Origin of the sequence: Rhodanobacter denitrificans, from assembly GCF_003335105.1 — a bacterium.
In the GTDB taxonomy this organism is placed as follows: Bacteria; Pseudomonadota; Gammaproteobacteria; order Xanthomonadales; family Rhodanobacteraceae; genus Rhodanobacter; species Rhodanobacter denitrificans_A.
The window spans coordinates 1-115,343 of sequence record NZ_QFWQ01000011.1 but is presented as its reverse complement, the minus strand read 5'-3'; the positions used below and the strand labels follow the sequence as shown (position 1 = coordinate 115,343).

89 protein-coding genes, 1 pseudogene and 1 riboswitch (1 of these 91 running past the window's edge) are annotated in these 115,343 nt (G+C 67.8%); of the genes and pseudogenes, 56 read left to right on the top strand and 34 right to left on the bottom strand.

Annotated features, from left to right (window positions below):
- Together DEO45_RS15885 and DEO45_RS15880 are read right to left on the bottom strand one after the other, a co-directional pair.
- A protein-coding gene (locus DEO45_RS15885; protein ID WP_114345685.1) for a tetratricopeptide repeat-containing sulfotransferase family protein crosses the window boundary here: on the bottom strand, positions 1-659 show its beginning. 964 nt of this gene lie to the left of the window's left edge; only the first 659 of its 1,623 coding nucleotides appear in the window; its start codon is at positions 657-659; the stop codon falls past the left edge of the window.
- Between the two features lie 202 nt (positions 660-861).
- On the bottom strand, positions 862-4,005 hold the full coding sequence (locus DEO45_RS15880) for a TonB-dependent receptor (RefSeq protein ID WP_114345682.1): 3,144 nt from the start codon (positions 4,003-4,005) through the stop codon (positions 862-864).
- A 394-nt stretch (positions 4,006-4,399) separates the two neighbouring features.
- Positions 4,400-4,629: riboswitch (cobalamin riboswitch) on the top strand.
- A gap of 131 nt (positions 4,630-4,760) precedes the next feature.
- Here DEO45_RS15880 and btuB point away from each other — a divergent pair.
- Together btuB and DEO45_RS15870 are read left to right on the top strand one after the other, a co-directional pair.
- Positions 4,761-6,611: a TonB-dependent vitamin B12 receptor gene (gene btuB, locus DEO45_RS15875; protein WP_114345679.1), complete on the top strand. Its 1,851-nt coding sequence runs from the start codon at positions 4,761-4,763 to the stop codon at positions 6,609-6,611.
- 220 nt (positions 6,612-6,831) lie between these two features.
- Positions 6,832-10,002 (top strand): efflux RND transporter permease subunit, encoded by a 3,171-nt coding sequence (locus tag DEO45_RS15870; RefSeq protein ID WP_114345677.1) that lies wholly within the window; start codon positions 6,832-6,834, stop codon positions 10,000-10,002.
- 85 nt (positions 10,003-10,087) lie between these two features.
- Here DEO45_RS15870 and DEO45_RS15865 read toward each other — a convergent pair whose 3' ends face one another.
- Entirely contained in the window at positions 10,088-10,849 is a 762-nt protein-coding gene (locus DEO45_RS15865; protein WP_114345674.1) for a DUF899 domain-containing protein, read from the bottom strand.
- Between the two features lie 21 nt (positions 10,850-10,870).
- Complete coding sequence (locus DEO45_RS15860) at positions 10,871-11,524, bottom strand: glutathione S-transferase family protein (protein ID WP_114345672.1); 654 nt, start codon at positions 11,522-11,524, stop codon at positions 10,871-10,873.
- A gap of 163 nt (positions 11,525-11,687) precedes the next feature.
- Between DEO45_RS15860 and DEO45_RS15855 the strand changes: the two genes are divergently transcribed.
- Positions 11,688-12,908, top strand: coding sequence for a helix-turn-helix domain-containing protein (locus tag DEO45_RS15855; RefSeq protein WP_114345670.1), 1,221 nt, complete (start codon positions 11,688-11,690; stop codon positions 12,906-12,908).
- 9 nt (positions 12,909-12,917) lie between these two features.
- Positions 12,918-13,544, top strand: a complete 627-nt coding sequence (locus DEO45_RS15850) for a PQQ-binding-like beta-propeller repeat protein (RefSeq protein WP_114345667.1) — start codon at positions 12,918-12,920, stop codon at positions 13,542-13,544.
- 45 nt (positions 13,545-13,589) lie between these two features.
- On the opposite strand, the gene DEO45_RS15845 is transcribed toward DEO45_RS15850, so the two are convergent.
- Both DEO45_RS15845 and DEO45_RS15840 read right to left on the bottom strand, forming a co-directional pair.
- Positions 13,590-14,882 carry an MFS transporter gene (locus DEO45_RS15845; protein ID WP_114345665.1) on the bottom strand — a complete coding sequence of 431 codons (1,293 nt, stop codon included), beginning with the start codon at positions 14,880-14,882 and terminating at the stop codon, positions 13,590-13,592.
- A gap of 86 nt (positions 14,883-14,968) precedes the next feature.
- Entirely contained in the window at positions 14,969-15,925 is a 957-nt protein-coding gene (locus DEO45_RS15840) for a hypothetical protein (RefSeq protein WP_114345663.1), read from the bottom strand.
- Between the two features lie 145 nt (positions 15,926-16,070).
- Between DEO45_RS15840 and DEO45_RS15835 the strand changes: the two genes are divergently transcribed.
- The 3 genes from DEO45_RS15835 to DEO45_RS15825 all read left to right on the top strand — a co-directional run bounded on the left by DEO45_RS15835 (position 16,071) and on the right by DEO45_RS15825 (position 19,609).
- Entirely contained in the window at positions 16,071-17,453 is a 1,383-nt protein-coding gene (locus DEO45_RS15835; protein WP_114345661.1) for a M16 family metallopeptidase, read from the top strand.
- Positions 17,450-18,922 carry a M16 family metallopeptidase gene (locus tag DEO45_RS15830; protein ID WP_114345659.1) on the top strand — a complete coding sequence of 491 codons (1,473 nt, stop codon included), beginning with the start codon at positions 17,450-17,452 and terminating at the stop codon, positions 18,920-18,922. Before DEO45_RS15835 ends, DEO45_RS15830 begins: the two co-directional genes overlap by 4 nt.
- Before the next feature lie 168 nt (positions 18,923-19,090).
- Positions 19,091-19,609 (top strand): acyloxyacyl hydrolase, encoded by a 519-nt coding sequence (locus tag DEO45_RS15825; RefSeq protein WP_114345657.1) that lies wholly within the window; start codon positions 19,091-19,093, stop codon positions 19,607-19,609.
- Between the two features lie 74 nt (positions 19,610-19,683).
- Here the strand turns inward: DEO45_RS15825 and DEO45_RS15820 are convergent, their stop codons facing one another.
- The 5 genes from DEO45_RS15820 to DEO45_RS15800 form a co-directional block, all read right to left on the bottom strand.
- Positions 19,684-21,210 carry a DHA2 family efflux MFS transporter permease subunit gene (locus DEO45_RS15820; RefSeq protein WP_114345654.1) on the bottom strand — a complete coding sequence of 509 codons (1,527 nt, stop codon included), beginning with the start codon at positions 21,208-21,210 and terminating at the stop codon, positions 19,684-19,686.
- Between the two features lie 144 nt (positions 21,211-21,354).
- On the bottom strand, positions 21,355-22,563 hold the full coding sequence (locus DEO45_RS15815) for an HlyD family efflux transporter periplasmic adaptor subunit (protein WP_114345651.1): 1,209 nt from the start codon (positions 22,561-22,563) through the stop codon (positions 21,355-21,357).
- Positions 22,564-22,572: 9 nt separating this feature from the next.
- Positions 22,573-24,030, bottom strand: coding sequence for an efflux transporter outer membrane subunit (locus DEO45_RS15810; protein ID WP_114345649.1), 1,458 nt, complete (start codon positions 24,028-24,030; stop codon positions 22,573-22,575).
- A gap of 23 nt (positions 24,031-24,053) precedes the next feature.
- Complete coding sequence (locus tag DEO45_RS15805) at positions 24,054-24,512, bottom strand: MarR family winged helix-turn-helix transcriptional regulator (protein WP_114345646.1); 459 nt, start codon at positions 24,510-24,512, stop codon at positions 24,054-24,056.
- Between the two features lie 75 nt (positions 24,513-24,587).
- Positions 24,588-24,842, bottom strand: coding sequence for a hypothetical protein (locus tag DEO45_RS15800; protein WP_114345766.1), 255 nt, complete (start codon positions 24,840-24,842; stop codon positions 24,588-24,590).
- 237 nt (positions 24,843-25,079) lie between these two features.
- Between DEO45_RS15800 and DEO45_RS15795 the strand changes: the two genes are divergently transcribed.
- The 4 genes from DEO45_RS15795 to DEO45_RS15780 all read left to right on the top strand — a co-directional run bounded on the left by DEO45_RS15795 (position 25,080) and on the right by DEO45_RS15780 (position 29,490).
- Positions 25,080-25,928, top strand: a complete 849-nt coding sequence (locus DEO45_RS15795; protein WP_114345764.1) for a helix-turn-helix transcriptional regulator — start codon at positions 25,080-25,082, stop codon at positions 25,926-25,928.
- 120 nt (positions 25,929-26,048) lie between these two features.
- A complete protein-coding gene (locus DEO45_RS15790) occupies positions 26,049-26,915 on the top strand; it encodes an MBL fold metallo-hydrolase (protein ID WP_114345644.1) in 867 nt (288 codons plus the stop codon).
- 21 nt (positions 26,916-26,936) lie between these two features.
- On the top strand, positions 26,937-27,794 hold the full coding sequence (locus tag DEO45_RS15785; RefSeq protein ID WP_114345642.1) for an EamA family transporter: 858 nt from the start codon (positions 26,937-26,939) through the stop codon (positions 27,792-27,794).
- 94 nt (positions 27,795-27,888) lie between these two features.
- Entirely contained in the window at positions 27,889-29,490 is a 1,602-nt protein-coding gene (locus DEO45_RS15780) for a S10 family peptidase (RefSeq protein WP_114345639.1), read from the top strand.
- On the opposite strand, the gene DEO45_RS15775 is transcribed toward DEO45_RS15780, so the two are convergent.
- Entirely contained in the window at positions 29,483-30,562 is a 1,080-nt protein-coding gene (locus DEO45_RS15775) for a LacI family DNA-binding transcriptional regulator (RefSeq protein WP_114345762.1), read from the bottom strand. The two genes, DEO45_RS15780 and DEO45_RS15775, sit on opposite strands and share 8 nt — an antisense overlap.
- 125 nt (positions 30,563-30,687) lie before the next feature.
- A complete protein-coding gene (locus DEO45_RS15770; RefSeq protein WP_114345635.1) occupies positions 30,688-31,974 on the bottom strand; it encodes a sugar MFS transporter in 1,287 nt (428 codons plus the stop codon).
- 432 nt (positions 31,975-32,406) lie between these two features.
- Here DEO45_RS15770 and glk point away from each other — a divergent pair, with 432 nt between their 5' ends.
- The 4 genes from glk (at position 32,407) to DEO45_RS15750 (ending at position 39,834) form a co-directional block, all read left to right on the top strand.
- Positions 32,407-33,504: a glucokinase gene (glk, locus tag DEO45_RS15765; protein WP_114345632.1), complete on the top strand. Its 1,098-nt coding sequence runs from the start codon at positions 32,407-32,409 to the stop codon at positions 33,502-33,504.
- 100 nt (positions 33,505-33,604) lie between these two features.
- Complete coding sequence (locus DEO45_RS15760; RefSeq protein WP_114345630.1) at positions 33,605-36,325, top strand: TonB-dependent receptor; 2,721 nt, start codon at positions 33,605-33,607, stop codon at positions 36,323-36,325.
- Between the two features lie 132 nt (positions 36,326-36,457).
- On the top strand, positions 36,458-38,767 hold the full coding sequence (locus DEO45_RS15755; RefSeq protein WP_114345627.1) for a beta-N-acetylhexosaminidase: 2,310 nt from the start codon (positions 36,458-36,460) through the stop codon (positions 38,765-38,767).
- A complete protein-coding gene (locus DEO45_RS15750) occupies positions 38,764-39,834 on the top strand; it encodes an acyltransferase family protein (protein ID WP_114345624.1) in 1,071 nt (356 codons plus the stop codon). Before DEO45_RS15755 ends, DEO45_RS15750 begins: the two co-directional genes overlap by 4 nt.
- Here DEO45_RS15750 and DEO45_RS16645 read toward each other — a convergent pair.
- Positions 39,831-39,989 (bottom strand): hypothetical protein, encoded by a 159-nt coding sequence (locus tag DEO45_RS16645; protein WP_189339778.1) that lies wholly within the window; start codon positions 39,987-39,989, stop codon positions 39,831-39,833. The genes DEO45_RS15750 and DEO45_RS16645 overlap by 4 nt on opposite strands.
- A 4-nt stretch (positions 39,990-39,993) precedes the next feature.
- Complete coding sequence (locus tag DEO45_RS15745; RefSeq protein WP_114345622.1) at positions 39,994-44,355, bottom strand: DEAD/DEAH box helicase; 4,362 nt, start codon at positions 44,353-44,355, stop codon at positions 39,994-39,996.
- A gap of 141 nt (positions 44,356-44,496) precedes the next feature.
- On the opposite strand from DEO45_RS15745, the gene DEO45_RS15740 reads away from it, so the two are divergent.
- The 15 genes from DEO45_RS15740 (at position 44,497) to DEO45_RS15670 (ending at position 63,737) form a co-directional block, all read left to right on the top strand.
- Positions 44,497-46,728 carry a glycoside hydrolase family 3 C-terminal domain-containing protein gene (locus tag DEO45_RS15740; protein ID WP_114345619.1) on the top strand — a complete coding sequence of 744 codons (2,232 nt, stop codon included), beginning with the start codon at positions 44,497-44,499 and terminating at the stop codon, positions 46,726-46,728.
- Between the two features lie 113 nt (positions 46,729-46,841).
- The gene (locus DEO45_RS15735) at positions 46,842-49,085 is read left to right on the top strand and encodes a TonB-dependent receptor (RefSeq protein WP_114345617.1); all 2,244 of its coding nucleotides are present in this window, start codon (positions 46,842-46,844) and stop codon (positions 49,083-49,085) included.
- 171 nt (positions 49,086-49,256) lie between these two features.
- Positions 49,257-51,266 carry a S1 family peptidase gene (locus DEO45_RS15730; protein WP_114345615.1) on the top strand — a complete coding sequence of 670 codons (2,010 nt, stop codon included), beginning with the start codon at positions 49,257-49,259 and terminating at the stop codon, positions 51,264-51,266.
- 98 nt (positions 51,267-51,364) lie between these two features.
- Positions 51,365-52,234, top strand: a complete 870-nt coding sequence (locus tag DEO45_RS15725; protein ID WP_114345613.1) for an alpha/beta hydrolase — start codon at positions 51,365-51,367, stop codon at positions 52,232-52,234.
- Between the two features lie 284 nt (positions 52,235-52,518).
- Positions 52,519-53,208 (top strand): response regulator, encoded by a 690-nt coding sequence (locus tag DEO45_RS15720; RefSeq protein ID WP_114345612.1) that lies wholly within the window; start codon positions 52,519-52,521, stop codon positions 53,206-53,208.
- On the top strand, positions 53,205-54,614 hold the full coding sequence (locus tag DEO45_RS15715; RefSeq protein WP_114345609.1) for a sensor histidine kinase: 1,410 nt from the start codon (positions 53,205-53,207) through the stop codon (positions 54,612-54,614). Before DEO45_RS15720 ends, DEO45_RS15715 begins: the two co-directional genes overlap by 4 nt.
- 134 nt (positions 54,615-54,748) lie before the next feature.
- The gene (locus tag DEO45_RS15710; protein WP_223250907.1) at positions 54,749-56,200 is read left to right on the top strand and encodes an efflux transporter outer membrane subunit; all 1,452 of its coding nucleotides are present in this window, start codon (positions 54,749-54,751) and stop codon (positions 56,198-56,200) included.
- Positions 56,200-57,330 (top strand): ABC transporter permease, encoded by a 1,131-nt coding sequence (locus DEO45_RS15705; RefSeq protein WP_114345604.1) that lies wholly within the window; start codon positions 56,200-56,202, stop codon positions 57,328-57,330. The genes DEO45_RS15710 and DEO45_RS15705 overlap by 1 nt, the downstream gene beginning before the upstream one ends.
- Before the next feature lie 5 nt (positions 57,331-57,335).
- Positions 57,336-58,085, top strand: coding sequence for an ABC transporter ATP-binding protein (locus DEO45_RS15700; RefSeq protein WP_114345760.1), 750 nt, complete (start codon positions 57,336-57,338; stop codon positions 58,083-58,085).
- Positions 58,082-59,062 (top strand): efflux RND transporter periplasmic adaptor subunit, encoded by a 981-nt coding sequence (locus DEO45_RS15695; RefSeq protein WP_114345602.1) that lies wholly within the window; start codon positions 58,082-58,084, stop codon positions 59,060-59,062. The genes DEO45_RS15700 and DEO45_RS15695 overlap by 4 nt, the downstream gene beginning before the upstream one ends.
- A 67-nt stretch (positions 59,063-59,129) precedes the next feature.
- The gene (locus DEO45_RS15690; protein WP_114345600.1) at positions 59,130-59,972 is read left to right on the top strand and encodes an alpha/beta hydrolase; all 843 of its coding nucleotides are present in this window, start codon (positions 59,130-59,132) and stop codon (positions 59,970-59,972) included.
- Between the two features lie 2 nt (positions 59,973-59,974).
- The gene (locus DEO45_RS15685; protein ID WP_114345598.1) at positions 59,975-60,352 is read left to right on the top strand and encodes an EamA family transporter; all 378 of its coding nucleotides are present in this window, start codon (positions 59,975-59,977) and stop codon (positions 60,350-60,352) included.
- Positions 60,349-60,756, top strand: a complete 408-nt coding sequence (locus DEO45_RS15680) for a DMT family transporter (protein WP_114345596.1) — start codon at positions 60,349-60,351, stop codon at positions 60,754-60,756. Before DEO45_RS15685 ends, DEO45_RS15680 begins: the two co-directional genes overlap by 4 nt.
- A gap of 22 nt (positions 60,757-60,778) precedes the next feature.
- On the top strand, positions 60,779-61,984 hold the full coding sequence (locus tag DEO45_RS15675) for a DegT/DnrJ/EryC1/StrS family aminotransferase (RefSeq protein ID WP_114345594.1): 1,206 nt from the start codon (positions 60,779-60,781) through the stop codon (positions 61,982-61,984).
- 148 nt (positions 61,985-62,132) lie between these two features.
- Positions 62,133-63,737 (top strand): ArnT family glycosyltransferase, encoded by a 1,605-nt coding sequence (locus tag DEO45_RS15670; RefSeq protein WP_114345591.1) that lies wholly within the window; start codon positions 62,133-62,135, stop codon positions 63,735-63,737.
- Here the strand turns inward: DEO45_RS15670 and DEO45_RS15665 are convergent.
- Both DEO45_RS15665 and DEO45_RS15660 read right to left on the bottom strand, forming a co-directional pair.
- Entirely contained in the window at positions 63,734-64,624 is an 891-nt protein-coding gene (locus DEO45_RS15665) for a hypothetical protein (RefSeq protein ID WP_114345589.1), read from the bottom strand. The two genes, DEO45_RS15670 and DEO45_RS15665, sit on opposite strands and share 4 nt — an antisense overlap.
- Positions 64,617-65,687 carry a GNAT family N-acetyltransferase gene (locus tag DEO45_RS15660; RefSeq protein WP_114345587.1) on the bottom strand — a complete coding sequence of 357 codons (1,071 nt, stop codon included), beginning with the start codon at positions 65,685-65,687 and terminating at the stop codon, positions 64,617-64,619. The genes DEO45_RS15665 and DEO45_RS15660 overlap by 8 nt, the downstream gene beginning before the upstream one ends.
- A gap of 93 nt (positions 65,688-65,780) precedes the next feature.
- Between DEO45_RS15660 and DEO45_RS15655 the strand changes: the two genes are divergently transcribed.
- From DEO45_RS15655 to DEO45_RS15640, 4 genes and pseudogenes are all read left to right on the top strand, one after another.
- Positions 65,781-66,053 carry an acyl carrier protein gene (locus DEO45_RS15655; protein WP_114345585.1) on the top strand — a complete coding sequence of 91 codons (273 nt, stop codon included), beginning with the start codon at positions 65,781-65,783 and terminating at the stop codon, positions 66,051-66,053.
- The gene (locus tag DEO45_RS15650; RefSeq protein ID WP_114345583.1) at positions 66,053-67,285 is read left to right on the top strand and encodes a beta-ketoacyl-[acyl-carrier-protein] synthase family protein; all 1,233 of its coding nucleotides are present in this window, start codon (positions 66,053-66,055) and stop codon (positions 67,283-67,285) included. The genes DEO45_RS15655 and DEO45_RS15650 overlap by 1 nt, the downstream gene beginning before the upstream one ends.
- A 45-nt stretch (positions 67,286-67,330) precedes the next feature.
- Entirely contained in the window at positions 67,331-67,861 is a 531-nt protein-coding gene (locus DEO45_RS16545; RefSeq protein ID WP_147269713.1) for a hypothetical protein, read from the top strand.
- A gap of 30 nt (positions 67,862-67,891) precedes the next feature.
- Positions 67,892-68,912 (top strand): annotated as a pseudogene (locus DEO45_RS15640) (DUF4238 domain-containing protein).
- Positions 68,913-68,966: 54 nt separating this feature from the next.
- Here DEO45_RS15640 and DEO45_RS16540 read toward each other — a convergent pair.
- The 4 genes from DEO45_RS16540 to DEO45_RS15625 all read right to left on the bottom strand — a co-directional run bounded on the left by DEO45_RS16540 (position 68,967) and on the right by DEO45_RS15625 (position 73,093).
- A complete protein-coding gene (locus DEO45_RS16540; protein ID WP_147269712.1) occupies positions 68,967-69,662 on the bottom strand; it encodes a hypothetical protein in 696 nt (231 codons plus the stop codon).
- A gap of 4 nt (positions 69,663-69,666) precedes the next feature.
- Positions 69,667-70,203, bottom strand: a complete 537-nt coding sequence (locus DEO45_RS15635) for a hypothetical protein (protein WP_114345575.1) — start codon at positions 70,201-70,203, stop codon at positions 69,667-69,669.
- A gap of 730 nt (positions 70,204-70,933) precedes the next feature.
- Complete coding sequence (locus tag DEO45_RS15630; protein ID WP_114345573.1) at positions 70,934-72,334, bottom strand: aspartate aminotransferase family protein; 1,401 nt, start codon at positions 72,332-72,334, stop codon at positions 70,934-70,936.
- A gap of 60 nt (positions 72,335-72,394) precedes the next feature.
- Positions 72,395-73,093, bottom strand: coding sequence for an MtnX-like HAD-IB family phosphatase (locus tag DEO45_RS15625; protein ID WP_114345571.1), 699 nt, complete (start codon positions 73,091-73,093; stop codon positions 72,395-72,397).
- Positions 73,094-73,268: 175 nt separating this feature from the next.
- On the opposite strand from DEO45_RS15625, the gene DEO45_RS15620 reads away from it, so the two are divergent.
- The 5 genes from DEO45_RS15620 to DEO45_RS15600 all read left to right on the top strand — a co-directional run bounded on the left by DEO45_RS15620 (position 73,269) and on the right by DEO45_RS15600 (position 80,696).
- The gene (locus DEO45_RS15620; protein ID WP_114345568.1) at positions 73,269-74,042 is read left to right on the top strand and encodes a MipA/OmpV family protein; all 774 of its coding nucleotides are present in this window, start codon (positions 73,269-73,271) and stop codon (positions 74,040-74,042) included.
- Between the two features lie 51 nt (positions 74,043-74,093).
- Positions 74,094-75,506, top strand: coding sequence for a TolC family protein (locus DEO45_RS15615; protein ID WP_114345565.1), 1,413 nt, complete (start codon positions 74,094-74,096; stop codon positions 75,504-75,506).
- Positions 75,503-76,552, top strand: a complete 1,050-nt coding sequence (locus DEO45_RS15610; RefSeq protein WP_114345562.1) for an efflux RND transporter periplasmic adaptor subunit — start codon at positions 75,503-75,505, stop codon at positions 76,550-76,552. Before DEO45_RS15615 ends, DEO45_RS15610 begins: the two co-directional genes overlap by 4 nt.
- Positions 76,549-79,602, top strand: coding sequence for an efflux RND transporter permease subunit (locus DEO45_RS15605; protein WP_114345560.1), 3,054 nt, complete (start codon positions 76,549-76,551; stop codon positions 79,600-79,602). Before DEO45_RS15610 ends, DEO45_RS15605 begins: the two co-directional genes overlap by 4 nt.
- 62 nt (positions 79,603-79,664) lie before the next feature.
- The gene (locus DEO45_RS15600) at positions 79,665-80,696 is read left to right on the top strand and encodes a YncE family protein (RefSeq protein WP_114345558.1); all 1,032 of its coding nucleotides are present in this window, start codon (positions 79,665-79,667) and stop codon (positions 80,694-80,696) included.
- A gap of 148 nt (positions 80,697-80,844) precedes the next feature.
- On the opposite strand, the gene DEO45_RS15595 is transcribed toward DEO45_RS15600, so the two are convergent.
- A complete protein-coding gene (locus DEO45_RS15595; protein ID WP_114345556.1) occupies positions 80,845-82,239 on the bottom strand; it encodes a sensor histidine kinase in 1,395 nt (464 codons plus the stop codon).
- Positions 82,236-82,901: a response regulator gene (locus DEO45_RS15590; protein ID WP_114345552.1), complete on the bottom strand. Its 666-nt coding sequence runs from the start codon at positions 82,899-82,901 to the stop codon at positions 82,236-82,238. Before DEO45_RS15590 ends, DEO45_RS15595 begins: the two co-directional genes overlap by 4 nt.
- A gap of 305 nt (positions 82,902-83,206) precedes the next feature.
- Here DEO45_RS15590 and DEO45_RS15585 point away from each other — a divergent pair, with 305 nt between their 5' ends.
- The 6 genes from DEO45_RS15585 to mnhG are packed head-to-tail and all read left to right on the top strand — an operon-like array spanning position 83,207 to position 89,156.
- The gene (locus DEO45_RS15585; protein ID WP_114345550.1) at positions 83,207-86,107 is read left to right on the top strand and encodes a monovalent cation/H+ antiporter subunit A; all 2,901 of its coding nucleotides are present in this window, start codon (positions 83,207-83,209) and stop codon (positions 86,105-86,107) included.
- Entirely contained in the window at positions 86,107-86,448 is a 342-nt protein-coding gene (locus DEO45_RS15580; protein ID WP_114345547.1) for a Na+/H+ antiporter subunit C, read from the top strand. The genes DEO45_RS15585 and DEO45_RS15580 overlap by 1 nt, the downstream gene beginning before the upstream one ends.
- Positions 86,445-88,043, top strand: a complete 1,599-nt coding sequence (locus DEO45_RS15575) for a monovalent cation/H+ antiporter subunit D (protein ID WP_114345544.1) — start codon at positions 86,445-86,447, stop codon at positions 88,041-88,043. The genes DEO45_RS15580 and DEO45_RS15575 overlap by 4 nt, the downstream gene beginning before the upstream one ends.
- Entirely contained in the window at positions 88,040-88,528 is a 489-nt protein-coding gene (locus DEO45_RS15570) for a Na+/H+ antiporter subunit E (RefSeq protein WP_114345542.1), read from the top strand. Before DEO45_RS15575 ends, DEO45_RS15570 begins: the two co-directional genes overlap by 4 nt.
- A complete protein-coding gene (locus tag DEO45_RS15565) occupies positions 88,525-88,806 on the top strand; it encodes a K+/H+ antiporter subunit F (RefSeq protein ID WP_114345540.1) in 282 nt (93 codons plus the stop codon). The genes DEO45_RS15570 and DEO45_RS15565 overlap by 4 nt, the downstream gene beginning before the upstream one ends.
- On the top strand, positions 88,803-89,156 hold the full coding sequence (gene mnhG / locus DEO45_RS15560; protein ID WP_114345538.1) for a monovalent cation/H(+) antiporter subunit G: 354 nt from the start codon (positions 88,803-88,805) through the stop codon (positions 89,154-89,156). Before DEO45_RS15565 ends, mnhG begins: the two co-directional genes overlap by 4 nt.
- Positions 89,157-89,226: 70 nt before the next feature.
- Here the strand turns inward: mnhG and DEO45_RS15555 are convergent, their stop codons facing one another.
- The 5 genes from DEO45_RS15555 to DEO45_RS15535 all read right to left on the bottom strand — a co-directional run bounded on the left by DEO45_RS15555 (position 89,227) and on the right by DEO45_RS15535 (position 97,272).
- Complete coding sequence (locus tag DEO45_RS15555) at positions 89,227-90,192, bottom strand: glycoside hydrolase family 43 protein (protein WP_114345535.1); 966 nt, start codon at positions 90,190-90,192, stop codon at positions 89,227-89,229.
- A 55-nt stretch (positions 90,193-90,247) separates the two neighbouring features.
- Entirely contained in the window at positions 90,248-91,807 is a 1,560-nt protein-coding gene (locus tag DEO45_RS15550) for an exo-alpha-sialidase (protein WP_189339777.1), read from the bottom strand.
- 73 nt (positions 91,808-91,880) lie between these two features.
- Positions 91,881-94,685 carry a TonB-dependent receptor gene (locus tag DEO45_RS15545; protein WP_114345533.1) on the bottom strand — a complete coding sequence of 935 codons (2,805 nt, stop codon included), beginning with the start codon at positions 94,683-94,685 and terminating at the stop codon, positions 91,881-91,883.
- A gap of 117 nt (positions 94,686-94,802) precedes the next feature.
- Positions 94,803-95,993: a 1,4-beta-xylanase gene (locus tag DEO45_RS15540; protein WP_223250906.1), complete on the bottom strand. Its 1,191-nt coding sequence runs from the start codon at positions 95,991-95,993 to the stop codon at positions 94,803-94,805.
- 127 nt (positions 95,994-96,120) lie between these two features.
- On the bottom strand, positions 96,121-97,272 hold the full coding sequence (locus DEO45_RS15535; RefSeq protein WP_114345752.1) for an aldose epimerase family protein: 1,152 nt from the start codon (positions 97,270-97,272) through the stop codon (positions 96,121-96,123).
- Between the two features lie 427 nt (positions 97,273-97,699).
- Between DEO45_RS15535 and DEO45_RS15530 the strand changes: the two genes are divergently transcribed.
- The 7 genes from DEO45_RS15530 to DEO45_RS15500 are packed head-to-tail and all read left to right on the top strand — an operon-like array spanning position 97,700 to position 104,345.
- Positions 97,700-98,425, top strand: a complete 726-nt coding sequence (locus tag DEO45_RS15530; RefSeq protein WP_114345531.1) for a FadR/GntR family transcriptional regulator — start codon at positions 97,700-97,702, stop codon at positions 98,423-98,425.
- Positions 98,422-99,345, top strand: a complete 924-nt coding sequence (locus DEO45_RS15525) for a 2-dehydro-3-deoxygalactonokinase (RefSeq protein ID WP_114345528.1) — start codon at positions 98,422-98,424, stop codon at positions 99,343-99,345. Before DEO45_RS15530 ends, DEO45_RS15525 begins: the two co-directional genes overlap by 4 nt.
- Positions 99,346-99,349: 4 nt before the next feature.
- Entirely contained in the window at positions 99,350-99,988 is a 639-nt protein-coding gene (locus tag DEO45_RS15520; RefSeq protein WP_114345525.1) for a 2-dehydro-3-deoxy-6-phosphogalactonate aldolase, read from the top strand.
- Positions 99,985-101,133, top strand: coding sequence for a galactonate dehydratase (gene dgoD / locus DEO45_RS15515; RefSeq protein ID WP_114345523.1), 1,149 nt, complete (start codon positions 99,985-99,987; stop codon positions 101,131-101,133). The genes DEO45_RS15520 and dgoD overlap by 4 nt, the downstream gene beginning before the upstream one ends.
- A gap of 5 nt (positions 101,134-101,138) precedes the next feature.
- Positions 101,139-101,915, top strand: a complete 777-nt coding sequence (locus DEO45_RS15510; RefSeq protein ID WP_114345521.1) for an SDR family NAD(P)-dependent oxidoreductase — start codon at positions 101,139-101,141, stop codon at positions 101,913-101,915.
- Positions 101,912-102,970 (top strand): SMP-30/gluconolactonase/LRE family protein, encoded by a 1,059-nt coding sequence (locus DEO45_RS15505; protein ID WP_114345519.1) that lies wholly within the window; start codon positions 101,912-101,914, stop codon positions 102,968-102,970. Before DEO45_RS15510 ends, DEO45_RS15505 begins: the two co-directional genes overlap by 4 nt.
- On the top strand, positions 102,954-104,345 hold the full coding sequence (locus tag DEO45_RS15500; protein WP_114345517.1) for a sugar porter family MFS transporter: 1,392 nt from the start codon (positions 102,954-102,956) through the stop codon (positions 104,343-104,345). The genes DEO45_RS15505 and DEO45_RS15500 overlap by 17 nt, the downstream gene beginning before the upstream one ends.
- A gap of 160 nt (positions 104,346-104,505) precedes the next feature.
- Here the strand turns inward: DEO45_RS15500 and DEO45_RS15495 are convergent, their stop codons facing one another.
- The 3 genes from DEO45_RS15495 to DEO45_RS15485 all read right to left on the bottom strand — a co-directional run bounded on the left by DEO45_RS15495 (position 104,506) and on the right by DEO45_RS15485 (position 106,921).
- Positions 104,506-105,018, bottom strand: coding sequence for a DUF421 domain-containing protein (locus DEO45_RS15495; RefSeq protein WP_114345515.1), 513 nt, complete (start codon positions 105,016-105,018; stop codon positions 104,506-104,508).
- 201 nt (positions 105,019-105,219) lie between these two features.
- Positions 105,220-106,428: a DUF2252 family protein gene (locus DEO45_RS15490; RefSeq protein WP_114345513.1), complete on the bottom strand. Its 1,209-nt coding sequence runs from the start codon at positions 106,426-106,428 to the stop codon at positions 105,220-105,222.
- Between the two features lie 151 nt (positions 106,429-106,579).
- Positions 106,580-106,921: a PRC-barrel domain-containing protein gene (locus tag DEO45_RS15485; protein WP_114345510.1), complete on the bottom strand. Its 342-nt coding sequence runs from the start codon at positions 106,919-106,921 to the stop codon at positions 106,580-106,582.
- A gap of 1,049 nt (positions 106,922-107,970) precedes the next feature.
- Here DEO45_RS15485 and DEO45_RS16535 point away from each other — a divergent pair.
- From DEO45_RS16535 to DEO45_RS15470, 4 genes are all read left to right on the top strand, one after another.
- Entirely contained in the window at positions 107,971-108,825 is an 855-nt protein-coding gene (locus DEO45_RS16535; protein WP_147269711.1) for a hypothetical protein, read from the top strand.
- Positions 108,826-108,997: 172 nt separating this feature from the next.
- On the top strand, positions 108,998-109,231 hold the full coding sequence (locus DEO45_RS15480; protein WP_114345508.1) for a helix-turn-helix transcriptional regulator: 234 nt from the start codon (positions 108,998-109,000) through the stop codon (positions 109,229-109,231).
- 135 nt (positions 109,232-109,366) lie between these two features.
- Entirely contained in the window at positions 109,367-109,645 is a 279-nt protein-coding gene (locus DEO45_RS15475; protein ID WP_114345506.1) for a hypothetical protein, read from the top strand.
- Positions 109,642-111,096 (top strand): YfjI family protein, encoded by a 1,455-nt coding sequence (locus DEO45_RS15470; RefSeq protein ID WP_114345503.1) that lies wholly within the window; start codon positions 109,642-109,644, stop codon positions 111,094-111,096. Before DEO45_RS15475 ends, DEO45_RS15470 begins: the two co-directional genes overlap by 4 nt.
- A gap of 861 nt (positions 111,097-111,957) precedes the next feature.
- Here DEO45_RS15470 and DEO45_RS15465 read toward each other — a convergent pair.
- The 3 genes from DEO45_RS15465 to DEO45_RS16755 form a co-directional block, all read right to left on the bottom strand.
- The gene (locus DEO45_RS15465) at positions 111,958-112,716 is read right to left on the bottom strand and encodes a phospholipase D-like domain-containing protein (RefSeq protein ID WP_114345501.1); all 759 of its coding nucleotides are present in this window, start codon (positions 112,714-112,716) and stop codon (positions 111,958-111,960) included.
- 70 nt (positions 112,717-112,786) lie between these two features.
- Entirely contained in the window at positions 112,787-114,874 is a 2,088-nt protein-coding gene (locus tag DEO45_RS15460) for a hypothetical protein (RefSeq protein WP_223250905.1), read from the bottom strand.
- 143 nt (positions 114,875-115,017) lie between these two features.
- Positions 115,018-115,343: hypothetical protein (locus tag DEO45_RS16755; RefSeq protein ID WP_147269710.1), on the bottom strand; the 326-nt coding region annotated here is incomplete at its 5' end.

The window sequence follows — 115,343 nt, the reverse complement described above, 5'->3', positions numbered from 1 at the left end:
AAACGGGCGGCTGGATCCGGATCGCCTGGGGGAAGGCGGCGCAGTTGTGCCTGCATGAGATCCAGCGGATGGTCTTCCGGCCGCTGCTTATGCAGATTCACCAGCGCCATGGCGGCATCGCCGAAATGCGGCCAGCGTTCCAGGCACCCTTCGAGCACCGTACAGGCACGGTCGATGTCGCCGCCGAACTGAAGCAGCATGGCGTACAGGTGCAGCGCGCCCGGCGAGTCGATGCCGGCCGCGATGGCTTTCTCCATCAGCATCTTCGCTGCGGCGATCTCGCCGATACTGAAGCGCAGGTTGGCTTGTGCCACCAGCAACTCCGGCGGCGGGGAGGGAGCCTGGGCGAGGAGGTCGAGGCAACCGCGGGCAGCGAGAATCTCGCCAAAGGCAACGAGGCGTTTCGCCACGCCGACGATCAGCGGCCCGTCCCGTGGCAGTCGACCCGCAACCTGCAACATGCGTGCGGTTGCTTCGCGCAACCGGCCGCGTCTGAACAGGACATCGGCCAGTTCGATCAGCACCGCGGCATCGCCGGGCAGGTGCCGGGCGAGAGACTCGAGGGTTGCTTGCGCAGCGTCCCATTGCCGGTTGTCGACATATTGCCGGACGAGCCTGCGCAGGCGGGATTCCGCCGGGTAGATGTCCTGTGAACTCATGCGGGCATAGTAGCTTCATGGGCGGAAATCGTGAGCTCGGCCACCATTGTCCGTATGTCTCAACGAGCTCGCGCGTTCGCGTCGATTGATTCCTGCCGGATCATCATGGATGGAGCTTCGCCGCGACGATCTCCGCCAGCAGGATAAAGAAAAGCCACCGGCCGAGGCCGGTGGCTTTCAAGGCCTGGATCAGCCGATACGATCAGTAGTCGTAGGTAACCGACAGACGAACCGTACGCGGCGGCTGGAAGAAGATGCCGTCGCCGTAGCTGTTGTTGATGTTGAGGGTGTTCGTGTAACGGTTGTACGAGCTATTGCCGGTGGGATCGGTCTGTACCGCCCTCTGCTGGTCCAGCGCGTTGAAGATATCCAGGTTGAACCCGAGCTTGTGATCGGCAAACGCCGGCGCGTAGTGCACACCGAGGTTGAGCTGCTCGGTCCACGGCGTATGGCCGAGGGTCCCTGCGGGGTAGCGCACGCCATTGCACCAGTGGTAGTTGCCGCTGCCATAGTTGTTGTAGGCGGTCGGATCACCCGCGTGGCCCGGACCATAGTAGGCCTTGCCCGAACCGCCCGTGCCGTAATAGCCCAGGCACTCCTTCGGATAGCCGGACTGTGCCAGCAGTGTCGCGGACACCAGCCACTCGGGCGTGATCTGGTAGGCGCCGCGGATGCGCAGCTGGTGCTTGCGGACATTGGCCAGTTCGCCGTTTGCGCCGTCCATGAGCTGCCAGGAATCCCAGTCTTCGGTCTTGGAGACGTCCGCCTGGCCGAAGTCGGAGCGCACCTGGCCTTCGGTGTTGCCGAAACCGCGGGTGTAGGTGTAGTCGACGCGCGCCTGCCACTTGCCGTCGAACGGATGCTCCAAGTACAGGTTCAGCGAGCCGATCTTGCGCTTCACGCCCTGCTGGAAACCCCAGTCCTTCTGGCTCATCGGCACGAGAATATTGGGATGGGCGCTGTCAGACGACTTCACGAGTATGTCGTTCGTCTGGCCCGGGTTGATCAGGCGGCAGTAGCTGGCACCGTACAACGAATCGTAGTAAGCGCCAGCCGGCGCGGGAATAGTCGGATCAGGCCCCGCGAGCGTGGCCGGATCAACGCCTTGCGCCAACAACTTGTTGCCGATCCGACTCGGCGAGCATTCGTCGTCGATGGCGGTCTTGAGGTCGCGCCACATCGCCTTGGCACCGTAGTTCCAGCTCTCGTTGAGCTTCTTGTCGAAGCCGACGATGAACTCATCCAGGTACTCCGGCTTCAGGTTGCGCGCGGTGACTTGTTGCGGATCCTTGGGCAGGCCCTTTTCGCCATCGGGCGAAGTCGTCGCGGGCGTGTCCTGCGTCGTCAGGCCAGTCGGAACGCCGTTCGCGTCGATGCCGGTGTAGTTGTAGTTGGTGGTGAGATAGGTCGAGATGTTCGCCGCGCGCTCGGCCGCATTGTCCGGCAGGGCGAGGTAGTAGCGCCCCACGTTGCCGTAGATCTTGAACGAGGAGTCGCCGTTTACGTCCCAGCTGGCACCGATACGCGGCTCCCACTGGTTCTTCTCGTCGACGAACGGCTTGCCGACGTCATTGAAGTTGGTGAAGTGGTCGTTACGGACGCCGATGTCCAGCAGCACGTTGGAGGCGACCTGCCAGGAGTCCTGCAGATAGTAGGCCTTCTGGGTCATCGTCATGCTGGTTTGCCAGCCGATCTCGCGCGCCTGCACGGTGGTGGCAGAGATGTAGCGCCAGTAGTAATTCAGCGCCGGGTTGAACGGATTCTGCTGGTTCGGCCCCTGGTTGCGGGCCTTGTACGTCATGTTGTCGATGCCCACGGACAGATCGTGGTCGCCCAGCTTGTAGTCGAAGTCGACGCGCAGGCCATGGGTACCATTGGTCGCGTTGTTCGCGGACCAGCTGGTGTTGGTCTGGGCATTGGTGATGCCGTTCGGCCCGGTGCCCGGCGGCAGGTAGGCCGGGTTCTCGTTGTAGGGGCGCGAAATGAACGGCAGCGGGCTGGTGTTGCCGTAGATCGTCGGATTCTGGAAGTTCGCTTTGCCGTAAAGGATGCTCAGCGTGGCCGCGTCGGTGATGTAGCTGGTGAAATGGCCGAGGTAGAACTGGGCATTGTCCTTGGTCACGTCGTTGTTAGCGACGAAGGCACCTGACTTCAGCGTGTTGTAGTCGAACGCGTAGGTCCTCCCCGCGCCGTTGCGGGAGCGGTTGTCCAGCGCGGTCAGTTCCAGGATGTTGCTGTCGGTGATGTTCCAGTCCAGCTTGCCGTAGAACTTGGTGTCCTTGTCGTTGTTGTACTGGACCTTGCGATTGGACGCGATTTCCACGTTGTTGGACTGCGTCTCGGTGGTTTCGGCCGCCAGGAACATGAACAACTTGTCCTGGATCAGCGGGCCGCCGAGGTAGGCCGAGTAGACCGTGTCCCATTGCTTGTTGTCGGCGCGGTACTGGTGCAGCGTGCCTGCCAGAGCCGGCTTTTCCAGCGCATAGTTGACTTGGCTGGTCGACGCGGGAACGTTCGGGTGACCGTAATAGTTGTTGACCGGGGTCCCTTCGAGGAAGCGCGGCTCCCAGGCCACCTGCCCGCCGAAGTGCCACTCGTTGGTGCCACGCTTGCCGATCTGGTTGATCACGCCGCCGTCGGAGCGGCCGTACTTGGCGCTGTAGCCGCCGGTCAGCGTTTCCTGCTGGTCGATCGCGCCGTAGGGCAGCTGGAAGCCGCCGAGGTTCTTGTACGGTTCGCCGGTGTTGTAGCCGTTCACGTAGTAGGCATTCTCGGTCACGCTCGAACCGCCGAACGAGACGAGGGCGTGCCCACCCGGGCCATTGAAGTAGTTGCTGCCGCTGGTGGTGCCCGGCGCCAGTAGCGCGATGGACTCGGCGTTGCGGCTGACCGGCAGCTTGCGCAGGTCGGCGGCGGTAATCACCGTGCTGGAGTTGACGCTGCTGACGTCAATCGACGGCAGCGCGCTGGCGGTGACGCTCAGCGTGCCAAGTTCGGTGACGCCTGGGGAGGCTGCCTGGAAGTTCACCGAGGTGCCGCCGCCGGGGGAGATCGCCACCTTTTCGCGAGTGCCCACCACCGCGCCACCCTTCTTCAGGGTGACGGTGTAGGTGCCCACCGGCAGGTTGTTCAGCGAGAAACGGCCGGCGCTGTCCACCGCGACTTCGCGCGATACGCCCGACGCGTTGGTGGCGGACACGGTTTCGCCGGCTGCCACGGGCGCCTGACCGAAGATCGAGCCCGACGTGGACTGGGCCATGGCGACACCGCCGAGGCTCATGCTCAGCGCCACCGCGAGCGCGGTGTGGCGCCAGTTCGGATTATGGATTTTGTTGGAACGGCTCATAAGCAACGTGTCTCCCCAGATTGAAAGCCCGCAGGCCGGTGGCGTAACCCGAACTGTTCATCGGACGGCGGTCCGATGCTTGCCGGCAGCCGGTTACTGATGTCGTGCAGGCAACCTCACGTGCCGAAGCTTGTATCCGTGGTGTCGAGCGACCTGCCCGCCGAACATAAAGGGGCGTAAATACCGGCGTCAATGAAATGTTTATAAGTTTTTGATGGATAGCAAGTAATTACGATATTTATCTATAAATCAGCAATAATTTGCGACCATCGTTTCCCAAATTCCCATTTCCCCTAGATGCGGTGTAATAAAAACGATAATTCGAAACGGTAGAACCAAGCGCGCAAAACATGCTCTTAACGCAGCTCTCGATTGCGCGAGCTGCATCCCGGCGCTAGAGTTGCGCGGTTCTGGTGTCCCGGCGGCGCTGCGCCCAAGGGATGAAACGGGAAGCCGGTGCGCGTGCGCTACGCACAGCAAGGCCGGCGCTGCCCCCGCAACGGTAAGCGAGATCCACGAACGGCGAATGCCACTGTGCGAAGCACGGGAAGGCGCCGCTCGCGGCCTGCGGATCGCCGCCGGCCACTCGCCAGCCCGGAGACCGGCCCGAACGATTCCTGGTGGCTCGCGGTGGGCGAGGCCGAACCACGTGTCGGTCGATCCTGCCTGCCCGTCGTTCCGTCTTCCTCCCGCGCCTGTCGCCAGCTCACTGGACACATGAGCCGTGCGCGGGTGCACGGCGTAGAGGAACGAACATGAAGAAGACCCTGCTGGCAGCGGCCCTGCTCAGCTGCACGATGGCTGCCCGGGCGGCCGACCAGAACGACGCGGCGCCGCTGGCCCCGGTGATCGTCACCGCCACGCGCACTGCAATCACCGTCGACGATGCGTTGTCCTCGGTGACCGTGATCACCCGTGCCGACATCGAGCGGCTGCAGCCGGTTTCGGTGTCCGACCTGCTGACCGGCCTGCCGGGGGTGACCTTCGCCCAGACCGGCGGCCTCGGCCAGCAGACCTCGTTGTTCCTGCGCGGCACCAATTCCACCCACACCCTGTTGCTGGTCGACGGCGTGCGGGTGGGCTCGGTCAGCGCCGGGCTGGCGGCGTTCGAGCAGATCCCGGTGGAACAGGTCGAGCGGATCGAGATCGTGCGCGGTCCGCGTTCGAGCCTGTACGGCGCCGACGCGATCGGCGGTGTGATCCAGATCTTCACCCGCCGCGGTTCGCACGACGGCGGCCTGCAACCCTCGTTCAGCGTCACCACCGGCAGCAACAAGCTGCTGAGCGGCCAGTTCGGCCTGTCCGGCGGCGACCAGCATGCCTGGTACAACCTCGCCGTCGGCGCGCTCCACACCCGCGGCATCAACGCCTGCCGCATCGGCGCCGCCGAGGCGTTCGCCGGCTGCTACACCGACGAACCGGACCGGGACGGCTACCGCAACAAGAACCTCAGCGCGAACGCCGGCTATCGCTGGGACAACGGCGCGGAGCTGGGTGGCACCTGGCTGCGCAACCTCGGCGAGATCCATTACGACGGCAGCTACCAGAACCGCAGCCGCACGGTGCAGCAGGTTGCCGGCAGCCACCTCAGCTTCAACCCGCTGCAGGCGTGGAAGACCACGCTGAGCGTGGGCCAGAACCTGGACCGCTACGACAACTACGAGAACCAGGCCTTCGTCGGCTACATCTATTCGCGGCGCAACCAGGCGTCGTGGCAGAACGACATCAGCGTGGCCAGCAACCAGCTGCTCACGCTCGGCATCGACTGGCAGGGCGAACACATCGACAGCGACACCGGCTTCCTCGCCAGCCACCGCAACGATACCGGCAGCTACGCGCAGTACCAGGGCACGTTCGGCCGCAACGAGGTGGAACTGTCCGCGCGGCGCGACCACAACAGCCAGTTCGGCAACCACAACACCGGCGCGGCGGCATGGGGTTACCACTTCGATGACGGCCTGAAGCTGTCCGCCAGCTACGGCAGCGCGTTCCACGCGCCGACCTTCAACGACCTGTACTACCCGTACGGCAGCGGCAACCCGAACCTGAAGCCGGAGAAGTCGCGCAGCGCCGAACTGGGCCTGAGCCAGCAGCTGGCCGGCTGGAACTGGGCAGTGAACGCCTACCAGACCCGCATCAGCCAGCTGATCGCACTGGACGCCAACTACTACCCGTCCAACATCAGCAAGGCGCGCATCCGCGGCGTGGAAGGCCAGCTTGGCGCCACCCTCGCCGGCTGGCAGTTGCAGGGTTACCTGACCTGGCTGCAGCCGCGCAACGAAGACGGCGGCGCGAACGACGGCAAGGTGCTGCCGCGCCGGCGCGAGCACACCGCGCGGGTGGACCTGGACCGCCGCTTCGGCGCCTTCGGCGTCGGCGCCACCGTCTTCGCCGCCGGGCGCGGTTTCGACGATGCGGCCAACCGGCACCGGCTCGGCGGCTACTCCACCACCGACCTGCGCGCCAGCTGGCATTTCACGCCGGACTGGCAGGTGGAGGCGCGCCTGGCCAACGTGTTCGACCACCACTACGAAACCGTGTGGTACTACAACCAGCCGGGTCGCAGCGCGTTCCTGACCCTGCGCTACAGCCCCGCCACGCGCTGAGCACCTGCCGTACCGCGATCGCCCCGGGTTTGCGCCGGGGCGATCCCCTGCCTTCCGACACGGGTGGACTTCAGGCACATTCGCCGTCCGCCGGTAACTGGCATAAAGCCGGCATGATGAATGGAATTCCTGCCCCGGCCGCAGCTTCGCCACGCGCGTACGCGTCGTGCGCGCCCGCCACGCAGCGCCTGCGGGTATGCTTTGGAGCCACGGAAGCGCCATGAACATTTTCGCCCCGCTGATCCGCCGCCCGGTCGGCACCTCGCTGCTCGCGCTCGGCCTGATACTGGCCGGGCTGTGGGCCTACCTGCTGCTCGGTGTGGCCGCGTTGCCATCGCTGGACTTCCCCGGCGTCTACGTGGTTGCCAACCAGCCCGGGGCCAGCGCGCAGACCATGGCGAATACGGTGCTGGCGCCGCTGGAGCGCCACCTGGGCCGCATCCCCGGCGTGGACGAGATGTACGGCAACGCCAACGAGGGCTCCGCCTCGGTGATGGTGCGCTTCACTATGAGCCGCACCGCCGACAGCGCCGCGCGCGACGTGCAGGCAGCGATCAACGCGGCTGCGGTCGACTTGCCGACCGGCATGCCGATGCCGCCGCAGTACTTCAAGTTCGACACCTCGCAGATCCCGATCCTGTTCCTCACCCTCACTTCCACAGGGCTGCCGCAGGACCAGCTGTTCGACCTCGCCGACACCATGCTCAAGCCCGCCGTGGCGCAGATCGACGGCGTGGCGCAGGTGCAGGTGTTCGGCGGCACGCCGCACTCGGTGCGCATCGAGCTGGACAACAACGCGCTGGCCGCCAAGGGGCTCACCACCAACGACGTGGCCAACGCGCTGCGCGCGGCCAACGTCACTTCGCCGCAGGGCACGCTGAGCAACGGCCGCACCCAGATGACGGTGAGCGCCAGCGACGGCCTGCAGACGCCGGCCGAGTTCGCCCGCCTGCTGATCTCGGTGAAGAACGGCACGCCGGTGCGCCTGTCCGACGTGGCGCGGGTGTACGGCGGCCAGCAGGACGAGTACCAGGCGGCGTGGTTCAACGGTGCGCGCACGGTGGGCCTGCAGATCAGCAAGCGGCCGGAGGCGAACGCGGTGGCGACGGTGGAGGCGATCCGCGCCAGGATGCCGCAGCTGGCTGCGTCGATGCCGTCGAACGTGACGATGTCGGCGGTGTTCGACCTCACCCAGACCACCAAGTCCGCGCTGCATGAGGTGCAGGTGGCACTGCTGATCTCGATCGCGATGGTGGTGCTGGTGATGCTGGTGTTCCTGCGCCGGCTGCGCCCGACCCTGATCGCCACGCTGAGCGTACCGCTGTCGCTGGCCGGCGCGTTCGTGGTGATGTGGACGCTGGGCTACACGCTCAACACCCTGTCGCTGGTGGCGCTGGTGTTGTGCATCGGCTTCGTGGTGGACGACGCGATCGTGGTGATCGAGAACATCGTGCGCCACATGGAGCGCGGCGACCCGCCGATGCAGGCGGCGCTCACCGGCGTGCGCGAGATCGGCTTCACGGTGATCTCGATCACCCTGTCGCTGGTGGCGGTGTTCGCGCCCCTGCTGTTCGGCAACAACATGCTGGTGATGCTGCTGCGCGAGTTCTCGGTGACGCTGGCCGCCGCGGTGGTGATCTCGGCGCTGGTCTCGCTCACGCTAACTCCGGCGCTATGCGCCTACCTGCTGGAGCACGAGTCGGCGATCCGCAAGCCACCGGGCCGGCTCGAGCGCGCGGTGGAGAACTTCGACCGCCGCCTGCTGCGCATCTACGAGCGGGCGCTGGACTGGGCGATGCGCCATCGCCGCATCATGCGCTGGCAGCCGCTGACCCTGCTGCTGCTCACCTTCGCGCTGGGCTTCGCGGTGGCGAAGACCGCCGGCGGTACCTTCATGCCGCAGGAGGACACCGGCCAGCTGCAGGTCGACATCCGCGCCGACGCCAACATCTCGCCGGACCGGCTGGCCGAGCGGGTGCAGCATGTGGCGACGCTGATGCAGGCCGATCCGACGGTGCTGGACCTGCTCACCATGCTCGGCCGCAACGGCGGCGGCGACGGCGCGGTGGGCAATGCGGCGCAGATGTTCGTCGACCTGAAGCCGCGCGGCAGCGGGCCCGGCCAGCGCCACGAGAACATCAAGCAGGTGATCGAGCGGCTGTCGAAGCAGTTCGACCGCCTGCCCGATGTGAAGGTGTCGGTCAGCGCCGTGCAGTTCCTCGGCGGCGGCGGCAGCGGCGACGGCGCCGGCCAGTATGAATTCCAGCTGGTCAGCAGCAACGGCGGCGACCTGCAGCCGTGGGCGCTGAAGATGGTGCGGCAGATGCGCACGGTCAAGCAGTTCCGCGACGTCACCAGCGGCTTCGACCAGGTCGGCAAGCAGCAGTTGCTGAAGATCGACCGCGAGGCCGCCGGGCGCCTGCACGTGGGCATCGGCACGATCGACTCGGCGCTGTACAACGCGTTCGGCCAGCGCCAGGTGTCGCAGATCTATTCCGACATCAACCAGTACGCGGTGGTGCTCAGCTCCGGCGCGGCGCAGAACGTGAGCGCCGAGTCGCTGCTGAACGTGCGCGTGCGCAACGAGCAGGGACGGATGATCCCGCTGTCCGCGCTGGCGACCATCGAGCCGAACATCAGCCCGCTGCGGGTGCGCCACCACAACCAGCTGGAAGCCGCGACCATCAACTACAACCTGGCCAAGGACGTGCCGCAGGACCTTGGCGTGAAGCTGGTCGAGCAGGCCGCCTATGCGGTGGGCCTGCCGCCCGGCATGCGGGTGGATTTCACCGGCGCCAACCAGCGCCTGAAGCAGGCCCAGTCCAACGGCATGGTGCTGCTGCTCGGCTCGATCCTGGCGATGTACATCGTGCTGGGCATTCTTTATGAAAGCCTCGGCCATCCGCTGACCATCCTCTCCACCCTGCCGGCCGCCGGCGCCGGCGCGTTCCTCGCCATGCTGGTGACCCAGACCCAGATCTCGATGATGGCGATCATCGCGATCCTGATGCTGATCGGCATCGTCAAGAAGAACGCGATCCTGATGGTCGACTTCGCGCTGGTCGCCGAACGCGAACGCGGCTTGCCCGCGCCGGAGGCGATCCGCGAGGCGGCGATGGTGCGCTTCCGCCCGATTACCATGACCACCCTGGTCGCGATGGGCGCCGCGCTGCCGCTGGCGATCGGCTTCGGCATCGGCTCTGAAATGCGCCAGCCGCTCGGCATCGCCATCGTCGGCGGCCTGCTGGTGTCGCAGCTGCTGACCCTGCTCAGCACGCCGGCGATCTACCTGTGGAATTACGACCGTAAGATCCGCAAGGCGGCGCGCCGCGAACGCAAGGCGGAGAAGAAGCGGCTCAAGGCGCTGGGCGGAACCCAGGCGGCGATTTAAAGGGACGGAAGTAATCAGGTTGCGCCATGTGCGACTTAGTTACCTCCGTCCTCTTATTGTTTTGTCACTGGCGACCAGGACCCGCCTATGCGCGCTGGTCGTACTCGTCGTGGCGGCGCCACCAGATACCGCCCGCCTCGTTGCGGCCGCGCGGCGCGCGGTCCAGCCACTGGTAGGCGCCCCACAGGCCGTCCAGCCCGCGCGCATAGGTGGAGTAGGTGTGATGGACGACGCCGTCCTCCAGCACGAACGCGCTCATGCCCGGCAGTTCGCGCAGGTAGGTTCGCCCGTCGACGCCGCACATCGCCGCGAACGTGCTGGGTGCGTCCGGCATCGCGCGGGCAAGGGCCGGATTCTTCCGGAAGTTGTACTCGTAGCCTTCGCTTTGCTGCTGCTCGTTCAGCCCGACGCCGTAGTCGCGGTTGAAGTCGCCGCCGTGCGCGGAGGCCCAAGGGAAGCTCCAGCCCATGCGCCGCCGGTAGTCCAGCAGTTTCGCCAGCGGCGCGCGCGACACGGCCCACAGCATTACGTCGTGGTTGGCCAGGTGCTCCGCGAAACCGTTGAAGCCGTCCGCGATCATCGAGCAGGACGGGCAGCCCGCCTGGTAGTCGGGCCCGAACATGAAGTGGTAGACCAGCAGCTGCGAACGGCCGCGGAACAGCTCCGCCAGCGAGGCGTCGCCATCCTCGGTGTCGAAGCGATAGGCCTGGTCCACGCGCACCCACGGCAATGCCTGCCGTCGTTGCGCCAGTTCGTCGCTGCGCCGGGTCAGCTCCTTCTCGGCTTCCAGCAGGTCCAGCCGCGCGGCCAGCCATGCTTCGCGGGTCGCGGTCGTGTGCATGCTCATGACATCTCTCCTTTCCCGGGCTCAGGCGGCGGCCGGCGCGTGTTGCAGGTAGCCGGCGCCCTGGTTGCGCAAGGCGGCCTGGAACGCCGGCCGCGCCTCGCAGCGCCTGACGTAGGAGGCGAGCGGCGGGAACTCCGCCAGCAGATCCGCATGGCGCACGAAGCGCAGTGCGGTCGCCATCAGGATGTCCGCCGCGGTGAAGCGGCCAAGCAGGTACTCCCGGTCGCCCAGCCAGCCGGAAAGCACGGCCAGCCGGTCCTTCGCCTCGTCGAGCGCGCCGGAGCGGCGCAGCTTCGCCCAGGCTTCGTCGCCGTGCAGCTGATCCAGCACGAACAGGTTCCACAGCGGCGGCTCGACGGTGTTGAGCGCGGCGAACATCCAGGTCAGCGTCTCCGCGCGCAGTCCGGCCGGCATCAGCGCCTCGCACTGCCCGGCGATGGCATGGACGATGGCGCCCGATTCGATCAGGGTGCCGTCCTCGCACTCCAGCGCAGGCACCATGCCGAACGGGTGCTTGCGCCGGTAGGTCTCGGAGTGGCGCTCCGCGGCATCGATCCAGCGGCTTTCATAGGCCAGCCCCGCCTCCTCGAGCGCCCAGCGAACGCGCAGGTCGCGCACCAGACCCTGGGCAAACGGAGGCACCCAGCTGAAGCCCCACACGGCGATCTTTTTCATCTCGCTTCTCCTCACGTTGGCGTCGTACCGGTGCCGATCGTTCTCGGCGCCCGGCGTGGTGGTCGTGGGATAGACTGCGGCCGGGCCATCGCGTGGTGGGAGTGACAAGTGTGGCGGGATTCGTGGAGCTTGCCCCCGGGCCCGGCGCGGTGAGTCCGTCCCGATGGACTCGTTGATCGTGGCCGCGGCGCGCGCACTCGCCGCGGGTGACCCGCTCGGCGCACTGAACCGTGTCGCACTGCGCGACGACGCACCCGCGCTCGCGCTGCGCGGTATCGCGATGGCGCAGTTGGGCGACCTCGTCCGCGCCCGTGCGCTGGTGCGGCGCGCCGCGCGCGCGTTCGGCCCGCGCGAGGCCGTGGCCCGCGCGCGCTGCGTCGTCGCCGAGGCCGAGATCGCGCTGGCTGCGCGCGAGCTGGGCTGGCCGGTGAAGGCGCTCGACGCGGCGCGGGCCACGCTCGACGCGCACGGCGACCGGGCAAATGCCGCGCATGCCCGTTATCTCCAGGCGCGGCGCCTGCTGCTGCTCGGGCGGCCGGGCGAGGCCGGCCGCCTGCTCGCCGGACTCGATCCCGCCGCCTTGCCGGCGGCGCTGCGCGCCATCCACGAACTGCTCGTCGCGGGCATCGCGATGCGTCGCCTGCAGGCGACGGCGGCGCGCGCGGCACTTGCCCGCGCCGGGGAGGCCGCGCGCCAGGCGCGCATCCCCGCGCTGGCGGCGGAAGTCGAAAGCGCCGTCCAAACGCTGGACGCACCCGCGGCACGCCTGCCGGCGGCGGCCGGCGGCCGGCTGCTGCGGCTCGACGAGATCGAGGCGCTGCTGGCCTCGGACGCGCTGGTGGTGGATGCCTGCCGCCATGCCGTAGGCGCGGCAGGTACCGCGGTGACGCTGGCACGGCGGCCGGTGCTGTTCGCGCTCGCCCGCGCGCTGGGCGAGGCATGGCCGCAGGATGTGCCGCGGGATGCGCTGATCCTGCAAGCCTTCCGTATGCGTCACGCCGACGCGTCGCATCGCGCGCGCCTGCGCGTGGAGATCGGGCGCTTGCGTGCGGCGCTCGGCGTGCTGGCCGGGGTGCACGCGACGCCGCGCGGGTTCGCGCTGGCGCCGCGCGGCGGACGCGAGGTCGTCGTGCTGGCGCGCCCGGTCGAAGAGGCGCACACGGCGGTGCTGGCCCTGCTTGCCGACGGCGAGGCGTGGTCGAGTTCGGCGCTGGCGATGGCGCTGGGCGCCAGCCAGCGCACCGTGCAGCGGACCCTCGATGTGCTGGCTGCCAGCGGCAAGGTGCAGCCGGTCGGCCGAGGCCGCGCCCGCCGCTGGGCCACCCCGCCGATGCCGGGATTCGCGACGGCCTTGTTGCTCCCCGCGCCGCTGCCGGGAGACTAGGATGGCCACATGAAACGAGCCAAAGCCGAGATCGTCCGCGAATACACCTTGCCGGGCATCGACAAGGTGGGAGGGGTGAGCTACGACGGCCAGAGCGTCTGGCTGGCCACTGGCGAGCGGCTGTGCGCGATCGACCCGGCCAACGGAACGATGCGGCGTTCGCTCGAGATCACCGCCGAAGCGGGTACGGCTTTCGACGGCCGGCACCTGTTCCAGATCGCCGAGCGCAGCATCCGCAAGATCGACCCCGCCAGCGGCCGCATACTCGCCACCATCCCCGCGCCCGGCGACGGCGGCGACTCGGGACTGGCCTGGGCCGAAGGGACGCTGTGGGTGGGGCAGTACCGCGAGCGCAAGATCCACCAGGTCGATCCGCAGACGGGCGCGGTACTGCGCACCATCGAATCCAGCCGCTTCGTCACCGGCGTCAGCTGGGCCGACGGCGAGCTCTGGCACGGCATCTGGGAAGGCGAGACGAGCGAGCTGAGGCGCATCGACGCCGACACCGGCGAAGTCCTGGAAGCGCTGGAGATGCCGCCAGGCACCGGCGTGTCGGGGCTCGATGCCGGCGGCGACGGGCTGTTTTTCTGCGGCGGCGGGATGAGCGGAAAGCTGCGGGCCGTGCGCCGCTGCTGAGCCGGTTGCCCGAACGGGAAGCGGCGGTGCAGGGCGCCGGCTGCTTCAGCTCGCCAGCGTGATGTCGGGCTTCGCCGCACCAATGCTGCGCAACGCCGGGTTGCCCATGCAGCCAAGCGCAATCGCCGTCAGCATCAGCCCGGCGCCCACGAACAGCTCCGGCAACGAGATCGCCTTCAGCAGGCTCCCCGCGATCGCTGCGGAAAGCGGGCCCAGCCCCATGAAGGTAAACATCAGCACGCTCATGGTGCGGCCCATCATCTCCGGCGCCACGCGGCGCTGGATCCAGCTGACGATGGCGATCTGCGCGATGCCGGCGAGCATGCCGGTGCAGGCCAGCAGCACGGCGCCGGCGAAGGTCGAGTGCACCAGCGCCAGCGTGGCCAGCGCCAGCCCGGCGAGGCTGTCGATGCCCAGCACCATCAGGCCGAGCCGGCCGCGCACCAGGCGGGTGGCGACGCCGGAGAGGGCGCTGCCCAGCAGCATGCCGCCGCCGTTGGCAGTCATCAGGATGCCCAGCGACGCGGCGCCCAGGTTCAGCCGGGTATCGGCCAGCACCGGCAGGCCGACCTGGATCGGGCCGCCCACGAACACCGACACCACGGCGGCGTAGAGGATGAACGCGCGCAGCGGCAGGTCGGCCCAGACGTTGCGGATACCGCTGGCGACGTTCGCCAGCACCCCGCCGACCGGCGCCTTCGGGTGGCGGTCGCTGTGGATGCGGATCAGCATCAGCGAGCCCAGCGAGAACAGGAAGCTCACCGCATCGATGCCGAACGCGAGCCCGAGCCCGGAGGCATCGGTCACGCCGTTGCCGCGACCTCCGTGCGCGCCGACGCTGATCAGCAGGCCGGCGATTGCCGGGCCGACGATCATGCTCAGCTGGCGCATGCCCATGAACAGCGCGTTGGCCGGCTGCAGCTGCTGCGGCGGGATCAGTTGCGGCAGGATCGCCGAGCCCGCCGGGTAGGCGAACGCGGTGGACAGGCCGATGCCCAGCGCGAGTGCATAGACCATGCCCATCCCGATCGCCCCGGCCAGCACCAGCACGGCCAGCAGGCTGACCAGCAGCGCGTTGACCGCGCGCGCGCCGAGCAGCACCCGCCGCGGCGACATGCGGTCCACCACCGCGCCGCCGATCAGCATGAACGCGGCACGCGGCAGCGCCATCGCGGCCAGCACCAGGCCGAGCGCGGCCGGATCGCCGGTGAGCTTCAGCACCAGCCACGGCAAGGCCACCAGGGTGAACTGGTCGCCAATGGCCGAAATCGTGCTGCCGCCGAACAGCAGGGTGAAGTTGTGGTTGGCGAATAGCGACGGTCGGGGTGCGGTGGACATTGGAAATCTCTCGATGAGTGGCGGGAGCAGCGCCGCTGCGGCGCTTCGCTGGGTTTATCGTGCGCTTCGCGTTCCGGGCTGCTTCGTCAATCGTGGAAGTGGTCGCGCTGTGCATGCCACCAGCGTGCCCAGAACACGCCGATCACCACGGAAAATCCGCCGAACGCGAGCGCCGGTACGCGCGCATCTCCGAGGTCGGTGCGTACGAACGGGTCGATGACCGAGTAGGCCATGCTTGCCGCAAGCAGCACGAAGCCTGCCCTCCAGGCGAACAGCATCCGGCGATAGATGCCATAGGCGACGAGGAGCATCGCGATGGAACCAGCCCCGGCGACCATGCGCAGCGTATCGTTCGCATAGTGCGTGATCACGGATCCGCCGAGGCCGCCGCGATAGGTCTGGATGCCGGTGATCGCCGAAACAAGGCCCAGGAGCCCGAACAGAACAAACAGCCCGGTCATCGCGTAGATGAAGGCGGGTGTCTTGCCTGTCGCTGCATGGCCGGCAGTAGCCGCGTTCCGGCCTGGCGCGGTGGTGTCCGATGGCGCCCGCAGCGCGGTGCATATGACATCAGTGAGCCAGGCAGGGTCGTTCCGGGAAAACCACCGGCCCAGCGCCGTCAGCCCGACGCCGAAGCCCATCATGCCGACGGCCGCCAGCGGGAACATGACGGCCTTCGGCGATGCCGTGGCGGCCACCGAGCCGGCCACCGCGAACAGCGCAAGCATGCCAAACCAGAACGCCATGAATACTTTCACCAACAGCATCATGGTGAAACGGCCGCGCAGCACCACCTTGCCCTGCCGTCGCTCGAACCTGCCGATGAAGAACGGCTTGAACGAGTTGCCGACCATCGGAATGACCCGCTGCAACGACACGCGGTTTTCCCTCACCGTGCCGGCAGCGCATTCCTGCGTGGCGAACGGAAACGACCACCGGCGCGTGGCGGCCCGCAGCCGCTCCACGGATTCGTCCATGCCGAACGCGCTCGCGAATTCGACAGGCTCCGAGCCCGTCCAGACGTCCTTGATCCGCCGCAACATGCCACCCCCGACATAGGCTCGCGTCGCCCATCATCGCAGATCGCGCGGTGCGCCAGCCATCCAGGCACGGGCAGGGCGGCATGCCGCGGGCGCAGCTCGGCCCGGCTTGCTATGGTGGCGTCTTTCCGCCGAACGGACGAAGCCCATGCGACTGCGCCCGGCCGCCTTGCTGGCCACCGTTACCCTCCTCGCCACCGCGCTGGCAACCCCGCCCGTGGCGGCGGCCGAGCTGACCATCCCGCCGATCCCATACCACCAGCGCACCCTGCCGAACGGTCTGCAGGTGCTCAGCGTGGAGGATCACGCCAGCCCGAACGTGGCGGTGCAGATGTGGTACCACGTCGGCTCCAAGGACGATCCGCAGGGACGCTCCGGCTTCGCGCACCTGTTCGAGCACCTGATGTTCAAGAGCACGAAGCACATGCATGCCGAGCAGTTCGACCGGCTCACCGAGGACGTGGGTGGCGCCAACAACGCCTCCACCGGCGACGACGTGACCAACTATTTCGAGGTGGTGCCGAGCAACCACCTGCAGACCCTGCTGTGGGCCGAGGCGGAGCGGCTGTCCAACCTCAACGTGGACGAGGCGAACTTCAAGTCCGAGCGCGCGGTGGTGCAGGAGGAGTACCGCCAGAGCGTGCTGGCCAACCCGTACGGCAAGCTGTTCAACGCGATCGACCCGCACTCGTACACGGTGCATCCCTACAAGCGCCCGACCATCGGCAGCATTGAAGACCTGGATGCGGCGACGCTGCCGGACGTGATCGCATTCCACAAAACCTTTTACCGCCCGGACAACGCCACCCTCATCGTCGCCGGCGATTTCGACCCGAAGCAGCTCGATGCCTGGGTCGACCAGTACTTCGGCTGGATCCCGAAGCCGGCCGCGCCGATCCCGCAGGTCACCGCAAAGGAACCGCAGCGCAGGAAGAACCTGCGCTACACCGTCACCAGCGAGACCGCGCCGCTACCCGCGGTGGCGGTCACCTGGCTGCTGCCGTCGGCGTCCGACACGGCCGACAGCATTCCGCTGCAGGTGGCCGCCGCGCTGCTCTCGCAGGGCGACTCCTCGCGGCTGTACCAGTCGCTGGTGTATCGCCACCAGGTCGCCCAGCGGGTCGGCGCCGATGCCGACGGCCGGGTCGGCCCGGGCCTGTTCACCGCCTACGCGATCCTCGCCAGCGGGCACCAGCCGGCCGAGGCGGAGAAGCTGCTGCACGAGGAAATCATCTGGCTGGCGACCCAGCCGATCCCCGCCGCCGAGCTGGACAAGGTGAAGACCCAGCTGCTGACCGGCGAGCTGAAGCAACGGCAGACCGCGCAGGGCCTGGCGTTTGCGCTGGGCCAGGCGGCGCTGATCGACGGCGGCCCGGAACACGTCAACACCGACCTGACCGCGTTGCAGAAAGTCACCGAAAAGGACGTGCACCGGGTGCTGCAGAAATACGTGACCGGCGCGCACAGCGTCACCATCGACTACCTGCCGCAGGCCGCCAAGGGCACGACGACATCGGGAGTAGCGAAATGAGCCGCCGGATCCACGCCTGCCGTTTGGCCGTCTTTACGGCCGCCATGATCGCCGCTGGCAACGTGCCGGCCGCCGACTTCCCCGCCACGCCGCCCGTGCCCGGCCCGGCGCTACATTTGAGCGTGCCCACGCCGTCGACGCAGACGCTGGCGAACGGCCTGCAGGTGGTCAGCGTGCGCCGCGCCGGCCTGCCGCTGGTCACCGCGCAGCTGATCGTGCGCAGTGGCGGCGAGATGGATCCGCCGCTGCTGGCGGGCCTGGCCGATCTCACCGCGAACCTGCTGAGCAAGGGCGCCGCCGGCAAGGGCGCGCCGCAGATTGCCGCCGCCGCCGAGGCGCTGGGCGGCTCGCTGGATGCCGCCGCCGGCTGGGACGAAAGCGCGATCGGCATCACCGTGACCACGCCGAAGCTGCCGCAGGCGCTGGGCCTGCTGGCCGAGGTGGTGCGCCGGCCGGATTTCGCGCCGGCCGAGCTGGAGCGCGCCCGCACGCAGGCGCTCGACGATCTGCGCCTCAGTCTCAGCCGGCCCGCCGCGCTGGCCTCGCTGGCGGCCGCCCGCGGCGTGTTCGGCGAAGGCGCGTATGGCCATTCGCGCGGCGGCACGCCGGCTTCGCTCGCGCGGATCGGCCGCGCCGACGTGCTGCGGCTGCATGCGGCGCTGTACCGGCCGGACAACGCGATCCTGATCCTGGCCGGCGACATCACCCCCGCGCAGGCGCAGCAGCTGGCACAAGCCAGCTTCGGCGACTGGCCAAAGCCGGCCACGCCGCTGCCGGTACGCACGGCGGGCAAGGCCGCCAGCCGCGTGCCGGCGGTCCTGCTGATCGACCAGCGCGGTGCCGGCCAAGCCGGCGTGGTCGCGGCGCATGCCGCGCCGCCGCGCGGCGATGGCGACTATTACGTGGGCACGGTCGCCAACGCGGTGCTGGGCGGCTCGTACTCGGCGCGGCTGAACGAGGAAATCCGCATCAAGCGCGGCCTCTCCTACGGTGCCGGCAGCAGCCTGATGCCGCGCCGCGACACCGGCCTGTGGCTGGCCACGGCGCAGACCAAGAACCCGTCCGCGGCGCAGGTGGTCGAGCTGATGCTGGGCGAGTTCAGGCGTCTTGGCGACAGCCGCGTCGGCGCCGACGAACTGGCCGCGCGCAAGGCCACCCTGATCGGCGGCTACGGCCGCAGTCTGGAGACCACCGCGGGGCTGGCCGAACAGGTCGGCGAGCTGGCGGTGTACGGCGTGCCGCTGGACGAAGTCGGCAAGTACATCGCCCGGGTGCAGGCGGTGACGCCAAAGCAGATCGAGAAGTACGCGGGCAGGCACCTGGATGCCGGCGCCGGCACGGTGGTGGTGGTCGGCGATGCCGCGCAGTTCGCCCCGGCGATCCGCCAGGCGCATCCGCAGGCCACGCTGTTGGAATCGACCGCGCTGGACCTGGACAGCCAGACCCTGCAACCGGCGGCCGGCAAGTAGTTCCCCGCCCTCGGCGGTACCCGGACCCCGGCCGTCGTGCCGGGGTTTTTACATCGCCAGCGCAACAATCCGTTGCCGGAATCGACCCGTCGGCGCACTCCTCGCCACGGGTTTTATTTCGTAAACTATGCGGTGCAATAAATGACCACCTGCCCCGAGGTCCTCCGCATGTCCCTACGTCATCTGATCCGCAGCACCATCATCCTCGCCCTGGCCACCGCCGCGTTGCCGGCGGCTGCCACCCGGTTCGAAGTACAGGCCGGCCGCAGCTACATGGACAGTCACGGCACGAACGCCGCCTTCGTCGAGGCGGTATTCGCGCCGCAGCCGCTCGGCCAGACCCGCTTCACCTGGTCGCCGGACGTTTCGCTCGGCTGGATCGACGGCCGCCACGTGGCGACCGACAGCCGTTACACCACCCGCGATTCGGTCGCGCTGCTTGCCGCCGGTGCACGCTTCCACCTGGGCGGCACCGGCGACTGGTACCAGCCGCTGTTCTTCAGCGAGCAGCTAGCCGCCACCAACCACGTCACCTACGCGCTGTCCAGCCACTACCAGTTCGTCAGCACGCTGGGCTGGCAGGCGAAGCATTTCAGCGTGGCGATCCGGCACGTTTCCAATGGCAGCCTGCATCGCCCGAACGCCGGCGAGACGATGGCGCTGGTCGGCGTCGCCTTCGACATCTGACTGGCGCGTGCCGGTCGTAGAAACGAGCACGGCCCCGTTCGGGGCCGTGCTCGTTCCGGTGATTGCCGCCGGTTTCAGTGGCCGCCGGCGGCCGGTCTGGCCTTCGGCGTAAACGGCGGCCTGGCCAGCCAGATCACCAGCACCAGCGCCAGGAAGATCCAGCCCAGCGCGTGGAACACCTCGTTGAACGAGATCTGGTAGGCCTGCTGGGTGATCATGTCGTTGAGCACGCCGGCAGCAGCCTCCTGGTTGCCCTGGCCGATCTGGTGCATCGCGGCCTGCGTGGTCGGGCTGTAGGCGGTGATGTGCTCGGTCAGCTGCTCGTGGTGGATCACCGCGCGGCGCTCCCACAGCAAGGTGGTGAGCGAGGCGGAGAAGCTGCCGCCCAGCGTGCGCAGGAAGGTGGCCAGGCCGGAGCCGGACGCGATCTCGTTCTGCTGCAGGTCCGACAGCAGTATGGTCAGCACCGGCATGAAGAACAGCGCCACGCCCAGGCCCTGCCACAGCTGCACCATCGCCACGTGGTAGAAGTCGATGCCGATGAAGAAGTCCGAGCGCATGAAACAGGTGCCGGCCATCACCACGAACGCGATCGAGGCCAGCGTGCGCAGGTCGAAGCGGGTGGCGTACTTGCCCACGAAGAAGGTCAGCAGCACCGGCAGCACGCCGATCGGCGCGGTGGCGAAGCCGGCCCAGGTGGAGGTGTAGCCGAGGTTGCGCTGCAGCCACAGCGGCACCAGCAGGCCGATGGCGAAGAACGCGGCGTAGGCCAGGATCAGCGCGATGGTGCCGGCGGTGAAGTTGCGGTGGCGGAACAGGCGCAGGTCGACGATCGGATCCTTGTCGGTCAGCTCCCAGATCAGGAACACCGCGATGCCGATCGCCGAGACGATGCTGGTGACGATGATGAAGGTGGAGTTGAACCAGTCCTCGTCGTTGCCCTTGTCCAGCACGATCTGCAGTGCGCCCACGCCGATGATCAGGCTGATCAGGCCGACGTAGTCGACCTTCGGCCGTTCGGTCTTCTCCACTTTCGCGCGCAGCTGGTTGGCCACCACCATGCTGGCGAAGATGCCGATCGGCACGTTGATGAAGAAGATCCACGGCCACGAGTAGTTGTCGGTGATCCAGCCGCCGAGGATCGGGCCGGCGATCGGCGCCACCACCGTCACCATCGCCAGCAGCGCCAGCGCCATGCCGCGCTTGGCCGGCGGATAGATGCCGATCAGCAGGCTCTGCGTGATCGGGTACATCGGCCCGGCCACCGCGCCCTGCAGCGCGCGGAACAGGATCAGCATGCCCATGCTCTGCGACACGCCGCACAGGAACGAGGTCAGTGCGAACAGCAGCGTGCAGGCGGTGAACAGCCGCACCTCGCCGAAGCGGCGGCTGAGGAAGCCGGTCAGCGGCAGCGCGATCGCCATGCTCACCGCGAACGAGGTGATCACCCAGGTGCTCTGGTTGTTGCTGACGCCGAGGTTGCCGGCGATGGTCGGCAGCGACACGTTCGCGATGGTGGTGTCCAGCACCTGCATGAACGTGGCCAGCGACAGGCCGATCGTGCTCAGTGCCAGGTTGGGCGGGCGGAATTCGGTGGTCATCGGGATCAGTCGGTGATGGGGCTGAATTGCACCTCCCCCTGCTCAGCAGGGGGAGGTCGGGAGGGGGTTGCGCAGGGTCGCGCAGAGATCAAGAGCACCCCTCCCCAACCCTCCCCTGCGATGCAGGGGAGGAAGCTGCTGGTGTTACTTGCCGCCGGCCATGTTGGCGTGGACGATCTGCCCGATCACCTGGTCGGCCGTGGCCAGTTGCTGCCGATAGACGTCGGTGCTGAAGGCGGGTTTGGTCGGCGATTGCTGCGACAGCATCGGGCCGTTCTGGTCGTGCAGGCTCACGTCCACATTCAGCGACATGCCGATGCGCAGCGGGTGCCTGTCCAGTTGGGCCGGATCGTCGAACACGATGCGCACGGGGATGCGCTGCACGATCTTGATCCAGTTGCCGGTGGCGTTCTGCGCCGGCAGCAGCGAGAACGCGCTGCCGGTGCCCACGCCCAGGCTCTGCACCTTGCCCTTGTATTCCACCTTGCCGCCATAGACGTCGGACTCGATCGTCACCGGCTGGCCGATGCGCATGCGGGTGAGCTGGGTCTCCTTGAAGTTCGCATCCACCCACACGCCACGCAGTGGCACCACCGCCATCAGCGCGGCGCCGGGCTGCACGCGCTGGCCGACCTGCACCGAACGTTTGGCCACATAGCCGTCCACCGGCGCGACCAGGGTGGCGCGCACGTCATCGAGGAAGGCGGCGCGCAGGCGGGCCGCGGCGGCCTGCACGTCCGGGTGCGAGGCGACCACGGTGTCGTCGACCAGTACCTTGCTGCTCTGGTACTGCTGCTGCGCGGTGACCAGGTTGCTCTCGGCGCTGGTCAGCGCGTCGCTGGCGTGCGCCAGTTCCTCGGCCGAGATCGCGCCGGACTTCGCCAGCGCCACGCGCCGGTTGTAGTCGGCGCGGGCCTTGTCCACCGCGGTCTTGCGCGCAGCCACGTCGGCCTGTGCGCCGTTGACGCTGGAATACAGGCCGCGCACCTTGCGCACGGTGTTGGCGAGGTTCGCCTTCGCCTCGGCCAGCGCCACGTCGGCGTCGCTGGGGTCGAGCCGCACCAGCACGTCGCCGGCATGCACCAGGTCGCCGTCGTCGGCGCCGATGCTGACCACGGTGCCGGGCACCTGCGGGGTGATCTGCACCACGTTGCCGTTGACATAGGCGTCGTCGGTGCCTTCGTACCAGCGGCCGTCGAGGAAATACCACAGTGCCCAGCCGACGACGGCGAGCAGCACGGCACCGCCGAGCAGGCGCAGCAGCAGGCCGCGCGGGTTCTTCTTCGCGGGCGGGACGACCGGCGGGCTGGCGGCCGCGCTGCCGCTCGAATCGGGGATGGTCTGGCTGGACATGGGGCTGCCTCAGGAACGTGACGGGGTGGGGGACGGGGTGGCGGCGGCCGCGTCGGCCAGGGGCTGGTAGCCGCCGCCGAGGGCCTGGATCAGCTGCACCGAAAGGTCGACCTGCTGCGCTTCGAGCGCGGCGGTGCCGCGTTCGGCGGCGAGCAGCTGCTGGCGCACGCTGAGCGCTTCCAGGTAGCTGCCGATGCCGGCCTTGTAGCGCTGCTCGGCCAGCGCCCACGCCTGTTGCGCGGCATCCTGCGCGCGCTGCTGCGCGGCGATCTGCGTCTGCAACGACTGCAGCGCGGACAGCTCGTCGGCGACCTGGTTGAGCGCGCCGACCAGGGTCTGGTTGTACTGCGCCACGGCGAGGTCGTACTGCGCATCCTTGGCCGAAAGGTTCGCGCGCAGGCGGCCACCGTCGAAGATCGGCAGGCTGAGCGACGGCCCGACCTGGTAGAACCGCGCGGGCAGGGTGAACGGGTTGCCGCCGCCCATAGCGATCACGCCGGCCATCGCGCCGATGCTGATGTCGGGCAGGAATTCAGTCTTCGCCGCCTTGATGTCCTTGCCGGTGGCCTCGACGCGCCAGCGCGCCGCGACCAGGTCGGCGCGATGGCCGACGAGATCCAGCGGCAGGTTCGCCGGCACCGCCAGCGCGGCCGGCTGCAGCAGCCGTGGCCGCTCGACCTGCAGGCCGCGATCCGGGCCCTTGCCCAGCAGCACCGACAGCGACGAGCGCGCCGCATCGACCGCGCGGCGGGCCAGCGCCGCCTGCTGCTCGGCGCTGGCCACTTCGGCGTCGCCCTGCTTCAGCGCGATCTGGTTGTCGATGCCGGCGGCCACGCGCTGACGGGTCAGCTCGCGCGCCGCACCGGCGCGCTGCAGTTCGGCGTCGGCCAGGTCCTGCTCGGTGAACGCGTAGCCGAGCTGGACATAAGCGCGGGCCACGTTGCCGGAGAGCTCGATGCGCGCGGCGCGGGCGTCCACCTCGGCGGCGCGCGCCTGGCCCAGCGCGGCCTCCCACGCGGCGCGCTTGCCGCCCCACAGATCCAGATCCCACTTGAAGCTGGCGTAGCCGTACTTGGCCATCGCGAAATGCGCCTTGTCGCCGAGCAGCGCGGCCGGCGGCCGGGCACCGGCGACCGCGGCGCCGACGTTCACGCTGGGCCCGCGGGCGGCATCGGCGATGCCCGCCGCGGCCTGCGCGGCGCGGGCGCGCGCATCGGCCACGCCCAGGCCGGGGTTGTCGTGCAGCGCCTCGGCGATCAGCGCATCGAGCTGCGGGTCGCCCAGTCCGCTCCACCAGTCCGTGGACGGCCAGCCGGCGGGCGAAACGCTCACGCCGGCCAAGCTGCGCTCGGCCTTCAGCGTGGCCGGATCGGTCGGGCTGCCGTCCGGGTGCAGGCCGCCGCTGCTGACGCAGCCGGCCAGCGCGACGGTCAGGGCGGCCGCAGCCGCAAGTCGATGCAGACGCATGGAGAATTCCAGGGTGGAAAAGGTCAGTTCTTGTCGCGAAGCGCGTGCAGCACGCGTTCCAGGTAGTCGTGCAGTTGCACCTGCTCGGTCTCGTCCAGCGAGCGCTGGGCCGCGCTGAGCACGCGATCGTTGCAGTCGGTCAGCTCCTGCCACAGCGCGTCGCCGGCGTCGGTCAGCTCGATCCGCAGGGTGCGGCGATCCTGCTCATGCCGGCAGCGGCGCAGGTAGCCCTTGCCCTCGAGGTGGTCGAGTTGGCGGGTCATCGCGCCGCCGTCCAGCTCCACCGAGCGGGCCAGCTCGGTGGCCGACATCGGGCCGAGTCGGGCCAGCCGCTTGAGGATCAGGAACTGGGTGAAGCTCAGGTTCAGGCCCTTGGCCGCCAGCTCGGCTTCCATCGCGCGCACTATCTCCGCGCGCACGAGGCCGAGCAGGACACCCAGGCTTTCCCGGGGGGTGGCGAAGGCGAGCGATTCGGAGTTCATGGCCGCGCATTCTATTGCCTCAAGTATATTTGTCAATGCAAATATATTTGAGTTCAGTTTTGCTCGGGCAAACGTTCAGGCGGCATGGGTCCGGCAGGCCAGCAGTTCGTCCTGCACCAGCGCGCGCAGCGCCGGGTCGCGGATGACGAACAGTTCGAACACGCCCAGCGCCTGCAGGGCCGGCAGCTGCGCCAGCAGGCGGGGCTCGGCGTCGCGCCGCGCCGATTCCGGGGTGGCCGGGTCCAGCATCAGCCGGGCGTGCGCGAGGAATTCGGCGAGCGCGTCGTTGCGCGCGGCGTGGATGAGGGTGGGAATGGGGAGCAACGACATGTCGATCTCCTGCATGGATTGACGCAAGGACGCCTGCGCGCGGCGCGCCGTGACGGGCTGCCGCGTCGCGGGCGGGTGGCGGCGGGGAGGTGGTGGCGGGTTGGCATGGCTGCATGGCCGGCGCGCGGGCACATGACTTGGGGGACAGGCGACCATAGGTCGCCGCGATTAGCATGGGAAGGCAGTCCCCACTGCCGGTACTCCCACTACCACCCCGGGTTGCCCATGAACGCATCCATGCAACGCACCGAGCTGAAGGCCTTCCTGCGCGCGCGCCGCGCCGCGCTCACGCCCGAGGCGGCCGGTTTGCCGCGCGGACCGCGCCGGCTGACCCCGGGTCTGCGTCGCGAAGAGGTGGCGGCGCTGGCCCAGGTCGGCGTCACCTGGTACACGTGGCTGGAACAGGGCCGTGCGATCAATGTCTCGACCGCGACGTTGGCGCGGATCGCCCGAGCGCTGTCGCTGTCGCCGACCGACGAGGCCTACCTGTTCGCATTGATGGGGCTGACCCGCACCGACGTGCCGGAACACCACTTCCAGTTGCCCGCGGTGATGCACCAGGTGCTGGACCTGTACCAGGCGCCGGCCTTCGTGCTGGACACGGTGTTCAACGTGCTGGCCTGGAACCGCATGGCCGAATGCCTGTACGACTTCGGCGATTTCGGCGGCCCGTTCGCCGACAACCACCTGTGGAACGCGTTCATGAACCCGGCGCGGCGGCGCCTGTACCCGGATTTCGAGAACGGCGCGCTGAACCTGCTCGGCATGTACCGCATGAACCAGGCGGCGCATCCGGAAGACCCGCGCTTCAATCAGCTGATCGAGGCGCTGAGCGCGGCTAGCGCCGAGTTCGTCGAACTGTGGCAGCGCTGCCACACGGCGCCGCTGAGCGCGATCACGGTGCCGTTCTTCCATCCCGAATTCGGCGACCTCAGCATCCACTCGATGCGCCTGCCGATCCGCGACAGCGACCACGTCGACCGTGCCACCGCGTTCTTCTTCGCACCGGCGAATGCCGCCACCGCAGCAAGTTTCGCGCGAGTCGCCCGGCGCCTCACCGCGGAACAGGCCACGCAGCCGGCATGACGCGTCGGCGGGTCGCGCAGGGGCCATAATCTGCGCGCCCGCATCTGCGAGAAAGGAAACCATGGCCGCCATTCCGACGTCTTGCGAACTCCGGTCACCATGCGAGGCAAGGAAATGACAATGCGCCGCCCCGAGGTGCAGGCATTCTTCGATGCCGCCAGCCACACCTTCAGCTACGTGGCATGGGATCCGGCCAGCGGCAGGGCGGCGGTGTTCGACAGCGTGCTCGACTACGACGCAGCTGCAGGGCGCACCGGCCACGCCGGCGCCGATGCGCTGGTCGCGTTCGTGCGGGCGCGGGGCCTGCAGCTGGACTGGGTGATCGACACCCACGTGCACGCCGACCACCTGTCGGCGGCGCCGTACGTGCGGGAGCAGCTCGGCGGCCGGCTCGGCATCGGCGAGCATGTGCGCGCGGTGCAGGATGCCTTCGGCCGGTTGTTCAACGCCGGCCCCGGCTTCCGCTGCGACGGCAGCCAGTTCGACCACCTGTTCACGGACGGCGAGCGCTACATGGTCGGCGGCATCGAGGCGGTGGCGCTGCACACGCCCGGCCACACGCCCGCCTGCATGACCCATCTAGTCGGCGACGCGGCATTCGTCGGCGACACCCTGTTCATGCCCGACTACGGCACCGCGCGCTGCGACTTTCCCGGCGGCGACGCGCGCACGTTGTACCGCTCGATCCGCCGCCTGTTCGCCCTGCCGGACGCCACCCGGGTGTTCCTCTGCCACGACTACCAGGCCGGAGATCGCCACGAATTCCTGCACGAGACCACGATGGGCGCCGAGCGTCGCGACAACATCCACGCACGCGACGGCATCGGCGAGGACGCGTTCGTGCGCCTGCGCGAGGCGCGCGATGCCACGCTGGCGGCGCCGGCGTTGCTGCTGCCGGCGGTGCAGGTGAACATGCGCGCCGGCCAGCTGCCGCCGGCCGAGGAGAACGGCGTGCGTTACCTGAAGATCCCGCTCGATGCGCTGTGAGCCGGCGCCGGCGGGCGACGCATGATCTACGTCCTGCTCAGCGTCATGTGCAGCGTGCTGGTGTCGGTGCTGCTGAAGCTGGCGCGGCGTTTCGGCATCGACGTGGGCCAGGCGATCGCCTGGAACTACGTGGTCGCCGGCGCGCTCACCGCGCTGCTGCTGCAACCGTCGCTGGTCACCTTGCGCGAACCCGGCGCGCCATGGCTGGCACTGGCCGCGCTGGGCCTCCTGCTGCCGACGATCTTCCTGGCGCTGGCCGCGTCCGTGCGCCATGCCGGCATCGTGCGCAGCGACGCGGCGCAGCGGCTGTCGCTGCTGCTCTCGCTGCTGGCCGCGTTCGCGCTGTTCGGCGAACGGCTCACCGCGTTCAAGGCGCTCGGCATCGCGCTCGGCCTGCTCGCGTTGCTGTGCATGGTCTGGCGCGGCGGAGGCGGCAGCGCAGAGCGCGGCGCCGCGGGCTGGCTGTATCCGCTGGCGGTGTTCGGCGGCTTCGGCGTGATCGACATCCTGTTCAAGCGCGTGGCGCAGTCCGGCGTGCCGCTGGGGGCGTCGCTGGAGGCGATGTTCGCGCTGGCACTGCTGGTGGCGTTTGCGCTGCAGCTGTGGCGGCGCGTGCGCGGGCAGGCCCGCTTCACCGTGCGCAACGCGCTGGCCGGCCTCGTGCTCGGACTGGCCAACTTCGGCAACATCCTGTTCTACCTGCGCGGCCACCGCGCGCTGCCCGGGCACCCGGCACTGGTCTTCGCCAGCATGAACCTCGGCGTGGTGGCGCTGGGCGCCGTGGTCGGCCTGCTGCTGTTCCGCGAACGGCTGAGCCGGCTCAACCACGCCGGCGTGGCGCTGGCGTTGCTGGCGATCGGGGTGATCGCGAACGGCTGAGCAGTGACTTCTGGGCTATGAAATCGCGCGGCCGTGGTGCCTATGCTGCAACGCTTCGGGGCGATGGCGTCCCAGTCACAGGGGACTCCGGACCATGCGCAAACTTCCTTTCGTCGCGGCGTTGGCCGCGCTGTTGCTGAGCGCGGTCGCGGTCGCCGCCCCGGACAAGAAGGACGACAAGGCCAAGCCGGAGAAGCCCGATGCGGCGCTGGTCGAGCCGCAGTCGTCGGCCAGCGAGGGCTCGGTGTCGGTCGAGGGCCATCGCATCGACTACAAGGCGGTGGCCGGCACCCTGGTGCTGCATGGCACGGGTGACAAGGAGGACGAGCCGCAGGTCAGCATGTTCTACGTCGCCTACTTCAAGAAGGGGGCGAGCGCGACGAAGCGGCCGGTCACCTTCATCTACAACGGCGGTCCCGGTTCGGCCACGGTGTGGCTGCACATGGGCGCGTTCGGGCCGAAGCGCGTGGTCACCAGCGACGACAGCCACACGCCGGCGGCGCCGTATGGGCTGGTCAACAACGACTACAGCCTGCTCGACGCCTCCGACCTGGTGTTCATCGATGCCCCCGGCGCCGGCTTCAGCCGCCTGATCGCCGCCGACACGGACAAGTCCAAGCGCGACGAGCAGATGAAGGAGCGCCGCAAGGCGATCTATGGCGTGGACGGCGACGGCCATGCGTTCGCGCAGTTCGTCACCCGCTTCCTGTCGAAGTACGACCGCTGGAATTCGCCGAAGTACCTGTTCGGCGAAAGCTACGGCACCACCCGCTCGGCGGTGCTGGCGAACATCCTGGAGAACGAGGACAGCGTCGACCTCAACGGGGTGATCCTGCTCTCGCAGATCCTGAGCTTCGACACCAGCATCGACGGGCCGGAGTTCAATCCCGGTATCGACCTGCCATACGAACTGGCGCTGCCGACCTTTGCCGCCACCGCGTTCTACCACCACAAGCTGCCGCAGCAGCCGGCCGTGCTGGAGCCGTTCCTGCGCGAGGTGGAGCAGTATGCGCTGGGCGATTACGCGCAGGCGCTGATGGCCGGCTCGCGCCTGGACGATGCGCGCAGGCAGGCGGTGGCGCAGAAGCTGCACGAGTACACCGGCCTGCCGGTGGCCTACCTGCTCAAGGCGAACCTGCGCGTGACCGGCGGCATGTTCGAGCACGAGCTGCAAAACGACGGCGATATCACCACCGGCCGGCTGGACAGCCGCTTCGCCGGGCCGTCGATCGACCCGCTGAGCAAGGATTCCGAGTACGACCCGCAGTCCTCGGCGATCAGCTCGGCCTACGTGGCCGCGTTCAACGACTACGTGCGGCGCGAGCTTAAGTTCGGCCAGGGCCGGCAGTACCGGCTGTTCGCCGACGTCAAGCACTGGGATTTCTCGCACAAGGCGCCCGGCGTGCACGGCGAGGCGCTGCAATCTTCGACCAACGTGATGCCGGACCTGGCCATGGCGATGAAAACCAACCCCAACCTCAAGGTCTATCTCCACGGTGGCTACTACGACCTGGCCACGCCGTACTTCGCCGCCGACTACGAGATGCACCACCTGCCGATCCCGGCCGCGCTGGAGCGCAACATCAGCTATGCGTGGTATCCGTCCGGGCACATGGTGTACGCGCACGAGACGTCGCTGAAGCAGCTGCACGACAACGTCGCCCGCTTCATCGGGCAGACCGACAACGTCAAGTAGCCGGCTTGCGCCGGCCGCCAGCGCCGCGCCCGGACGGCGCGGTGTGCCGCGGCGCGGTGGAGCCGCGTACCACCAGTTCCGGGCTGAAGCCTTCGTTGCGGCTCACCAGCGGCTCGCCGTTGGCCGCGCGCTGCAGGTCGCCGATCAGCCGCTGCGCGGCGTGCCGCGCGATTTCCTCGGTGGCCTGGCGCGCGGTGGTCAGCGCCGGCCACGACTGCTTGGAGAACGGGCTGTCCTCGAAGCCGGCGATCGACAGTTCGTACGGCACGTTGAGGCCGTCCGAGTGCGCCGCGGCCAGCACGCCGGCGGCGATCTCGTCGTTGGAGCCGAAGATCGCACTGGGGCGTTCCTTCAGCGCCAGCAACTTGCGCGCGCCGCGGAAGCCGTCGTCGAAGGTGTAGTCGCCGGGCACGATCAGCTTGCGGTCGAGCGCGATGCCGTAGTCCTTCAGCGCATCCTCATAGCCCTGGTAGCGTTCCAGGCTGGAGCGATGTTCGCGGCCGCCCCACAGGAAGCCGATGCGCTGGTGGCCGAGCTGGATCAGGTGCTCGGTGATGGCGTAGGCGGCGTCGCGGTCGTCGACGTAGACGCACGGGTGGCCGTCCTGCGGATCCTTGCGCGCCGAGATGATGCGGATGAACGGCACCTGCGCCTGGCTCAGCGCATCGATCAGCGCCGGCTGCTCGGACATCGGCGGCGCCAGCACCAGCCCGGCCAGGCGCGAACGCTGCGCCAGTTCGCGCAGCTCGTCGGCCAGTTTCGGCGAGGACGAGTCGCACGGATGGATCTGCAGGCCGAAGCCGTTCGCGCGGCATGCCGCCAGCACGCCGTGCTGCAGGTTGATGACGTAGTGCGCGTTCGGGTTGTCGTAGACCAGCCCGATCGCGTAGGCACGGGTGCTGCGCAGGCTGCGTGCGGAGGGGTCGGGCTGGTAGCCGAGCGCGTCGATCTCGCGCTGCACCTTCGCACGCGTGCGCGGGTGCACCGACGGCTCGTTGTTGATCACGCGCGAGACGGTCTTCAGCGAGACGCCCGCACGTTCCGCGACATCCTTGATGGTGGCGCTGCGCAACCGCTGAACCTCGTGCATCGAAAGGACCTGATACGCCGGGCGCGCCATGGTGCCGACGGAGCCGCGCACGGACGCGGCGGCGCATGCATCCTAGCGTATGGCCCGGAGCGTGGCGAATCCGCGATTCAGCGCGCCGCGCGCTGGCCGACCCGGTGGCCGGCCAGCCCGTAATACAGGATGTACAGGTAGCACGGCACCATCAGCAGCGTGAACGCGAGCTGGAAGTCGACGTGCTGCTTCAGGTGCACGAACAGCTGCGGCACCACCGCGCCGCCGGCGATGCCCATGATCAGCAGCGCCGAGCCAGCTTCGGTGTGGCGGCCGAGCCCGTTGATCGCCAGCGGGAAGATCGCCGGCCACATCATCGCGTTGGCGAAGCCCAGCGCTGCCACGAACGCCACCGAAAGGTAGCCGTGGGTGAGGTAGGCGCCGAGCGCGAAGGCCACGCCCAGCACCGCCGATACCGCCAGGTAGCGCTGCTGCGTGATGAAGCGCGGGATCAGCGCCAGCCCGGCCAGGTAGCCGGCCAGCATCCCGACCAGCGTGTACGAGGTGAAGTGCTTGGTGGCGTCCGGCGGCAGGCCGAAGCCCTGGCCGTAGGTGCCGATCGCGTCGCCGGCCATCACTTCCACGCCCACGTAGAGGAACAGGCACAGCACGCCCAGCCACAGGTGCGGGAAGCTGAAGATGCTGCCGTCGCGGTGGCCAATCGCCTGCTCGCTGTTGGCGCCGGCCGGCCTGATCTCCGGCAGCGACGAGCGCGCGATCCAGATCGCCAGCACCACCAGCAGGCCCGCCATCACCATGTACGGCAGGTGCACCTTGCCGGCGAACGCGTTGAGCAGGGCGTCGCGCGCCTCCGGCGTCGGCGCCGACTCGACTTGCTGGCCGAACCTGCCGATGCCGCTGAGCACCAGCGCGCCGAACGCGAACGGGGCGATCGCGCCGGCCAGCTTGTTGCAGATGCCCATGAAGGCGATGCGCTGCGCCGCGCTGTCGATCGGGCCGAGGATGCTGATGTAGGGATTGGATGCGGTCTGCAGCAGCGACAGCCCGGCACCGATCACGAACAGCCCGGTCAGCGCGCCCGGATACAGCCGCATGGTGGCGAACTGGCCGAACAGCACCGCGCCGACCGCCATCACGAACAGGCCGAGTGCCATGCCCTTTTTCATGCCGGTGCGGCGAAGCACCGCCGACGACGGCAGCGCCAGGAAAAAGTACGACAGGTAGAACGCCATCGGCACCAGGAACGCGTTCACGTCGTCGAGATCGAAGGCCAGCTTGACGAAGGTGATCAGCGGCCCGTTGAGCCAGGTGACGAAGCCGAAGATGAAAAACAGCAGGCCGATGACCAGCATCGGTCCGAGGTTGGTGCGATCGGCCTGCATCGCCGCCTGCGTTGTCGCCATGGTCTCGTTCTCCCCGGGGCCCGGCCGTGTCGCTTCGGCCGGGTGGCCGGGACAGACGGGATGTCCCTTTATTCGCCGAAAAGTGCAACGTTGTCAATTCGTGCCAACGGAGGACCTCCGATTGCCGCTGGGGTCGAGCCGTCCGGACGGCTGTTCGAGACGATTGATGTGGCGATGCAGCAGGTCGGGAACGCACGGTGGATTCCAACGAAAACACAGCGAAACAAGCCGTGAACTCCGTCATCTCGGGGATGCGCCCGGGAGTGTCGCGACAGCTATGCGGCGGTGCCACATCGAATGTTCCAAGAATCGGCTGTGACAGGATTGACAACGTTGTCATCGTGACCACAGACTTCGCCCGAATCAGGCCAGCCGGGCCTGCGCCGATCCAGTGCGTCCGGATCGGAAAACCATCGGCCACGGGAGAACGGGGTGGGGGGAGTCGCAAACCAGCATCATGCGGCGAAGTCGGCGGCGCCCGCCGGAGCGTCGCATCCGGCCGGCCTGGACGTGCCGGATCCGGGGCAGCCGTTCCTGGCCGCCGACATCGGCGGCACGCATGCGCGCATCGGCCTGGTCGCGGGCCGGGCATCCGGCCGGCGTCCGGTCAGCGTGCTGCACTACCACCGCTACAGCTGCGCCGACTGGTCCGGCCTCGCCGCGATGCTGCAGGACTTCGTCGACCAGCTGGCCGGCACGCCGCACGCGGCGCTGCGCGAACAGCTGCGCCATTGCGCGGTGGCCTGCGCCGGCTACGTGCTGGACGACGCGATCGTCAACGAGAACCTGCCGTGGCCGGTGTCGATCCGCGAGATCCGCGACGGCCTCGGCATCCGGCGGCTGATGGTGATCAACGATTTCGAAGCGCTCGCCTACGCCACCCAGTTCATCGGCGCCGACGAGACGCAGCCGGTCATCGATGCCACGCTGCCGTCGGCGCCCGGGCCGGTGCTGGTGATGGGGCCGGGCACCGGGCTGGGTTCGGCGGTGCTGCTGCCGGGCCAGCCGCGCGCGCAGGTGCTGGCCACCGAGGCGGGGCAGGTCGCGCTGGCGCCCGGCAACGAGCGCGAGATCGAGATCCTGCGGTTGTTCCGACGCCAGCATTCGCACGTGCCGTTCGAGGACGCGCTGTCCGGCCCGGGCCTGCTCAGGCTCTATCGCGCGCTGTGCGAGCTGCGCGGCGGCGGCGCCCGCGCGCTCACGCCAGCCGAGGTGACCGCTGCCGCGCTGGCCGGCCATGACGTCGCCGCGGTGGAGGCGCTGGAGGTGTTCTGCGGCCTGCTCGGCAGTTTCGTCGGCGACCTGGTGCTGCTGTACGGCGCCCGCGGCGGAGCCTACCTGGCCGGCGGCATCCTGCCGCAGATCCAGCCGTTCCTGCGCGCCAGCACGTTCGCCGAACGCTACTTCAACAAGGGCGTGATGCGCGCCTATCTGCAGCAGGTTCCAGTACGACTGATCGAGCACGGCCAGCTTGGTGTCATCGGCGCCGCAGGCTGGTTTCTGGATGGACGGGACGGAGCCACGGGATGACCGTCATCCGCCAGCACGGCGCCGAGCCAGCCTTTGCACAACATCCGCGACCGTCGTCATGCCGGTCTTGATTCGAGCCAGCCTCTGAGGGGAGGAGATCATGAACTACCGCAAGACATTGCTAGCCGCGAGCATCATCGCCAGCCTGTGCGTTTCCGGCGCGCTGTATGCGCAGGACAGCCAGGCGAACACCGACAGCCAGTCCAGCCAGAACCATGCAAAGGAGAAGCAGGCCAGGACCCTGAGCACGGTGATCGTCACCGGCATCCGCAACAGCGAGGCCGAGTCGCTGGCGCTGAAGAAGGAGGCGGCCTCGCACGTGGAGGTCGTCACCGCCGAGGACATCGGCAAGCTGCCGGCGAAGAACGTGGCCGACACGCTGCAGCGCCTGCCCGGCGTCAACATCAGTTCGTCCAGCGCCAGCGAAGGCGGCTTCGACGAGAGCGACCGCGTCAGCCTGCGCGGTACCGCGCCCAGCCTCACCCAGACCCTGGTCAACGGCCATACCGTAGGCACCGGTGACTGGTTCGTGCTGAGCCAGGTGCAGACCGTGGGCCGCAGCGTGAGCTACACCCTGCTGCCGTCGGAGATCGTCAGCCAGGTGGTGGTGCACAAGACCTCCGAGGCCAGCATCGTCGAAGGCGGCAGCGCCGGTTCGGTGGACATCATCACGCGCAAGCCGCTGGAGTTCGCCAAGCCGGTTACCGCCGAGGCCTCGATCGGCGGCGTGTATTCGGACCTGCCCGGCGACACCAAGCCGCAGTTCAGCGGCCTGTTCAACTGGAAGAACGACGCCAACACCGCCGGCGTGCTGGTGCAGGGCTTCTACGAGAAGCGCAGTCTGCAGCGCAACGGCCAGGAGGTGGTGGGCGGCTACCTGCCCACCACGGTCGGCGGCAACACCGTGTACTACCCGAACGAGATCGGTGCGGTGCTGTTCACCCAGCAGCGCGAGCGCAAGGGCGGCGTGATCGACTTCCAGGTCAAGCCGACTGACAACCTCACGCTCGACCTCAGCGGCTTCTACTCCAAGCTCAAGGCCGACAACTACAACCGCAACTACATGATGTGGGCCAGCAGCGCGCTGGCGGGCGGCGGCGTGCTGACCGCCAACTCGATCAACAACAACGTGGTCACCAGCGGCTCGATCGCCGGCGGCACCGGCGCCTACGGCGTTTACGACCAGATCTCCCGCCCCGGCGCGTCGTCGGAATCGAAGTACCTCACCCTCGATGCCGACTGGCGCGTCACCGACCACCTCGACCTCAAGGGCCAGGTCGGCACCACCCGCGGCACCGGCAGCAGCCCGACCCAGGACGTGATCGAACTGGGCACGGCCAGCGGCGCCGGCGCCAGCTGGAACATGCGCGGCATCGGCCAGCCGATCAACTGGACGCTGGGCGGCGACAACAGCTCGCCGTCGGGCATCCTGCCGTCCGCCGGCTGGATTTTCGGCGGCCAGGGCATCAAGGTGAAGGACAAGGAGGATTGGGCGCAGTTCGACGGCGAGCTCAGCTTCGACAACGACGCGGTCACCTCGCTGCAGTTCGGCGGCCGCTATGCCAAGCACACCCGCGCGAACCCGTTCGAAGTGGCGCAGGGTCCGAACTGGGCTTCCGACTGGCAGAACCCGGCCGCCTATCCGACCGGCACCTACAGCAGCTATCCCGGCGGCTTCAACGGTTCGCTCGGCGGCAGCTTCCCCGGCCCGATCTGGTTCTGGACGCCGGGCCAACTGGCGCAGATCGACGCGAAGTTCGCCAACCGCGATCCGGTCGGGCGCTTCTACTTCAACGACATCTACAGGGTCGGGGAGAAGGACACGGCCGCCTACCTGCAGCTGAACTTCGAGTCCGGCATCGCCAGCGGCAATATCGGCGTGCGCTACGTGAAGACCAAGGAGGACATCGGCTACAGCAGCACCGCGCCCGATGCCGCGGCCAGCACGGTCACCGGCCCGATCACCGGCTCGGCCTTCGGCGACTACTACTGGAACACCTACCGGCACAGCTACGATAAGTTCCTGCCCAGCGCCAACCTCAAGCTTGCCGTCACCGACGACCTGCTGCTGCGCTTCGCCGCGTCGCAGACGATGACCCGTCCGGACTACTCGGCGCTGGCCGGCTCGGTGTCGGCCGACGACCTCACCCACACCGGCAGCGGCGGCAATCCGCAGCTCAGGCCGCTGATATCGAGCAACTTCGATGCCGCGGCGGAATGGTACTTCGCGCCGCGCGGCCTGCTGTCGGCCGGCGTGTACGCGATGAACCTGAAGGACTACGTCACCTTCGGCAACCAGACGCGCAGCTTCAAGGACATGCCGGCCAGCCAGGCTGCCGGCCACGACGTGTTCTCGAACTACCTGATCAGCGTGCCGACCAACGTCAACGGACAGGTCCGCGGCGTGGAGCTGAACTACATCCAGCCGATCGGCGACAACTTCGGCGTGCAGGCCAACTACACCTATGCCGACGGCCACGCCACGGGGGACAAGCCGTTGCAGGGCACCTCGAAGAACACCTACAACGTGTCGGGCTATTTCGAGAACAAGCAGTTCAACGCCCGCGTCAGCTACACCTACCGTTCGGCGTTCTATGCCGGCGTGAGCCGTACCGACACCTACTTCCAGCAGGGCATCGGCAACCTCGCGGTGTCGCTGGGCTACCAGCTCAACGACCACATCTCGCTGTCGCTCGACGCGATGAACCTCAACAATCCGAAGCTGAAGTACTACACGCAGAACGCCACCTACGGGAAGCAGCCGTACGCGTTCTACGACAACGGCCGGCAGTACTACCTGAACCTGCGTTTGAAGCTCTGACCCTGTTCTGACCCTGTTCCACCGCGAAGCGGGCCACGGACGGCTCCGCATCCTCCCCAACCGGGCCCGGCCCCATCTTGCCGGGCCCGCTTTTTTGCTAGCGTGATGCACCTGTTGCGACGGAGACCGCCGATGACCCGCCGTTTGATCCTGCTCGGGTGCGCGACCCTGGCACTGGGCCTCGCCGGCTTCGCCCGGGCCGCCGAGCCGCCGATTCCCGCCCTGCTGCCGCTGCCGGCGCAACTGCGCGTCGATGCCGGCAGCTTCACCGTCGATGCGCACACGCCGATCGTGCTCGCCGACGATGCCGCCTCGACCCGCCGCACCGGCGCCTGGCTGGCCGACCTCGTCGCGCGCACCCGCGGCCTGCACCTGCCGCTGAAGCACGGCGCGGCCGCCGCAGGCACGATCGTGCTGCAGCACGATCCCGCCGCGCCGGTGGCGAACCGCGAAGGCTATGCGCTGGATGTCACGCCGCAAGGCATCCGGGTCAGTGCGCGCGACGACGCCGGCCTGTTCTACGGCGCGGTGACCCTGTGGCAACTGCTCACTCCCGATGCGAAGCAGGGCGCGGTCGATGTGCCCGCGCTGTCCATCCGCGACCAGCCCCGCTTCGCCTGGCGCGGCCTGATGCTGGATTCCGTGCGGCACTTCCAGACGGTCGACGAGATCGAGCGCCTGCTGGACCAGATGGCGCAGCACAAGCTCAACACGTTCCACTGGCATCTCACCGACGACCAGGGCTGGCGCATCCAGATCAAGCGCTACCCAGAGCTCACTCGCATCGGCGCCTGGCGCACGCCGCCCGGCGCGGGCCGCGACGGCGAGCCGAAGCGCTACGGCGGCTTCTACACCCAGGACGAGATCCGCCGCGTGGTGGCCTACGCCGCCGCTCGCCACATCACCATCGTGCCGGAGCTGGACATGCCCGGCCATGCGCAAGCGGCGGTAGCCTCGTATCCGCGGATCGGCGTCACCGGCCAGCGGCCGCAGGTGTCCGCCGACTCCGGCATCAATCCCTGGCTGTACAACGTCGATGACGACACCTTCACCTTCATCGACCACGTGCTGGACGAGGTGATGGCGCTGTTCCCCTCGACCTACATCCACGTGGGCGGCGACGAGGCGATCAAGGACCAGTGGCAGGCTTCGCCCGCGGTGCAGGCGCGGATGCATGCGCTGGGCATCGCCAACGAGAACACGCTGCAGGGCTGGTTCATCGACCGCGTCGGCCAGTACCTCGGACAGCACGGCCGCCGGCTGGTCGGCTGGGACGAGATCCTCGAGGGCGACCACCTGCCGGCCGACGCCACCGTGATGTCCTGGCGCGGCACCGACGGCGCGATCAAGGCCGCCCTGCTCGGCCACGACGTGGTGCTGTCGTCCTCGCCGGTCCTGTACTTCGACCACGTGCAGGGCGATGCCGCCGACGCGTACGCCGGCCGCCTCGGCGTGGAGTCGCTGCAGAACGTGTACGCCATCCCGACCGTGCCAGCCGTGCTGGACGCGGCGCAGGCGCGGCACGTGCTGGGCGTGCAGGCCAACGTGTGGACCGAGCACATGCCGACCATGGCGCACGTGGAACATGCGGTGTTCCCGCGGCTGGACGCGCTGGCCGAAGTGGCGTGGTCGCCGCCGGCCGCGCTGGTCTGGCCGGGCTTCCTCGCCCGCCTGCCGGCCCAGCTCGCACGCTACCGCGCGCAGCGCATCGGCTATGCCGACACCGCCTTCGCGGTGGACATCGCGGTGGACCGCAACGTGGCGCTGGCCACCGGCAGGGCCACGGTCACGCTGGCCAACCAGACCAGCATCGGCGCCATCCGTTACACGCTGGACGGCAGCGCGCCCACGCCGGCCTCGCCGCGCTACGACGCGCCGTTCAACGTGACCCTGCCGGCCACTGTGCGCGCCGCCAGCTACGCCGCCGACGGCAGCGCGCTGGCCGCGCCGCGCGAGCGCGTGCTGGACCGCGCCGCGCTGCTGAGCCTGCCCGGCACGATGCTGGCGAACTGCCCCGGCAGCGATTTCCGGCTGCTCCTGCAGCCCGCGCCGGACGCCGCCAGCACCCAGCCGGTGTACGCGGTGAACGTGTTCAACACCTGCCAGCTGTTCCCGCCCACGCTGCTGGACGGCATCGGCGCGATCCGCGTCGAAGCTGTGCGGCTGCCGCGCAACTTCGCGCTGGCGCACGAGCAGAAGCTGGTGGTGGTGCACCCGCATGCCACGCCGTTCGGCGAGCTGGTGGTGCGCGCCGACCGCTGCGACGGCGCCGTGCTGGCCACGATGCCGCTGCCCGATCCCGCGCACGCCTCGCGCGAGTTCAGGCTCGAGGCGCGGCTGCCCGCGCCGGCCGGCGAACATGCGCTGTGCCTGATCTATACAGCGCCGATCGACGGGCCGTTGTATGCGCTGGGCCGGGTGAGCCTGGTGCCTGCGCCATGACGCCGGCGCGGCGCCTCGCCTCGCTCGACGCCCTGCGCGGCTTCACCGTGGCGGCGATGCTGCTGGTCAACGATCCGGGCGACTGGGCCCACGTCTACTGGCCGCTCGAGCACGCGGCGTGGAACGGCTGCACGCCGACCGACCTGGTGTTTCCGTTCTTCCTGTTCGTGGTCGGCGTGTCGGTGGCGCTGGCGATCCTGCCGCGGCTGGAGCAGGGCGCTTCGCCGTCCGCGCTGACCCGCGCCGCGATGTGGCGTGCCTTGCGCATCCTCACGCTCGGCGTGGCGATCAACCTGCTGGCGGCGTGGTGGCTGCCGCAGGCGCACCTGCGATTCCCCGGCGTGCTGCAGCGGATCGCACTGTGCTTCGCCGGCGTGGCGCTGTTCGCGGTCTACACGAAACCACGCACGCAGTGGGGGGCGATCGCGGCCTTGCTGCTCGGCTACTGGGGGTTGCTCCTGCTCGGCGGCTCGCTGGAGCCGTGGACGAATATCGCCAGCCGTTTCGACAGTGCGTTGTTCGGCCGCTTCGTCTACCTGATCGATCCGGCGACCGGCCGCGGCCACGATCCGGAAGGCCTGCTCTCTACCTTGCCGTCGTTGGCCGGCACCCTGCTTGGCCTGCGCGCCGGATGCTGGCTGCGCGAGGAGAAAACCGGGCGCCTGCTATTCGCCGGCGTGTTGTCGCTGCTGCTCGGTGCGCTATGGTCGCCATGGCTGCCGTTCAACAAGAACCTGTGGACGCCCTCGTTCGTGCTGTGGACCACCGGCTGGGCCACGCTCGCGCTGCTGGCGTTCCACATGCTGATCGACCGGCGCGGCTGGCCGGCATGGGGCCGCCGCTTCGGCGTCAACGCGATCGCCGCCTACGCCGGTTCCGAACTGATGCAGATCGCGCTGCCCGCGCTGGGCTGGCAGGAGCCGCTCTACCAGCACCTGTTCGCCGGCTGGATGACGCCGCGCTTCGGCCCATACGTGGCGTCGCTGGCGTTCGCCGTGGTGTTCGTGGCGCTGTGGTGGTTGATCGTGTGGGCGATGGATCGGCGGCGCGTTTATCTCAAGCTCTAGCGACGCCCGCGTAGCGCCTTGATGAACAAGGCCATCGACAGCAAGCCCAGCAGCAGGCCAGTACCGGCACCCCACAAGGCGCCGCTGTTGCCGGCGAACAGGTAGCCGACGCCGAATCCTAGCGGAAGCAACAGCAGGACCGGCAGGCAGCCCATGGCGTCAGCGTGCGATGGCCGGGGTTTCCGGCAGCGAGGGCGGGTAGCGCAGCAGCGCGTGCTTCGCCCGCTGGGTGTCGGTGGCGCACAGTTCGATCAGCGGCGTGACCTTGCCGGCGACGAGCGCGCCGATCGGCATGCCGTCGCGGTACAGCACGCGTGCGCCGGCGAGTGCCGGCACCTTGTCGCCGGCCAGCACGGTGCCGACCAGGTTCAGCGGATCGCAGCCGCTGAGGCAGACCAGCTCGCCGTCGTCCGCGCGCGAGCGCACCGCGCGCAGCGGCGCGATCGCCTCGGGCAGGGCGAACTGTTCGCCGACCAGGCCTTCGACGAAACGGCCGCCGCGGATCTCGCCGCGCGCCTCCAGCCGATGGTACACGCGCAGAAGTTCGCGCCACGGCGGCAGCCACGGCGCCTCGCGTTCCAGCAGCTTCCAGAACACCACGCCGTAGCGGCGCAGCAAGGTGCGCGCGATGTGTTCGATCGCCTCGGGTTCGGCCTTGCCCGTCGTCGTGCCGCGCGCCAGCGCCCAGCGTCCGGCATCCTCGATGCCGCTGAGCTGGTGCCGGCGCAGCCGGCGATGCCGTCCGCCGTCGCGCTTCGCCGCGGGCAGCAGGAGGGCGCGTAGGCCGGCGAAGCTGTCGGCGCTGATCCGGCCGGCGGCCACCAGTTCGCCGAGCGCATCCTCCAGTTCGGTGCGCAGCAGGCGGGTGTCGGTGAGCAGCTCGTCGAAGAACAGTGCGCCGTGTTCGCGCAGCGTGTCGGCGACGGCCTGGGCGCGCGACGACAGCAGGATCTCCTGCGGTTCGCCCGCGGCTACGGACGTCCAGACGGCCAATCCGCGCCGAGGCAAAAGCACGATAGGGGTGCTGCGCACCGGGCCGCCGCCACCGCCGCTGCCGGTGCGCAATCGTGCCCAGCTGATGCGGCCGGCGCGGCACAGCTCGTCCAGCCAGTGGATCGAATAGTCCGCGATGCGCGCCGGCAGCAGCTCGCTCTCCCACGCGCCGGCGGCCGCCTCGTAGCCTTCCAGCTGCGCCAGCGTGGCGGCCAGTGCGTCCGGCCCGTTCAGACGGGTGGCCGCCGACACGTGTTGCCAGTCGAACAGGAAGCGCATCAGCGCACGCCGGCTGACCGGCTCGATCTCGCGGCGCAGCCGGCCGATGGTGTAGCGATGGATGCGCGCCAGCAGGTGGCGTTCGCACCATTCGATATCCGCGACATCGGCGCTGAAGCGGCCCTGCATCACGTAGCCTTCGGACTGCAGGCGCAGCAGGGCCTGTTCGACCTCGCCCCTATCGACAACCAGCGAGGTGGCCAGGGTATTCGCGCTGACCGGGCCGAGTCCGCCGAGGCGATGGCGCACCAGTTCCAGTACGGCGTCCTCGCGCGACCACGACTGCGCGGCGTATTCGGCGGGTGCGGCGATCGGCGGCTGCATCGCGGCGGCGGGATGCAACGCCTGCCACAGTGGCAGTTGCTCGGCGGTGATCCAGACGTCGCCGAGCCGGGTTGCGCGCTGCGCCTTCGACAGCGACTGCAGCCGTTCCCGCCAGCCGGAGTTGGCATCGACCTCGGCTGCCGTGACGAAGCCCAGCAAGGTCAGCGCCTCGTGCATTTCGTCGGCATCGCGCACCTGCGGCCACGCTTCCTCGCGCACGGCGGCGATCGCTTCGGGGTCGAGCCGGCCGAGGTCGTCGGCGCTGTCGGCACCGTTCCAGCGCCGCGTCTGCACCGCCTGGGTGCGCCGTTCCTCCAGCGGCGCATCGTCGAGGAAGGCGTACGGCGCGGCGTTCAACACTTCGGAAGCAAGCAGGCTGGGCGCGGTGAGGTCGCGCGCCACGATGGCGATGGCGCCGGCTTCGAGCTGGCGCAGGATCGCCAGCAGGCCGTCCACGTCCATTGCCTCGCGCAGGCAGTCGTGCAGGGTCTGGTTGACCAGCGGATGGTCCGGCACCTCGCGCTCGCCCACGATGTTCTCCAGGCAGGCGACCTGGTCGGGGAACACCGCGGCGAGCAGGTCCTCGCTCTTCATCCGCTGCAGCGGCGGCGGGGTCTTCTTGCCGCCGGTGAAGCGCGGCAGCGCCAGTGCGGTCACCGCGTTCCAGCGCCAGCGCGCGGGGAACAGCGGCGCGTCGAGCAGGGCCTGCACCAGCACGTGCTCGGCGCTGTTCGAGTGCAGGTAGTGCGCCACTTCCTCCAGCGGGAAGCTGTGGCTGGTGGACAGCGACAGCACGATCGCGTCCTCGGTCGCCGCCGCCTGCAGTTCGAAGTTGAACTGGCGGCAGAAGCGCTTGCGCAGCGCCAGCCCCCAGGCGCGGTTGATGCGGCTGCCCCAGGGTGTGTGGATCACCAGCTGGGTGCCGCCGGATTCGTCGAAGAAACGCTCCAGCACCAGCGTGTGCTGGCTGGGCAGCACGCCGAGTGCGGCCTTGGCGCGGGCGAGGTAGTCGACCAGTTGCTGCGCGGCGGTTTCGTCCAGGCCGAGCTGCTCGTGCAGCCAGACGACCGCCGCCGATACGCCGCCGGCGTCGAGCTGCGCGGAAATCTCCTCGCGCAGCCGCGACACGCCGAACGACAATTCGTCGCTGCGCCCCGGCGCCTCGCCCAGCCAGAACGGAATGCTCGGCGCCGCGCCGCGCGCGTCCTCCACCCGCAGCCGGTCGCGCTCGACGCGCTGGATCCGGTAGCTCGTGTTGCCGAGCTGGAAGATGTCCCCGGCCATGCTCTCGACCGCGAAATCCTCGTTCACCGTGCCTACGATGATCGCCTGCGGCTCCAGCACTACCTTGTAGTCGGCGGTGTCGGGAATGGTGCCGCCGGAGGTCAGCGCAGTGAGCCGCGCGCTGCGCCGCGGGCGCAGCTGCCGGTTCACCGCGTCGCGATGGATGTACGCCGCGCGCGGGCCCTGGCGGGTGGTGAAGCCTTCGGCCAGCATGCGCACCACCGCATCGAATTCGCTGCGCGCGAGTTCGCGGTAGGGGTGCGCGCGGCGCACCAGCGCGTACAGCGCGTCCTCGTCCCACTCGCTGCAGGCGACCTCGGCGACGATCTGCTGGGCCAGCACGTCGAGCGGCTGCGGCGGCATCACCAGCGCATCCAGTTCGCCGCGGCGCACGCAGTCGAGCAGGGCGGTGCATTCGATCAGGTCATCGCGGGTGGCGGGAAACAGCCGAGCCTTCGGCGTGCCGTCGATGCTGTGGCCGGAACGGCCGGCGCGCTGAAGGAACGCGGCGATCGAGCGCGGCGAGCCGAGCTGGCAGACCAGGTCGACCTCGCCGATGTCGATGCCCAGCTCCAGCGAGGCGGTCGCCACCAGCACCTTGAGCTCGCCGCGCTTCAGCCGCTGCTCGGCATCCAGCCGCAGCTCCTTCGCCAGGCTGCCGTGATGCGCGGCGACGTGCTCCTTGCCCAGCCGCTCGGACAGGTGCCGCGCCGCGCGCTCGGCCATCCGCCGCGTGTTGACGAAGACCAGGGTGGTGCGATGCGCGCGCACCAGCTGGGCGAGGCGGTCGTAGACCAGTTCCCAGCTGTCGTTCGACATCACCGCTTCCAGCGGCACCGGCGGCACTTCGATGGCGAGGTCGCGCGCCCGGGTGTGGCCCACGTCGACGATGGTTGCGCTTTTGCCCCCTTCACTGCGACCGAAGGAAGCCCCTTTGGGGCCGGCAGGGGGAGGAGCAAGTGCGGGGCTCTCGCCGGTACCGACCAGAAAATCAGCGACCATTTCGATGGGCTTCTGCGTCGCCGACAAGCCGATCCGCAGCAACCGCCGCCTGCATAGCGACTCCAGCCGCTCCAGCGAGAGCGCGAGGTGCGAACCGCGCTTGCTGCCGGCGATGGCGTGGATCTCGTCCACGATCACCGAGCGCACGCCCGAAAGCATGGCGCGCCCCGAAGCCGACCCCAGCAGCACGTACAGCGATTCCGGCGTGGTCACCAGGATGTGCGGCGGCTGCCTGCGCAGCAGGTTGCGTTCGACCTGCGGGGTGTCGCCGGTGCGCACGGCGGTGCGGATCGCCACATCGGGCAGGCCGAGTTTCTCCAGTTCGGCGCGGATGCCTTCCAGCGGCGCTTCCAGGTTGATGTGGATGTCGTTCGACAGCGCCTTCAGCGGCGACACGTACAGCACCGTGGTGGCGTCGGCCAGCGCGCCGCCATGGGCGACGCCCTCGCGCACCAGCGCGTCGATCGCGGCGAGGAACGCGGTGAGCGTCTTGCCCGAGCCGGTCGGCGCGGCGACCAGGGTGTGCCGCCCGGCGCGGATCGACGGCCACGCGGCTGCCTGCGCCGCGGTGGGCGCGGCGAAGGCGCCGCGGAACCACGCGGCGACGGCGGGGTGGAAATCGGCGAGCGGGGGCGTCATGGTCCTCCGGAGATGGGTACCATCGGCGTTTCACGCAAGCGCGAAGCGTCGGATCGTGACGTGGTGGCTTGCGATGAAAACGTTACGTTAGCACCCTGTGGTCCACTGCCACGCTACCCCTTTCCCATGCCGAGGTCGTCCATGTCCCGTCGCCCGCCGTATCTGCTTGCCAGCGCCATCGCCCTCGCCGTCATGGGCGGCACGGCCGCCGCGGAACAACCGTCGGCACGGCCGTGGATGGACGCGGCGCTGTCGCCCGATGTGCGCGCCGCCCTGGTGGTGCAGGCGATGACCCCGGACGAGAAGTTCCAGCTGATCACCGCCCGCTACGGCAGCGGCTCCGATGGGCGGCCGATGCCAGCCGGCGCGCTGGGTTCGGCGGGCTTCGTGCCGGCGCTGACGCGGCTGGGCCTGCCGGCGCTGCAGGAAACCGACGCGGGGCTGGGCGTGGCGCGCCCGCTCAACGCGCACAGCAGCGATGGCGCGACCGCCTTGCCCTCCGGACTGGCGACGGCGGCCAGCTGGGACCCGGCCGTGGCCGAGGCCGGCGGCGCGATGATCGGCCTCGAGGCGCACCGCAAGGGCTTCAACGTGCTGCTGGCCGGCGGCGTCAACCTGCTGCGCGATCCGCGCAACGGCCGCAACTTCGAATACGCCGGCGAGGATCCGCTGCTGGCCGGCATCATGGTCGGCCACGCGGTGCGCGGGGTGCAGTCGCAGCATGTGGTGTCCACGGTCAAGCACTTCGCCATCAACGACCTGGAAACCGCCCGCAACACGATGAACGCGAAGCTCGATCCGGTCGCCGCGCGCGAATCGGACCTGCGCGCGTTCGAGATCGCGCTCGGCATCGGCGAGCCGGGCTCGGTGATGTGCGCGTACAACCGCGTTAACGGCACCTATGCCTGCGAGAACGAGTGGCTGCTCGACCAGGTGCTCAAGCACGACTGGGGCTTCAAGGGCTTCGTGATGTCCGACTGGGGCGCGGTGCACAGCGCGGCGAAGTCGGCGCTGGCCGGGCTCGACCAGGAATCGGCCGGCGAGACGTTCGACCCGCAGGTCTACTTCGACGGGCCGCTGCGCGAGGCGATCGCCAGGGGCGAGGTGCCGCAGGCGCGGCTGGACGACATGGTGCAGCGGATCCTGCGCAGCCTGTTCGCGGTCGGCGCGATCGACCATCCGGCCGAACCGGCGCCGATCGACTACGCCGCCGACGCGAAGGTGGCGCAGGATGCCGCCGAAGCCGGCGCGGTGCTGCTGCGCAACCAGGACAAGCTGTTGCCGCTGGCGGGAACGCTGAAGTCGGTGGCGGTGATCGGCGCGCATGCCGACAAGGGCGTGCTGGCCGGCGGCGGTTCGTCGGCGGTGACTGCGCCGGACGGCAACCCGGTGGTCGGCCTGGCGCCGACCGCGTGGCCCGGTCCGGTGAAATACCACCCGTCCGCGCCGCTGGCGGCGATCGCCCGGCGCGTGAGCGGGAACGCCCGCTACGCGAGCGGCGCCGACATCGAGGCCGCGGCGAAGCTGGCCGCGTCGTCCGAGGTGGCGGTGGTGTTCGTGCAGCAATGGGCGGCCGAGTCGTTCGACCGTCCAGGCATGGCGCTGGACGGCAACCAGGACGCGCTGGTCGCCGCCGTCGCCAAGGCCAACCCGCACACCGTGGTGGTGCTGGAGAACAACGGCCCGGTGGCGATGCCGTGGCTGGCGCAGACGGGGGCGGTGCTGGAGGCGTGGTATCCCGGCGGCGCCGGCGGCGAGGCGATCGCGCGGCTGCTGTTCGGCGAGGTCGATCCGTCCGGCCGGCTGCCGCTCAGCTGGCCGCGCGACGAGTCGCAGCTGCCGCGCCCGACCATCGCCGGCGCCGGCCTGGCCGAGATCGGCCTGCTGCCGCAGGGCAAGCCCGCCGACACGGTCGACTACGACATCGAAGGCGCCGACGTCGGCTACCGCTGGTTCCAGCGCCGCGGCAGCGAGCCGCTGTTCCCGTTCGGCTACGGCCTCGGCTACACCACGTTCGGCTACGGCCCGCTGGCCATCACCACCGATGCCGGCGGCACGGTGACGGCGTCGTTCACGGTCACCAACACCGGCGGGCGTGCCGGCGCCGACGTCCCGCAGCTCTACGCGCGGCTCCACGGCGATGCGGCATCGCGGCTGGTCGGCTGGCAGAAGGTGTCGCTGCAGCCGGGCGAGACGAAACGGATCCGCCTCACCCTGCCGGCGGTGCGCTTCGCGCGCTACGAAGAGCGCAACCACGGCTGGCGCGTAGAGGCCGGCACCGGCCACCTGCTGCTCGGCCATTCCTCGGTGCAGATCGAGCAGCAGGCGAAATTGCGATTGCCCGGCGTCTTTCCCGCCGGCATGCAGCGTTAGCCCTGCCGCGGTCCGCTTTCACAAAACGGTCGGTCGTATGACAATGCGTTGACGACGCGGTGTCGGAGTGGGCCGCACTGCGGTCGTCCATTCCCCCGACAAAAGGACCGACCATGCGCGCTGTCACCTCGCTGCGTCCCGCCGTACTTGCTGCCTGCCTTGCTGCCGCACTGGCGCCGGTCGCCGCCGCGGCGCAGGCCGCTGCTCCGGCCAAGCCGCAGGCCGCCAAGGCCACCGAACTGCAGACCGTGAACGTCACCGCCTCGAAGCGGGTGGAGAACATGCAGAAGGTGCCGATGGCGCTGACCGTGCTGACGCCGGACAAGCTGGAGGCGTTCGGCCAGTCCGGCGACACCGTGCTGCAGCTCGCCTCGCGCGCGCCCAGCGTGTATGCCGAGACGTCCTATGGCCGCGAGTTCCCGCGCTTCTATATCCGCGGCCTGGGCAACAGCGACTTCGACCTCAACGCCTCGCAGCCGGTGTCGATGGTGTACGACGACATCGTGCAGGAGAACCCGATCCTGAAGGGCTTCCCGTTGTTCGACCTGGCCCAGGTCGAAGTGCTGCGCGGCCCGCAGGGCACGCTGTTCGGGCGCAACTCACCGGCCGGCGTGATCAAGTTCGAGTCGGTGCGGCCCAGCCAGGAAACCAGCGGCTATGCCCGCCTCTCCTACGGCTCGCTCGGCACCGCGAACGCCGAGGCCGCGCTGGGCGGCGCGCTCGGCGGGCACTGGTCCGGCCGCATCTCGGCGCTGGCGCAGCACCGCGACGGCTGGATCGACAACACCTTCACCGGGCAGAAGGACGTGCTGGGCGGCTACAACGACCGCGCCGTCCGGCTGCAGGCGCTGTACGAGGACGGCGGCTTCAGCGCGCTGCTCAACGGCCACGCGCGCTGGCTGGACGGCAGCGCGATGGTCAACCGCGCCAATGCGATCGAGCTGGGCAGCCCCAGCTTCGTGCCCGGCTTCGACCGCTACAAGGTGGCGCAAGACGGCCGCAACAAGCAGCACCTGTTCAGCTGGGGCAGCAACCTGCACCTGGCGTGGAACCTGGGCGACATGACCTTCACCTCGATCACCGGGCTGGAGCACGCCACCACCTACAGCCTCGGCGACGTCGACGGCGGCTACGGCGCGGTGTTCCATCCGCCGATGGGCCCGGGCTTCATCCCGTTCCCGGTCGAGACCGCCGACGCGCTGCCGCACGACCGCCAGATCACCCAGGAATTCCGCCTCGCCAGCAACGGGCAGGACAAGCTCAACTGGCAGGTCGGTGCCTACTGGTTCGACGAGGACATCGCGATCAGCAACTTCGACTACGCCACCTTCAACAACCACGCGCTGGACGGCTACGCCAGGCAGACCCAGCGCACCAAGGCATGGGCGCTGTTCGGCTCGGCCAACTACCAGCTCGCCGACGACTTCGAGCTGCGCGCCGGCGCGCGCTGGTCGCACGACTCGCGCGATTTCAAGGTGGACCGTGTGCTGTCGCCGATCGGCGGCGGCCCGCTGCTGCTGACTGCGCAGCCGCACGACTCGCGCTGGAGCGGCGACCTCACCGGCACCTGGACGCTGAATCCGAACGTCAACGTCTACGCGCGCGTCGCCAACGGCTTCCGTGCGCCGAGCGTGCAGGGCCGCGTGCTGTTCGCCGACTTCATCTCGCAGGCGAAGCCCGAGACGATCACCAGCTACGAGCTGGGCGTCAAGACCACCGGCATGGACAACCACGTGCGCTTCAACGCGGACGTGTACGGCTACAACATGCACAACCAGCAGCTCACCGCGGTGGGCGGCGACATCAATGTCACCCGCCTGATCAACGCGAAGAAGACCCAGGGCTACGGCGCCGAGTTCGACCTGGAGGCCTACCTCACGCCGAACTTCGTGCTCACCGCCGGCGGCAGCTACAACTTCACCAAGCTGAAGGACCCGGGCCTGGCGGTGGCAGTGTGCGGTTCCGGCTGCACCGTGCTCGATCCGCTCAACGCCGCGGGCAACGCGCTGGTCGATGGCAACACCCTGCCGAACGCGCCGAAGTGGATCGGCACGCTCACCGCGCGCTACGGCATCCCCTACGGCGAGAGTGGTGAGTTCTTCGTCTACACCGACTGGAACTACCGCAGTGAGGTGAACTTCTTCCTGTACGACTCGGCCGAGTTCAAGGGCAAGCCGCTGCTGGAAGGCGGCGTGCGGCTCGGCTACAACTGGGATTACGGCCGCCGCGAGGTCGCCCTGTACGGCCGCAACATCACCGACAAGCGGGCGATCACCGGTGCGATCGACTTCAACAACCGCACCGCGTTCGTCAACGACCCGCGCATCATCGGCGTGGAATTCCGCGCCGAGCTGTAAGCCGTAACCGGCCGCGCCGGTGCTAGGAGCGGCCGGGCAGCGCATCGCCCGCGCCGCGGCCCGGGTCTGCCATGCACGCGGCGTGCGGCCATGCCAAGATGCATGCCGGCCGCTGCCCGCGAGGATGCCGAGGGGAGTCCGTGGGTGGCCGCCGCGGAGCAAAGGAAACCTATGCGCACATGGTATGAGGGAGCGATCCGCGGGTTCGGCATGCTGGTGCTGCTGTCCGGCGTGGGCCTCGCGGGGGCGACGGCGGCACGCGCGGCCAGCCTTGATCCCGCGATGCTGCCGAAGATCCAGGCGGCCACCTTCGAGGTGGTGCAGGCGAAACCGACCGGCGACACGCTGAGCTACGAACGGCCGCTGCCGCTGGAGCTGCTGCCCTACCAGGAGCGTACCGACAAGTACTACTCGATCGGTACCGCGTTCGCGATCGGCCACAACCGCTACGTCACCGCCGGGCACGTGCTGCTGGCCGGCGAGGCCAGCCTGTGGGGGCCGCCCGAACTGCGCGACGCCGCGGGCCGCGTGTACCCGATCGGCAAGATCGAGAAATTCTCGCTGGGCAAGGATTTCGTGGTGTTCACGCTGGCGCAGCCGCCGGCGGGCGACGCGGCGCTGGAGGTCGACGCCAGTCCGGCGCTCAACCAGGTGGTCTATGCAGTGGGCAACGCGCTGGGCACCGGCGTGGTGATCCGCGACGGCCTGTACACCTCCGACACGCCGGAACAGGAGAACGGCGCCTGGAAGTGGATGCGCTTCTCCGCCGCCGCTTCGCCCGGCAACAGCGGCGGCCCGCTGCTGGACAAGGACGGCAAGCTGATCGGCGTGGTGCTGATGAAGTCGGCCAACGAGAACCTCAACTACGCGCTGCCGATCCATGAGGTGCTGGACGCGCCGTCCGGCAACGCGGAAATGGAGTCGCGCATTGCCTACCAGCTCGACCTGTTCGATACGGTCGAGAACAGCCAGCTCAAGGCGCGGTTCGCACTGCCGGTCGGCCTGGGCGACTTCTACCGCGAGTTCCAGTCGCGCATCGACGCCAACAGCGATGCGCAGCTGAAGGCGCTGCTCGCCAGGGAATCCGCCAACCTGTTTCCGAGCGGCGCGGGCTCGGCAAGGCTGCTGCACCAGCAGACGCAGCTGGATGGTTTTCCCACGCTGATCGTGCGCGGCAGCGACGGCGAATGGCGGCGTGCCGGCGGACAGGCGCAGCGTTTCGCGCTGGACGGCAACGGCTACGTGGCCACCGGCGCGGTCGCGAACAATGGACTGGTCCGCCTGCGCCGGCCCGACGGGGTGGCCGCGGCGACGTTCTACGGCGACGCGAAATCGCGCATGGACCTGCTGGCGCGCACCGGCATGTTCCAGCGCGCGGTCGCCGGCGAAAAGGTCAAGATCACCTCGCTCGGCAAGCCGGTGCGGGAATCGACCCACCTCGACCGCTGGCGGCGACCCTGGCACGTCGCCGTCTGGCCGCTGCCCTACGCGAATGCGCTGGTGATGGCGTATTCGTTGCCGGTGCCTGACGGCAGCGTGATGCTGGTGCGCTTCACGCCGCCCGCCCACGAGCACGACACGATGCTCGACTTGGCCGAGATCAGCAGCTTCGTCCACGTCACCTACCAGGGCACCCTGGCGCAGTGGAAGGACTTCCTCGGCAATCCGGCGCTGCAGCCGGCCACGCTGAAGGGCATCCGCATCGACTTCGACTACGACCACCGCTTCAGCTACACCTCGCCGCGGGTGGCGTTCTCCTATCCCTCCACCCTGCAGGCGGTCAAGCCGGACAACCTGCTGTGGCTCGGCTTCCGCTTCTTCTTGGACGGCGGCAAGCCGGTATGGGACGTGGGCGACGTGAACGTCTGGAAGGACACCGCCTCCGACGACCACAACAACGTCAACGTGCAGCGCTACGTCGCACCGCCGCCCGGGCTGGACGACGACCTGAGCGGCCGCTGGCGCAAGCTGGCGGAGCGCGAGTATCCCTACAATGGCGTGGCGCGCTACGAGAACGACCTGATGAAGATCAACGCCGTGGTCGCCCCGGCCGCCGCAGGCAGCCAGCCGTCCACGGTGCTGTACACCGCTTTCTACGGCACCGCGGGCACCCAGCCCCAGGCCGACATGAAGGGCAAGCTCGACCTGCTGACGAAGGACATGCGCGTCACGGAACATTGATGCCTGCACCGGCACGGACCCCGGCCAGCCGGGATCCGTGCCGACCCCGACGGCACGCGCGGCGGTGCCGGACCCGAAAAACGGACGCGAAACCACCCATGCACGCGGCACTGCAGAACCGTCCTGCGGACGGCACCGAACCTATGTCCTGGCTCGACCTGGCCGACGGCCAGCGGCTGTTCCTGCGCGACTGGCCGCTGCCGCAGGCGCGCGGCGCGGTGCTGCTGGTGCACGGGCTGGGCGAACACAGCGGCCGCTACCGGCGCCTGGCGGCGTGGTTCAACCAGCGCGGCTATGCCGTGCGCGGCTACGACCAGCGCGGCCATGGCCAGACCCCGGGCGGTCGCGGCCGGCTGCGCCACGGCGACGACCTGCTGGAAGATCTCGCCACCGTCTACAACGATTACGCCAACGGCCTGCCGCATCCGCCGCTGCTGCTCGGCCACAGCATGGGAGGGCTGGTCGCGCTGCGTGCGGCGCTGGATGGCCGCGTTGCACCGCCGGCGCTGCTGCTGTCCTCGCCGGCGCTGCGCAGCTGGGAGTCGCCGCGGATGATCACCCTGGCGCGGCTGTTGAGCCGCGTAGCGCCGAGCCTGCCGCTGCGCAACGGGCTGGACGTCGACAAGCTGTCGCACGATCCGCAGGTGATGACCGACTACCGCAGTGATCCGCTGCAGCACGGCTGGATCACGCCGCGGCTGGCCGATTTCATCTTCCGCGCCGGCGCTGCGTGCATCGCCGACGCCAACCGTCTGGCGCAGCCGACCCTGCTGCTGGTGGCGGACAGCGACGAGCTGGTGGATCCGTCTGGCAGCCGCGAGTTTGCCCGCAAGGCAGCCGCGACGGGCCGGCTGACCACGCGCTTCTTCTCGACGCTGTACCACGAGCTGTTCAACGAGGCCGAGCCCGGGCGCGGCCAGGTGCTGATGCAACTGGGCGACTGGCTGGGCCGGCAGACGCCGGAGTGAGATCGGCGCAGGCCGGGCGGCACGGAGCCCCGATCCTGCGGCACCCGGCCCGCACACCGTCACCGCACTGGCTCGCGGCGACGCGTTCAGCGCGTTGCCGGCGAACGTGACGGACTGAACGGGCCCCGCGCCGCGAACCGCGGGCCGCCGGCGTTGTCTGAACGGACGCGGGTAAAGACTGGAAACCGGTCCGCCGCGACCCCATCCACGCCGCCGAGCCGCACGAGACAGCATCGACCCGGTGGTCCATGATGCGGCACATTCGCGTGCAACCCGGAGTTTTGATGCGCATTCTGCTGGCCGAGGACGACCTGTCCATTGCCGAAGGCATCCGTGCCTCGCTGCGGCATGGCGGCCATGCGGTGGACCACGTGGTCAACGGCGGCCTCGCCGATGCAGCCCTGCGCGACCACGACTACGACCTGCTGGTGCTGGACCTCGGCCTGCCCGTGCTCGACGGCAGCGAGGTGCTGCAGCGCCTGCGCAACCGCGGAACCGGCTTGCCGGTGCTGGTGATCACGGCGCGCGACGGCCTGCCCGACCGCGTGCGCGTGCTCGACCTGGGCGCCGACGACTACCTGGTCAAGCCGTTCGAGCTGGCCGAGTTCGAGGCGCGCGTGCGCGCGCTGCTGCGGCGAGCCAGCAGCCAGGGCAAGCCGGAACTGCAACTCGGCCGGCTGCGGCTCGACCTGCCCGGGCATCGCGCCTGGGTCGACCAGACGCCGCTGGAGCTCACCGCGCGCGAGTTCGGCCTGCTGGAGGCGCTGGCGTTGCGCGCCGACCGGGTCACCAGCCGCGCGCAACTGGTCGAGGCGCTGTGCGACTGGGACCAGGACCTGACCGACAACGGCCTCGACATCGCCATCCACCGCCTGCGCCGCAAGCTGGACGGCAGCGGCACCGGCGTGCGCACGATCCGCGGGCTGGGCTACCTGCTGGAAGAGCTTGCCGAAGAAGGCAGCGGGTCGGCATGAAGCGGTCGTCGCCCTTGCGCCCCAGCCTGCGTCGCCGGCTACTGGTATTCCTGCTGATCCCGATGGCGGTGCTGCTGCTTCTGGATGCGCTGCTGAGCTACGGCGTGGCGCTGACCTATGCCAACCGGGTGCACGACCGCGACCTGGGCGGCGATGCGTTGACGCTGGCGAAGATGCTTGGCAAGGATCCGCACGGCGGGCGGCTGACGCCGCAGGCGCGCTTCCTGCTCGAATACGATCCGGTCGGCCGCAGCTATTTCAGCGTGAGCAGCTCCCGGCACGGCCTGCTTGCGGGCGACGGCCGGCTGGCGCGACTGGTGGCCGCGTCGGTGCCCGACGCCACGCCCACGCTGTACAACACCCGCCTGGACGGGCACACCCTGCGCGCGGCGGATGTGCGGGTGACCACGGCGGACGACCCCGGCGACAGCCTCACCGTCGTCGTCGCCGAGACCTTGCGCGACCGCCACGAGCAGGCGCGCGAGATCCTGCTGCTGGCGGTGGTCATGCAGACCTTCCTGATCGCCTGCGTGCTGTCTCTGGTCTGGTTCGGGGTCAGCCGCGGCTTGCGTGTGCTCGAACCGCTGACCGCGCGGCTGGCCAGCCGCTCGGACGAACTGGCGCCGATCGACGGTCCCGACGTGCCGCAGGAGATCCAGCCGCTGACCCGCACCATCGACGCGCTGTTCGGTCGCCTGCGCGGCATGCTGGCCCTGCACGACCGCTTCATCGCCGATGCCGCGCACCAGCTGCGCACCCCGCTGGCGGGGCTGAGCCTGCACGTCGACCGCGCGCTCGCCGACCCGCGGCCGGAGACGCTGTCCGACGCCTTCGACCACATCCAGCGACTGACCCGGCGGGCCGCGCGCACCTCCTCGCAGCTGCTCGCGCTGACCCGCGCGCAGGCGGCTCCAGCCGATACCGGCGACTACCGCCTGCTCGATCTCGCCAGGCTGATCCCCGAGGCGGTGTCGCAACGCGTGTACGAGGCGATCCGCGCCGGCGTCGACCTCGGCTACGAGGGTCGCCAGGAGCCGCTGTACATCCTCGGCGACGCGGCCGGCCTGCAGGACCTGCTGGACAACCTGATCGACAACGCCGTGCGCTATGCCGGCCGCGGCAGCGACATCACGGTGCGGCTGCAGGCGCGGGACGGCGGCGGCGCCACCCTCAGCGTCGAGGACAACGGGCCGGGCGTGCCGACGGAATTGCTGCCGCGGTTGAGCGAGCGTTTTTTCCGTGTGGGCGGCAGCCAGGAGCAGGGCAGCGGGCTCGGCCTGGCCATCGTCCGGCGCATCGCCGGGCGCCATCATGCCGAGGTCGTCTTTCGAAATGGACAGGAACGTGGCCTGCGTGTGGACGTACACTTCCCACCCCCACCGGCCGCCTTGACCTCCACAGCATGACCGCGTCCCGCGCGACCCCCACTCCACCGTCGTCCGGAGGAAGCAGGATTTCACGACGACGATACGCGCGGGTATCCTTGCCATCTACCGACGCATGCGCCTTCCGCGGGGCGTCGTCATGGAATCCGTCTACCGTGCCACCCCGATCGAGCAACGCCATTTCCGGCAACCACCTGCGTATCGGCCTGCTTGGCATGCTGCTGTGCGGGCTGGCCGGTTGCGCCGCGCCGTTGCCGAAGCTGGCGCCACCGGTACCGGCGCAGTGGCAGCACGCGACCGCCTCGCAGCCGGCCCCGGCGACCGACCTGCGCGGCTGGTGGCATGTCTTCGACGATGCCGGGCTCGATGCGCTGGTCGATCGCGCGCTGGCCGACAACCTGGACGTGGCGCAGGCGGTCGAGCGCATGCGCGCGACGCGGGTTCTGCGCAAGCATTCCGGCGCGCGCTATCTGCCGAGCCTGATCGCGCGGACCAACGATGCGATCGACCCCGACGCCAGCGCCTCGTATTTCGTCGCCGGCTTCGATGCCACCTGGGAGCTGGGCCTGTTCGGCCGTGCCGAAGGCACCCGGCGCCTGTCGCAGGGCGAGCTGGATGCCAGCGTCGCCGACCTGCAGGCCGCCCGGGTCAGCCTGGTCGCTGAGGTGGTGCGCGAATGGATCGGCCTGCGCACCGCCCAGCAACAGGAACAGTTGCTGCTGCAGGTAAGCCAGGCGCGCCAGCACGAATGGGAGCTGGTGCAGGCGCGCGAGCGCCTGCAGCTGGCCGCGCCGAGCGCGGTGGACCAGGCCCAGGCCGCCTTCGCGCAGGCGCAGGCCGCACTGGCCGCGCCGCGCCAGGCGATCGACGCCAGCGCGCAGCGGCTGGCCGTGCTGCTCGGCCGCAACCAGCCCGATCCGGTCTGGCTGCTGCCTGGCCCGCCGCCCGAAGTGGGCAGCTGGCGGATCGACGGCACCCCGGCCGACCTGCTGCGCACGCGGCCCGAGATCGCGCGCGCCCAGGCGGACGTGCTGCGCGCCGCCGGCGAGCTGGCGCTGGCCCATGCCGACATGTATCCCAGCATCGGCCTGGGCGCCTCGATGGTGTGGGCGGCGGACATCAACAACGACCACCGTTTTTCCACCACCCCCAACGGCATCGCGTCGGTGGGTCCGGCGATCAACATCCCGCTGTTCGACTGGGGCATGCGGGTGGCGGCCAAGCACGCCAGGGACCACGAGCTGAAGGCCAGCGTGCTGGCCTACCGGCAGGCCGTGCTGCAGGGCGTGGCCGAAGTGGAGACCGCGCTCGGCAGCCTGCAGCAGCAACAGCAGCGCGAGCAGCACAGCAAGCTCGCCTGGCAGGCGCTGCAGCGCGTCGACCAGACCGTGCAGAAGCGCGTCGGCCTGCGCCTGGGCAGTCCGCTCGACCGCGTCGAGAGCCAGCTCGCCGCGGACCAGGCCGCGCTGGAACTGGCCGATGCACGCGCCAGCCACAGCCTGGCCTACGTGGCGCTGTTCAAGGCGCTCGGCGGCGCGCCGCGGCCGAGCGCGCCGGCGCCGGACGCATCGCCCGCGCCGGTTGCCGCAGGACAGGCGAACCCCTGATGGTCGCCCTCGCGCGCAAGACCCTGGTCTACGAATGGCGGCGCTTCCTGCCGGCGATCCTGGCGGTCGGCTTCGCCGGCCTGCTGCAGCTGCTGCAGATCGCGCTGGTGCTGGGCATCTTCGGCAGCACCAGCCTGTACATCACCGGTTCGTCGGCCGACGTGTGGGTGGGTTTTCCCGGCACGCAGAGCGTGAGCCTGGGCCGCACGATCAACGCCGACCTGCAGTCGCGCATCCTGATGGACCCGGCCGTGGAACGGGTCGAGCCGTACCTGTGGGTCGACGGCGACTGGCGCGGTGCGCACGAGACCGGCGGCGTGTCGGTGTTCGTCTCCGGCATCGACACCCGCGCCGACGGCCTGATGTATTCCAGGGTGCTGTCGCCGGCCCTGCGGGCGCGGCTGGCCGAGCCGGACGCGATCGTGATCGACCGCTCCGCCATGGACCAGCTCGGCGTGGATATCGGCCAGACCGCCACCATCAACGGCCGGCGGGTGCGGGTGGTCGGCATCAGCACCGGCCTGCGCGCGCTGGGCGGGGTCAACGTGCTGTGCTCGCTGGATACCGCGCGCCAGCTGGACAGCGACCCGAGCGACGACGGCCCGACCTACCTGGTCGCGAAGCTGCGCGATCCGGCCCAGGCCGAAGCGGTGGCCGCGCGCCTGCGCGGCGACACCGCGTTCGGCCCGTACACCGCGTGGAGCGCCCGTGATTTCGCCAACATCTCGGTGCACTACTGGCTGTTCGACACCGGCGCCGGCGCCGGCGTGCTGTTCCTGGCCGGCATCGTGTTCCTGGTCGGCGCTGCGATCACCAGCCAGACCCTGATCGCCGCGGTCAACGGCTCGGTGCGCGAGTACGCCACGCTCAACGCGCTCGGCGTGGGCGTGGGCGCCCTGCGCAAGGTGGTGCTCGAGCAGGCCTTCTGGGTCGGCGCGCTCGGTTTGCTCGGCGCCAGCGTGCTCGGCATCGTGCTGATGCTGCTGGCGCGCAGCCAGGATGTGCCGGTGGTGCTGAACGTGACGGCGGCACTGGCCTGCATCATCCTGGTGATGGGCCTTGCCGCCGTCTCCGGACTGGCCGCGATGCGCAGCCTGCGCCGCGCCGATCCCGCCAACCTGCTGAGATGACCGCGATGCCCGCCACCACCGCCGAAGCCGCGCGCGCGCCGTCGCTGCAGGCCGAGAACGTCAGCAAGGCGTTCGTCTCGGGCAACCAGCGCACACAGGTGCTGGACGGCCTCAGCCTCAGCATCGAGGCCGGCGAGCTGACCCTGATCTCCGGCCCGTCCGGTTGCGGCAAGAGCACCCTGCTGGCGGTCCTCAGCGGCCTGCAGAAGGTCGACGGCGGCCGCGTCTGCGCGCTCGGCAGCGAGCTGGGCCAGCTCGACCTGCGCGCGCTGGAGCGGTTTCGCCTGCAGCATACCGGCTTCGTGTTCCAGGGCTTCAACCTGTTCCCCGCGCTGAGCGCGTTCGAGCAGGTCGAGCTGCCGCTGAACCACATGGGCCTGTCGCGCGACGAGGCGCGCTACCGCGCGCAGCAGTCGCTGGAGGAGGTCGGCCTGGCGCACCGCATGCGGCTGCGCCCGTCCGAACTGTCCGGCGGCGAGAAGCAGCGCGTGGCGATCGCCCGAGCGCTGGCCAAGCGGCCGGAGCTGCTGTTCGCCGACGAGCCGACCAGCGCGCTGGACGCCGCCAACGGCCAGGTCATCATCGACATCCTGCATCGCATCGCGCGCACCCACGGCACCACCGTGCTGTGCGTCAGCCACGACCCGCGCCTGGTCGTCCACGCCGACCGCGTGCTGGCGATGGAGGACGGCCGCATACTCAGCGACCGGCGCAGCGAGGCGCCGGCCACCGACAGCCACGGAAATCCTTCATGAAACCGCTCGTGTCCCATCCGTCGCAACGCCCCGCCGTGTCCCGCTGGCTCCGGCTCGGCTCGCTGGCCCTGTGCAGCACCTGGCTGGCCGCGGGTTGTTCGCGGCCCGCCACGCCGGCCGGTCCCGCCGCCGGCCCGGTCGCGGCCTATGCCGCGGTGGCGCGCGGCCGCATCGACGTCGAAGGCGGGCTGCTGAGCCTGTCGATGCCGCGCGAGGGCGTGCTTGCCAGGGTCGCGGTGCACGAGGGCGACCATGTCCGGCAGGGCCAGCTGCTGGCCGCGCTGGACGACGAACCGGCCCGGCTGGCCGTCGATGCCGCGCAGGCGCAGCAGGAACAGGCGCAGGCACAGCTGAAGCTGCTCGGCATCAAGCAGGCGGCGGCGAAGCAGCGCGCGCAGCGGCTGGCCGCAGCGGTGGCCGCCGGTGCCGGCGACGGCCAGAGCGCCGACGACGCCAGCGAGGCCGCCGCGCAGCTCGATGCGGAACAGCAGGCCGCCCGCGCGGCGCTGGACATGGCCGGGCAGAAGCTGGGCGAAGCCCGCTACGAGCTGAAGCAACGCAGCCTGGTCGCCCCGTTCGACGCCGAGGTGGTGCACGTGTCGGCGCAGCCCGGCGCCAGCGTGTCGCCCGCCTCCGGCGCCGTGTTCACCCTGCTGCCGCAAAAGCCGCGGATCGTGCGCGCGGAACTCAACGACAGCTTCGTCGGCGCGATCCAGCCCGGCATGGCGGCGGAAGTCAGCGCCGACAACGGGCGTGCCGGCGAGTCCTGGAACGCGCACGTGCTGCGCGTCGGCAAGGTGTACGGCCCGGCTACGCTGGAGAACGACCCGCAAGTGCGCGCCAACGCCCGCACGGTGGAATGCGTGCTGGCGTTCGACCAGCCCGGCTCCGGCCAGAGCCCGGACCTGCGCATCGGCCAGCGCGTGATCGTGCGTTTCAGCAAGGCGCCGCCCGCCGCAGCGGCCGCGAAAGACTGAGGAAACCGCCGGCTGCGATCATGCTGTGCATGAAAATAGCCGCGACTCATTCCCGCAAGGCAAGCGCGTGATCCAGCAGACTGACTTCTTCTTCGAGGGCGGCCGCAGCGGCGTGCTGCTGATCCACGGCCTCACCGGCACGCCGATGGAAATGAAGCTGCTCGGCAAGGGCCTCAACCGCGCCGGCTTCACCGTGCACGGCATGCAGCTGGCGGGCCACTGCGGCAACGTCGAGGACCTGCTCGCCACCGGCTGGCGCGACTGGTACGCCAGCGTGGAGCAGGCCGCCGACGCGCTGCTGGAAAAGGTCGACCACCTGTTCGTCGGCGGCCTCTCGATGGGCGCGCTGCTGGCGCTGAAGCTGGCCGCCGACCGCCCCGCGCAGGTCGCCGGCGTCGGCGTGTACGGCGCCACCTTCCGCTACGACGGCTGGAGCATCCCGCGGATGGCGCGGCTGTCGTTCCTGCTGCCGCTGCTGAAGAGGCTCGGCATCGGCCGCGACCGCAGCTTCATGGAGCAGCCGCCCTACGGCATCCGCGACGAGCGCCTGCGCGCGCAGGTCAGCACCGCCATGCTCGGCGGCGACAGCGCCGCCGCCGGCCTGCCCGGCAACCCGTGGTACTCGCTGGCCGAGATGTACCGGCTGGCCGCCGACGTGCGGCGCCGGCTGCCGCAGGTGACCGCGCCGTGCCTGGTCGCCCACGCCAGCGACGACGACGTGGCCAGCCCGAAGAACGCCGAACTGGTGCTGCGCCATGTCGCCGCGCCGACCGAGCTGCTGCTGCTCGAGGACAGCTATCACATGATCACCATCGATCGCGAGCGGCGCACCCTGATCGACCGCTCGGCGGCGTTCTTCGAGCGCGTGGTCGCCACCGGCCAATCACCGCATATCGCGGCCGCGGCCTGACCATGCCGGCGGCCGACACCATCTCCCCGCTGGTCGCGGGTCTGTGGCTGCTCAACATCGTGCTCGACAGCGGCGGCCAGCTGGCGTTCAAGGCCGCCGCCGGCGACGAGACCGCGGGCGACGGGCTGGCGCGCTGGAAGCATATGGCGGCGCGCCCGTGGCTGTGGCTGGGCGTCGGTTGCTACGTGGTCGAGTTCCTGGTGTGGATCGCGTTCCTGTCGCTGGTCCCGCTGTCCGAGGGCGTGCTGCTGGGCTCGATCAACATCGTGGCGATCATGGTCGCCGGACGCATCCTGTTCGGCGAGAAGCTGACCCGTCTGCGCATCGCCGGCATCGCGCTGGTCACCCTCGGCGTGGCGATCGTGGGGCTCGGCGGATGAGGCGCTTCTACCTGTTCGGCTTCCTGCTGCTGATGGGCTTCGACACCCTGGCGCAGATCAGTTTCAAGTACGCCGGCACCCAGGCGCTGCCGGTCGAGGCCAGTCTGGCCTGGCTGCTGCGCGTGTTCGGCCAGCCGTGGGTCTACGGCGCGATCGTGGGCTACGTCGGCGCGTTCTTCACCTGGATGGCCCTGCTCAAGCACGCGCCGATCGGCCCCGCGTTCGCCGCCTCGCACCTCGAGGTGGTGTCGGTGATGCTGCTGTCGGTGTGGCTGTTCGACGAGCACCTCACCGTGGTCCGCGTGGCGGGCGCCGTCGCGATCATCGCCGGCATCGTCTGCCTCGGCTTCGCCGAAAACAGCGAGCATGCGGCGGTGCCCGAGCCGGTCGCCGCGGACAGCTGAGCCGCCGCGGTACGCTGCGCGCATGCTGCCCCGTCGCCGCCACGAACTGCCGTCCACCGCGGGCCTGCCGCTGCGCCCGGCCGACCTGCGCCCGGGCGCGCCCGGGCTGGCCGATGACGTCGCCGCGCTGCTCGGCACGCCGCCGCTGCAGCTGACCTGCTCCGGCACCGCCGCACTGCTGATCACGCTGGCGACGCTGCGCGAGGCGCAGCCGCACCGCCGCCGCGTGGTGGTGCCCGCCTACACCTGCCCGCTGGTGGCGCTGGCGGTGCACCAGGCCGGGCTGGAGCTGCAGCTGTGCGACCTGCGTCCGGGCCACTACGACATGGACCCGGCCGCGCTGCGCGCCGCCTGCGACGAACGCACGCTGGCGATCGTGCCCACCCACCTGGCCGGTCGCGTCGCCGATGTCGACGACGCGCTTGCCGCCGCGCGCCAGGTCGGCGCGTACGTGATCGAGGATGCCGCCCAGGCCCTGGGCGCGCGCCGCGCGGGCGACAGCGTGGGATTGGCCGGCGACGTCGGCTTCTTCAGCCTTGCCGCCGGCAAGGGCCTGTCGATCTACGAAGGCGGCCTGCTGCTGGCGCGCGACCCGGCGCTGCGCGAACGGCTGGCGCATACCGCTGCGCGCATCGCGCCGTACAGCCTGCGCTGGGAGCTGCGCCGCAGCCTCGAACTCCTCGGCTATGCCGCGCTGTACCGTCCGCGCGGCCTGCGCCTGGCCTACGGCGATCCGCTGCGCCGCGCGCTGCGCCATGGCGACGAGATCGCCGCGGTGGGCGACGACTTCGCGCTGCCGCTGCCGCTGCACGCGGTGGGCCGCTGGCGCCAGGCGGTGGGCGCGCATGCCGCGGTGCGCCTGCCGGCCTTCCTCGGGCAGCTGTCGGCGCAGGCGCAGCGCCATCTGCCGCGGCTACGCCGCCTCCCTGGCGTCAGCGTGCTCGACGACCCCGCCGGCGCGCACGGCAACTGGCCGTTCTTCCTGCTGCTGCTGCCCGACCGCCGCCGCCGCGACGCCGCGCTGGCGCAGCTGTGGCAGGCCGGCCTCGGCGTCAGCCGCCTGTTCATCCACGCCTTGCCCGACTACCCCTACCTCGCCGGCATGGTGCCGACGCAGGACGTGCCGCATGCCCGCGACTTCGCCGCGCGCAGCCTCACCATCGGCAACAGCCCGTGGATGACCGACGCGGACCTCGAGGCGATCTGCGGCGTGCTCGAACGCTGTTGAAGCGACTGCGCGGCATGTTGTCGCACCGCGGACAATTCACACGGACGAAATCTTCCACCCGGCAAAATGCCGCGCCGGTTTGTCGGCGCCCGCATTCGGGCGACGGCGACGGTTCCGCGCGGTTCGCGCGCAGTTTCCAGGGGTTGGCATGACGGCAGCACAGCGTACGGGCATCGTTGGCGGGTTCCGCGAGAACCCGCGCCTGCAGGCAATCGCGGCGCTGATCCTGCTGCTGCCGCCGGTGTTCTTCCTGTTTCCGGTGCCGATCGACGAGACGCGCTACCTCGCGGTGGCGTGGAACATGCACCTGAGCGGGCAGTGGCTGGTGCCGTGGCTGGACGGTGCGCCGTATTCGGACAAGGCGCCGCTGCTGTTCTGGCTGATCAACCTGACCTGGTCGGTGACCGGCGTGCACGCCTGGGCGGCGCGCCTGCTGGAGCTGCTCGTCATGCTGGCCACCCTCCCGTTGCTCGCCTCGCTCGGCCGGCGGCTGGGCGCCGGGCGGGCGGCCGTGCAGGCCTCGCTGTGGCTGTGGCTGGGCTGTGCCGCGGGCGCGATATACGCGGGCGTGCTGATGTTCGACATGCTGCTCACACTGTGCACGCTGGCGGCATGGCGGGCCACGCCGGCGTTGGCCGGTCGGCGCTGGCCGCTCGCCGTGGCGGCGCTGGCGGTGGCGCTGGGCGCAGGGATCCTGGTCAAGGGGCCGGTCGCGCTGCTGGTGGGCGGCGTGCCGGCGCTGCTGGCGCCGTGGTGGCTGCCGCAGGCGCGGCCGCTCGCGACCTGGCTGCGGCTGCTCGCGGCCCTGCTCGGTGCCGTGCTGCTGGCGCTGGCCTGGGCGTTGCCTGCCGCTAGGGTGGGTGGCGCCCAGTATTCGGACGCGATCTTCCTGCACCAGACGGTGGGGCGCGTGGTGCAGAGCTTCGCGCATGCCCGCCCCTGGTGGTGGTACCTGCCGATCCTGCCGGCGATGCTGCTGCCGTGGGTGGCCGCGGTCGGGCGCGGCGAGTCCGCATCGGCTCCCGCCGGCGGGGCGCTGGATCGCTTCGTGGTGGCCGCGTTCGTGCCCGGCTTCGTCCTCTTCAGCCTGATCAGCGGCAAGCAGCCGCACTACCTGCTGCCGCTGCTGCCGGCGCTGACCCTGGCCGGCGGAGTCCGTCTCGGCGCCGGCCGCTGGCGCGTGGTGGGCTGGCGGGTCGGGCTGGTGCTCGCGCTCATCGGCATCGCCGTGGCGATCGGGCTGGGCCGGCTGGCGGTCGATCACGCCGGCCGCGCCGGAGCGGTCGCCTGCGGCGTGCTCATCGTCGTCATCGGATTGTGCTACGTGTGGCAGCGGGCGCAGTCGCTGCCGGTGGGCGCCGCCGCGCTCGGCATGCTGGCGGCGCTGCTGCTGTGCAAGCTCGCCTTCGTGCTCGGCGCCGGACCCCGCTACGACATCACGGCGGCGGCGCGGCGGGTGGCCGGCGCGCAACAGGCAGGCGTTCCCTTGCTGTTCGCCGGGCCGCAGTACGGCCTGCTCACCTTCGCCGGACGGCTGACCGCGCCGATCCCGATGACCACCGACCCGGCCGCCGTCGCGGCGTGGGTACGCGCGCATCCGCAAGGGTGGGTGATCAGCGGCGAGCCGGGCTACCAGTACCCGGCCACGCCGCTGTACCGGCAGCCGTATCGCGACGGCAGCCTGGGCATCTGGCGTGCCGGCGACATCGCAGGGACGGCCGCGGCGGCGCCGGTGGGTTCGCCGCGCGGCTAGGCCGCCTGGCCGGAGCGCGCGGCGATCGCCTGCAGCAGTTCGAGGTTCAGCGCGTGCTGCTGCGCCTGCCAGCCGGCGAGCTGCGCGGTATCCACCGCAGGTTGCTCGTCCATCGCGGAGAGCCGGCGCTTCCACCAGCTGCGGTAGTGGTAGTGCGAGATCTCGCCGTTGATGTCGCTGCCGACCAGGCCGTGGCGCAGGCTGCCGATCAGCGCCTGCGCGTGGTCGAGCTGCAGTTGGCCCTGGTCCCAGTTGGTGCGGGCCACTTCGGGCGCGAACACGTCCTTGTCGATCGACAGGTAGCTCGGCGTGGCCTGCGTGCGCTGGTATCCGACGAACGCGTCGACCAGCGCCGCGGGCGTGTCGAAGCCGCGGAACGCCCGCGCCAGTCCGAGCCGGCGCGCCCAGCCGGTATCCACGCCGATGCTCCAGTAGCTCAGCTTGCCACGCCACAGCGGGGCGAGATAGTTCTCCCAGGCGTGGCCGCCGCCGATGTCGGGCGAGGTGATGCCGAGCACGTGCACGTGGCTGACCTGCGGCAGCATCGCCACCCGGCGCACCCACGAGCCGCAGTGCACGCCGAACGGGAAGCGCATGTTGTCCGGGTGGTTGTCCAGCACCACGACCTGGAACGGCGCGGCCGGCCGCAGTCGCGCGATCAGCGGCCAGCTGAGATGGTGGAAGTCGCCGCTGCCCAGGAACACGGTGCCGTACTCGGCCGGCAGCAGCTCGTCCAGCATGGTGCGGAAACGCCGCATGTCCGCCAGCGGGCAGCCGAAGCGGATCGACTCCTGCCAATGCTCCAGCGGCAGCACCAGCCGGCCGGGCAGGGGCCCGACCGAGCGGTCGATGTCGAGCACGACGGGACGGTTCGCGAGGTCATTCATCGGCGGCTTCCGCGGCCGCCTGCCAGTGGCGGTCGCTCTCGAAATGGCTGCCCAGCCGGCGCAGCAGCGCGCGCAGCAGGGGGTTGCGGGCGTACACCGCATGACGGGTGAAGGTCATGCGGGCGCCGAGGAAGGATTTCACCTCGGGGTCGGTCCAGCCGGCCACGTAGTGGCTCAGGCCGCGCTCGCGCGCGTAGCCGAGGTTGTGCATCCAGCTGACGAAGTAGAGGTTGTGTTCGCGCGCCGCGGGGTAGGCGAAGCCGATGTACTTGTCGATCAGCTTGCCGCCGTGCTCGTAGCAGAGGTTCCAGCCGATCATCTCGCCGGCGTGGCGGTAGACGAACACCACGCCGCCGCTGGCCGCGTCCTGCAGCAGCAGGCGGAAGAACGCCGGGCTCAGGCGGTCGAAGTGGATCTCGCTCTGTGCGTACACGTTGTCGAACAGCGCGTAGAACGCCGCCAGCGTCGCCTCGTCGCCGAAGCAGGCGTCGCCGGTGCGCAGCGTCTCGATCTCCAGCCCGCCGCGCGAGCGCAGCTTGCGCCGGATGTTCTTGCGCCGGCCGGACGACAGCCGGGCCAGGTACTCGTCGTCCGAGCCGAAGTCGATCGGCACCCAGGCCAGCGCCTGGCCTTCCAGCAGCACGAAACCCTCCGCCGCGCAGGCTTGGGCGAAAGCGCGCGCGTGGACGTTCGCCGCGTCGTCCAGCAGTGGCGAATCCTGCGCGATGTCCTTCACGATCAGCAGCCGGCACTGGTTGCCGAAGGCCGCCTTCAGCCCCTGCGCCAGCGCCGTCGGCGCCACCTGCGGCGGCAGCGGCGCGTACTCGGTCACGGTGGTGCCCGCGAAGCGGGTGCGCCAGCGCAGCAGCCGGCTCCAGTGGCGGTACAGCGGCAGCGCGGCCACCCGCCGGCGCAGCGCGTCGTCGGCCGTGGTCAGCAGGTCGAATGGCGCCACGAAGGCCGGCATGCCCTGCGGCGAATGGTCCACCGCGAAGCCGAGCGGCGGCTCCACCATGAAGGCCGCGAGCAGCGCATCCGGCTCCAGTTGCGAAATGAAAGGCATGAGTAAGCGAGTTTGCCTAGACTTGTGACCGCTAGCCTGCGTGAGGCACCTTGCGCCAGCCTTCCAATGTTGCCTGCCACCAAGGACCCTGTCATGACCGCAACGACCCAGCAGCAAGTCTTCGAGATCATCGCCACGCAGGCCAAGATCGACGTGGCGACGATCAAGCCCGAATCCACCCTGAAGGACCTCGGCATCGCCTCGCTGGAGGCGATCGAGCTGATCTTCGACATCGAAGAGCACTTCGACATCACCTTCCCCGACCAGCAGGGTGCCAATTTCGACAGCGACACCGCGCAGAGCCTGGTCGACGCCGTGCAGAAGGCGCTGGACGAGAAGGCCGCCGCCGGCGAGGGCGCGAAGTGATGCAAGGCCGTCCGGTACGCCGCGTCGCGATCACCGGGATGGGCGCGATCAGCCCGCTCGGCGTCGGTGCCAACGCGCTGTGGCAGGGCCTGTGCGAAGGCCGCAGCGCGATCGGCCCGCTGCAGCATGTCGACGCCGGGCGGCTGCGCGTGAAGGTCGCCGCGCAGGTGCCCGCCAGCTTCGATCCGGCGGCGAACATCGACGAGCGCACCCTGCCGATGCTCGACCGCACCTCGGAATTCGCGCTGCACGCGGCGCGCGAGGCGGTGGCGCAATCCGGGCTGGATTTCGCCAGCAACGGGCTCGGCCTGCGCACCGCGGTGATCGTCGGCACCGGCGTGGGCGGCGAGACCACCCAGGACGAACAGAGCCGTCGGCTGTACGGGGAGAACTCCAACCGCGCGCATCCGCTCACCATCGTGCGGCTGATGACCAACGCCTCGGCCAGCCAGATCAGCATTGCCTGGGGCCTGCGCGGCCCCACCTTTGCGGTCGCCAGCGCCTGCGCCTCGGCCAACCACGCGATCATCCAGGCCGCGCAGATGATCCGCTGGGGCCTGGCCGACGTCGCCATCACCGGCGGCACCGAGGCCTGCCTCACCTACGGCGCGCTGCGCGCCTGGGAAGCGATGCGCGTGCTGGCCGACGATACCTGCCGCCCGTTCAGCGTCAACCGGCGCGGCCTGGTGCTCGGCGAGGGCGCCGGCATCTTCGTGCTGGAATCCATGGAGCATGCGCAGGCGCGCGGCGCCACCATCCTCGCCGAACTGGCCGGCAGCGGCATGACCGCCGATGCCACCGACATCGTGATGCCCAGCGCCGACGGCGCCGCCAGCGCGATGCGCCAGGCGCTGGACGACGCCGGCCTCGCGCCGCAGGACGTCGACTACATCAACGCCCACGGCACCGGCACGCAAGCCAACGACGTCACTGAGACGAAGGCGATCCACCTCGCCTTCGGCGCGCACGCCGACCGCCTCGCGGTGTCCTCCACCAAGTCCATGCATGGCCACGCGCTGGGCGCCTCCGGCGCGCTGGAGCTGGTCGCCGCGATCGGCGCGCTGCGCGACAACGTGGTGCCGCCCACCGCGAACCTCGACAAGGTCGACCCCGCCTGCGACCTTGACTACGTGCCGAACGTGGCGCGCGAGATGCCGGTGCGGGCGGTGCTCAGCAACTCGTTCGCGTTCGGGGGGTTGAATGCGGTGCTGGCATTGAAGCGGGCGCCGTAACCACGGCCCGTTCGCCCTGAGCGGGGCGCCTCGTTTTTGCTCGTCATGCCTGCGAAGGCAGGCATCGCACTTCGCCCGGCGATCAATACCCTTGTAGGAGCGCGCTCGCGCGCGATGCTTTTGCTTGGCGCGACGGCATTCGAGAGCAAGAGCTTTCGTCTGCCTTCGGCAGCCGAGTTACTTTCTCTTTGCGTGGCCAAAGAGAAAGATAACCAAAGAGAAAGGCCACCCCGCTTGGCGCTTGCCGGACTCCTGTCCGGCAAGTCCGTGAGTCGGGGCCGGGCTTTTCGACAGGGCATCCTGCCCTGGCGAAAAGGCATCGGCATCCATGCCGATGCCCGCTGCGCGGCCTGTCGACCCCGCCTCACCGCCGCACAGGGGGCCCGGGTAGAGCAGCGGGCCATCCTGGCCCGCACTTTCAGAAAAAGCCGGAGCAAAAGCACGGCACCGCGCGCGGCCTGTCACGTTTCTTCACAAGGGCAAGAGTTGCAAAGTCAATTGCTGATCGACCGTTTGCGACCCCAAGGCGACATTCGCAACTGTCCGCTTTCGGGGACGCAGATATGGAACGTTTGAAATGAGCGGCAGGTGTAGGACGTCCTGGCTATGAAACGAGAGAAGTACGCGCAGCGGAAGCAGCATTTCGTCCCGGCCTGTTACCTGAAAGCCTGGCTGGATCCTTCGGCGCCGAAGACAGCCACGAATAATCCGTACGTTTGGCTGTTCGACAAGAATGGCGAAAACCCCAAGCCCAAGTCGCCGGAAAAGATCTTCCGCGAAACGGAGATGTACACGCTGACGGCGACCGACGGGGGGTCGTGATCTTCGCCTTGAGCATGGTCTAGGAACCATTGAGTCCAACTTCACGAAGGTACGCAACAGCAAATTCAACTTCAAACGGCGACTCACCGAGGACGACTGGGTGTGGGCATGTTTGTTCGCTGCAACGGCCCACCTCCGTACCGCCTCAAGCCGCGACCACTGGCTTCATCAGATGGAGAAGGTCAAGACGATGTTCGAGCAGGTGGCCGGTCCCGATTGGGAAACTCGAACGGTTGAGCCAGAGCTTCCAACCCACGTTGATGGGTCACGGGTCTACGTTCCTCAACCAGGGGATTTCGACAACTTGAAAGAGGACTCGACAAGAATCCTGATCGAATCAGGGGTAAAGGTCATCCTTCCGGTGCTGCTTGGCATGCACAAGACGGTGCTTTGCACGAATGACCCGCTTGGGTTCCTGACAACCGATGCCCCATCGACCTGGTACGACCAAACCGCATACAGGAAGCACCCATACGAGCGAGCTATCGGTCTGGAGAACCCTGATATCGAGATCACGTTGCCCATCTCACCAGCGCAGTGTCTGCTATTCACGCATCGACCTGTCGGCCCGCTCTACTGCGAGGTGTCCCCAGACACCGTCGATGCATTGAACCACCGGCATGCCGGCCATGCTCCAACCACGATTGTGGCTCGTAGCAAGGAGACGCGAGCACTATGGTTCCAGATCGTGGAGGCGCCTGATGATTCGTGGGACGTGCTTCATCCCGATCCAGCCGAACGGCAACGGTGGACCAGTCCCAACTGCCCGCCTGAGTTGCGTGACATCCTCGACCGAGAGAATTAATCAGAGGCGAAATTCTGAGCTTGTGTGGGCCGCAGTTGAACGCAGCTCTATCTCCTACAAGCTGGCATCCCGCTTCGCAGCAACCTCCTTATCGCATGCGTCGGCGTTATCGAATCGATACAAGATGGCCAGCGCGGCCTTGTCAGAACTCGTTGCACGCGCGTTCAATCGAATTAACGCGAGATGATCCGGAAGAGGGTGGGCTGAGGATGAATTCCAGTCGACGCGATAGGGTCGTTCGTTTTTGAGGAGACCCATCATCCAGTCCTTGGGCTCACTCCAGATCGATCCTGTCGCAAGGTCTTTATCAGTCGATGTCGGCTCGCCATACTTTTTGGTCAAAGCGCCTTCAATGGTGGAAAAATTACTTCGGACGGCATTGCCGTATGCGTCGGCATCAAACTCGTCTCCTAGACCAACAACACTGCACAAGCCGGATTGGTCTCCGATCGTGTATGCATAGTTCTGAAACGCCACATGACCTTTGGGCGCTTTTGACGACACATACGTGAAGGGATTATCCGGGAGCGCTTGGGCGCCCGTTGCATCCAATACTTGCTGTTTGGTTAGCCCCATTTGAATCCCAAATGGACCCACCCAGCTTGATGGCTGGGGCTTGGGTGCGCTTGCGGCGATGGGGGCTGCAGCTTGGGTCGTTGGGGGAGGGCTGACCGATTCAGCGGCTTGTTGGTGGCTCTGGCACCCCATCAGGAGAAGACAGGTCACCAAGATTGCAAAAAAATTTTTCATGAGCTTACTTATCCTTAGCCGACATCATGCTGTCCAAGTACCAACCATGATGGAATTTGTTGAAGTCGTCCATCTGATGGCTGAGCACACCGAGTAAGCCACCCGTCCAAGTTCCAAAGGGATGGGTGCCGTCGGGTAGCGTCAATTTCTCCGGGAACGTCCGCATGATGTACATCGGGTTCTGCCCATCCAAGGCGGTGCCCAATTCCTGAAAGTCGGACCCACTCAGATCGTATCGTTCGCTGCCATGCCACTCGAACTTCACAGTCTTGAACTGCTTCGATTGCATGCTATGGGATAGCTGAATCACAACGCGAAACACATCGGCCATGCTGTTCGATGGGCCGATTCCCCTCATATCGAGCACCAGGACTTCCGGGTTGGTGTAGTAGTCGTAGTGCGCGTTCATGTCGACCCCGCTGTTGCGCGGGTCGTCGTGAATCACAGTGGCCAGCTTCGATCCGACAGAGACATAGTTAAAGGCAAAAACCAGCAAGACGACCACGACGAGAACCGCCAGCAGCGCCATGAGCTTTTTCATAAGACCCCCTGTCTTAGATGAAATGAAATTGCTGTGTTGGATTCTAACGGAACCCGGCGGCGTCGACCTCTCACAGATCGCTCGACGCCGCCGGGTCTACCCCGTAACGCGGACACTTCCAAGAATGCCGAAGACCGGGAGAAAATCGTGTCAAACAAGCCTCGACCGTCCGCTATCGGGGCAGTACGACTCAAGTTGCGATCGGCTGGAGTTGGCCGATAGAAGACGTTCCCATTGCCCGCCGCGTCCTGCTCTCGCAACCGCGTAGCGGTTGCGCACCGAGTGCGGGCCAGGATGGCCCGCTGCTTTACCCGGGCCCCTGTGCGGCGGTGAGTCGGGGTCGATAGGCCGCGCAGCGGGAGCCGACAGGGATGTCGGCTCCTTTTCGCCAGGGCAGGATGCCCTGTCGAAAAGCCCGGCCCCGGCTCACGGACTTGCCGGGCAGGATGCCCGGCAAGCGCCAAGCGGGGTGGCCTTTCTCTTTGGTTATCTTTCTCTTTGGCCACGCAAAGAGAAAGTAACTCGGCTGCCGAAGGCAGACGAAAGCTCTTGCTTTGAAACACCGGTGCGCAAGGAAAAGCATCGCGCGGGAGCGCGCTCCTACAAGGGATTCGTTGCCGGATGAAGTGCGATGCCTGCCTTCGCAGGCATGACGGGGGGAGGGAGAAAGTCGCGGGCATGAAAAAGGCCCGGCAGTCGCCTGCCGGGCCTTCCATCCACACTGCGCGTATCAGCCCTTCTTGGCCTTCGTCAGCAGCTGATCCAGCAGGCTCATTGCCAGATCGATCTCCTCGTGGGTGATGTCCAGCGAGGGCGCGAAGGTGATCACGTTCTTGTACCAGCCGCCCACGTCGAGCACGAGGCCGATCTTCTTGCCGTTGTGCTCCAGGTCGCCGGCGAGGCCGATGTCGACCATCTTGTCGAGCAGCGCCTTGTTGGGGGTGAAGCCGTCCTCGGTGCAGATCTCGGCGCGCAGTGCCAAGCCGAGGCCGTCGACGTCGCCGATTTCCTTGTGCTTCTTCTGCAGGGCGCGCAGGCCTTCGAGGAAGTGCGCGCCCTTCACCGGCACGGTCTTCTCGTAGTTCAGCTCGTAGCCCATCTTGATGACTTCGAGGCCGAGCGAGGTGCCCAGCGGGTTGGAGTTGAACGTGGAGTGGGTGGAGCCCGGCGGGAAGATGGTCGGGTTGATCAGCTCCTCGCGCGCCCACAGCCCGGACAGCGGGTTCAGGCCGTTGGTGAGCGCCTTGCCGAACACGATCACGTCCGGGGTCACGCCGAAGTGCTCGATCGACCACAGTTTGCCGGTGCGCCAGAAACCCATCTGGATTTCGTCGGACACCATCAGGATGCCGTACTTGTCGAGCACCTTCTTCAGGCCCTTGAAGAAATTCATCGGCGGCAACACGTAACCGCCGGTGCCCTGGATCGGCTCGACGTAGAACGCGGCGTATTCGCACTGGCCGGTCTTCGGGTCCCACACGCCGTTGTACTCGGTCTCGAACAGGCGCTCGAACTGGCGCACGCAGCTGTCGGAATACTCTTCCGGCGTCATGCCCTTCGGGCGACGGAACGGATACGGAAACGGCAGGAACATCGCGCGCTCGCCGAAGTGGCCGAAGCGGCGGCGGTAGCGGTAGCTCGAGGTGATCGACGAGGCGCCCAGTGTGCGGCCGTGGTAGCCGCCCTCGAAGGCGAACATCAGGCTCTTGCCGTTGCTGTAGTTGCGTACCAGCTTCAGCGAGTCCTCGATCGCCTGCGCGCCGCCGACGTTGAAGTGCACGCGGCCGTCGAGGCCGAACTTCTTCTTCGCGTCCAGTGCGACCGTCTTGGCCAGCTCGATGCGGGTCTGATGCAGGTACTGGCTGGCCACCTGCGGCAGCACGTCGATCTGGCGCTTCAGCGCGTCATTCAGGCGCTTGTTGCCGTAGCCGAAGTTGACCGCCGAGTACCACATCTGCAGGTCGAGGAACGGCGTGCCGGCGGTGTCGAACATGTAGCTGCCTTCGCCATGGCGGAAGATCTTCGGCGGATCGACGTAGTGCACGGTGTCGCCGAAGGAGCTGTATTTCGCCTCATCGGCGAGCAGTTGCGCGTCGTCGATGAAACCGACGGCGTTCTTGTCGATGTTCATGGTCTGGATCCGGGAATCGTTGCTGGGGATGCGGCGGGAAGTGGCTGGCGGCGCCGGTGGTCAGGCCGCCGCTGCCTCGTGGTAGCGCACGTGGTGGACCAGGCTGCCGTCGAGCAGGCGCGGCAGGTACTCCAGCGCGTCCTCGAAGCCGGTGATCGGCATGTAGGGGATGCCGGCGGCGCGGCAGTGCTCGATCAGGCGGTGCTTGGCGAACACGAAATCGACGCGGTCGGCTGCGCAGAAGTCGGAGGCGCCGTCGCCGATCAGCAGGGTCCTGGCGCCATCCTTGCGTGCGTCGGCCACGCAGGCGCATTTGCAGGTGCCGCTGCGGCAGCCGTCCGCCTGGAACGGCGAGGTGAGCTGCCACTGCTTCGGCGGGGTGGCCGGCGCCAGGTGGTTGGCGGCCAGCGGCAGCTCGTCCAGGCCGTAGCGGCCGAGGATCTGGTGGATCGCGTAGTCGAGGCCGTCACTGACGATGCGGATCGGCACGCCCAGCTCGCGCGCCTTGGCCACGAAGCCGGGGAAGGCGTGGTCGATCCACAGCTCGCGCAGGTGCTCGTCCAGCTCGGCGCGGGTCATCTGCAGCAGGTCGACCTGGCCGGCCATGCACTCGCGCGAGCCGATGCGGCCGGCACGCCAGTCCTGCTCCAGCACTTCCCAGCCGGGACGGCCGAAGCGGTCAAGCAGCGAGTCGATCACGTCCTCGACGGAAATGGTGCCGTCGAAATCGCACAGGATGGTCCAGCCGGAAGCAGACATCGGCAACAGCTCTGGTGATGATGCTGCACAGGTTAGGCAGGCTTTCTTTCGGCCTCCTTTCCCCCGCGCCCGCGCCGCGTGCCGCGGCCGAACCGCAGCTGAGCGGCGCGTGGGCGCGGACAACCGCCGGCGCTTCCGTCCGTTTAAGCTGCGACCTCCTCGGCCCGCCCATCCCATGCGCCCTTTCCGCCTGCCGCTGCTGCTTGCCTTGCTGTGCCTGTCGCTGGCGCCGTCGGCGCGCGCCGATGGCGGCGCCGCCACCGTGGCGATCGGCGCCGGCGTGCAGCGCATGCCCCGCTGGTCCGGCGCGCGCACGTACCGCAGCGACCCGATCCCGTTCGTGGACATCGAGCTGCCGCAGGACGGCTTCAGCCTGTCCACCCTGGACGGGCTGCAGCTCGACCTGGTCCGCGGCCGGCGGCTGCACGCCGGCCTCTACGGCAACTTCCAGTGGGGCCGCGACCATGACGACCTCGGCGTGCTGGGCGGCAAGGTGCCCGCGCTGAAGCCGCGCGCCACCGGTGGCGGCTACCTGGAGTGGGATTTCACCCCGCAGCTGAACCTCAGTGCCTTTCTCAGCCATGACCTCGGCGGCGCCGGCGTCTACACCGAATTGCAGGCCGAATGGGACCCGCCCATGCCCGCCCCGATGGAGCAGTCGCTGCAACTGCGCTGGCAGTCGATGAATGGAGCGGCGATGCGGCGCTTCTACGGCGTCACGCCCGTCGCCGCGCAGGCGCTGGGCGTCCCCGCGTGGGCGCCGGGCGCGGGCAGCCAGCAGCTGGCCCTGGCCTGGGATCTGTTCCTGCCCACCAGCCGGCACACCGGCCTGGCCGCCTCGCTGGAATACGCCCGCCTGCTCGGCGACGCCGCCGCCAGCCCGCTGGTGCGCCGCTTTGGCACGGCCAACCAGATGTCCTGCTCGCTGGCGTTCGTCTACCACCTCTAGGGATGTTCTGTGGCTCAGAAAGAACTAAGCGGCGGTCGTGAGAATCGTCGCATGCGTCTTTCCCGTCTCTTGCGATCCTGCGTCGAACCGTGCTGCCTGCGCCTGCCGGGCGTGGGCCTAGTGCTGGCACTGGCCGGCTGCGCCAGCTACGCGCCGCAGCCGCTCGGCACGGGGCAGGGCGCGGCGGAAGTGGGGCAGCTGGTCGCACCCACCGCGGCGATGCCGCTGCCGGCGCTGGCCACGCACCGCTTCGATCCGTCCGACGGTCTGGACGCCACCGAAGTGGCGATGCTGGCGGTGGCGAACAGCCCGGACCTGCGGGTCAAGCGCGGCGCGCTGGGCATCGCCCGTGCGCAGGCGTTCGCCGCCGGCCTGCTGCCCGACCCGCAGCTGACGTTCGGCGAGGATTTCCCGCGCCATGGCGGGCCCGGGCTGGGCAACGCATTCAACCTGGGTCTCAGCGAGGACGTGACTGCGCTGCTGACCCGCTCGTCGCGCCGGGCCGCGGCGCGTGCCCAGGCCGACCAGGTCAACCTCGACCTGCTGTGGGCGGAATGGCAGACGGTGGCGCAGGCGCGGCTGTTGTTCGACCAGGTGCTGAACCTGCGCGCGCAGCAGGCGCGGCTGACCAGCGAGCAGGCGGCGCTGGCACAGGTCACGCCCTACATCCAGGCCGCGCTGAACGCGGGCAACCTCAGCTACGACAGCGCCAGCGCCGGCCTCAACGCCGCCGCCGACGTGCGCCGGCAGCTGGCCGACAACGCGGTGGCGCTGCACCAGGCCGACAGCGACCTGCACGGGCTGCTGGGCCTGGCTGCCGGCGCGCCGCTCGACCTGGTGGGCCCGCCGTACCAGGCGGTGCCGACCCCCGCGCAGGTACGCCAGGCGCTGGACGACCTGCCGAAGCGGCGCCCGGACCTGCTGGCGCTGCAGGCCGGCTACGCCTCGCAGGAAGCGAAGCTGCGCGCGGCCGTGCTGGCGCAGTTCCCCGCGCTGACCATCGGCGTCAACACCGCGCGCGACACCAGCGCGGTCTACACCCATGGCTTCAGCATCGGCCTCACGCTGCCGCTGTTCGACCGCAACCGCGGCAACATCGCGATCGAGCGGGCGACCCGGCAGCAGCTGAAGGACGACTACGAGGCGCGCGTGCTGGCGACCCGCAACGACATGCAGCGGCTGCTCGCCGACCTCGCCACGCTGGAGCAGCGGCGCAGCGCGCTGGCCGCCCACGTGCAGCAGCTCGACGATGCCAGCCGCGCCGCCGAAACGAGCTGGCGGAGCGGCCTGCTGGACTGGCCGACCTGGCTGGCCATCCGCAGCAGCACGTTGAGCGCCGACCTCGAGCTGCTTGCCGTGCAGCAGGAGCAGGCGAAGCAGTCGATCGCGCTGGAGGCGCTGCTCGGCAACACCGCGCTGGGCGAGCCCGGCTCATCCGCACCCGCACAGGCTCCCACGCCATGAATCGATTCCTGTTGTTGCCATTGCTGTGCCTGCTGCTGGCCGCGTGCGGCCACGAGGCCGCCGATGAGGAGGCGACGGCGGCGGCCGGCCAGGTCCTGGTGACCACCGCGCGGCCGGTACAGCAGGCCTTCCACGACACGGTCGAGGCCTGGGGCAGTGCGGCGGGCGATCCGCAGCGCGCGCGCGCGATCAGCCTCGCCCACGGTGGCCAGGTGGTGGCGCTGAACGTGGCGGCGGGGCAGACCGTGCACCGCGGGCAACCGCTGCTGACGATCGCCCCCGATCCCGCCGCCCGCAGCGCCTACCTGCAGGCGCAGAGCGCGCTGGAGCTGGCCAGCGGCGAACTCAAGCGCACCGGGCAGCTGGCGGCGCAGCGGCTGGCCACGCAGTCGCAACTGGCTGCCGCGCGCAAGGCGCTGGCCGATGCGCAGATCGCGCTGGAGGCGCAGCGCGCGCTCGGCGGCGGCAGCATGCAGGAAACCGTGAGCGCGCCGGCCGACGGCGTGGTCGGCACGCTCAGCGTGGGGCTGGGCGAGCGCTTCGCTGCGAACGCGCCGCTGCTCGGCTTCATGCCGGCGCATGCGCTGGTGGCGCAGCTCGGCGTGCAGCCGGAGGACGGCGCGAAGCTGCGCGCCGGCATGCCGGTGCAACTGCGCAGCGTGTATGGCGACGCGGCCGCTTTCGCCGGCACCCTGCGCATGATCGGGCAGTCCGTCGACCCGCAGACCCACCTGCTGGGCGCGCGGGCCGAACTGCCCGCCGACGCCAGCGCGGCGCTGGTGGCTGGCGCCGCGCTCGAGGCGCGCATCCGCACCACCGATTTCACCGCCTGGGCAGTGCCGCGCGCTGCCGTGCTGCATGATGCCCGCGGCGACTACCTGTTCCTGGCCGAGCGGGGCCGCGCCAAGCGCATCGAGGTGAAGCTGCGCAGCCCGGACGGCGACACCGTCGGCGTGCAGGGTCCGCTCGACGCGCAGGCGAAGGTGATCGTGCTCGGCGCGTACGAGCTCAACGACGGCGACGCAGTGCGGGAGTCGGCCAAGTGAGTATTGCCGCATGGATGCAGCAGCATCGCCGCTCGCTGTTGTTCCTCGCCCTGATGCTGGCGATCGGCGGTCTCGCCAGCGCCTTGCTGATGCCGGTCTCGCTGTTTCCCAACGTGGCGTTCCCGCGCGTGCAGGTCACCCTGGATGCGGGCGACCGGCTGGCCGATCAGATGGCGGTCGAGGTGACCACGCCGGTGGAGGAGGCGATCCGCCGAGTGCGTGGCGTGCGCGACGTGCGCTCCACCACCAGCCGCGGCAGCGCCGATATCGCGGTGACGTTCGACTGGGGCGCGGACATGGCCGGCGCGCTGCAGGAGGTCAACGCGGCGGCCGGGCAGATCCTGCCGCAGCTGCCCGCCGGCACCCAGCTGTCCACCCGCCGCATGGACCCGACCACGTTCCCGGTGCTGGCCTACAGCCTGCGCTCGCACGTGCAGTCGCCCGGCGCCTTGCACGACCTGGCCGAGTACCAGCTGCGCCCGCTGCTGAGCGGTATCAGCGGCGTCGCCCAGGTGCAGGTCCAGGGCGGCGAGGTGGCCGAATTCCACGCCGATGTCGATCCCGGCAAGCTGCGCGCGCTGAACCTGAGCCTGAGCGACGTCGCCGGCGCGGTCAGCCATGCGGCGACGATCCAGGCGATGGGTCGCGTGTCCGACCATTACAAGCTGTACCTGCTGCTGGCGAACAACCAGCCCACCACCGTCGCGGCGCTGCGCGCCATCGTGGTCCGCGCCGGTCCCGCCGGCACGGTGCGTCTCGGCGACGTGGCAGCGGTCAGCCTCGACCACGTGCCGCAGTGGATCCGGGTCAATGCGGACGGCCAGAACGCCGTGCTGTTGCAGGTCTATCAGCAGCCCGACGGCAACAGCGTGCAGATCGCCAGCGAAGTGAGGCAGCGCCTGGCCGATTACGCGCCGCAGATGCCGGCCGGCGTGCAGCTCGCCAACTGGTACGACCAGACCCAGCTGGTGACCGGCGCCGCCGCGAGCGTGCGCGACGCGATCCTGATCGGCATCGTGCTGGCTGGGCTGGTGCTGTTCGTGTTCCTGCGCAATACGCGGGTGATCCTGGTCGCGCTGATCGTGGTGCCGGCGGTGCTGGCGATCACCGTGCTGCTGCTGTCCGTGCTCGGCATGAGCTTCAACATGATGACGCTGGGCGGCATGGCGGCCGCGGTCGGCCTGATCATCGACGACGTGATCGTGATGCTCGAACACATCATGCGCCGGCTCAACCAGGGCGAGGGCGAGGTGCACGAACGCATCGCCGGCGCGGCGTGGGAGTTCACCCGCCCGCTGACCGGTTCCAGCGCCGCCACCGTGGTGATCTTCCTGCCGCTGGCGTTCCTCTCCGGCGTCACCGGCGCGTTCTTCAAGGCGCTGTCGCTGACCATGGCCAGCGCGCTGGTCATTTCCTATCTGCTGACCTGGGTCGCGGTGCCGCTGCTGGCCGAGCGCTTCCTGGACCGGCGCCACCTGGCCGAGCATCCGCAGGGGCGCTTCACCCGGTGGATGATGCGGGGCTACCGGAACCTGCTGCAGCGCTGGCTGAAACGGCCGCTGCTGATCCTGCTGCTGGTGCTGCCGCTGGTGCTGGTCGGCGGGCTGGCCTATACCCGCGTCGGCACCGGCTTCATGCCGCAGATGGACGAGGGCGGCTTCATCCTCGACTACCTGTCCAAGCCCGGCACCTCGCTGGAGGAAACCGACCGCCTGCTGCGCCAGGTCGAGACGATCATCCGCGCCAACCCGAATGTCGACACCTACTCGCGACGCACCGGCCTGCAGCTGGGCGGCGGCCTCACCGAAGCGAACCAGGGCGACTTCTTCGTTCGCCTGAAAAACGGCTCGCGCCCGCCGACCGAGGAGGTGATGACGCAGGTGCGCACCGAAGTCGAGAAGAAGGTGCCGGGGCTGGACATCGAGCTGTCGCAGCTGATGGAGGATCTGATCGGTGATCTGGTCGCGGTGCCGCAGCCGATCGAGATCCAGTTGTACAGCGACGATCCGGTGGAGCTGAATGCCGCCGCTGGCAAGGTCGCCGACGCGATCGGCAAGGTCGCCGGCGTGGTCGACGTGCGCAACGGCATCAATCCGGCCGGCGACGCGCTGACCGTGCAGGTCGATCCGGCCAAGGCCGCGCTGGAAGGGCTCGATCCGGCCAGCGTGACCGATCAGGTGGCCGCGGCGATCGACGGCACGGTGGCGGCGCAGTTGCCGGAAGGCAGCAAGGTGGTCGGCGTGCGCGTGCGCCTGCCGGAAAGCTCGCACCAGCGGCTGGAGCAGGTCGCCGCGCTGCCGATCCGCGCCGGCGACGGCCACCTGCTGCCGCTGTCGCGGGTGGCGACACTGCTGCAGGTGCAGGGCCAGCCGCAGATCACCCGCGACAACCTGAAGCGCATGGTGGCGGTGACCGGGCGCATCAGCGGGCGCAGCCTCGGTTCCACCATCGTCGACGTCAAGAAGGTGCTGGCCCAGCCGGGCCTGCTGCCGAAGGGCATGTTCGTCCAGCTCGGCGGCCTGTACCAGCAGCAGCAGCAGGCGTTCCGCGGGCTGACCATCGTGATGCTGGCGGCGATCGCGCTGGTCTTCACGCTGCTGCTGTTCCTGTACGAGAGTTTCCGCGTGGCGATCACCATCCTGGCGATGCCGCTGCTGGCGATACCCGCGGTATTCGCCGCGCTGTGGCTGACCGGCATCGAGCTGAACATCTCGGCGATGATGGGCATGACGATGATCGTCGGCATCGTCACCGAGGTGGCGATCTTCTATTTCTCCGAGCTGGAGCAGGCCGCGGCCGAAGCGCCGCTGCACGAGGCCCTGCATGCGGCCGGACAGCACCGCACGCGGCCGATCCTGATGTCCACGCTGGCCGCGATGCTCACCCTGCTGCCGCTGGCGCTGGCCATCGGCCAGGGCTCGCAGATGCAGCAGCCGCTGGCGGTGGCGATCATCGCCGGCCTGCTGGTGCAGGTGCCGCTGGTGCTGCTGGTGATGCCGGTGCTGTATGCGCTGCTGCGCCGGCGCGACGTGCAAAAAGCGGCCGGCTAAGGCTCGCGTAAGCGATCGCGCACAAGCTGGACTGACATCTCCTTCCGCCAAGGGTGACCACCATGCCACGACCGATCCGCAAACTGCTGCCCGCCGCGCTGCTGGTGCTGGCGTTTATCCCGCCGGCGCTCGCGGCCGCCACCCCGCCGGCGCCCCGCCTGCTTTCGCGCCTGGCGCTGGGCGGCCCGGGCGGCTGGGACTACCTGGCTTTCGATGCGCCCAGCCGCCACCTGTTCGTCAGCCGCGGCGACCGCGTGCTGGTGGTCGACGTGGACAGCGGCAAGCAGATCGGCACGATCCCCGATACCGCAGGCGTGCATGGCATTGCCATCGCCGACGACCTGCATCGCGGCTTCATCAGCGACGGCAGGAGCGCGTCGGTGACCGTGTTCGACCTCGCCTCGCTGAAGACCCTGGCGACGATTACAGGCACCGGCCAGAACCCCGACGCCATCCTGTACGACAGCGCCTCGCACCACGTGCTGACCTTCAACGGCCGCAGCGCCAGCGCCAGCGTGATCGACCCGGCGAAGAATGCGGTGATCGGCAGCATCGCGCTGCCCGGCAAGCCGGAGTTCGCGGTGGCCGACGGCGCCGGCCACGTCTACGTGAACATCGAGGACAAGTCCGAACTGGTGCAGCTCGACTCGGCCACGGACAAGGTGCTGCACACCTGGCCGCTGGCGCCGTGCGAATCGCCCAGCGGGCTGGCCCTCGACAACCCGCATCACCGGTTGTTCGCGGTGTGCGACAACCGCACGATGGCGGTGCTCGACGCGGTGGACGGCCACCCTGTGGCCAAGGTGCCGATCGGCGACGGTCCGGATGCGGTGGTGTTCGACGCGGCCGAGGCAACGATCTACAGCAGCAATGGCGAGAGCGGCACGCTTACCGCGGTGCACGAGGACGACCCGGACCACTACCGCGTGACGGTGACCATTCCCACCCAGGCCAGCGCGCGCACGCTGGCACTCGACCCGAAGCTGCACCGGCTGTACCTGTCCGCGGCACGCCTGGGTACGGCCAGGCAGGCCAACGGCCGGCCGACGATTGAGCCGGACAGCTTCGTCGTCCTCACCGTCGGGCGGCCCTGAGGACCCTCGAACAGCCTTGCATCCAGCTCGTCATCCCAGCGGAAGCTGGGATCCAGCGCTCAGGCTGGTGAGATGCAAGGCGCTGGATTCCAGCTTCCGCTGGAATGACGTGTCGTGGGGAGTTCTTCGAGGCTCCTTTGGGCGGATATCAATGCGGCGGCGGGATCACCACGCGCACGCGCAGGCCGCTGCCGTACGGCGAGTCGAGCAGCTCGATGGTGGCGTCGTGCAGCCCGGCCGCGCGCTGTACGATCGACAGGCCCAGGCCGTAGCCGTCGCCGCGGCTGCCGGCCTCGCGATGGAAGCGCGCGAACACGTCGGCACGGTGTTCGGCGGGAATGCCGGGGCCGTCGTCGGTGACGTCGATCAGCGCGCCCTGTGCGGTACGGTCGAGCGACAGCTGCACCCGCCCGCCGGCCGGGGCGTGGCGCAGGGCGTTTTCCAGCAGATTGCGCAGCAGCGCAGTGAGCGCGGCCTCGTAGCCCTGCACCGCAACCTGCGGCATCAGTCGAGCGAAGCTCAGTTCCGCACCGCTCTCGGCGATCACCGGCGCCAGCTCCTCGATGACGTCCATCGCCACGGCGACCAGGTCGACCCGGCCGCGCTGGCCCGAGGCGGCACCCGCTTCCAGCCGGGCCAGCGCCAGCAGCTGCTCGATCCGCCGCGCCAGCGCGGCAAGGCCGTGCTGGGCGCTGCCCAGCGTGAGGTTCAGTTCGGCCGGGTCGGTGCTGGTCATCGCGCTTTCGAGGTTGATCATGGCGGAGGCGAGCGGCGTGCGCAGCTCGTGCGCCACGTCGGCGCTGAAGCGGCGCTCGCGCTCCAGCGCGTCTTCCAGCCGGGTGAGCTGTTCGTTCAACGCCGCCAGCACCGGCTGCAATTCCTGCGGTGCGTCGCGCAGCAGCACCGGCTCGCGGCTGCCCGGCTGCCGCGACGACAGCGCGCGGGTCAGCGCCTCCAGCGGGCGCAGGCCGCGGCGTATCGCCCAGCCCACCAGCAGGGCCAGCAGCGGCAGGCCGACCAGCAGCGGCAGGCTGTGCTCCAGCCACACCGCGTGCATGATCTCGTCGCGGCTGTCATAGCGCTCGCCGGTGCGGATCACCACGCGGTTCGCCGTGTCGTGCAGGGTGAACACGCGCCAGCGGTACGGCCCCAGCCGCACGTCCTGGAAATCCGCGTCGCTGGCCTGCGGCGGCGGCATGCCGGCGAGGTTGGCGGTGGCCAGCGCCATGCGGCCGGTGTGGTCGAACACCTGGAAGCCGACCTCGGACTCGTAGGTGTAGCGTTGCCGCGGCGGACTGCCGACGAGGCGAGCCTCGATCGGCACCAGCAGGCGGTCGGCATCGCGGCGCTGCAGGGCGTCCAGGTCGGCATGCCCGATCAGCACCTGCAGCGTGCGCGCCGACTGCGCCAGCCGGCCGTCGGACAGCTCGCCCACTTCGCGGACGGTGCGCTTGAAGCTGAGCACGCCCAGCGGCAGCAGCACCGCGGCGAGCACCACGATGACCAGCCAGCGCAGCCGGCCGTGCAGGCTCGCCGCCCTCACTTCGGCTCCCGCGCGATCATGTAGCCGAAGCCGCGCACGGTCTGGATGGTGTCGAAGCTCAGCTTGCGGCGCAGCGTGTGCACCAGCACCTCCAGCGCGCTGGAGCCGACCATGTTGTCCAGACCGTACAGGGAATTCTCCAGGTTCTCGCGGCGCACCAGCCGGCCGGCGCGTTCCATCAGGATCTGCAGCAGGGCGAATTCGCGCTTGGTCAACTCGACCCGCTGGCCGCGGAAAACCACCTCGGAGGTGCCCAGGTCCAGGCTCAGCGCGCCGGCCTCGATGCGGTTGGCGGCCAGTCCCTGCGTGCGGCGGGTCAGCGAGCGGATGCGCGCGGCCAGTTCCTCCAGGTGGAACGGCTTGGTCAGGTAGTCGTCGGCGCCGGCGTCGAGGCCGCTCACGCGGGCTTCCAGGCCGTCGCGCGCGGTCATCACCAGCACCGGCGTCTTGACGTGCAGGCGGCGCGCCTCGACCAGCACGTCCAGGCCGTCCTTGCCGGGCAGGCCGAGGTCGAGCAGCACCAGGTCGGCGGTCTCGTCGCGCAGCGCGAGCAGCGCCTCGCGGCCGTCGCGCAGCCAGCTGACCGTATAGGCGAGGCGTTCCAGCGCGCGCTGGATCGCGGCGCCGAGCTGGAGATCGTCCTCGACCAGGATGATATGCACGAACAGGCTCCTTCGGCCGCAGGGTCACACAGTAGCGCGACTGGCTGGAAGATTATCCGGCGATCCGCTTACGAACTGCTTAAACATCAGCGATGCGGGCGCGACTTGTTTGCCGGGCGCTCGGCCCGGACGATAGAATCGGGCGAAGCGGCGTGGAGTCATTCGGGCGGTCGCAACGACGGCCCGCGATACGCAAGTGCTCCATCCGCCGAAGTGCGCGGACGCTCATGAAAAGTCCAGGGCGCGATGCCCCGGTTTCCTGCCGGAGACACCACCGACAACCTTTCAAGCGAGCGCCGCGACCGATGCCTGACAACATCCTGCCCAGCACCATCCTCGGCCTGCCGTTCGCGGCCGCGGTGCTGGTGTGGCTGCTGCGCTCGCGCGGGCGCAACCTGGCGGTGTGGCTGATGACCGGCACCGCGCTGCTCGGCCTACTCCTCTCGCTGTGGCTGTATCCGGCGGTCGCCGGCGGCGGCGCGCTGCGCCAGGTGATGCCGTGGGTGCCGGGGCTGGGCCTGGACCTGGTGCTGCGGGTGGACGGCTTCGGCTGGCTGTTCATGCTGCTGGTCTGCGGCATCGGCCTGCTGGTGGGCATCTACGCCCGCTACTACATGCCGGCGGACGATCCGCTGACGAGTTTCTTCGCGCTGCTGCTGGCGTTCATGGGCTCGATGCTGGGTATCGTGATGTCCGGCAACGTGATCCAGCTGGTGTTCTTCTGGGAGCTGACCAGCCTGTTCTCGTTCCTGCTGATCGGCTACTGGCACCACGGCGCGTCCGCCCGCGACGGTGCGCGGATGGCGCTGGTGGTCACTTCCGGCGGCGGCCTGTGCCTGCTCGCCGGCATGCTGCTGCTCGGCCACATCGCGGGCAGCTACGACCTCGACGCGATTCTCGCCGCCGGCGACGCGGTGCGCGCGCATCCCTGGTACACGCCCACGCTGCTGCTGATCCTGCTCGGCGCGTTCACCAAGAGCGCGCAGTTCCCGTTCCATTTCTGGCTGCCGCAGGCGATGTCGGCGCCGACGCCGGTGTCGGCCTACCTGCATTCGGCCACCATGGTGAAGGCCGGCGTGTTCCTGCTGGTGCGCTTCTGGCCGGTGCTGGGCGGCACCGAAGAGTGGTTCTGGATCGTCGGCGGGACGGGCCTGGTTACGCTGGTGCTGGGCGCATACTCGGCGATGTTCGAGCAGGACCTGAAAGGCGTGCTGGCCTATTCGACGATCAGCCACCTGGGCCTGATCACCATGCTGGTCGGCCTGGGCAGTGCGCTCGGCGTGGTCGCCGCGATCTTCCACATCGTCAACCACGCCACCTTCAAGGCTTCGCTGTTCATGGCCGCCGGCGCGGTCGACCACGAGGCCGGCACGCGCGACCTGCGCAAGCTTGGAGGGCTGCGCCGGGTGATGCCGGTCACCGCCACGCTGGCACTGGTCGCGGCGGCGGCGATGGCCGGGGTGCCGCTGCTGAACGGCTTCCTGTCGAAGGAGATGTTCTTCGCCGAGACGCTGGCCGGCCGGCATGGCCCGCTGCTCGACGTGCTGTCGGTGGTGATCGCGGTGGCGGCCAGCGCGTTCGGCGTGACCTACTCGATCCGCTTCGTGCGCGGCGTGTTCTTCGGCCGGATGGCCAGCTGCCTGCCGCGTCAGCCGCACGAGCCGCCGCTGTGGATGCGCGTGCCGATCGGCCTGCTGGCGCTGGCCTGCCTGCTGGTGGGCGTGCTGCCAGCACGGGTGATCGGGCCGTCGCTGCGGGTGGCGGCGAGCGCGGTGCTGGGCGCCGGCCACCTGCCGGACTACAGCCTGGCGATATGGCATGGCCTGACCACGCCGTTGCTGATGAGCGTTTGCGCGTTTGCGGCGGGCTGCCTGCTGTTCGCCGCCCTGCGCCGCCGTTTCGACGGGTTCGAGGCGACGCCGCTGACCGGGCGGCTCAGCGGCAAGCGGATGTTCGAGCGGGTGCTGGCCGTACTCGCCGCGGATATCCCGCGACGGATCGAGCGCCGCTACCCGAGCCGCCGGCTGCAGCCGCAGCTGCTGCTGATCGTGCTGCTGGCGCTGGTGGCCGGCACGCTGGCGGCGACCAGCGCGCCGTTCGGCTTCCGTCCGCGCTGGTCCAGCGTCGATCCGGCGTTCGCGTTGCTGTGGCTGCTCGGCGCCGCGTGCGCGATCGGCGCGGCGAGCCAGGCGAAATTCCACCGCCTTGCCGCGCTGGTGCTCACCGGCGGCGCCGGGCTGGTGTCGTGCGTGAGCTTCGTGTGGCTGTCGGCGCCGGACCTGGCGGCGACCCAGCTGCTGGTCGAGGTGGTCACCACGATCCTGATCCTGCTCGGCCTGCGCTGGCTGCCCAAGCGCATCGAGGGACTGGCGCCGGAGAGCCGCGCGCACCGCTTCCGGCGCCGCCGCGACGTGTTCATCGCGATGGCGGTGGGCCTGGGCGTGGCCAGCCTGGCCTATGCGGCGATGATGCATCCGGTGGCCGACTCGATCTCGCGCTTCTTCCTTGAACGGGCGTACACCGAAGGCGGCGGCCACAACGTGGTCAACGTGATCCTGGTCGATTTCCGCGGCTTCGACACGCTGGGCGAGATCAGCGTGCTGGCGATCGTGGCGCTGACCGTGTTCGCCCTGCTGCGCCGCTTCCGCCCCGCCGCCGAGAGCATTCGCGCGCCGTTCCAGCCGCAGCGGCAGGTTGCGCCCGATGCGGAAGAGGCTGCCCACGCGGTCGACCGTTCGCTGACCGACTACCTGATGATCCCGGGCCTGATCATCCAGCTGATGTTCCCGGTGATCCTGCTGTTCGGCCTGCACCTGTTCCTGCGCGGGCACGACCTGCCGGGCGGCGGCTTCGTCGCCGGCATCACCGTGGCGGTGGCGCTGATCCTGCTGTACATGGCGCGCGGCGCGCGCTGGGTGGAGGCACACCTGCGCGTGCTGCCGGTGCGCTGGATCGGGCTGGGCCTGCTGCTGGCGGTGGGCACCGGGCTGGGCTCGCTGGCGTTTGGCCGTCCATTCCTCACTTCGTATTTCCGCTACGCGGAGCTGCCCGTGCTGGGCAAGCTGCCGCTGGCCTCGGCGGTGCTGTTCGACCTGGGCGTGTTCGCCGTGGTGGTGGGCGCCACCACGCTGATGCTGATCGCGCTGGCGCACCAGTCGCTGCGCCGCCCGCGTCAGCCGGCGGACCTGCCGGGAGGGCAGGGCTGATGGAACTGGTCCTCGCCGCCGCCATCGGGGTACTCGCCGCTTCCGGCGTGTGGCTGCTGCTGCGCCCGCGCACGTTCCAGCTGATCATCGGGCTGACCCTGATTTCCTACGCGGTGAATCTCTTCATCTTCTCCATCGGCGGCCTGCGCACCGGCGCCGACCCGGTGCTGCAGGACGCCGCCGGCGGCATCGCGCAGTACGCCGACCCGCTGCCGCAGGCGCTGGTGCTCACGGCGATAGTCATTGGTTTTGCCACCACCGCGTTGTTCCTGGTGGTGCTGCTGACCTCGCGCGGCCTGACCGGCAACGACCACGTCGACGGCGAGGACGGCACGCCGTGAGCAATCACCTGGTCATTGCGCCGATCGTCACGCCGCTGCTGGTGGCCGCGCTGCAGTTGCTGGTCGGCGAGAAGCGCCGGCGCGCGGTGCTGGCGCTGAGCATCGCCTCGTGCGTCGTGCTGGTGCTACTGGCCGCCGCGCTGATGCAGGCGGTGTCCGCCGATGGCGCGCTGGCCACGGTGTACCGCATCGGCGACTGGCCGGCGCGCTTCGGCATCGTGCTGGTGGCCGACCGGCTGTCGGCGCTGATGGTGCTGCTGACCGGCGTGCTGGCACTGGCGGTGCTGCCGTACGCGCTGAGCCGCTGGCAGCACCGCGGCGGCCACTTCCAGCCGCTGCTGCAGTTCCTGCTGATGGGCCTGAACGGCGCCTTCCTCACCGGCGACCTGTTCAACCTGTTCGTGTTCTTCGAGGTGCTGCTGGCGGCGTCCTACGGCCTCGCACTGCACGGTTCGGGCGTGCGGCGGGTCAGCGCGGGGCTGCACTACATCGCGGTGAACCTGACCGCCTCGATGCTGTTCCTGCTCGGCGTCAGCCTGATCTTCGGCGTCACCGGCACGCTCAACATGGCGGCGCTGGCCGAGCTGATCCCGCACGTGCCGGAACGCACCCGCGCGTTATTGCACGCCGGCGCGGCGATCCTCGGCGTGGCGTTCCTGATCAAGACCGCGATGTGGCCGCTGGGCTTCTGGCTGCCGCGCACCTATGCCGCCGCGTCGCCGGCGGTGGCGGCGATGTTCGCGCTGATGACCAAGGTCGGCATCTACGTGCTGCTGCGGCTCGGGCTGTTGCTGTTCGGCGATGGCGCCGGTCCGGCGTCCGCCCATTTCGGCAGCGACTGGATGCTGTGGGGCGGCGTGGCCACCGTGGCCGCCGGCACCGTCGGCATGCTGGGTGCGCGCGACCTGGCGAAGCTGGCCGGCTACAACGTGCTGATCTCCTCCGGCACCCTGCTCGGCGCGATCGGCCTGCAGCAGCCGGCGGTGACCGTCGGCGCGCTGGCCTACCTGGTGATCTCCACCCTGGCGATCGCCGCGTTCTTCCTGCTCGCCGGCCTGCTCGCCTCCGACGGCGACGACGACACCGACGATACCTTGAGCCTGGAGCCGTACGAGCAGCCGGGCGAAACCGCGGCGAACGAAAGCCTGTACGCGCAGGAGGACGAGAGCCGGGTGGTGATCTCCGCGCCGATCGCCATGCTCGGCGCCAGCTTCCTCGCCTGCGCGCTGCTGCTGGCGGGGTTGCCGCCGCTGTCCGGCTTCCTCGCCAAGTTCGCCATGCTGGCGCCGATGCTGGAGGCCGGCGAGCGGCCGGGCGCGCTCGTGTTGTTCACCCTGGTCATCGTGGCCGGCTTCGGCACGGTGATCGCGATGTGCCGTGCCGGCATGCAGATTTTCTGGGTCGAACCCGAGCGGCTGTTCCCCACGGTGCGCCTCAGCGAGACGGTCTCGATCCTGGCCCTGCTCGGGCTGTGCCTGCTGCTGACCGTGGTCGTCGAGGCGCCGCTGCGCTACCTGCGCGACACCGCGCGGCAGATCCACACGCCGGCCGCGTACATCCGCCAGGTGTTGCCGGCCGCGGAGGCGCCGCCATGACCAGGCGCTGGTTGCCGTATCCGATCCTGTCCGCGCTGCTGCTGCTGATCTGGCTGCTGCTGAACCAGAGCATCGCGCCCGGCACGCTCCTGCTCGGTGCGCTGCTCGGCATCGCGCTGGCGAAGGTGTTCGGCCTGCTGCGCCCGCCAAAGGCGCGGGTGCGCAACTACCCGCTGCTCGGCCTGCTGTTCCTGCGGGTGGTGCTCGACATCGTGCGCTCGAACATCGCCGTGGCCCGGCTCGTCCTGCGTCGCGACAGCCGTACGCACTCCGGCTTCGTGGCGGTCCCGCTGGCACTCACCGACCGCTACGGCCTCGCCGTGCTGGCGTGCATCATCACCTCCACGCCGGGCACGATCTGGGTCAGCTACGACCCCAGCGCGAACGTGCTGCTGATCCACGTGCTGGACCTGGTCGACGAGGCGGCCTGGATCGACACCATCAAGCGGCGCTACGAACGCCCCCTGCTGGAGATCTTCCAATGAGCCACGGCCTGCTCGCTGCCGCCATCATCCTCGCGCAGATCCTGCTGCTGCTGGCGATGAGCTTCTCGATCATCCGCATGGTGCGCGGACCGCGCGCACAGGACCGCGTGCTGGCGCTGGATGCGCTGTACGTCAACGCGATGATCCTGCTGCTGACCATCGGCATCCGCAGCGGCAGCCTGCTCTACGTCGAGGCCGGCCTGATCATCGCGCTGCTCGGCTTCGCCGGCACGCTGGCGCTGTCGAAATTCCTGATGCGCGGGCAGGTGATCGAATGAGCCATCTCGACGCGCTGCCGCCATGGGCGGCGATCCTGGTCGCCGTGTTCGTCATGCTGGGCGCGCTGTTCGCCTTCGTCGGCTCGCTCGGCCTGCTGCGCCTGAAGAACTTCTACCAGCGCGTGCACGCGCCGACCCTGGGCACCACGCTGGGCACGTTCTTCATGCTGGCCGGCTCGATCACCTGCTTCTCGGTGCTGCACGGCCGGCCGATCTTCTACGAGATCCTGATCGGCGTGTTCCTCACCCTGACCACCCCGATCACCCTGATGCTGCTGGTGCGCGCCGCGCTTTACCGCGACCGCGAGGAAGGCTCGGCGGACGTGCCGCAGGCGACGCTGCGCGAGTGAGCGCGGCGCCCTCGCCGAGGGTGGTGCGCGAGCAGCAGGGATCTCTGCCGGCCGAACGGGAAGGTCGTCGTCAGTCGGGCTCGCCGAAGATGGGCGTGCCCTGCGCACTCCAGTGGAACTGCCTGATGTACGGTGCGCGGCGGGCGGTGCATTTCCAGCCGGCTCCGCCGTTGGCGTGGTAGATGATCCAGTCCTGCCGGCCGTCCAGCGATTTGAAGAAGCCGTTGTGCCCGGGTGCATAGATGCCGTGGCGCGGCGAACTGGCGAACACGGGCGTGGGTGACTTCGCCCACGATTCCGGCTTGAGCAGGTCGGCATCGGCGTCCGCGGTCAGCAAGCCCAGCGCATAGTCGTCGGACCAGCAGGCGCTGGCGGAGTATGTGAGGAAGACCTTGCCGTCCGGGCCTTCGAGGAATTCGGGCGCTTCGAGAATCTTGCGACCGCCCTGCATTTCCCATGCGAACGTGGGATGCGCGATGTCCACTTGCGGTCCGGCCAGCGTCCAGGGGTTGCTCATGGGGGCGATCACCAGGTCGCTGTGATCGTCCACGTAGGCCGAATAGACGAAGTAGCGCCTGCCGCCATGCTCGAAGACGGTGCCATCGATGCCGGTGAAGTGCGTCTTGAGCATGCCCTTGTCGATCCATTGGCCGCGCGTGGGATCGGGCGACGCGTTCTCCAGCACGAACACATGGCGATGGGCGTCATCGTTGTGCGCCTGGTCCGCCGCGGTGTAGTAGAGGTACCACTTGCCGTCCAGGAAATGCAGCTCCGGCGCCCAGATCGATGCCGAATGGTCGCCCGTGGCCTGCGGGCGCCACACCACCACGGGCTTGGCTTCGGCGAGGCGCCTCATGTCGGCGGTTTTCCACAGCGAGATACGGTCGCCCTGCGTATTCGTGTAGTAGTAGAAGCCGTCGCGCTGCGCTACCCACGGATCGGGGCCGGAGGGGAGCAGGGGCTGCCGCGCGGCGGGCGCACCCGCGCGGGCGACGCCGCCGAGGAAGAGGAGCAGCAGGGCGGCGCGGATGTTCATGCGTGGTCGGGCTCCGTTGAACGAATCGCCGGGTGCGGGGCGATGGCGTGCGGACTCATGGCTCGCCATCCAGTTGCAGGTAGTCCACGTCGAGCACGCGGGCGCCACCATCCACGTCGATGGTATTGAAGCCGGGCAGCAGGGCGGCCGCTGCGGTCGCCATATGCCAGCCGTCCGGAGCGTCGCTTGCCGGCGGCAGCGCCAGCCGTGTGCCGTTCACGACCAGTGCTGGTGCGGAGGCGAGGCCAAGGTCCGCATAGCGCACGCGCAGCGTGTGCGTGCCACCGGTGCTGTTGACGATGAAGCGCAGCCGGGCCTGCGGGCCTGCGCCCAGGCGGGCCTTGCGCAGGTTTGACGCCGCGGGGTCGGGCACCGCCACCGCGCCGGTGAACTCCGCGTCCTCCGCCTCATAGCGATCGAAGCGCAGTGTGGCCGCGCGGTACAGAACCTCGTTGTCGGCCACCCGCGCCGGTGCGTCCGGCGAGGAGGAGGTGGTGACGTGCAGCAGTTTGCCGTCATCGCGCAACAGCAGCGCCTGGGTCCAGCCGGCGTGGATGTTGCCGGTGCGCTTCTGCACCGGTGCGCGCACTTCCCACCACGGGCCGCGACCGGAGGCGTTGTTCCAGTACAGGTCCCGGCCGCCTTCGTCACCACCGCCGCCAGCACGCTCGGCGGACACCACGATCACGCCTTCGGGGCCACCCAGCGGGAACCAGCGCACCACCGGGCAAGCCGCGGGCCAGAAGCCGGAGAGCGTCATCACCGGCTCGCCATGCCGCTGCGCGTCGCCCCAGTCGAGGCCATCGCGGCTGAACTTGATGAACACCTGCCCGTTGCGGGGGCCGTCGATGTTCTCGTAGGTCATCGCATAGCGGTGGTCCGGCAGGCGCGTGACGACGGCCATGCCGGGGCGCTGCACGCCGCCGGGAAGCGCCACGTCCAGGGTCTCCTCGCCCCAGTGGCGCCCGCCGTCGCCGGAAACCTTGTGCGCCAGCACCTGGTTGTAGCCCTCGGCCTTGTGCTGTTCGCTGGAGTAATAGGCGACCATGCGGCCGTCGTCGAGCACGTGGATGTTGGATTCCCACACGCCCTTGTTGTCCTTGTCCTCGGGCCGCCCGCCACCCTTGATGATGGAGCTCCTGTAGCGCCAGGTCCTGCCGCCATCGAGCGAGGCATAGACCTGCAGGTCTTCGCGAATCACGCGGCCCCGATCGTCGTTGCCGGTGGCGTTGGCCGACAGCAGCAGCGCTCCCGCAGGAAGATCGCCGCTGGCGCGGGGCAATTCGGTGATGTGCGGCTGCCAGCGCAATTGCCAGCGCGGGTCGGAGCCGTGCACCTGGTCGGTGACGTTCATCAGGAAGCGCCAGTGGTCGCCGTCGTCGCGGCTTTCCCACAACGCAATGCCTGCCATGCCATCCTGCTCGAATGCCATCAGCAGGCGTCCTGGGCCCCCTGGCGCCGCATGCCCGGTGCGCGTCACCGACACGTAGCCGGTGCCGGCTGCCATCCGCGTACCCGTGACCGGTTCGGCTGGCGTGGCGGCCAGTGTCGCCGGGGCGAGTGCAAGGAACATGCACAGTTGCAGCCATTGCAGGGATGTCTTGACGGGATTCATGCGAACTCCGCAGTGCCTTGAAAAAAAGCGGTACGGCGGCGCCTTGCGACCGCCGTACCGCGGTGGGGAAGAGTTACATCTTCAAGCGCACGCCCAGGCCCACCGTGCGGTCCTGGTAGCGGATGTCGCGCGGGCGCGTATTGCCGTCGCCCCAGTACTGATGCAGGTCCGCGCCCAGGATGTTGGTGGCGTTGAAGACCACGCTGACGTTCTGGTTGATGTCATAGCCGAGCGAGAAATCCACCTGGTTCGCCGGCTTGACCTCGTCGTGCACGCCCGCCACCGTCGGCTGGGTGAAGAAATCGATGAAGCGGCTGCGGTAGTTGTACGCCAGGCGCGCGGACCAGCCGTGCTTCTCGTACATCAGCACCGCGTTGCCGTTGTTCTTCGACACGTTCTGCAGCGGCGAGCTCGTCGCCGGGCCGCCGATGAACTGCGGCGAGCGCGTCGATCCCTCGATGTAGGTGTAGTTGAGCTGCACGCCGAAGCCGCTCCACGCGCCGGGCAGGAAATCGAAGAACTGCTGGTACGCCACTTCCGCGCCGCCGAGGTGGCCGCTGCCCGCGCTCTGCGGCGAGGAAAGCTGGTACGCCTGGCCATTGATCGTCACGTCCGTAATGTAGTTCTGGATATAGCCGTTGATGTCGCGATAGAACAGGCCGCCGCTGACGTAACTGGCAGGGGCGAAATACCATTCCAGCGAGGCGTCGTAATTGTTCGAACGGATCGGTTTGAGGCCGGGGTTGCCGCTGCTGGCGGCGCCGGCACGGTTGATCGTGCCGGGGTTCAGCGAGAGGGACGGGTTGAGCTGGCCGAAGCCCGGGTAGGTCAGCGTCTTCGCCGCCACCAGGCGCAGCTGCAGGTCATTGCTCAGATGCAGGTTGAAGCTCAGGTTCGGCAGGTAGACCGGCGCGCTGGTCGAGTCGGACAGTGGCGTGTAGAGCCTGGTCGAGGCATCGTAGGAGAACGCGTTGAGCTGGCGCTTGACGCGCTCGATGCGCATGCCGGCCAGGCCGTCGTACGGCAGCCCGAACAGCTCGTTGCCGTAGGCGACCTGGAAGTAACCGGCATAGGATTTTTCGTCGATATGGTAGAAGCGGCCCGGGTTCTCCGGGGCAAGCCCGCTTGGCAGGCCGTAGAGACTGCGGATGGCGTCGGCGTTACCGGTCAGGAAGTTGTAGCAACCGCTCAGCCAGGATACGGGGATGGCCGACGTGGTCGGCTGGCTGCAGAAGTAGCCGTTCGGGAAGCGCGCGATCACCTGGTTGGCCGGATTCGGATTCAGCGCGATGTTGCCGGTGCCGCCGGGCGGCGGGGTGGAAACCTGCACGCTGCCGCGGTACTCGGCCTTGTGGTCGGAATAGCGCAAGCCGAAGTCGATGTACTGGAAGAAATCGCCGCCAATGTCGTAATTGCCGTCGCCACGCCAGGCGGTCTGCTTGGCGCGCTGGTTGTTCCAGGTCTGGAACAGGCCGTTCAAGTAGTAGTTCGCCGGATCGAGCTGCGGGTTGCCGCCCAGCGTCCAGTTCTGCTGGTCGCCGTGCGTGCCGCCCCACACCGTGGTGATCGGCGCCTTCAGGAAGGTGTCGACGATGAAGGTCTGGTCGTGGAACGAAGACGAGTTGAACGACAGGTCGGTGGACAGCCGCAGCTTGTCGCCATGCCACTTCATGCCGAGCGAGTTCTGGATGTCATGGCCCCACTGCTGGTGCGCCTGCGTGCTGGTGGCCGCGTAGGTATTGCCGGTCCAGCTGCCGCTCGCGGCGTCGCAGATGGTCTGGCCCGCATACGGCGACCCGGTGAGCTGGTTGGGATAGCAATGACTGGTCACGGTGAGGCCGGTCGGGTCGACCGCGCCCACCGGGAAGCTGAAGTAGAACGGCTGGTTGTAGTTGTCCGAGTCCCAGTCATACAGGCCCTCGGCGTAGACCTCGGTGCTTTCGCTGGGCTTCCATTGCAACGCGTAATTGAATTCGCCGCGCTTGCGGTCGCCGATGTTGTAGTCGGCGCCGAAGCCGTTGGGTGCGGCGATCAGGTTGCCGTCGGAAGTGCGGATGGGCTGGCCGGAGGCGCCGGTGAGCACCTTGGGGAAGTCGCCCCACACGGCGTTGTAGTCGTAGTGCTGCCGGCTGTAGCCGACGTTGACCAGGGCGCCGACCTCGCCGATGTCCGTGTGCCACCGGTCGCTGAGCAGGACGCTGCCGCTCGGGTCGGTATGGTCGCCATACTTGCTGTGCGTTTCCGTGAGCGTGGCCGCCACCTTGCGGCCGTCGAAATCGAACGGCCGGTAGAGTTCCATGTCGACGAGGCCGGCGATGCCGCCGTCGGGCAGGCTGGCCTCGCTGGACTTGAATACCTTGACCGTCTTCACCGCCGTGGCCGGCAGGTTCTGGAACGCGAAGGCCCGGCCCACGCCGCTGAAGATCTCGCGGCCGTTAAGGGTGGTCATCACGTTGGGCAGGCCGCGGATGACGACCGAATTGGTCTCGCCCTGGAAGCCCTGGGCCACCTGCACCCCGGTGATGCGCTGCATGGCATCGGCCACGCTGTTGTCCGGCAGCTTGCCGATGTCCTCGGCGACGATCGAGTCGACGATCATGCGCGAGTCCTGCTTGATCGACTGGGCGCTCTGCAGACTCTCGCGCAATGGCGTCACCACCACGCCGGAGAGATTGACCGCATCCTTCTGCGTCTTGTTCTCGCCCGTCGCGGGCTTCTTTGCGGGCGCCGCCGGTGTAGTGGCGGTGCTCGTAGTGGTCGCCTGCTGCGAGTCGCCCGACGCCGGCGCCGGGGGCGATACGTCGGCCGCGTGTGCCGATGCGAAGGCCGCGGCGATCGTCGCCGCCAGCAGTGTCATGGGAATGCGATTGCGATTCATGGGTGAAGCCTCCCCTCAGAGGTCGGTGTGCGCCGGCTCATGCCGGCGGCTGTCGTTGTGTCGATTGCCCGCGGCGTGGCCGCGGCGGATAAAACTCGGGGTGCGCGAAGCGCGGATCTAATGCGTCTTCTCGCTGGCGGCGGCCGGGTAGCTCGCCGCTTCGGCGGGGACAATGCCGCGGGGCGCCCGCGACAGTGCTCGCAGGATGTCCGCCTCGCGTTGCCGGTACGGCGTGCCGTCGCCATGCAGCAGGTCGTGGAACCATAGCGTCGGCGGCTGCAACGTGTACGGCCGCAGCCATGAATCCCAGGGCAGGGTGGTCTGCGAGCGTCCTTCCACGAAACCCCAGTTCACCATGCCGACGTCGAGCTTCTTGGCCAGCGGCAACACGCCGTCGATCGTCGAGCCGGCGCCGCGCGCCATGTACTCGGTGCAGATCAATGGACGGCCATAGCCCCTGAGCTGCCGCACGCGGCTGGCGAATTCCTCGGGCCATCCGTAGTTGTGGAAGCTGAGCACGTCCGATTGCTCGATCTGCGTGCGTTCCACCGCATTGAGGTGCGACGGATCGGACCAGTCGCCGCCGTGCCACAGGCCACTGGTGAGCGGCTGCGTCGGCGAGGCGCCGCGCGCCCAGGCAAACACCTGGGGCAGCAGCTTCGCCACCAGCTCGATCTTGTTTTTCGGTTCCCTTGGATCGTAGTTGCCGCCGCCCGGGTTGTCCGGCTCGTTCCAGACGTCCCAGGCCAGGATGCGCGGGTCCTTGGCGAAGCTGCCCACGATGTCCTTCACGTATTGCTCGAAGCGTGGGTATTGGCCGGCATCGGCCAAGGCCACGCCCGGACTCTGGACCCAGCCGGAGTTGTGCACGCCGGGAATGGGCGGATGCTGCGGGCCGAGCTTCGGTTCCGGATCCCAGCACGAGTCGAACAGCACGAAGATCGGCTTGATGCCGTGCTTGCTGGCGATGGCGAGGAAGCGGTCGATGCGCTGCTTGAAACCGGGGGCGTCCTGCTGCCACAGGAGGTCATGCAGGAACACGCGCATGGTGTTCATGCCGAGCTTCTGCGCCCAGCCCAGCTCCCGGTCGATACGCTCGGCATCGAACGTGCCGGCCTGCCACATCTCCAGTTCATTGATGGCGTTGGCAGGCAGGTAGTTGCTGCCCAGCGGCCATGTCTGGTTCGCGTACCAGGTCTTTGCTTCGGCGGGCGTCCAGCGCGGGGTGGCGTTCCGGGCCAGCGCCAGCGCAGGCGCGGCGGACGCCACCGCCAGTCCCATCGCCATTGCCACCAATGCATACTTCATGATCTCTCCCCGCTGGGGTCGCGTGATGACAACCGCGACGCGTTGGTTGATGCACGATCGCCGTTGCGGAAGGCAAAGCGACCCGTGGGCACCCTGGACGGGCACCCTTCAATGGAAACACCTTGTTTCAGTGCGCGGTGTGCGTCGGTTCGGTGGTGAATTCGTAAATGATCAGGTTGCGATAGACATGGCCGGGATCCAGTCGCGCCGAGCCGAACGACGGCCGGTTCGGTGTGTCCGGATACAGCTGGGGTTCGAGCACGAAGGCATCGCCCTGCCGATACACGTGCCCGCCCGTGCCGACCGTCGTGCCGTCGAGGAAATTGCCTGAATAGAACTGCAGCCCGGGTTGCGCCGACTTGAGCGTGAGCACGCGCCCGGAAACGGGATCCTCCACGCGTGCCACGATGCGCGGCGCCGCGGCTTCGGCACGGCTGATCACCCAGTTGTGGTCGTAGCCGCGACCGTTGAGCAGTTGCTCGTCGTGCATGCGGATGTCGCGCCCGATCGGCTTGCCCTGCCTGAAGTCGAAGGGCGTGCCATCCACCTTGCGTATCTCGCCGGTGGGAATCGAGGTGGCGTCGACCGGCAGGTATGCCTGCGCCGGAATGGTGAGGCGCTGTCCCATCACGCTGCCCGAGCCTTCGCCGGAAAGGTTCCAGTACGCGTGGTTGCTCAGGTTGACGATGGTCGGCTTGTCGGTGGTCGCACGGTAATCGATCGACAGGCGATTGTCGCCGAAGAGCGTATAGACGGCCGTCACGGCGAGCTTGCCCGGATAACCCATGTCGCCGTCGGGACTCGTGTAGGTGAGCGTCACGCTTGCCTTGTCGGCGTCGTGCTTCACTTCGCCGATGGTCCACAATACCTTGTCGAAGCCGCGCGTTCCGCCGTGCAGTGAATTGGGGCCATCGTTGACCGGCAGGTCGTAGCCACGGCCGTCGAGCGTGAAGTGGCCCTTGGCGATGCGATTGGCATAGCGCCCCACCGTCGCACCGAAGTACTGCGGCTTTTCCAGGTAGCCGTCCAGCGACGCATAACCGAGCACGACATTCGCGATCCTGCCGTTGCGGTCGGGCAACGCCAGCGATTGCAGGCTCGCGCCGAGCGCGAGAACGCGCGCGGACACGCCATGCCCGTTGCTCAGCACCACGGCATCCACGCGAATGCCGTCGGGCATGTTGCCGAACGTCTCGCGCTTGGCTTCCGTCGTGGCGTGCACCGCCATCGACAGTGTCGCCAGACCAAGTATCGAACCCACCAGTCCTGTACGTCGCATGCCCTTCAATCCCCTCTGTCGTGCCACGGGTTGAGGGCATGCAATCACATTGTATGATAATCGTGCAAGTGTTCTGGGGCACCAAAAAAATTTTTGTGCGACGCGCCATCCCTGGTGTCGCGATTGACCGTCGCGGCGTAACCGGCATTGCGGCCGGCAATGCGGAGCGGGCTTGCGCATTCTGCAGGCTCCGCGTTGCGGCAAAAACTTCTGCAACGCGTCATGCCATGTTTTGCGGCGACTCGTCGTTCCGGTGCACTTGTCGACGCTTTCCGCGTGAGGCGCCGTCGCGTCGGGAACGGAAAAAAACATCTTGGCAGGATGCTGGCAAAGTGCTTATAGTCGATTTGTATGACAATTGGATCGGATCTGCCGAAGCTTCACCAGGGCGGAACGATCATCGCCAGGACCGGGGACAGAGGATTTCATGAGGAAGCCGATCGCAGTTCGCAGCCTGTACGGGCATGTCATGCACGAGCTCGGGCAGCGCATCGTCAGCGGCAAGGTGAAGCCCGGCGAGATTCTGCCGCGCGAGGAAACACTTGCCGAAAGCCTGCATGTCAGCCGCACGGCTCTGCGCGAGGCGCTCAAGGTGCTTTCCGCGAAGGGCCTGATCGAGTCGCGCACCGGGGTCGGCGCGCGCGTGCTGGAGGAGCGCTCCTGGAACCAGCTCGATGCCGACGTGCTCGGTTGGCGCTGCGCCTCGATGCCCACCGACGATTTCGTCGACAAGCTGGTGGAGATGCGCGAGATCATCGAGCCGGCCGCGGCCGCCACGGCGGCACGACGACGTACCGCCGCGCAGCTTGCCGCCATCGACGAGGCCTATCGGGCGATGGACGCGGCCAATACGCTGGAGGAGTGGACCGAAGCGGATCTTCTGTTCCACGACGCCGTGCTGCATGCCACCAGCAACGAACTGCTGCAGTCGTTGTTCTCGGTGGTGGAGACCGCGCTCGGCGCATTCTTCACGCTGTCCGCGCGCAACGCGAGCAATTTCAGGTATTCACTGCCGCACCACCAGAAAGTACTCGAGGCGATCCGGCGCAAGCAGCCCGAAGTGGCACGCAAGGCCATGCAAGCCATGATTGCCGATTCGCAGGCCAACCTGCAGCGCAGCCGCGGTCGTGCCCGCCGGAGGGCGACTGCGTGACCACGCAGCTGATCGGCCTGGATTGGGGCAGTACGCATCTGCGGGCCTATCGCTTCGGCGAGCGTGGCCTGGTGGAAGAGGTGCGGACCCTGTCCTGCGGCATACGCGAGCTTCCCGCGGGAGGTTTCGCCGAGGCGTTCATGCAGGCCGTGCGCGAATGGCCGCAGGTGCCCGTGCTTGCCTGCGGCATGGTGGGAAGCCGCAATGGCTGGCTGGAAGTGCCTTACCTAGATACGCCGACCCGCACCGACCGACTGGCCGCGGCGCTGAAGCCGTTCACCGCGCCGGATGGACGTACGGTGCATCTGGTACCCGGGCTGCGCGACCCCGGCCGGCCCGACGTGATGCGTGGCGAAGAAACCCAGGTCGCCGGCGTGCTGGCTCAGTTCCCAGCGGCGTCGCATCGCGGGCAGCTGCTGCTGCCGGGCACGCACAGCAAGTGGGTTACCGTGCGCGATGGCGCGATCACCGGCTTCGCGACGGTGATGACGGGCGAGCTGTATGGACTGCTGAGCAGGCACTCGATCCTCGGCGCTTCGCTGCCGCCGGCGGTGGACGACGACGCGGCTTTCCGCCGTGGCGCCGCCACGGCACGCGACAGCGGCGCGGCGGGGGTGCTGTCGCGCGTGTTCTCGGCGCGGACCCTGATGCTCGACGGCACGCTGGCGCCAGCGTCGGTGGCCGACTACCTGTCCGGACTCCTGATCGGCGACGAATTGCGCGTGGCGCTCGCCGCCGGCTGGATCGACGCGCGCGAGCCCCTGTTGATGGTGGGCGACGCCGCCTTGTGTTCCCGCTACCTCAAGGCGGCCGAGGCTTATGGCCTGCAGCTGACCCGCGCGCCAGATGCCACCACTGCGCGCGGTCTGTGGCTCATCGCGGTCGAGGCCGGTCTGGTAACCACCCGTGCAACGGCATGAATCGATGAAATCCTGGCTCGAACATCTCCCCTTGGTCGCGATCCTTCGCGGCCTGCGCCCCGACGAGGCGGTCGACGTCGGCAGCGCGCTCGCCGACGCGGGCTTTCGCCTGCTGGAAGTGCCGCTCAATTCACCGGAACCGTTCGACAGCATCCGTCGCCTGGTCGACACGCTTGGCGACGCATACCTGATCGGCGCAGGCACCGTGCTCGACCCCGCACGGGTCAGGGATGTCGCCGATGCCGGCGGCCGCCTGATCGTGATGCCGCATGCGGACACTGCGGTGATCCGTGCCGCCAAGCAGGCTGGCCTCTATTGCGTACCCGGCGTGGCCACGCCCACCGAGGCGTTCGCCGCGCTCGCCGCGGGAGCCGACGCGCTGAAACTCTTCCCTGCCGAGCAGTTCACCCCCGCGGCACTCAAGGCCTGGCGCGCCGTGCTGCCGGCGGGCACCGCCGTGCTGCCGGTGGGCGGCATCACGCCCGGAACCATGGCGCCCTGGCTGGCTGCCGGCGCCGCCGGTTTCGGCATCGGCTCGTCGCTGTATGCGCCTGGCCGCTCGGCCGGGGACGTCGCCACCTGCGCGCAGGCTTTCGCCGAAGCCTGGCAACGCCACCACGTTTCGAAAGGACCTGTTGCATGAAGATCACCGGATTGACCACCTTCATCGTGCCGCCGCGCTGGTGTTTCCTGCGCATCGACACCGATGCCGGCATCAGCGGCTGGGGCGAGCCGGTGGTCGAGGGCCGCGCGCATACGGTGGCGGCCGCCGTGGAGGAGCTGTCCGATTACCTGATCGGCAAGGACCCGCGCCACATCGAGGACCACTGGAGCGTGATGTATCGCGGCGGCTTCTATCGCGGCGGCCCGATCCTGATGAGCGCGATCGCCGGCATCGACCAGGCGCTGTGGGATATCAAGGGCAAGGATCTCGACGTGCCCGTGCATGCGTTGCTGGGCGGGCCGGTGCGCGAGCGCATCCGGGTGTATTCGTGGATCGGCGGTGATCGCCCGGCGGACACCGCGCAGGCGGCGCGCGATGCGGTGGCGCGCGGCTTCACCGCGGTGAAGATGAACGCCACCGAGGAAATGCAGTACATCGACACCTACGACAAGGTCGAACAGGTACTGGCCAACGTACAGGCAGTGCGCGACGCGGTCGGGCCGCACGTCGGGATAGGCCTCGACTTCCACGGCCGCGTGCACAAGCCGATGGCCAAGGTGCTGATGCGCGAACTGGCGCCCTTCAAGCTGATGTTCATCGAGGAGCCGGTGCTTTCCGATCACCTCGAGTGCCTGCCGGAGCTGGCCGCGATCGCACCGGCGCCGATCGCGCTGGGCGAACGGCTGTACTCGCGCTACGACTTCAAGCGCATGCTGCAGATCGGCGGGGTCGACATCATCCAGCCCGATCCTTCGCATGCCGGCGGCATCACCGAGACGCGCAAGATCGCGGCGATGGCCGAGGCCTATGACGTGGCGCTGGCCCTGCATTGCCCGCTGGGGCCGATCGCGCTGGCGGCGAACCTGCAGCTGGACGCGGTCTGCCACAACGCCTTCATCCAGGAGCAGAGCCTGGGCATCCACTACAACGCCGCCAACGACCTGCTCGACTACGTCAGCGACCGCAACGTGTTTGCCTACGAGAAGGGTTTCGTAACGATCCCGGGCGGCCCGGGCCTCGGCATCACCGTCAACCAGGACTACGTCATCGAGCGCGCCGCCGTGAGCCATCGCTGGCGCAATCCGGTCTGGCGTCATGTCGACGGCAGCGTGGCGGAGTGGTGAGGCCGATGCCCATACAGAGCGCGGGTTACGCCAGCTATCCCAGCCTGGTCGATCGCACGGTGCTGATCAGCGGCGGCGCCAGCGGCATCGGAGCCGCTTTCGTCGAGCAGTTCGCGCGGCAGGGCGCACGGGTGGCCTTTCTCGATGTGGACGCGGCGTCGGCGCAGTCGTTGCTCGACGGACTCGGCGAGGTGGCGCACCGGCCGCTGTTTCTTGCCTGCGACCTGGCCGACCTGGCTGCACTCGGACGCGCGATCGACGAGGCGCGTGCCGCGATCGGCCCGATCGCGGTGTTGATCAACAACGCCGCCAACGACGCGCGGCACGATTTCACCGCGACCACGCCGGCCGATTTCGAGCGCAGCATGGCGGTGAACCTGCGCCATCAGTATTTCGCCACGCAGGCGGTGGTGGAAGACATGCGGACGGTGGGCGGCGGCTCGGTGATCTGCCTGGGCTCGACCAGCTGGATGATCAAGAACGGCGGCTATCCGATGTACACCATGGCCAAGGCCGCCATTCACGGCCTGGTCGGCGGCCTGGCGCGCGACCTGGGGCGGCACCGTATCCGCATCAATTGCCTGGTGCCCGGCTGGGTGATCACCGAGAAGCAGCAGCGCCTGTGGCTGGATGCCGAGGGCGAGGCCGAGATAGCCCGCGCGCAGTGCCTGCCGGGCCACGTGATGGCCGAGGATCTCGCCCGCGCCGCGATGTTCCTCGCCGCCGACGATAGCCGCATGATCACCGCCAAGGATTTCATCGTGGATGGGGGCTGGGTATGAGCGGCGCTGCATGCCAGGCGCAGCCGGTGGTGGACGCGGGCAATCGGCTGGGCGAGGGCGTGTTGTGGTGTCCGCGCGATCAGGCGTTGTACTGGACGGATATCCATGCGGGCACGCTGTGGCGCTATACGCCCGGTGATGGCGTCGCGCAGCAGTGGTCGCTGCCCGAGCGCTTGGCCTCATTGGCGTTGTGCGAGGCGGACGGCTGGCTGCTGCTCGGGCTTGCCTCGCGGCTGGCATTTTTTCACCCCGGCAGCGGCCGGCTGCTGCCGATTGCCGAAGTGGAGGCCGGCATGCCGACGCGCCTCAATGACGGCGCCTGCGATCGGCAGGGTCGCTTCGTGTTCGGCACCCTGCACGAACCGCCCGCTGGCGAGCCGAAGCGTTGCATCGGTGGCTTCTACCGCCTGAATGCCGATCTCACGCTCGAGCGCCTGCCGCTGGCTCCGGTGGCGATCAGCAACAGCCTGGCGTTCAGCCCCGACGGCGCGACCATGTATTACTGCGACTCGCCTACGCGGCAGATCCGCTGCTGTGACTACCAGGCCGATGGTCGCCTGGGGCCGTCACGGGTCTTCGTCGACCTGGCCGGCATCGAAGGCGAACCCGATGGTTCGGCCGTGGATGCCGAGGGCGCGTTGTGGAATGCGCAATGGGGCATGTCGCGCGTCGTGCGCTATCGCAGGGATGGCAGCGAGGACATGGTCGTAGGGGTGCCCACCAGCCAGCCCACCCGCGTGGCGTTTGGCGGTGCGGCGCTGGACATGCTGTACATCACCAGCGCACGCGACGATCTGCCCGCCGAGGTTCTGCTCCGGGAGCCGCTGGCAGGAGCGTTGTTCGCCGTCGCCGCCGGCGTGCATGGCATTCCCGAAGCGCGTTTCGCCGGATTGCCGCCAGACCTGGCGGACCACCATGCGGGCGCGACCGTGGTCACGGGCTCGCGCCAGGACATTGCGGCTGCAGGCCGGAGTCGCGCGACCAAGGTCGCCTCCGCGAACAGCCATCCATCCAATGCACACTGCCCACGGGGAACCCATGAGCACCATAGTTGAGAACACCATCGCGGTACGCCGCGTGTCTACTGCCTTGTTCACCTGCGTGCTGGCCGCACTGGCCGGGCTGATGTTCGGCCTGGACATCGGCGTGATCTCCGGCGCCACCCAGTTCATCCAGAAGGAGTTCGCGATCTCGGATCGCATGATCGAGTGGATCGTCAGCGCGATGATGCTCGGTGCGGCCGTCGGCGCCCTGGGCGCCGGATGGATATCCGCAGCCCTGGGCCGCAAGCGCTCGCTGATCCTGGGCGGCGTGCTGTTCGTGCTTGGTTCGCTGCTGAGCGGCGCGGCCTGGTCGCCGGATACCCTGGTGGCTGCACGGCTGATCCTCGGCCTGGCGATCGGCGTCGCCACGTTCACCGCCCCGCTGTACCTGGCCGAGGTGGCGCCCGAGTACATTCGCGGCGCGATGATCTCGCTGTATCAGCTGATGATCACCATCGGCATCCTGGTGGCCTTCCTTTCCGACACCGCGTTCAGCTACAGCGGCAATTGGCGCTGGATGCTCGGCATCATCGCGGTGCCGGGCATACTGTTCCTGCTCGGCCTGTTCATGCTGCCGGACAGCCCGCGCTGGCTGATGATGCGCGGCCGCAAGGAAGAGGCGGCGGGCGTGCTGCACCGGCTGCGCGGCGACAGGGAGCAGGTTGCCCGCGAAGTGTCCGACATCGAGGAGCAGCTGCGCACGCCGCAGAAGGGCTGGCACCTGTTCCTGCAGAACGCCAATTTCCGGCGCTCGGTCGGGCTGGGCGTACTGCTGCAGGTCATGCAGCAGTTCACCGGCATGAACGTGGTGATGTACTACGCGCCACGGATCTTCCGCGACATGGGCTACGCCACTTCCGCGCAGATGTGGTTCACCGCGATCGTGGGCCTGACCAACGTGCTGGCCACGTTCATTGCGATCGGCCTGGTCGACCGCTGGGGCCGCAAGCCGATCCTGTACACCGGCTTCGCGGTGATGGCGCTGGGCATGGGCGCGGTCGGCACCATGATGCACCTGGGTGTTGCCACGCATGGCGAGCAGATCTTCACGGTGGCGATGCTGCTGACCTTCATCGTCGGCTTCGCGATGTCGGCCGGCCCGCTGATCTGGACGCTGTGCTCGGAAGTGCAGCCACTGAAAGGCCGCGACTTCGGCATCGGCTGCTCCACCTTCACCAACTGGGTCGCCAACATGATCGTCGGCGCCACCTTCCTGACCCTGCTCAACGGCATCGGCAATGCGGCCACGTTCTGGTTGTACGCCGTGTTCAACCTGATCTTCCTGATGATCACCTTTGCGCTGGTTCCGGAAACCAAGGGCGTCACCCTGGAGCAGATCGAACGCAACCTCATGGCCGGCAAATCCCTGCGCGACATCGGGCAGTAGCGTCGCGAACCGCCGGGTTCCCGGGCCGGTCCGGTCCGGGGCCGGTCGATGCCGGCGTGCCGATCGCACGCCGGGCCTGTCGCGTTCGGTGCGGCACCGCAATCGCAGGTCGCTGCGGATCGAGATCGACAGTCTGCCCTCACCGCGGGTGGTGCGGGCGCTAGCGGCGCTCGGCCTGGACACCGGGGATGGTCCCCGGCGCAGCTTTCAATGTGATGGTGATCTTCCCATTGGGCTCCAGACGCACATTCATGACGTCATGCAGGTCCTCCCTGCCGTGCGCATGCAAGGCCCGCTCGAACGCAGCCTCGGGCACATTGCAGCGAGACAATGCCCGAGGCACGCGTTTTCCCTCCCGCACGATGAACGTGGGATAGCCCTCGATGAGGCGATTGATGAGCGAGGAACGCGTACAGATCCAGGCCAATAGATGCTCCGCGAGCAAGATGCTCGCCACCGCGATCAGTGCCCCCAGAAATGACGTATCTGCACCGATGATGGAAGTGCGCAGCGTTCCGCCGACCAGGACCAGAACGATGACATCGAATGCGGACATCTCGCCAAAGGTCCGTTTGCCGGCCAACCTCATCATCAGCAACAGCGCCGCATACACCGCAAGGCCACGCAGCGCGAAGTGCCACCAAGGCATGGAAATTCGAAAGAATTCAGTCATGACGTACTCCCCGGATAACTGAGGGCGGCGGATGTCGCACACCTGGTTGTTTGCCGGCCTGCAGATGCGGCCGAGGCCCGACCATTGACGACCTTCGGCGGCGCCGTCGGCACATCCCGGGAAGAACCCCGACTTGACGATCGGGCGGCGGCTTGAAACGAGAAACCTCACCGAATCACTCAAGTCATGGCGATGTGACCATCAGTGAGGAAGGTTTGCGAAGCGGCGGCAATGTTCCAGGTAGGCGCCTTCGTGGGCCTGCACCAGTTCCACGACGCTGCGCCAGAGCCAGGACGGCGTATCGATGGTCTTCGGCCGATTGCGGTTCAGCTCCTGCAGCCATCGCTTGCGATCGTCGGCCGCCATCTGGCGGGCGTGAGCCTGCCCGACAACATTGCCGAGATAGGTCGCCACCTCCATGGCTTGATCCTGATCCAAGTGCTCGATGTCGATTTTCAGATCCTGTGGCAGCAACTCCCTCAGGAAGACGGATTTGCGCTGGATGAGCCCTGCAAGCATGCGTTCGCCCAGGTTGGGCGCAAGGTGAATGGCCCCCTCGATGATCCGCAAGGCATTGTTCTTTGGTATCGCAGTGTTCGTGGCTCTCGGCGCGGCGGAGCGCACCGCCTCCTTCACGTCGATGAGGCAAAGGCTGCTTTCCGGATCCTTTGACTCGCCCACCCTGAGCAGGACGGCGTAGCGGAGAAGCCCGAGCGAACTGCAGCCTTTGACCCAATAGGCCGCGTCCAACATTTCCACTTTGTCCTTCGCATCGCGATGGCTCAAGGATGTAGCGAGTGCGTGGACATCCTGGCTCGACATGAGCGCCTCGAGTTCATTCCTCTCGGCCGCCGAAATGGGCCAGAATTTTTTCGACAACGGAATGTCTGGATCAGTGCCATCGATGCGTTCCGCGGCAAGGTTCTTCCACTTGCGACGCATCGCGCGCTTCACGACAGGCTGGATCGTCTCGGGCCGCTTCTGCATCGTCCTGCTGCTGCCGGATCTTCCCCGCAGCGCCAGTTCGTAGCCGACGATGAGTTGCTCCATGATCTTGGTAGTGACCACGCCGGGCAGATCGGAGCCGCGCGCAGCCATCGCCAGCGAGAGTCCAAGCCGGATGAGATCGTGCGCGGGATTGCCGATGACGGATTGGTCCAGATCGCGGATCTGAACGTTGATGTTGCCGTCCGCGTCGGCGAGGGGGCCGATGTTGCTCACGTGGCAGTCGCCACAAATCCACACGGGGGGCCCGTGTGGCAACACGCGATCCGACCCCTCAAGCCATTCGTAGAACTGGACCGTATTGCCGCGCACATAGGCGTGAACGGACTTGGCCATTTTCAGGTTGCGCCGCTGGACGAGCCTCTCGCCCCGGAGTGCGGGATCTGGAAGCTTCTTCTTGCTCATGGCCTGGTCACCCGGAAAATTATCGAGGAGGCTTGGCCCGCACTTCCGAGGTCATGCGGACTCTATGACCGTCCTGCCGATTTGCCCCCAAGGCAAAGGCATTCCAAAAGCCAAAGCGTCGTCCTCCCGCGATTCAGTGCACGAGGTCGATTCAGCGAACGTAGTAGTCGCGTACCTGATTGGCGAACGTCTTGTCGGCAAAGTTCGGCCAGTGATCCTTGTCGAAGCCCGGTGCGTCTTTCAGGCGATCTTTCGCGACATCAAGAAGCAATTGCTTGTTCTTGCCATCCACCTCGATGGCATCCCAGGGCACGGCGAACAGCTTTTCGCCCATGCCAAGTACACCGCCGAAAGACAGGACGCCATAAGCGATTTTTCCGTTGGTGGTATCGATCATGATGTCCTTGAGGTCGCCAAGTGAGTCACCTTGGTGGTTCTTCACCGCGTCGCCGTTGAGCGTCGAGGCTGAAAGGAATCTGGGGGAATTGACCATGGTTGATGTCCTGGGTTGGGATGGGCACCGGTCGCTCTATGAGGATCAACGCGACGACGAACCCGGTTAGGCGATGATGTGAGTTTCATCGTTATCAAAATGGTTGGGGTAAGTGATGATCGTCTTGCGCCAGCGTGAGCGAAGCAGGCGGGCTACGCATCCATCACTATGGCACGCGGGTTTTACCCCGTTGACGCGGATACTTCCCGGAAGGACAAAGGTCGGCCTAGACCTCCGGGGAGAAAGCCGTAAAGCGGATATCCCGCAAGGCGAGCTGAATCCTGCTGCCCGCCACCCGGGCGAGTCCGCAGCATGGCGGATCCTGCGGCCCCGTTCTTCACCAGGCGAAACTCAGGCGCTGCCATTTCGCCTGGAAGTTGCTGATGTCGATGCAAGCCGATGGAGAGAAGAACGGCAATGCGGATATGCGCCTCTCGGCAGTGCAATGATGGAGCTTAGGCGTGGAAGCCCCTCACCTCCGCAAAGGTCTGGCCCGCTTGGAACGATAGCGAGCGTTAAAGAAATCGCGCCTTGGGACAGACAGTTGTCCAACGCGACTCTCAAGACCGGGAATGACCGGGATGGAGGTGCATCCGTCGCTCGGCGAACGGCTAAGTGTGCAGGCCGCTGTGCGAGTTCGGCGTCGTGTTTCCGCGCGCGGCCTACGTGCGTCCCGACTTGCCAGTCGCCTTAAACGGCGCTTCACGGCCAGCACCGTACAATCACCTATTTATACTTCTGATCGCTCGGAAAGGCGGCTGCTTGCAATCGCCCAGCTTCCGGTGGCTTTACGCAATGGATGGCCACTTTATGGTTTCCCGCACAACAAGACATCCCTGGTCAGGGATATGGTGGCCCACCAGCAATCGAAAAGTTGATCTAAGATGTTGATAGTACAAGTGTACTAAAGCCTACGCGAGCATTCTTACTCACCTTCTTACTCACTTTTCATGAAGCTGCTCGCTGCGGCCGGGGTTGTCTTGGCTCAACGAAATGCTAGGTTTCCGCGCTGACCACATCGAACATCAGCGTGTAAAGGAGGCTTAACGATGCAAAGGACCTTGTTCATTTATGACACGACGCCAACCATAAAGGAGCTCATTGATAATGGCGTTCGCCTCTGGAAGGAGGAGGCTGATGCAAGATCCAAGGATGGAATGGATCTCAAGCGGCTGTGGACTTTTGCGTCTAGCTTGATGGACGTAAACCGCGATAGAAATGCCCACGAGGCATTCAAGAAAATGTTCTACGAGGAGCATGATCACAGCGACATTGCAGAAAAGTTTTTTGATGAGGAATATTCACCGCCAAAGGCGAGGAATTTTGAGCTCCTCATATGCAACAACAATCTCATGCCAAGCTATTGGAGGCATGAATCTGGCTTTCCTCATAAGGGGTTGGCCATTTCAGCATTTTACTTCCATGAATCCAGAAATAACTTAGCGAGCGGGGATCATGCGGGCTCATGGGCGTCGCTTACCATGGCCTACTACTACCTTGGCATGAACTCATCGCCGACTACTGCGCAGGAAGCGGCGTCCGAGGCCGCGAGAACAAAAAGTGCAAACATTGGTGATCGCCTGCGAAAGCTAGTCGTCGAAGTCACGCGATTGTTGCCAAAAGATGGATCCATCAAAACTGCTTCGATGGCCATTGGTGCCGTTGTCAAGACCATTGAGAAAAACAAGAAATACATGGAAATTCTTCTCGAATTCGACAACAAAACACCTGCCGGGACGAAAATTCCGAAGATGGGCGAAGTGCCTAACACTCCAAGCGGTCGCCTACAGAACAACCTTGTGTCATGGAAGACACCAGGTAGTCGCTACCCAGAGATCGTCGAGGCGTTCGCTCCTTTCAAGCGAAAAATGGGAAAAGGCAAAGACAAGACACGCAGCCGATGAGACGCACTTCAGCTCACGTCAAGACTACGCACTGAACCGCAGCTGGCCCTGACCCTTGGCGATTGGCGGCAACCGATCAGGTGGCGTGAACACCCATCTGCGCGCAGATCGTGATGACCGCGGTGAAATGGGGTCATAGATTGCACGTCCACTACCACTCGTGGACGCTGCGATGCTGGACGAAACATCCTTTGGACTGAGGATCCTCTCGGTTCGTGAAACGGCCAAGCGACTGAACATCGGTCGCAGCACGCTGTATGCCTGGCTTGATGAGAAGTCATCGAGCTGCAGACTTGGTCTGCCAAAGCCCGTACACCTGGGCAAGAGCACCGGCTTCATCGAACATGAAATCGACGACTTCATTCGCGGCCTCATGCAGGCGCGAGGAGGTGCCGTCGGGCTCTAACAGCGTGGCTGTTGCGTGTCTTCCTTGGAAGGCTGCACGCAGGTCGCGGGTTGACCCGACATCCACGACTTGCACCCCCTTTGCGCCTAGTCGTTCTGTGGCGCACTCAATCAAACAAGTGCAAGGAACAGATTCATGAGCAATACCAACCATGACGTGCAGACGCGCGTTGCGGACATCGCTGCGGCTTTGCGCAACCTGCAACCCAACGAACAGCACCGCAAGAACCAACTGTTCTCGCTGTTGTACCCCGTGATCGTCGAAATGCTGGAGCAGAACGTCACCCAGAAGGCGATCCTGAAGAAGCTCGAAGAAATGGGCCTCAAGCTGCACCCATCTCGCTTCAAGGAGCTGATGGCAGCCGAAGCCAAGATCGCCGCTGACGAGACTGGCGCCGATAGGAGCGGCGTATGAGCCAGAACCATTACAGGAAAGACTTCCCTATCCAGGCGCTATATAACAGCATCCGCCTAGCGTTGGAGGAAGTGCGTACCAATCTGCAAGCGCCTGTTGGCCTCATCGCGGGCGCGTTCTGGACCGCACTGTCGATCTGCGCCGAGGCTGATAACGACGTTCTTCAGCCAACTGGACAGATCAGTCCGTGCGCGCTCTACGTGGGCACCATTGCCGATTCGGGCGAGCGTAAAACGGCGGTCGACAAGATTGTGCTTGCCGCGCTCTATGCACGTGATGCCAAGCAGGCGGCTGAGTATAAGAAGGCGCTTGTCGATTACCAGGCGGATATGCGCTACTGGGAAGCGATGGATACGGCTATTCAGCGCAAGCTGGTGAAGGCCGTCAGCAACGGCGAAGACACCGAACAGCTACGTCGTGAATTGAGAGAGCATGCGGATGCAGAACTGAGTCGCCCGGAGCGCAACCGTATCGTGTACCAGAGCGTTACCGAGCGGCCACTGATGGAGGCGTTGCAGGGTGACAGCAAGTGCATCGCAATCCTGAGCGACGAAGGCAGCATCGTGCTGAACGGCGGCGCCACCAACAAACTGGCGGCACTCAACAAGGCGTGGGATGGCCCCAGCCTGCTTACGTTCGACCGCGCCGACGACAGCATAGAGGCGCGTGATCCACGTGTGACAGTTAGCTTCATGATCCAGGAAAAGGTGTTCCTGGACTTCATGAAAAGGCGTGGCGAGATCGCGCGAGAATCCGGGTTCCTCGCACGCTTCATGGTTTGCCGGCCTGCGTCCACGCAGGGTTTCCGCTACATGTCGTTGGACGAGGCGGTGTGGGAACATCTGCCCAAGTTTCATCAACGCATGGACGAACTTCTCGAAGCCACTGCAGCCCGTCGCAAGGCAGGTGACACGCAACGCAGGCTGTTGTCGTTCTCGCCCGAAGCCAAGGAGCTCTGGGTCAAGGCACAGAACACTGTCGAACCGAAGTTGCAGCATGGCGGCGAACTGGAGAGCGTCCGCGATTTCGCCTCCAAGTCGATGGAGATCGTTGGCCGCTTGGCTGCCTGTATGCACCATTTCGAGGGTGTGGCCGGCAATGTCATCAGCATGGAGACCTTGCAACGTGCTCTTGATGTAGTCGACTACTATTTCTACGAGTACCTCGATCTGTTCGGCAACGCCAATGATGTGCCGCAGAGCCAGAAAGATGTGCAAGCGTTAGTCATGTACCTGCACTCACGCTACTGGTTGAACGGCTTCAGCTCGGTATTGCGCAACGATGTCCGCAAGTCCGGCCCTATCCGCCATCAGGGCCGCTTCGAGGCAGCGATCCAGCGCCTGATATGGGACGGCTCGATTGCGGTGTGCCACGAACAGCAATACGCGCGTAAGGGCAGGCTGTGGGTTCACCTGAACCCCAATGTGTTCAGCCAAATCGCCAGCCAATAAATTCGCTCAAACTTCCGCGCTACCAAGCCGCCCGAAAGGGCGGCTTTCTTGTTCTCATCCCCTTGCACGGCATGCAACTATGCCCCAAGTGGCGCAAGTTGCATCCTGAGCAGGCCACCCAGGGGCTGGCAAGCCTGTCGCTGTGTGGGAAATTGGCAGGTTGAGCAAGTGGCGAGCCGGTCAGAATCAGGTTACCCGGTCGTGGTCATTGTCTCGCACTGCAACGTACTCGGCTCTCTCCCGCACCTACATGCCCTTGGCATGCGCGCTTCAGATGGCGCTTCGTTCGCGCTGAATACCACATTCCTTGAAGCTGGGATGATGGACTCGCGTCGATGGCCCCACCTCTCAAGTATTTGTTTCCTCATTAGCCTTGATGCTCAAGAATGTGATGGCGAAGATGGCGATGCGATTGGTATTTTGCGCGGACGCGCCTGGCACCGATTGCACATGCTTAAGTGGCATGTAGATGCCACTCTGTAAATTTTTACCTCCAACTACCCTATGTTATGTCGACGACCTCACCCTCCGTCGGCCGGGTGCCATAAGGCAGGGGGGCTTTTGCTGTTGATCTACACGGGGTGTGTCGTAGACACAAACCCCGTTAATAGACAGCGTACGCGATGCTGCAAGCGAGCCGTACGCTTTTATCAGACCGCCATAGGCAAGGGCTGACAAATAACCTGAGTCGTCAGCCGAAGAGCTGGCGACGACCGGTTTTTATGCTGGCAAGCAAAAGTTGGGGGTGAAGGAGAGATCTCACTCTCACCAGTTGAATCTGATACGGCAGCGTAAGTTCATGAGTAGAAGAGGGCGCCCTCTTCCTCGACCACATGGAGCAAGCGGATATTCACCGCGAAGCTAAATCGGAATCTCGTTCGAAACTGCCAGTACAGCATCAAGCACGTGGGAAACCCTCCTGCCAGAGCTACCGCTCACGAGTACGCCTAGCTCAAGCGAGTAATCGAAACTCCACTTGGTCATGTTCGATGAGCCAACGTAGCACTCGGCGTCATCAGTACGCACGACCTTGGCGTGGAATGTCTCGGTATCAGGTCTATCAAGACGAGACAGCCGGAAATCGAAAACGTGTATACCTAGGGTCCTCAGCACATCTTCATGCAGACGCAAGTGTTCAGGCAGTCCGTTTCGTACGATCAGCTCTCGCCGAACAGTTGTCCTTGTCGCCGCAAAGAGATCCAGGATTCGGCTGGCGCCAGCTTCATCGACGAATGGCGTCATGATGCTGAACCGGGTCAGCGCGCGTCCGGCCATACCTGCAAGGACATCGGCCGTCGAGGAGAGACCCCAGGCGCCTTCAAGCGTGCTATCCAATGCGGATACAAATCTGCTCGGCTCAGCAGGTTTGGAAATCACCACATGAACTGAATCCTTGTCCTCGTGAATCTGCTCCTTGTACAGCGCGGCGCCACGGAGCAATAGTGCGAGTTCACGACTCTCTAGCTCAGGCAGCGTTACCCGCCAAACCCCATGCGCATCCTGACGGACTGCGCCAGCGACTTCAGCTGCCCTCAGCCCAGAAATGACATCTGAGATCCGGGTATGGCTTACGCCGATCAGGCGTGCAATATCCCTCGTGCTCCCCAGGGCACCATGCATTCCCCTGTCCACAAGAGCAAAGACCCTCGAAAGGATCGACGCATGCGATGCAAGGTGAAGGAAATACGATTCAGCCAATGGGCTGTCCCGAAGCAATGTCTAGATAGCCGTTGATGACAAGTCCGTGCTTGGGGAGATCTTCTCTTGGTGCAGGTCCTCCGCGTAACACAGATCGGGACAACAAGTGATTGCCTGCAATGCAGGAGGTCTCTGGGATGACGATGCAACTGGGACAGGCACCGCCGGATGAGTCGCACAAACTTCCGGCACCGCACATCAGCGTCTTGGCTGACACCAAGTGCTCCAAGAACGTCGTGTTGTAATTCCTCCAGAGTGCCGACAGGTTGCCAAGATCCATGGTCGTACCATTCCGATACACAGCGAAAGCAAGATCGGCAGGGAACAGGTATTCGCCAAGGCTACCCAGATCCAAGCCGGAGAACTCAGCGATGGCTTTCATTAAGCTGTGCGAATAGGTGTGCAGCAGCGTATAGACGTACCGATAGGCATTCGCCGGTCCTGGAGTGAGGTCGGAAAAGAACTTTCCGAATGGAGCCGCACCCTGCAGGAGATGGGCGCCGAGTTTGATTTGATTGAATGTGTCCCAGTCTGGGAGATCAACGACCTCGACCGATCGCAGCCACGAATAGACTTTCCCTGGATCAAGACGAACATAGATGGCTTCGTTGGCCTGATTGACTACATAGATCGGTATGTGGCCGTTCCCAAGCTCCTGGAAGAGATTGAGACGAACTGGAAGCATGAGCGTCTGTTGATCGGATTTCTCAATCAACGGATCCGTCGACATCCGGGTGAAGCCATGGGTGAATCGGCATAGATCGAACTCCCGAACCAACCCCATGTCGGCGATTCCCAGGATATCGAGTAGCTGCGACGTTCGCGCTTGCTGTGCTGAGAGTTCCGCTTGGGTTCTTGGGGCGAGATCCTTGTCTGGGTGGGCAAATCGAACGTACGCAGATCGGCCATCGACCGGATTGGTAGCGTGGATTTTGCTCCGTGAAAGGGCCTCATGTTCCACGGCTAAGCGCAAGGGATCGTACCGGCTGCCGAACTCAGTCCGGCGGCGGATTAGTGCGTCAAGCCAGACCGGCGATTCGTGCTGAATAGGCACGAGACCAGGAATCGTCCTCCACTCTGCAACCATCTCGCGCAATTCGACGGACAGCTCCTCAGCCATAAGCGTGTTGGCGATATTCGGTGAATTGCGCATCTTGAGCATGCGCTCATACCGCGACACCCTCTCGGAATGTCCTGCTCGCCGCAGAATTTCAACGACATCGGCATCGTTGGGTGGCCGAGCTCCTAGGCCAAACTGTTCGGAGATGAATCCAGCAAGGTCGGGTTCATTCCCCTCCTGAAGCATTTCAAGCAAGTCGCGCTGATCCGCAGATAGGACGATGAACTGCTCAGAATGAGGATAGAAGGCCGCTGTCGCGCGGTACGAAATAGGCTCCATTCGGCGCCATCGCGGCGGCCGTTGATTGGCTTCATCACCCAAGAGCTCAGTCGTCACTCGATCGTTCTGTAGCCAACTGTCGCCGTACTTGTGACCATTTTCGCATTCGAAAACCCATTGACCGATGCGAGGAGATTTGTCGATCAGGTAGAACTTCCGGCTTTGACACAAAGGGCATACACCCAAGGGCTTGGAGACCTTCTGCTCGTGCGTGTTCCATTCCCAGCGGCCGGGTGTTGGGGGCTCCCAGTTCCCGGACCAGTGCACAAAGATGACATCCAATTGTCTCCAGCGGCATTTTCCCTTGTACTCATTCGACCGTGTGTCGCAGTTCTTCGCCTTCAACTGATCCAGATCCGCAGCAGTCTCGCGAACCGTTTCGTATTTTCGGAATCGACCACACGTATTGCATACGAAGTCCATTGGAGCGGGCACGTAGCACATTGCTCTGGGGTCGACCAGTTCGAAGCGAGTGTGCGGAGGCGCGAAGAACTCGCCATCCCGTAGCAGCGCAGCGTCGAGGCACTGCGTCGGCAATACTGGATGATCGGGAGTTCCACCCTGCATCGCCCGTGAAAACCAGCTCTGCCACACCTCTCGCAGACGAAGATGAATCTGGATTGCCGTCTCAGGTGCGATGTCGGCGCGAGTCGGATCCTGACTCTGATCGGGAAGCGACATGCATGCACCTAAGCCACCTTCAAACGTGAAGAGAGCACCAGGTGCGTACACCGTTCCCAATTGGCCCCGGGACCGCGTCATCTTAGACGCTGATGGCTCTCGCACTTCCCCACCACCGCGTCGGCTATATCTGCTAGCCATGTTCAGTCTCCTTGATCGCCACCTTCGGCAACGCCCCTGCGGATAAGGCCCATGACGCGCCGAGCTGTGCGATCGTCGATTCGGCGTTCACCGTCCAGATCGCGGTGACCAAAAGATATATATCCAGCCTCATCAACATCGCGCAGAGACTTCATAGGTTGCTTCATGACACTTGCCTGAGACCGGAAGAAGTCCCAAAGACCACGACTCTCACCAAGCATGTCCCTCGCCCAGCCGCTCAACATCGCCTCAACTCGCTCCCGAATCAGCTCCTGGTAGTGCTGCTTGCCGCCCGGAGCAAAGTCCTCGGGTTCTACCCCGTTTCCAC

What these genes read in the sequence shown, in the direction of transcription:
- DEO45_RS15495 (WP_114345515.1), bottom strand. Translation starts at nt 105,018, where the DNA reads ATGACTGAATTCTTTCGAATTTCCATGCCTTGGTGGCACTTCGCGCTG.
- DEO45_RS15535 (WP_114345752.1), bottom strand. Translation starts at nt 97,272, where the DNA reads ATGCGACGTACAGGACTGGTGGGTTCGATACTTGGTCTGGCGACACTG.
- DEO45_RS15570 (WP_114345542.1), top strand. Translation starts at nt 88,040, where the DNA reads ATGACCAGGCGCTGGTTGCCGTATCCGATCCTGTCCGCGCTGCTGCTG.
- DEO45_RS15750 (WP_114345624.1), top strand. Translation starts at nt 38,764, where the DNA reads ATGACGCCGGCGCGGCGCCTCGCCTCGCTCGACGCCCTGCGCGGCTTC.
- DEO45_RS15845 (WP_114345665.1), bottom strand. Translation starts at nt 14,882, where the DNA reads ATGTCCACCGCACCCCGACCGTCGCTATTCGCCAACCACAACTTCACC.
- dgoD (WP_114345523.1), top strand. Translation starts at nt 99,985, where the DNA reads ATGAAGATCACCGGATTGACCACCTTCATCGTGCCGCCGCGCTGGTGT.
- DEO45_RS15705 (WP_114345604.1), top strand. Translation starts at nt 56,200, where the DNA reads ATGGTCGCCCTCGCGCGCAAGACCCTGGTCTACGAATGGCGGCGCTTC.
- DEO45_RS15585 (WP_114345550.1), top strand. Translation starts at nt 83,207, where the DNA reads ATGCCTGACAACATCCTGCCCAGCACCATCCTCGGCCTGCCGTTCGCG.
- DEO45_RS15465 (WP_114345501.1), bottom strand. Translation starts at nt 112,716, where the DNA reads ATGCATGGTGCCCTGGGGAGCACGAGGGATATTGCACGCCTGATCGGC.
- DEO45_RS15830 (WP_114345659.1), top strand. Translation starts at nt 17,450, where the DNA reads ATGAGCCGCCGGATCCACGCCTGCCGTTTGGCCGTCTTTACGGCCGCC.
- DEO45_RS15475 (WP_114345506.1), top strand. Translation starts at nt 109,367, where the DNA reads ATGAGCAATACCAACCATGACGTGCAGACGCGCGTTGCGGACATCGCT.
- DEO45_RS15670 (WP_114345591.1), top strand. Translation starts at nt 62,133, where the DNA reads ATGACGGCAGCACAGCGTACGGGCATCGTTGGCGGGTTCCGCGAGAAC.
- DEO45_RS15485 (WP_114345510.1), bottom strand. Translation starts at nt 106,921, where the DNA reads ATGGTCAATTCCCCCAGATTCCTTTCAGCCTCGACGCTCAACGGCGAC.
- DEO45_RS15520 (WP_114345525.1), top strand. Translation starts at nt 99,350, where the DNA reads ATGAAATCCTGGCTCGAACATCTCCCCTTGGTCGCGATCCTTCGCGGC.
- DEO45_RS15800 (WP_114345766.1), bottom strand. Translation starts at nt 24,842, where the DNA reads ATGTCGTTGCTCCCCATTCCCACCCTCATCCACGCCGCGCGCAACGAC.
- DEO45_RS15780 (WP_114345639.1), top strand. Translation starts at nt 27,889, where the DNA reads ATGCGCAAACTTCCTTTCGTCGCGGCGTTGGCCGCGCTGTTGCTGAGC.
- DEO45_RS15715 (WP_114345609.1), top strand. Translation starts at nt 53,205, where the DNA reads ATGAAGCGGTCGTCGCCCTTGCGCCCCAGCCTGCGTCGCCGGCTACTG.
- DEO45_RS15815 (WP_114345651.1), bottom strand. Translation starts at nt 22,563, where the DNA reads ATGTCCAGCCAGACCATCCCCGATTCGAGCGGCAGCGCGGCCGCCAGC.
- DEO45_RS15755 (WP_114345627.1), top strand. Translation starts at nt 36,458, where the DNA reads ATGACCCGCCGTTTGATCCTGCTCGGGTGCGCGACCCTGGCACTGGGC.
- DEO45_RS15630 (WP_114345573.1), bottom strand. Translation starts at nt 72,334, where the DNA reads ATGAACATCGACAAGAACGCCGTCGGTTTCATCGACGACGCGCAACTG.
- DEO45_RS16535 (WP_147269711.1), top strand. Translation starts at nt 107,971, where the DNA reads ATGCAAAGGACCTTGTTCATTTATGACACGACGCCAACCATAAAGGAG.
- DEO45_RS15600 (WP_114345558.1), top strand. Translation starts at nt 79,665, where the DNA reads ATGCCACGACCGATCCGCAAACTGCTGCCCGCCGCGCTGCTGGTGCTG.
- DEO45_RS15510 (WP_114345521.1), top strand. Translation starts at nt 101,139, where the DNA reads ATGCCCATACAGAGCGCGGGTTACGCCAGCTATCCCAGCCTGGTCGAT.
- DEO45_RS15760 (WP_114345630.1), top strand. Translation starts at nt 33,605, where the DNA reads ATGAACTACCGCAAGACATTGCTAGCCGCGAGCATCATCGCCAGCCTG.
- DEO45_RS15545 (WP_114345533.1), bottom strand. Translation starts at nt 94,685, where the DNA reads ATGAATCGCAATCGCATTCCCATGACACTGCTGGCGGCGACGATCGCC.
- DEO45_RS15610 (WP_114345562.1), top strand. Translation starts at nt 75,503, where the DNA reads ATGAATCGATTCCTGTTGTTGCCATTGCTGTGCCTGCTGCTGGCCGCG.
- DEO45_RS15770 (WP_114345635.1), bottom strand. Translation starts at nt 31,974, where the DNA reads ATGGCGACAACGCAGGCGGCGATGCAGGCCGATCGCACCAACCTCGGA.
- DEO45_RS15725 (WP_114345613.1), top strand. Translation starts at nt 51,365, where the DNA reads ATGCACGCGGCACTGCAGAACCGTCCTGCGGACGGCACCGAACCTATG.
- DEO45_RS15865 (WP_114345674.1), bottom strand. Translation starts at nt 10,849, where the DNA reads ATGAGCATGCACACGACCGCGACCCGCGAAGCATGGCTGGCCGCGCGG.
- DEO45_RS15555 (WP_114345535.1), bottom strand. Translation starts at nt 90,192, where the DNA reads ATGAACATCCGCGCCGCCCTGCTGCTCCTCTTCCTCGGCGGCGTCGCC.
- DEO45_RS15480 (WP_114345508.1), top strand. Translation starts at nt 108,998, where the DNA reads ATGCTGGACGAAACATCCTTTGGACTGAGGATCCTCTCGGTTCGTGAA.
- DEO45_RS15665 (WP_114345589.1), bottom strand. Translation starts at nt 64,624, where the DNA reads ATGAATGACCTCGCGAACCGTCCCGTCGTGCTCGACATCGACCGCTCG.
- DEO45_RS15855 (WP_114345670.1), top strand. Translation starts at nt 11,688, where the DNA reads ATGGACTCGTTGATCGTGGCCGCGGCGCGCGCACTCGCCGCGGGTGAC.
- DEO45_RS15620 (WP_114345568.1), top strand. Translation starts at nt 73,269, where the DNA reads ATGCGCCCTTTCCGCCTGCCGCTGCTGCTTGCCTTGCTGTGCCTGTCG.
- DEO45_RS15565 (WP_114345540.1), top strand. Translation starts at nt 88,525, where the DNA reads ATGAGCCACGGCCTGCTCGCTGCCGCCATCATCCTCGCGCAGATCCTG.
- DEO45_RS16540 (WP_147269712.1), bottom strand. Translation starts at nt 69,662, where the DNA reads ATGAAAAATTTTTTTGCAATCTTGGTGACCTGTCTTCTCCTGATGGGG.
- DEO45_RS15655 (WP_114345585.1), top strand. Translation starts at nt 65,781, where the DNA reads ATGACCGCAACGACCCAGCAGCAAGTCTTCGAGATCATCGCCACGCAG.
- DEO45_RS15825 (WP_114345657.1), top strand. Translation starts at nt 19,091, where the DNA reads ATGTCCCTACGTCATCTGATCCGCAGCACCATCATCCTCGCCCTGGCC.
- DEO45_RS15500 (WP_114345517.1), top strand. Translation starts at nt 102,954, where the DNA reads ATGAGCACCATAGTTGAGAACACCATCGCGGTACGCCGCGTGTCTACT.
- DEO45_RS15790 (WP_114345644.1), top strand. Translation starts at nt 26,049, where the DNA reads ATGCGCCGCCCCGAGGTGCAGGCATTCTTCGATGCCGCCAGCCACACC.
- DEO45_RS15795 (WP_114345764.1), top strand. Translation starts at nt 25,080, where the DNA reads ATGCAACGCACCGAGCTGAAGGCCTTCCTGCGCGCGCGCCGCGCCGCG.
- DEO45_RS15820 (WP_114345654.1), bottom strand. Translation starts at nt 21,210, where the DNA reads ATGACCACCGAATTCCGCCCGCCCAACCTGGCACTGAGCACGATCGGC.
- DEO45_RS15835 (WP_114345661.1), top strand. Translation starts at nt 16,071, where the DNA reads ATGCGACTGCGCCCGGCCGCCTTGCTGGCCACCGTTACCCTCCTCGCC.
- DEO45_RS15615 (WP_114345565.1), top strand. Translation starts at nt 74,094, where the DNA reads ATGCGTCTTTCCCGTCTCTTGCGATCCTGCGTCGAACCGTGCTGCCTG.
- DEO45_RS15735 (WP_114345617.1), top strand. Translation starts at nt 46,842, where the DNA reads ATGCGCGCTGTCACCTCGCTGCGTCCCGCCGTACTTGCTGCCTGCCTT.
- DEO45_RS15730 (WP_114345615.1), top strand. Translation starts at nt 49,257, where the DNA reads ATGCGCACATGGTATGAGGGAGCGATCCGCGGGTTCGGCATGCTGGTG.
- DEO45_RS15540 (WP_223250906.1), bottom strand. Translation starts at nt 95,993, where the DNA reads ATGAAGTATGCATTGGTGGCAATGGCGATGGGACTGGCGGTGGCGTCC.
- DEO45_RS15635 (WP_114345575.1), bottom strand. Translation starts at nt 70,203, where the DNA reads ATGAAAAAGCTCATGGCGCTGCTGGCGGTTCTCGTCGTGGTCGTCTTG.
- DEO45_RS16645 (WP_189339778.1), bottom strand. Translation starts at nt 39,989, where the DNA reads ATGGGCTGCCTGCCGGTCCTGCTGTTGCTTCCGCTAGGATTCGGCGTC.
- DEO45_RS15470 (WP_114345503.1), top strand. Translation starts at nt 109,642, where the DNA reads ATGAGCCAGAACCATTACAGGAAAGACTTCCCTATCCAGGCGCTATAT.
- DEO45_RS15685 (WP_114345598.1), top strand. Translation starts at nt 59,975, where the DNA reads ATGCCGGCGGCCGACACCATCTCCCCGCTGGTCGCGGGTCTGTGGCTG.
- DEO45_RS15580 (WP_114345547.1), top strand. Translation starts at nt 86,107, where the DNA reads ATGGAACTGGTCCTCGCCGCCGCCATCGGGGTACTCGCCGCTTCCGGC.
- DEO45_RS15530 (WP_114345531.1), top strand. Translation starts at nt 97,700, where the DNA reads ATGAGGAAGCCGATCGCAGTTCGCAGCCTGTACGGGCATGTCATGCAC.
- DEO45_RS15720 (WP_114345612.1), top strand. Translation starts at nt 52,519, where the DNA reads ATGCGCATTCTGCTGGCCGAGGACGACCTGTCCATTGCCGAAGGCATC.
- DEO45_RS15740 (WP_114345619.1), top strand. Translation starts at nt 44,497, where the DNA reads ATGTCCCGTCGCCCGCCGTATCTGCTTGCCAGCGCCATCGCCCTCGCC.
- DEO45_RS15880 (WP_114345682.1), bottom strand. Translation starts at nt 4,005, where the DNA reads ATGAGCCGTTCCAACAAAATCCATAATCCGAACTGGCGCCACACCGCG.
- DEO45_RS15700 (WP_114345760.1), top strand. Translation starts at nt 57,336, where the DNA reads ATGCCCGCCACCACCGCCGAAGCCGCGCGCGCGCCGTCGCTGCAGGCC.
- DEO45_RS15680 (WP_114345596.1), top strand. Translation starts at nt 60,349, where the DNA reads ATGAGGCGCTTCTACCTGTTCGGCTTCCTGCTGCTGATGGGCTTCGAC.
- DEO45_RS15550 (WP_189339777.1), bottom strand. Translation starts at nt 91,807, where the DNA reads ATGAATCCCGTCAAGACATCCCTGCAATGGCTGCAACTGTGCATGTTC.
- DEO45_RS15810 (WP_114345649.1), bottom strand. Translation starts at nt 24,030, where the DNA reads ATGCGTCTGCATCGACTTGCGGCTGCGGCCGCCCTGACCGTCGCGCTG.
- DEO45_RS15675 (WP_114345594.1), top strand. Translation starts at nt 60,779, where the DNA reads ATGCTGCCCCGTCGCCGCCACGAACTGCCGTCCACCGCGGGCCTGCCG.
- DEO45_RS15650 (WP_114345583.1), top strand. Translation starts at nt 66,053, where the DNA reads ATGCAAGGCCGTCCGGTACGCCGCGTCGCGATCACCGGGATGGGCGCG.
- btuB (WP_114345679.1), top strand. Translation starts at nt 4,761, where the DNA reads ATGAAGAAGACCCTGCTGGCAGCGGCCCTGCTCAGCTGCACGATGGCT.
- DEO45_RS15745 (WP_114345622.1), bottom strand. Translation starts at nt 44,355, where the DNA reads ATGACGCCCCCGCTCGCCGATTTCCACCCCGCCGTCGCCGCGTGGTTC.
- DEO45_RS15505 (WP_114345519.1), top strand. Translation starts at nt 101,912, where the DNA reads ATGAGCGGCGCTGCATGCCAGGCGCAGCCGGTGGTGGACGCGGGCAAT.
- DEO45_RS15460 (WP_223250905.1), bottom strand. Translation starts at nt 114,874, where the DNA reads ATGTCGCTTCCCGATCAGAGTCAGGATCCGACTCGCGCCGACATCGCA.
- DEO45_RS15805 (WP_114345646.1), bottom strand. Translation starts at nt 24,512, where the DNA reads ATGAACTCCGAATCGCTCGCCTTCGCCACCCCCCGGGAAAGCCTGGGT.
- DEO45_RS15860 (WP_114345672.1), bottom strand. Translation starts at nt 11,524, where the DNA reads ATGAAAAAGATCGCCGTGTGGGGCTTCAGCTGGGTGCCTCCGTTTGCC.
- DEO45_RS15785 (WP_114345642.1), top strand. Translation starts at nt 26,937, where the DNA reads ATGATCTACGTCCTGCTCAGCGTCATGTGCAGCGTGCTGGTGTCGGTG.
- DEO45_RS15695 (WP_114345602.1), top strand. Translation starts at nt 58,082, where the DNA reads ATGAAACCGCTCGTGTCCCATCCGTCGCAACGCCCCGCCGTGTCCCGC.
- DEO45_RS15840 (WP_114345663.1), bottom strand. Translation starts at nt 15,925, where the DNA reads ATGTTGCGGCGGATCAAGGACGTCTGGACGGGCTCGGAGCCTGTCGAA.
- DEO45_RS15850 (WP_114345667.1), top strand. Translation starts at nt 12,918, where the DNA reads ATGAAACGAGCCAAAGCCGAGATCGTCCGCGAATACACCTTGCCGGGC.
- DEO45_RS15490 (WP_114345513.1), bottom strand. Translation starts at nt 106,428, where the DNA reads ATGAGCAAGAAGAAGCTTCCAGATCCCGCACTCCGGGGCGAGAGGCTC.
- DEO45_RS15625 (WP_114345571.1), bottom strand. Translation starts at nt 73,093, where the DNA reads ATGTCTGCTTCCGGCTGGACCATCCTGTGCGATTTCGACGGCACCATT.
- DEO45_RS16545 (WP_147269713.1), top strand. Translation starts at nt 67,331, where the DNA reads ATGCCTGCGAAGGCAGGCATCGCACTTCGCCCGGCGATCAATACCCTT.
- DEO45_RS15870 (WP_114345677.1), top strand. Translation starts at nt 6,832, where the DNA reads ATGAACATTTTCGCCCCGCTGATCCGCCGCCCGGTCGGCACCTCGCTG.
- DEO45_RS15660 (WP_114345587.1), bottom strand. Translation starts at nt 65,687, where the DNA reads ATGCCTTTCATTTCGCAACTGGAGCCGGATGCGCTGCTCGCGGCCTTC.
- mnhG (WP_114345538.1), top strand. Translation starts at nt 88,803, where the DNA reads ATGAGCCATCTCGACGCGCTGCCGCCATGGGCGGCGATCCTGGTCGCC.